Below are 114,677 nucleotides of genomic sequence, written 5' to 3' on the forward strand. Positions count from 1 at the left end.
AGAATATTCTCATCAAATCAGGTCTGTTTAATCTACCGGGAAAAAAAGCCCTCTTAGAAAGTAATAGTGAAATAGAAGTAATAGTGGTGGATGTGTCAGAAGAGGAGATAGAAAGACCCAAAAAAAAACAGAAATCATGCTATAGTGGCAAGCAGGGATACCACACATTAAAGTCGCAAGTCGTTGCCGATCTTGCGCAGCGAGCGCGTTGCGACCAAAAAAGCGAGCAGGTAATCTGTGTCCGTTGTGAGAAAGGAAGAGTCCATGATTTTCGACTGTGGAAAGAGAGTAAAATAGGGTTAAATAAGGAAATAGAAATATTAGGGGATAAAGGCTATCAAGGAATTCAGAAGCTCCATCAAAACAGTCAAATTCCTCATAAAAAAAAGAAAAAAGAAAAACTAAGTAAAGAGCAAAAAAAAAGCCAATCGTCAGTTATCACAACGGCGCATAGTTATAGAACATATTCATCGTCGTCTCAAAATATTTCGGATACTTTCATCAAGATACAGAAATCGCAGACGGCGATTTGGTCTGAGATTGAATTTGATTGCTGGTATCTACAATTACGAACTTCGTTACCGACAAGAGGATATATCTTGATTACTTTTGCAAGAGATCTATTTCATTAACGCACCCTACCAGATCGCACTGAAACAGTCCAGTAGGGTGTGTTAGCGTCAGCGTAACGCACGAATTTTGAACATTAGATAAGGTGCGTTACATTTCATTAACTGAAACAGTCCAGTAGGGTGTGTTAGCGTCAGCGTAACGCACGAATTTTGAACATTAGATAAGGTGCGTTACATTTCATTAACGCACCCTACAAGATCGCACTGAAACAGTCCAGTAGGGTGTGTTAGCGTTAGCGTAACGCACGAATTTTGAACATTAGATAAGGTGCGTTACATTTCATTAACGCACCCTACAAGATCGCACTGAAACAGTCCAGTAGGGTGTGTTAGCGTTAGCGTAACGCACGAATTTTGAACATTAGATAAGGTGCGTTACATTTCATTAACGCACCCTACAAGATCGGCGATCGCACTTAGACTCACAGCTTCAATCAATGTGCATGGTGCGTTCCCCAAAATCGATCGCTGGACCGGTAGGAATTGCATTAGGGAACGCACCCTACAAGATCGGCGATCGCACTGTCAGATAACCAATAACGCTGGTTTCAATATAGACGGTTTCCCTCACGGCAATCTAGAAAATCTATCCAACGTCTATCCTACTGCATTTAATCTTGGTTTTGAGGGAGTTGGGTTTCCTGCCGTCAACCCAACCTACAAGATCAGCGATCGCACTACAGACGCGACGTGGGGCGCTCTCCGGTGCAATAGATGTTAGGCCGGAATGGAAAAGAAAGAGCTTATCTAGACTCTTTTCGCTTCGACATAAAATCAATTAGCTCCTTGACAGCATTATCTGCCATTGCATCAGTTGCTACATCTGCCGCCCTGATCCTTCGTACCTCGACTCCTTCGTGTGTGAGAGGTACTAACCGTTTATCCGCTTCAGCAGGCGTTTCTTTATGGAAAGAATCACCATCAACCTCAACAACAAATGTTAACCCTTTGAAGATTACGACGAAATCAGGTTCTAGCCTCCTGTTATACCCGTTAACGATTCTCACAAAAACGGGAAGGGGAGCCACTGCAAGCTTGGCTCGTTTCATCGCCTCAAAAAGTACAATTTCTGCTTTTGATCGAAATAAAAGCCCGTGATGCTCTTTTGAGGCTATATTGTCGCTCCGCACTCTGCCCTGATTAGTCACGCCCTCGCCTTTGATAAATCGTAAAGCCTCCTCTCGCCAGCCCTCGTTGGCAAAACTGACTTTGGGGGAAATAATAACTTTTTTCAGATCATCTACAGATGTTGAGATGAAGAAGCTTTTTCCTACGTCGCAAATCGCTTCCTCTGTTTGCACTCTTTCATCGTCAGTAAGCGCCTGAAAAATATGAATAGGCACAGAGATGAACAGTAACCAGAAATCAATGCCCCAATCTGTCTCTGCTGGTTCAAATCTACTATCACCTTCTACGATCATCGTGAGAGCGCGGGCGTCACCGCGAATTTTTAGAGAAGTCGCCAATGATGCGAGAAAATCTTCAATTGGAAATGGGCGTTCAGGCATAACAGTAGAGGACATTTCGTTTGAAAATATTCATCTCACATTCAATGAGACGCTTTGAGAACTAATGAGGCCTAACTATATATTAGGCGGAAAGTTTCCGTATGTGACGCTAAATACGCATTTTTTTAAGAATCTTTCCGTATATTACGCTCAAATGGAGCGATCGCAAGAAGTTTTCCGTATAATATTACGATAAGCGTGTTATGCCGATTAGCGTACTCTGTGATGAACCCTCCCCCACTGATTTGTTCAAAGTTTTCTCGTTGTGCGACTGTCAGATAAACTTTATCTCGCCTACCTCTTCCCATGATTGATGTCCTCAGTTGAGCTTATCTATTGCCCTATTTTAGCTGTGTCAGTCCACTACCAGATCGGCTACCTGAAATTTCAGCTATCTGTAATGAAATTTCATCTATCTGTAACCCTACAGGCCAAAATAGTTTAAAAATCGGCCGAGAATTTCTAGGATAGAAGTAAAGACCATCCTTGCCTACTTTTTCTATGATCCTAGCCGCCGAAACTGGACTAAAAACCGCTACTCTAGACGTAAAAGGCATGAAATGCGCCGGCTGTGTGAGTGCCGTAGAAAGACAACTCAGCCAAAATCAAGGGGTAAAATCGGCCCAAGTTAACCTAATCACGGAAATTGCCGTGATTGAATACCAACCGGATGCGATCGCACCAGAGCAGTTAGCCGCAAAATTAACCGCGATTGGATTCCCCACCCAACCGCGCAGCTCATCGACTCCCCTTTCTCAACAAAATCAACGGCTGCAAAACCAACAAAAAGAACGGCAACAACAATTATACCGATTAGCGATCGCTTGTTGTTTACTGGTTTTTTCCCTGATTGGTCACTTACACCACATCGGGGGACCAGAAATCCCCATCCTTCAAAGTATTGCTTTTCACTGGACTTTAGCCACCCTAGCCATTTTATTCCCCGGCCGCGATATTTTCATCGATGGTTGGCGCGGATTACGGCACGGGATGCCAAATATGAACACTCTCGTTAGTTTAGGCACAGGTAGCGCCTATATAGCCAGTTGTTTGGCTCTTATCTTCCCTAATCTCGGTTTAGAGTGCTTTTTCGATGAACCGGTCATGCTGTTAGGGTTTATTCTCCTCGGACGGACTCTAGAAGCGCATTCCCGTCATCGTGCAGCCGCAGACTTAGAAGCGCTTACCTCCCTACAACCGGCAGTGGCTCACCTAATTGGTAGTACAGATGACCGTGTGGGCGTGGCCATTCCCGTGGAACAGCTGCGCGTCGGGGAATGGGTGCGCGTCTTACCCGGGGAAAAAATTCCCGTGGATGGGGAGATTATTCAGGGAAGAACCACGGTAGATGAAGCTTTATTAACGGGGGAATCGCTGCCGGTGGTTAAGGAAATGGGAGATCTAGTCATTGCTGGCAGTTTCAATCTCTCCGGTGCGATCGCCGTACAAACTCGTCAGGTGGGGACCGATACCACCCTAGCTAAGATTATCGCAGCCGTGGAATCAGCCCAAACTCGCAAGGCCCCGGTACAGAAGATAGCGGACCGGGTAGCGGGTTATTTTGCCTACGGAGTGATGATAATTGCCCTAATTGTGCTGCTCTTTTGGTATTTTTGGGGAACTAGGCTCTTTCCAGAGGTGTTAGGGTCAACCACGGGACACCACGAGATGATTCAATCCACTTCTCCCCTACTTTTGTCCCTAAAATTAGCGATTTCTGTGCTTGTGGTCGCTTGTCCCTGCGCTCTCGGTTTAGCCACACCGACGGCCCTACTGGTGGGAACCAGTTTAGCAGCCGAACGGGGTATTTTAATTAAAGGGGGCGATGTTTTGGAAACCGTCTCGCGACTGCAAACGGTGGTTTTTGACAAAACGGGAACCCTTAGCCAAGGTCATCCAGAAATTACCGATTGTTTGAGTTTTTCTGAGCTTAATTCCCTGGAAATTCAACAATTAGCGGCAGTAGTGGAGAGTGGTACTAATCATCCTCTTGCTCAGGCGATTTTAGACGCGGTTACTCCCCCTACTAACCTGACGGGGGAAGATTTTCAAACTGTAGCCGGATTGGGAGTTTCTGCAAGGGTGCAGGGGTCGAAAATTGTTCTAGGAAATCGGCAATGGTTGGCACAGAACGGCATTAAAATCGATGAAACCATCCCCAGTATTCAAGAGCTTTTACAAGCGGGTAAAACGGTGATTTATCTGGGGATGGAAGAACAATTACTCGGCGCGATCGCTTTTCAGGATCGATTGCGTCCCGATGCTCAAACAACCGTTAATCAGTTGCAAAAACTCGGTTTAGAGGTGATTTTACTCAGTGGCGATCGCCAAGAAGTGGTGACAGCGATCGCTAATAGTTTGGGTATTAGCCAATTTTATGCCGAAGTTGCCCCCACCGAAAAATCGGCCTTAATTGCCGACCTACAGACAAAAGAGGGCAAAATCGTGGCTATGGTCGGGGATGGTATCAATGATGCTCCCGCACTAGGACAGGCTAACATCGGGATTGCTCTGGCCGGTGGCACGGAAGTGGCCATGGAAACGGCTGGGATCGTTTTAATTAGCGATCGCCTAGAGGATGTGGTGCAATCTCTGCATTTAAGTCTGGCCACATGGCAAAAAATCCGACAAAATCTTTTTTGGGCTTTGGGTTATAATACCTTTGCTATTCCCATTGCTGGTGGTTTATTACTACCCCGTTGGGGTCTAGCTTTCAGTCCGGCCCTAGCAGCAGCTTTGATGGCTTTTAGTTCGGTTATGGTAGTGAGTAATTCCTTGCTTTTACGTCGTCAATTTCCTCCGCTCTCATCGACGAAGGAAAGCGAAAATTAAAGCAATTACCGATTTTTTCTCGATAAATCCATCAAGCACCAAAAAGAGCGACTCTCTTATTCTTTGTGTGATAAGTTTCACTGATACAGGAGCGATCAATCTCTGTGTATTCTGTGTCTTTGTGGTTCGTTACCCAAGAGAGCCAAGATGGTATTTTGTCCCTGTCTTTGTCAGTTGACGGAGACAGGAACAAATCGGGTTAAGCGGTAATTCTGGTCAGGGATTGGCCTTGATAATTGTTGGTAATAATCTGGTGAATAGATTCAAAAAATCGCCGACAACGATTATTAGTTCTCAGGGGCAATTCATGATTTTTTACCAATAAATCGATCTGAAGTTCCGAGCTAGTGGGAGGATGAATAAACAATTCCACTTTCACTAACTGGGGAAAGAAAGCATCGTTAGGAACTTCCGATAAAAGCAAGACATCGGTCCGGCGCTTGATGATTTCAAATTCACCCAAACTTAATATATCATCGTATAAAAACCCGGTCTGATGAGGAGAAATCCCGACAAAATAGGAACAGCAATAGCGAGCCATGGCAGGGAAAAGATGATAAATTGGTCAAGGTTAATCGGTCAAAATCAGGCCATTGAACTACTACAAAGAGCGCTTGAAGTCAATTCGATCGCTCCCGCTTACTTATTCGCCGGCGCTAAGGGGATTGGACGCAATCTGGCCGCAAAATGTTTCTGTCAAGACTTGTTAACTAGAGATCGATCTCCGGAAACAAGGGAATTAATCCTGAAACGCTTTTTAGGGGGCAATCATCCCGATTTACTCTGGATTGAACCCACTTATCAACACCAAGGCAAACTGCTCACCGCAAAAGAAGCACAGGAAAGCAATCTCAAGCGTAAAGCTCCCCCGCAAATCCGCATCGAACAAATTCGCGAGATTACTAACTTTTTAAGTCGTCCTCCCCTGGAATCGGCCCGCTCTGTGGTGGTGATCGAGGAAGCAGACACCATGACGGAATCGGCGGCAAATGCGCTCTTAAAAACGCTTGAGGAACCGGGAAAAGCGACTTTAATCCTGATTGCTCCCAGTACCTCCTCTTTACTACCGACTCTCGTTTCTCGCTGTCAACATATCCCTTTTCAGCGTCTTTCGGAAGAAAATCTCGCTCAAGTCCTCCGCTCTAACGGACAAGCTCGCGTTCTCAATTATCCGGCAATTCTCGGTTTAGCCCAAGGTAGCCCCGGAGAAGCGATCGCAGCTTTAGAGTTTCTCGACAGTCTCCCCCAAGATTTACCGCGATCTTTGAGCAAATTTCCCCTAAAACTCTCCCAAGCACTGGAATTAGCCAAAATTATTGCTCAAACTCTTGACACGGAAACCCAATTATGGTATGTGAGTTATCTTCAGTATGAGGATTGGCAACGACGACGAGAGCGATCGATTTTAGAAATCTTGGAAAAAACCCGCCGGCAGCTGTTAGCCTACGTTCAACCCCGTTTAGTCTGGGAATGCACTTTCTTGGCATTGGCCAAACTATCCACCGCCCAAAAGTCTTAAGATTGTTATATTTATCGATCGAGTGGGGAGAAAGACCATGAACATCAAATCCTTAGTTTTGCTGATTCTGTTAACCTTGACTACGGTTTTAGGTGCTTGTCAGGGAGGAAAAGAAGCCGAAGAACCGAAAAACGTCCCCACCACGGTGGAATCGCCGCAAAAAGACGATGATAGCGATAAAGACGGGGAAAATCGGCAAAAAGACGATGATAATGACCAGAATAAAGACGATGACGATGATGATGACGATGATGACTAAATCCCTAGCATAAAAAAATCGGGTGAGCTTTAACCCACCCGATCGCCTATGGATTGAAATCAACCTATAACTGTGGTACAAACTGTTCTTTTTCGGGAACGTAGGCGTATTCAGCCACAATTTGCCGGAATTCTTCCCCATTGATCGTTTCTTTTTCGATCAGCAGATCCACCACTCGATCGATCACTTCGCGATGATCGCGGACAATTTGTCGAGAAATTTCATGGCAGTGTTCCACGATCGATCGCACCTGATCATCGATGCGAGTAGCGACCTTCTCAGAATACTCGGAACGAGTCATCAAACCGCCACCGAGGAACACTTCACCCCCTTGACTTTCTAGGGACAAAGGACCCAAATCGCTCATCCCGAAACGAGTCACCATCTGGCGGGCCATATCAGAAACTTGCTGTAAATCGCCACCGGCACCGGTAGTCACCTCATCATAGCCGAAGATTTCTTCCTCAGCCGCCCGACCACCTAAAGCACCGGAAATCCGGGCCATTAACTGCGCTTTCGTGGTTAAACCCTGTTCTTCGTTGGGAGTGAACCAAGTTAAACCCTGGGCCTGTCCCCGGGGAATCAGAGTCACTTTCTGGACGGGATCGTGATCTTTTAAGAGCGTACCCACGATCGCATGGCCCACTTCATGGTAAGCGATTAGGCGCTTGCTCTTGCTATCGACTAAAGGAGTGCCTTCCATACCGGCGATAACGCGATCCACTGCGTCATCTATCTCTAGGAGGGTAATGGCATCTTTGCGACGACGAGCGGTTAAAATTGCCGCTTCGTTGAGTAAATTGGCTAAATCTGCTCCACTGAACCCCGGAGTGCGACGGGCGATCGCTTCGATGGAAACGTCGTTGGCCAGCTTTTTATTGCGGGCGTGAACGTCTAAAATCTCTAAACGACCTTTAAAATCGGGCGCATCGACGGTTACTTGCCGATCAAAACGGCCCGGACGCATGAGAGCGGAATCGAGAACATCGGGGCGGTTAGTGGCGGCAATGATAATAATTCCCGTATTCCCCTCGAAACCGTCCATTTCTGTCAATAATTGGTTTAGGGTTTGTTCACGTTCGTCGTTACCACCACCGATACCGGCACCCCGTTGACGACCTACCGCGTCAATTTCATCGATAAATATTAAACAGGGAGCATTTTCCTTGGCTTTTTTGAACAAGTCGCGCACGCGAGAAGCACCGACACCGACAAACATTTCCACAAATTCCGAACCGGAAATGCTGAAGAAAGGTACACCCGCTTCACCGGCGATCGCTTTGGCTAACAGGGTTTTACCCGTACCAGGAGGACCAACTAACAGGACTCCTTTGGGGATTTTGGCACCGACGGCGGTAAATTTCTCCGGTTGTTTGAGGAAAGTGACGACTTCCTGTAATTCTTCCTTCGCTTCATCAATTCCTGCCACATCATCAAAGGTGATGCCGGTTTTTGCTTCCATCTGGAAACGAGCTTTTGATTTGCCAAAACTCATCGCTTGACCGGGGCCGCCTGGCATATTATTAGAACGGCGGAACAGGAAAAAGAGAGCGGCAATCAGCAAAAAGGGGAAAAGTAGATTACCGAGGAATCCCCACCAAGCGCCGTCATTCCGCATCGGGTGAGCATCGAAACTAATTTTAGAATCGCGTAAACGGGCGATTAAATCGGGGGAATTGGCAGGTAAATCGACCCGCAGGCGTTGTACTCGGTTTTCTAGTTCTGGATCTAGGGCCTGTACGATCGCGGTTCTGCCACCTTCGTAGAGATCGACGCTGACAACCCTACCACTGTCTAGGTATTCTAGAAAGCGTCCGTAGGTCATGCGAGTACTGGCGGTGTTATTGCCGATATTACTGGTGGCGGTGGCAAAAGTGCCTTGCCAGAGGAAAAAACCGACCACAAGGGCGGGCAATGTCCACAGTAAAATCGTTTTCCAGGATAGTTTCATGTTTGTTTAGTGGTTCTAGGATAAAGATTTTTGCTTAACTCATTTAGCTGTTTTTGTCAAGGATTTTACGTTATTTTTTCGAGATTAATCCCCGCAGCCAATTAAATCTTAACTAAATGTAACGTAATTCTCATAATTCTGACAAGAATGGTGACGAGAGATTTTGGCTCTCTTGGGTTTGGTGGGTAAAATGTATTCTAAGATACATTCTTCCTAGCGGGGGGGTGGAACGAACCACAAAGACACAAAGGACACCAAGATTGATCGATCCTATATATATAAGTTAAACTTATCACACAGAACCGAGAAGAGCCAGATTTTTGAGTTCATTTGTTCTAACAAGAGTCTCATGGTTTCTGGGATAAGCTGTACTGAATTTAAACTGCCTAGAAGTATATACTATATCTATTGATACGAAAATCATCTCTAAAATCCTAAAATTGCTTCTTTTTCCCATATTTGATAATTTTGCTAGATGTAACCAATTAAAGATAGAGTTAGTATCTCAACAAAATTTTTACCCTGATTTGACCTTTATTCACGAGCCAACAGGAGCTAAGTTGGCTGTGGATAGAGATTACTATTGATGAGGAGAGTGTTTAGTGAAGTTAACGCCACTTGTGCCACCGATTAAGTGTCAAGGAATTAAAACTAAATTGGTGAAAGATATTAAAAATATTGTGTCTGATCTGAGCTTTGGGCGTTGGATAGAACCCTTTTCTGGATCGGGAGTGGTGGCTTTTAATATTAATCCGAAAAAGGCTTTACTTGCGGACACAAATACCCATATTATCCAGTTTTATAATAATCTCAAAAATCAAGTTATTACCAGTAAAACTGTTAAGCTTTTTTTGCAAGAAAATGGTAAAGTTCTTAAGGAGCAGGGAGAAAGTTATTATTATCAAGTACGAGAAAGATTTAATCAATCTCCTAATTCTCTAGATTTTTTATTTCTCAATCGCTCCTGTTTTAATGGCGTGATGAGATTCAATCGTAAGGGGCAGTTTAACGTACCCTACTGTCATAAATCAGAACGATTTTCTCAAGCATATATTACCAAAATAGTCAATCAAGTTATTGCCCTAGAAAATATTCTTATTAAAACTGATTATAATTTTCAAGTTGCTGACTTTCGAGAGACTTTATCTGATTGGCAAAAAACAGACTTGATCTATCTCGATCCTCCTTATTTAGGGAGACACACCGATTATTTTAACTCTTGGTCTGAAGAGGATGAAGATTGTTTGGTGACTATTTTAAAGGATATTTCTTGTCGGTTTATTTTGTCCACTTGGCACAGTAATCAGTTTAGAAGCAATCCTTTAATTAAAAAAAATTGGAGTGCTGATAAGTTTTATATCTATACTAAACAGCATTTTTATCATGTGGGTTCCACAGAAAAATTACGTCATCCGATCACCGAAGCGATCATTACTAACTTTAACATTCCCTTGTTGCCAGAGCGAGGAACTGATTTGCAATAACTGTCATTATTGCCATCGACAGCAGAAAATGAGGGAGCGAGAACAGTCTAGAAGATGCCTCGTTGCTAATTCTCACTCCTTACTATTTAGGGTTTGCTGAATAAATCTAAAAACCTTGTTGGATAATATCTTTAGGCTTTTTTGAAATCAAAAAGTACCGGATATGGGAGTGATTGGGGGGGGAATTTTAGGGACTTTTTCCCTGAAAATTAGGTAATTGACTCCCTGAAAATGGGTAAAACCCCACACCCCACACCCCGCACCCCACACCCTACCACCACCGAAAAACTTTTTGCCGCAAACCCTATTTATCCTTGGCTTTGGCGCAGATGGTCGTTAATTTGGCGTTTACGCTTTTCTTCGGGGGCAGTGCTAGTAATTTCGCCAAAATCTTGACTACTCATGGAAAGATGGGACATTATCTTTCTTTTGCGCTCTTTAGCGGTTAATTCCGGTGAAGGAGTTACTGGAGGCGGCGCTGCCACGGGTTCCGCTACCACCGGAGGAGTTTCCACAATTGGCAGCGGTTTTTTGGGAATATAGTCAGCACCAGTGGTACTTTTGGAGAGATGATCGAGAATGCGCCGTTTGCGATCGTCAGTAGCCATAAAAATCTTTGCCAATCTAGTTTAAAGTTTTGTAACTATCACCTATTGTCAAACATCCCTATCCCCTTGAGAAGTCAAGGGAGACTTTATCTTGAGGGATTGAAGACATATAAAATCTGCGATCGCATTTATCTGGCCGTGGAACTGGGGGTCTTCTCGCCCAAGGTGATAAGATAAAAAACTAAGTCTTTGAAAATATGACAAAGGATTTATCTATCATGACACCCTCTTTAGCTAACTTTCTCTGGAGCCTTGTTTTAGGTGCGGTTATCGTTCTGATCCCTGCCACTATCGGTTTGATTTTCATCAGTCAATACGACAAGATCAAACGCACTTAATTTAATCTAACTCTAAAATGCCTAGACCGATTCCGTCTGGGCATTTTAGCTAATTTTGGAACTGGCAAGAGCGATCGCACCGACTACCCGATATCCCTCTGTGCGTAAAACCTGCACAGCTTCCTCGATCGTGGTTCCTGTGGTATAAATATCGTCAATTAAGAGAATCGGCACGGATTTCGGTAAATTTTTCCCCAGTTGAAAAGCCGCTTGCATCGTCCTTTTTCTTTCCTCGGCTGCCATACTAAACAAGGCTGCCGTGTTCTTAATCCGAATTAATCCGCGACTAGCCAGATGATAACCGGTTAAACGACAAAAACCTTCGCCAATGACTTCTGCTTGATTAAAACCCCTTTCCTTTAACCTTTCTGGGTGGAGAGGGATAGGAATCACCGTCAAACGTTTATCGGTGAGGGGAGGACGCAGCAGCCAAGTTTCCCCCATGCAACTGCCTAGCAAAGAGCCGAGAGCGGGATGGCGATCATATTTCATTTTAGCGATCGCCTGTTTTAATTTACCTTCATAGCGTCCCCAGATAAACAGGGGAATAGAACCACGCCAGAGAAAAAGCGGGTTATTCTGACGATAGGCCTGTAATTGTCGCCCGCAATCACGGCAAAGCTCTCGATCGCTCTGCCGTTGACAAAGAGGACAGGGAGACTTAAGAAATAAAGCGAGAAAAGGTTCGAGCATGGGAAGCAAAAGTTTTAGCTAGATCCTGACTTCCATCGTCAAAAACGGTCAAATAATGGGGATTACTCCGCTCGATCGAAAGACTGATTCCTTGCGCTCCTTCGGACTCTAGATCTTGGAGATAACCCCCCTGATGCTGTTGTGCTTCCTCAAAGGAGGCAAAGGGACCAAAATAGTAGATACAGTGGGGATAAAGGGAGGTAATTTTCAGCCACCAAGGCGTGTTATCGTCAGAAATTTTATTTGTCTGCAAGAAAGATAAAATCATGTTCTGGTATTGATAGGGTACAGGGATTGCAGGAATCAAGGACAGGTTTTGAGGAACTTTGCCCCCATAATTCCCGTTTGCTGGCCAAAAAATCGAGCTTTTGGCCAAAGAGAGTCTTTTTATCGTATTAGAATAACAAGGGGATCGGTCGCAAAATCAAAAGAGATTCTAAAAATTCCCCTCAGCCAAGGGGAAGCGGATCGAGATAGGATAGTAAAAAGTTTTTTTGTAGAAAGCTAGGGAGATAAGATAACTATGAGCCAGATCACAGACACAGATAAGAGTCTTGAGGCGATGAAGAAGTTTGCCGAACAGTACGCTAGAGGTACAAATACCTATTTCTGTAGCGATCTCTCGGTGACAGCCGTAGTAATTGAGGGATTAGCGCGTCATAAGGACGAATTAGGCGCTCCTTTATGTCCCTGTCGTCACTACGAAGACAAAGAAGCGGAGGTAAAAAATACTTTCTGGAATTGTCCCTGTGTACCGATGCGGGAACGGAAAGAATGTCACTGTATGCTGTTTATTACCCCCGATAACGAGTTTGCTGGGGAAGAACAGGTAATTTCCCTCGACTATATCCAAGAAGTCCGCGAATCGATGAAGGGGCATTAGTATAGGGTAATGACAGCCAGCGCTTTTGGGCAAGGAATCGACGAATTTAATCGCCAGCAATTCTATGCTTGTCATGATACCCTAGAGGCTTTGTGGATGGAGTCCGCAGAGCCTGAAAAAACCTTTTATCAAGGCATTTTGCAGATTGCTGTCGCTTGTTACCATCTAGAAAATAATAACTGGCGCGGGGCGGTAATTCTTTTGGGGGAAGGGGTGAGACGTTTACAACACTATCAACCCGATTACGAGGGGATCAACGTGACGCACTTGGTGGGGGAGAGTTTGGATCTATTAAACTTTTTACAGAATCTCGATCCCCAAGCTTTACCGGCAGTGTTAGAAGCGATGAAAAGCAATCAGGAACATCCTCATCCCCACCTCGATCGATCTATCTGTTCCCTGCCGAAAATCCTCAAAATTCATCCCGTTCTCTAAACAGCTAGATTAGTTAGTCAATACAATTACCTCTAAGTAGGTGGGTGTTAAAATTGTCAGCACCCCCCTTATCAAGGGGGGATTAAGGGGGGATCAGCACCCCCCTTATCAAGGGGGGATTAAGGGGGGATCAGCACCCCCCTTATCAAGGGGGGATTAAGGGGGGATCAAGGGGCGATTTATCTTCAATTTAATTGAAACCATTTACTTATAGGTGACATTTTTATGAGAGCAAGATCCGCAAAAATCAGGGGATGGCTAGTTGCCCTCGTTTCTACCAGCTTAATGGTGGGATTGGGCAATTCTCCCCTAGTCAAGGCACAGCAGAATATTGTACCCGGTAATGCCATGACAGTGCGATCGGATATTCAAGAGGCAAACTCAAAAACGGGCGTAATTACTGCGAGAGGTAACGTACAAGTGTTCTATCCTGCCCGTAAAATGCAGGCCACTTCTGCCCAAGCTCAGTATTTTAGCCGCGAACGTCGTTTAGTGATGACGGGTAATGTTTATGTTTTGCAAGAAGGCAACAGTATCCGCGCTGAAACGATGACTTATCTAGTCGATGAGGGTAGATTTATCGCTACTCCCCAAACCAGTCAGCAGGTGGAGTCAATTTATTTAGTCAAAGATAACGAAACTTCCCCCCAACCAGCTGCTTCCCCGACACCCGCACCCATACCTTCCCCTTCCCTCCCCGCTGCCCCAATTATTAACCCGCAGTGATAGTCAGGAGACAGGAATCAGGAGACAAAAGGCAAAAGGCAAAAGGCAAAAGGCAGTATTCTCCCCACACCCCACACCCCACACCCCAACACCGGATAAAGATGACTTTAGTATTAGAAAATATCCATAAATCCTACGGTAAAAGACTCGTGGTTAACCGAGTGAGTATTACCGTTGCCCCGGGGGAAATTGTCGGGTTATTAGGACCAAATGGCGCGGGGAAAACCACAACTTTTTATATCGCCACGGGATTAATTAAACCGAATCAAGGGCGCGTTTGGCTCGATCAAAAAGAAATTACCAAATTACCCCTTAATCAAAGGGCGCGTCTGGGTATTGGCTATCTGACGCAGCAGGCCAGTATTTTTCGTTATTTAACTGTATCAGAAAATATTCAGTTAGCCCTAGAACAGTCGGGAGTTCCCTTTTCCCAACGGGCAAATCGTCTCTATAATTTATTAAAAGAATTTCGCCTCGATAAGATTGTTGGCACTAAAGGAGCTTACGTTTCTGGAGGAGAAAGAAGAAGGACGGAATTAGCTCGCGCTTTAGCGGTGGGAGTCAACGGACCAAGATTTTTGTTATTAGATGAACCTTTCGCTGGGGTGGATCCAATCGCTGTATCTGAGATTCAAGCGATGATTGCTGGTTTAAGGGATCGTCAGATGGGAATTTTAATTACTGATCACAATGTGCGAGAAACTTTGGCTATTACTAATCGGGCTTATATTATGCGCGAAGGGCAGATTTTAGCGGCGGGAAGTGGTGAAGAACTGTATAATAATCCTCTGGTGCGTCAGTATTATTTGGGTGATAATTTCTTAAGATAATTGTTATTAATAAAAAATCGCTGCATTATATCATGAAAGTTAGCAATTGGCAAGGAAATTTAAGTAGAATACCCGGATTTACCATCTTAGACCGCTATATTTTTGTCGAGTTATTATTACCCTTTCTATTTGGTATGGGTTTATTCACTTCTTTGGGAGTGGCGATCGGGACTTTATTTGATTTAGTGAGACGGATTACTGAGTCGGGTTTACCTTTTACTTTGGCCCTAAAAATTCTCTTATTAAAAATGCCAGAGTTTATTGTTTTAGCCTTTCCCATGTCGATACTTTTAGCAGCTTTAATGGCCTACAGTCGTTTAGCCAGTGATAGCGAATTGATTGCTTTTAAAAGTATTGGAATTAGTGTTTATCGCCTAATAATTCCCGCCATTGTGCTAAGTTTAATAGTGACGGGATTAACCTACATTTTTAATGATTATGTGGCTCCAGCTGCTAGTTATGAAGCTAATGCTACCATGACGAAAGCTCTGCGACCAAATCGCAAATCTTTTATTGAAGATAATATTATTTATCCTGAATACGGCAAAGTGCGGCCACCGGATGGAGGGGAATCGCAAACAGTATTAAGAAGGTTATTTTATGCTGAAAGATTTAACGGTCAAGAAATGTTAGGTTTAACCATTCTCGATCGCACCCAACCGGAAGTTAATCAAATTATTACCTCAGAATCAGCTTCTTGGAATATTGAAAAGAATATCTGGGATTTTTATAACGGCACAATTTATCTAATTGATCCTAATGGTTCCTATCGTAATATTGTCCGCTTTCAACATCAACAATTAGCCCTACCGCGTACCCCTTTAGATTTAGCTTTTAGAGGTCGAGATGGTTCAGAAATGACCCTCAGACAAGCGCGGGAATACTTAGAAATACTGCAATTAAGCGGCAATCCCACCAAAACTAGAAAACTACAGGTTCAAATCGAGCAGAAAATATCTTTACCCTTTGTTTGTTTAGTTTTTGGCATGATTGGGGCAGCCTTGGGATTGCGTCCCCAAAATTCTAATAAAGCTACCAGTTTTGGTATTTGTATTGTCCTAATTTTCTCCTATTATCTCCTATCTTTTGTCACCAGTTCCTTAGGCATTGGCGGAGTTTTAACCCCCTTGATGGCCGCTTGGTTGCCCAATATTTTAGGATTAACTGCCGGGGGGATTTTGTTACTTCAATCGGCTAAATAATCGAGGGTTAGCGGTAGGAATAAAAATTGATAATCATCAAATTTCTAGGGCTAATTTGTATAAACGACTGCGGGATAAATTAGTAACCTGTGCTAATTGTCTGCTGGCTTGTGATCGACTAACTCCTCGTTCTATAATTTGTTGTAATTCCCGTTTTAATTCCTCCTCGGATAATTGGATATTATCGGCCTGATCGTTGCCCATAACTACGATTGTAAATTCCCCTTTAGGAGTTTTATTTTCCCGATATAAATTAATCGCCTCGGCGATAGTTCCTCGCCAAATTTCTTCGTAAAGCTTGGTTAATTCCCGACCTAAAACTATCTTTCTCGTTGGGCCGAAAGTTTCGCGTAAATCCTCCAAAGTCTTAATAAGTTTGTGAGGTGCTTCATAAAAAACCATCGTTCTCGTCTCGGTTTTTAAACCCTCTAAGCGCTCTTGTTTCAGCTTTGCCTTACCCGGAAGAAATCCTTCAAAACAGAATCTTTCCGTGGGTAATCCCGACACCGCTAAAGCAGTAATTACCGCCGTTACTCCGGGGATGGGAACCACTTCGATCTGAGCTTCTATACAAGCTTTAATTAACTCATAACCCGGGTCAGAAATCCCCGGCATTCCCGCATCAGTAACCAAAGCGATATCCTGACCTTGGCTGAGAATATTTAATAACTCATCGAGACGGGAAAGGCGATTATGTTCATGGTAACTAATTTGAGGGGTTGAAATATCAAAATGCTGTAATAATTTGCCGGTGTGTCTGGTATCTTCGGCGGCAATTAGAGCGACTTTTTTGAGAGTTGCCAGGGATCGGAAAGTCAGATCGTCTAAATTGCCGATCGGCGTTCCCACCACATATAATTTACCGAGATTATTCATAAATTGGCTAAAAATAGGCTATTTAGTTGTATTTTAAGTGATCAGTAAACAGTAAACAGTAGGCTGATAACTGAAGACTGATCACTTTTCTCTGTTCAGGGATCACTCAAATAGGGTAAAGTAGGTCAAGGTATGCCAACCCTGTTATTGCATTAATCTAGTCTAAGGAGAACGTCTTAGTAATGTTAACCCTAAAAATCGCCGTTTATATCGTTGTTTCCTTCTTTGTCTTACTTTTTATCTTTGGCTTCCTTTCTGGCGATCCTACCCGTAACCCCGGACGCAAAGACTTTGAGTAGAAGACAATTATCAAACTGGTTCTAGGGTAGAGACACAGGGAACAAGTTATCGGACTTTCCCTGTCTCCCTAGAAATAATGATCGTGGTAGTATCATTGAGGTTCGCTCGTCCTCTATTTCGATCGCCGACTCGTGCAGTCATGTCTTTTTTTTTCTTAGCTGTTGAACCACCTGCCCTGATTAATACTGTAGCCGAACCGGAAACGGAGGAGCGCCAAGTTGCTGAAAATATTCCCACGTCTGTAGTTCCCCTCCCTGTCACCCCAGCACCTCTAGAGGCAAAAAAGCCTTCAGAAGAGAGCGTTTCTATTCCCCTCACCGTCACTCCACCCCCGGAAACCGTCGAGGTAAAACCCTTGGTTCCCGATCAGGGTATTCCCTTAGAACCTTTACCTAGCAGTGGGGGTGATGCGGCAGCTTTAGGAAAACCCCTTTCTGTCCAGAATTCTCCACCCCCCGCAGCCGTTGGTGTCACCATTCATCCCGAAACCGAGATAGTTTCAGGATTAAATCAAAAAGCTCTTAACCAGAAAAATGGCTCGACTCGGCTATTAGTGCGGAAAAAAGGCGAAAAAACCAGCCAAGAATACTGGATTTCCCTCAATAACAGCCTAGCTCAGACCGCTGCAGTTAATCCAGAAGGGGAAAAGCCCCTAGAATTGGTGGCCGATGAGCAGGAATTTGACCAAAATCGGCAGATTATCACCGCTAGAGGTAATGTTACCCTGCGTTTTGCCCAAAGTGTACTAACAGCTGATCGCTTACAGATTAATCTTCCCGAAAAGTTAGCGGTAGCGGAGGGCCAGGTGATCCTAACCCGGGGAGATCAAATCCTGCGCGGCGATCGCTTTGAGTATTATTTCGTCCAGGATAGCGGTGTGGTATTTAATGCTAATGGGGAGATTTTTCAACCCAGCACCGCTAGGGATTTAGGACAAACGCTGCCCACGGATGTGGGGGCCGGTGGTTCTTTTGGAACCCTAACCGATCGTTTGGCATTAAATCAACCCTTGCAGAGAATCACCACGGGAGAGGGTTTTCAATTTGTCGTCGGGGGACAGGATCCCAGTCGACGCGATCGACAGAATATTAGTAGTCCATCGGGGGGAACGATTAATCGTGTCCGTTTTCAGGCCGAACGCTTGAATTTTGATGGTAAGGTGTGGAATGCCACTAATGTGCGTCTGACGAATGACCCTTTTTCCCCCCCTGAATTGGAAGTTCGAGCTAATTCCGCCACTTTTCGCAGTACCGGCCCCTTTACCGATGAGTTACGGATGAGTAATTCCCAGTTGGTTTTCGATCAACGGGTAGTGGCACCCACTTTTATTAATAGTCTTACGTTCGATCGCCGTCGTCGTCGTCCTTTTTTAATTGCCCCAGGCTATGATGGGGAGGATCGGGGCGGATTTTTCGTAGAAAGTCCCCTAACTTTAGTGGAGACACCGAAGACTCTTTTTGAGTTGACACCGCAATATTTAATTCAAAAAGTCCTTAATCCCGATGCTTTTCCCTCAGCTAACCCCGGAGGTGGCGAAGTTTCGGCCCTTAGTCCGAAAGCTTTCGGTTTGTTGGGCAATTTTGCCACTAATTTTGGTGAGCGCTCGTTTTTGCAAGCGACAGCTTCTTTTTCTAATTTAGATTTGGAACAGATCGAAAATATTGTTCGTTCTAAAATTCGCTTTCAACAGACGATCGGACAGTTGCAGGATCCCTATCTGCTCAATGTGGAGTACAATTATCGCGAGCGTCTCTTTAACGGTTCTTTGGGTTTTCAGACGGTTAATAGCAGTTTTGGGGCAATTTTGACCTCACCGGTGATTGTCGTCCCGAATACGGATATTAGACTCAGTTATCAAGCTTCTGTTCAGAATGTTAACGCACCCACCGATCGCAGTGATCTCCTAGCGGCCAATGCAACGGATAATGTTACTAATTTAAGCCGTTTTCAGGGTGCTGTCTCCCTCAATCGCAGTTTTTTACTCTGGTCTGCCCTTACTTTACCACCGACTCCCGACCAAGGTTTAAGATTTTCTCCTCTTCCCGTTCAACCCTATATTGCTATTGTCACTGGTGTCACCGGTGTCAGCAGTTATTACACTAATGGAGAGACGCAAAATTCCGTCACGGGAACTGTGGGATTATTAGGACAGTTTGGGCGTTTTTCCCGCAATTTTTTCGACTATACTGGGTTTAATCTCAGTTTTAGTCAGGGTTTAGTTAACGGACAATCACCCTTTTTCTTTGATCGCTTTGTTGATCAACAAACCATGTCCTATGGTATAACTCAACAGGTATATGGTCCGATTCGCGTGGGTTTCCAGAGTATTTATAGTATCGATCAAGCGAAGGAAATCAGTACAGAATATTTTCTCGAATGGAGTCGTCGCACCTATAGTTTAATTTTGCGCTATAACCCAGTGCTGCAGTTGGGAATACTCAACATCCGCGTTTCGGATTTCAACTGGACAGGTAACCCCGGCTATTTTGAGGGCAGCGATGTCCGTCCGGTGGTGGATGGAGTAACCCGTTAAGACTACATGGGAATTATGAATGATGAATTATGAATGATGAATTATGAAGTGGGGTGTGGGGTTTTAGGGATTTTCAGATCGGGATTACCTCTCAATGAGACTCCCTTGACTAACTTCTATCCTCTCTTCAACGTGACAGAAAAGCTCCTAAAATTTTCATGGTGTTGCTCGTTTCATAATTCAACCCTTCTACTCCCTTAATATTTGTTTGTTCATAAAGTCTAGGAGAGCGTAAAGTGTTCTGACACTCTCCTGTTTTTAGGTTCCAAAGTTTAATCGTCTCGTCTTCACCTGCGCTGGCCAATGTGTTACCGTTGGGACTAAAACACACTGACCTGACACTTTTAGTATGTTCACACAGGAGTTGATGAAGTTGGCCTGTTTCAACATCCCAAATTCGGATTGTTGCGTCATCCCCCCCACTTGCTAGTAACTTCCCATCGGGACTAAAAGCTACTGACCATACCCAAGACTTATGACCTTCAAAACTATTAATTAATCTACCATCTTTGACTTGCCAAACTTTGACCGTTTGATCATCACTTGAACTGGCTAATCGCTGACCGTCAGAGCTAAAGACAACAGACCAAATTCTTCCTTGATGACCTTTAAAAGTCCGCAAAGATTGAGTCATATTATCTTCAATAGACCAGAGTTTAATAGTTCGATCTTCACTACCAGTTGCTATTAATTTTCCATCAAGACTAAAATTTACTGATAATACCCAGGCCTGATGTTCCTCAAAAGTTTTAAGACAAAATCCTCTCGGAACTGACCAAAGCTTAACAGAATTATCTCCACTACCACTTACCAGCATTTGACTATTAGGACTAAAAGCGATCGACCATACGCGCTTTTGATGTTCTGGGGAAAAAGTGTACTTTTCATCTGTCCTAATATCCCAAAGTTTGATGGTGTTATCGTGACTGGTACTAGCAATCAGTTGACCATTCGCACTAACCGCGACTTGATACAATAAAACCCAATAATCTTTTTCTTGTAAAATTTTAATTACTTTGCCACTTTCCCCTGACCATAATCTAATCGTTTGATCTCCACTTCCACTTATCAATGTTTTTCCATCGGGACTAAAAGCTACTGAACAGATCCAGTCAGTATGACCATTAATCTGTTGAAGACATTTATGGTTTTTGATAGACCATAATCGGATCGATCGATCTATAGACCCACTCAAAATATATTGACTATCGGGACTGAAAGTAATCGATGATAATCGATTGCCATATCCCCTAAAACATTGAAGACATTCTCTGGTTTTTACTGACCATAATCGCAGTGTAAAATCTTCACTTCCACTGGCTATATATTGACCGTCCGGACTAAAAGCAATTGACCAAATCCAGCTTTCGTGTCCTGTTAAAGTATCAATATTTTGATATTCTCCTTCTATAATAGACCATATTTTAATGGTTTTATCCCCACTTCCACTGGCTAGAAGTTGACCATCAGAACTAAAGGCAACTTGCCAAACCCAATCTTGGTGTCCTGTAAGAGTATGGAGACATTTTCCTGTGTCAACTGACCATATTTTGATGGTTTTATCAGCGCTGCCACTGGCTAAAAGTTGACCATTTGGACTAAAAGTAACACCACCTACTCGTTCTTGATGTCCTTCAAGGGTGTGGAGACATTCTCCTGTTTCAACTGACCATATTTTAATAGTTTTGTCCTCACTTCCTGTGGCTAAAAACTTACTATCAGCACTAAAAGTAACTGCTCTAATAGGAGCATAATGTTTTTGAGAAGGGTGGGGCAAAGAATGACAATTTATAGATAGATCTGTTGTAATAGACCAAATTTTAACAATTCCATCTTGTCCCCCACTTGCTAGTAACTGTCCCTCGGAATTTAAGGCTACTGACCACACCCAGCTTCCGTGAGCAGGAAAACTTTTGCTTAATTCTAATTTTCCGTCTTGTTTGACTTTCCAGAGGTAAATCATCCCATGACTGTCACCAGTTGCTAAAAGCTCTTCTCTTGGAAAAGAGCGATTAAACTGACTGCAAGAAATTGATAAAATACTGCCACAAGTTTGAGGAAAAATACAGTCAAAAAACTGTGAGTATGAAAAATCTACTTGATTGAGTCTAATGTTTGAAAAATCGACTTGTCGAATAGGGATATGGGAAAAATCGTAGCCGATTAAGTGACCATTTTTCAGTATATTAAGTAAGTTAATAATATTGCCAGCAATGCCCCCAATTTGTCCAGAAGGTTCATTTTTTAATGTCTTTAAACAATCGATTAGTTTTCTTTCTAGATTATTTTCTTGAAAATTATGGATTAAGTTCTTAATTATTGGGTGTAAAATAACATTAATTTGAATCTTTCTTAGATAATCAGGAACAGTAGTTTTAGTCAAGGAGTTACTTCTTAATAATTGGAATTTTTGAGTTTTGATTTCTTCGGTTGCTATGGTAATAATTTTTTGAGTGAAATATTCAATCAGTAGAGGATGTATGGTAAAGTAGTCATCTTTTTTATCTAACAGAATTTTGCTAGATAATGATCTGATCCCTTCTTGGATACTTTTACCGTCAGGTTCAATGATAATATTATGTTCTAGTTCCGACAAAGAAACTGGATTTCGATTAATCGCTAACTCAAAAATAATCGCTTTTTCTAAATTAGATAGTTGCTGAAAGTAAGAATTTAAAATAGACTCGACTTTTTCTATCAGAAGATTCCCTTTTAAAAGAAAATCCGAGAGGTTATTATGATGAACTTCTTGAATATGATGAGCGATAGATTTGATGAATAAAGGATTGCCGTGACAGACTTGTTGAATTAAAAATTGCCATTCATCCTCTGTACCATGAAAGGTGTCAATATCTCTCAAAATTTGCCGTCCAGTTTGATAGTCAAGTCCTTGTAACTCTCGGAAATAAGTTGAAGTTTTATTTCCCACTAACGATTCAAGTTTTTGAGGAATTTTTCGACTGGTTATAATTAAACAGCTGTTGTGCTTTGACTGACCAATTGCTTGTAAAATTTCACTATATTCTCGATAGTTTTCATGCTCAATAATCGCATCAATATTATCTAAAAACAATAAACAACGATATTTGGCTAGTATCTTGATAAATTTTATCAGTTTTATTTTAAATTTATCTTCTGTCTTAAAACTAATATTCTGTGAAATAATATTACTTGTATTTTCCAGAAATTCTAGGGGTAAAGGGGGATTCAAAAAAGACCAATAGATAACACGATAAAATTCCTCTTGAATTTGCTCAATCAGTTTACAGACAAGAGATGTTTTTCCGATTCCTGCTATTCCGAAAATTCCGATAATTTTACACGGGGGACTATTTTGAAAAAACTTTTGTTTTAATAATTCTAGTTCTTTTTCTCTCCCATAAATCTGAGAAATATCAGGAATTAATCCGAAATTATCATAATTTATTTCTGTTTTAATTGATGAGTTTTCAAGACCGGGAGATTTACGCTTATCCCATTCTTCCTCAAATTTTTTCAAATTTTCTTCTGTTGATGAATGCCAAAGATTTAGGGTAAAGTGCAAATTTGCTACGCCTTTAGCTTGTTTGTATCTATTATCTGTTAGTATTTCCCATTCTTGTAAAACCTTAAGGTCATTTCTCATCTGTTCAACAGTAATGGCAGCCCCTAACTTTTGCTTAGTAATTCCATGACAAAAATCTGTTAATATTTTTAAAGTTGTATAGACAATTAGCTTAGGATGTGATGCACCTTCTGCAAGCCACCTGAAAGATAGGTGATTCGACCAATACTGATGATCTCGTGATTCCTTATTAACATGAGTTAATAGTCTTTCTAAGAAGATCAGAATTCTTTTTTTGACGTTAGCACTGGTATTGAGATTGGGCATAGTCTGAAATTTCACTTTTTAGGATTATAGCCTGATAATCTATTCACCGTCAATTAAGTTAAGTATGAAAAAAGTTAATACTTGTGTAACTAGATTGAATAAAATTAATCATTAACTATTGACAAATAATCAGATAAAGATTTAATAGTTAGCAAATTTTTGGGAATTAATTGATCTCCAATTTCTATAGAAAGCTTAGTATATTCGGGTCGTGAATCAGATTGAGAAGGGAGGGAAACGTGATACATAGTCAATCGAAAAAATGGGTCAAAATTAACTAAGGCTGAAATAGCTCCCTCAGAATGTTGAGAAGCATATTTTTTATTAATTGTATCATCAGTTAAGGAAAAGTAATCAAAACTGCCCGGATGTCTATGCCATAGTCCAAGAACTTCTATGGGTTCTCGATAAAATCTGGCAATTTTGTTAGACAGGTGGTTGATATAAGCATTATCATACTCAAAATAGCCGGGGCGAAAGATAGGATTTAGACCCGAATCTAAGGTTTCTAAAATATACCATTTATTAGGGTTTCTAATTCCTAAAAAAATGCCACCTGTTTCTGTTTTATAGCTTTCATAGGTTTCAGCTGCAATCGCTAAAAATGATTTCTGGGAAAAAATAGTTTTGATATTCTGGTAACTTAACATTGTTTTTATTCTCTTAGTTATTCATCTTTTTTTCTGTCTAAGATAGATATTTATCAAACATTTATTTTTAATAAAATTTCGTAATATAAATATCTTTTTTAGTTACAACTGCGATTAGCTTGTTGAATTAATCTGTGAATATTAGGTAATTCTGCTTGAGTTAAGCCGTAATATTCGATAGATCGATCATAAGAATAATAAGCTTGTTTAACTTCCTGTTTTTCTCGTTCTAAGAAATGTTCAACTTGTTGGGAATAGCGTTCAGCCTCTAAAGCATAATCTTTGGCTTTAACCAACTCCTCATTAGTTTTTTCTAAGCCTTGTACCTGTTTCTGCAAAAATTCTATCATTTTCTGATCGTCATCTTCATGGGGGTCAAGATAACGACGGTTAAGAGTTTTGGCAGCCTCATCTTGCCATAGGCCTCGAATATCTTTACGATAGTCTTGCAGAGTGCGAGATCGCTGCTGCATCTTCCAAACAATATCTTCCATCATTTTTTATCCTCCAAAAATCACTAAAATTGAAAAGGACGGTTGAATTCAATCAGACTTTCTACTCGATATTCTATTTCTCTTGTTACCCCAATTTCTAAACATTGAGCGGAGTTTCCTTGCTTTTCCGCTCCTTTGAAATCATTTCGGGCTTCTTCGGTGAAATTGCGGGCATTATTTACGGCTAAAGACATTAAATCTGCCATTTCCTGCTCATTGCTTGCCTCTAATTGCGCTCTATCAACTTCCCGTCTAGCTGCATCTGCGTTTTCTAAACTACGTTCGGCAAAACTCAGGGCATTATGGGCATAATTTAAAGTAATATTCGCCTGATAGACGGCTGTTTGAGCATATCCGATGGCATTTCGACAACAATTAACCCTAGCTTGCGCTCGTGCGACTTCTTCTCTTGCTGCTTTTTCTTCTTCAATGGCTTTATTTAAGCGTTGGATTGCAGCTTGAACCGCATTTTGGGCTTGACTAACCTTAGCTTGCTGACCAGAACAATTGGGCGCATGATATCGTCCATCCTTGTCAGTATAGCCTGAATTTTGGCAACTGGTGAGGGCGGATTGTGCGCTTTGTAATTCAGATTCTGCACTGCGTAAAGTAAATTCTGCTTGCTGTCTTTCGTTTATGGCACGTTGTAATCGGTCTTCTGCCCTTTCTAACCAAGCTAACGCAAGACTTAGCTGAGTTTGCCAATGATTTAAGGTTGATTGCGCCTGATTTTGGGTATTTTGAGCTGCTGCCAAATTTTGTTGAGCTTTTTCTAAGACTTGATGACAATTAGATAACAATTGAGCAACTTCATCATTAGCCTGATCAACTAATTTTTGATCATTTTTAGCCTGATCTTGAATAATTGAAGCATGATACAGAGCTTGACTGACTTTTTCTTCACTTTGCCTTTGATGCCATGACATTTGATCCAGGGTATCACGGGCGGTTATTTTCCAGTATCTAAGTTCTTCAATTAAGTCATTGAGAAGGTTAATGAGAATACGGGGATCTTGAATAGTCATAATGATTAAGATTTATCGGGGATTTCTTGGATAAAATTGAGGATTTTCTGAACTTCTAGCCTTGAATCTTCCATTTCTGCCAAGGTTCTTGTCCAAAAACCTGTAAATTCTTCGGCGGCTGATCCTTGAAAAACTTCATCAAGCGATCGCCATGCCGTATCGAGAAATTCCAATTCTTCGCTTAAAATCAAATAATATTGATTGAGTGCAGTTTGATAGGCTAAAAGGGCTGTTTTTCGGGAATTATCCACCGTTTAAATACCTCTCTAATACTTGTAACTTATGGTTTAAAAAATCATTATAGGTGGGAATTTGGCGACTATAATAATTATTAGTCTTTTCTTGCAAATCAAGCCACATTTCGTCATGTTTTTGTCGTTTTTGGTCTTGCCAATGGGGAGAAAGATCCTCATAGGTGGTTTCCACTTCTCGCCACGCCGATTGAACGCGATCATGGAATTGTTCGAGGGTCTGTTGAAAGTGTTTGAGTTGTAAAAATGAGTCATCCATGGTTAAATTAAGCTTTAAGCTCTTTTGATCAAACTATTAGCAATTTTCTCTATTTGTTGCTTAAATTCGGGGGTAGATTCCGTACTATAAGGTTTAAAAAGAGTAGTGCGATCGCTATCCGTATCCCGATAAAGGGCTTTAATTGGGACATCTCCATCTGCTTGTAAACGTGAGGCTTGGCGATCACTAACAAAGGTGAAAGAATCATCTTCTGACATCTGTAAAGCGACTCTATGGCGAAAATAAGCTAAATTTCGCCGAATATCAAGGACATTAGAGAAAGCCTTGATCCCTGAAAAACTGAGGATGAGATGAATACCTTTACTCGGTCCTTCCTTCAATAATCGCTTAATTTGAGTAGTTAAGTGACTTTCTGGGCTATAAGACTGCTCATTGCTCCGTCTTAAGTCATCTACTCTATCTAATTCCGTCATGATGACGAAAATAGAAGGTTGAGTCATCAAGTCTGCTTCACTGAGTTGGTTTCTTTCGTCAAGTTGAACAATTAAATTGTTCAAAATTGCCGTAATAATTCGATTTTCTCGGTTAAATGCCGTCGTAAAGCCCAAAGGTCTTAGAATAATCTGACATACTTCTTCCAATGCTAAATGCCATTGTGTACCGGATACACTGCGATCTACCACAACAAAACGAGATTGTTGAAGATTGCCATTAATAGCAAGACTGGTCAAAATAGCCGATAGAATTCCATAACGGGCTGTATTATAGTCTCCACCGATAACTAGAAGGTTTTCACTTGGACGACGGCGTAATATCAGCCTTGCCTGTTGCCTTACACTAAATTCTTGTCCTAGCCATGTTAAGACCGGGTATTCTGCACTAAACCAGTCAGAAATGCCTAATCCTCCTTTGTAGAAAGGTAAACGGGCGATTTTTTCCCAATCTTCTGAGGTTAACCATTTACCGTAATCTAAAATATGGCGTAATTGAGGATTATCTGCTAAATTAGGCTGAGAATCTCCATCAAAGACCACTGTTTCCGTGTAATCTTCTGGGGAGAGTTGATGAGCTTTTTGAGATAAAGCGTTAATGATCATATCTCGGCGAGATTTTTCGATAAATGCCACTTTCCCAAAATAATTAGAGTTATCATCGCCACTACGGTCATTAATAACAATTTTCCCCGGCAAATCACAGGTCATTAATAATTGTTTTCCTCGTTTTCCAAATTCTGTCAGGGCTTGAATTTCTGTTTTTGACATCTGCATTCCCATTCTCAGGTGAATATTACCCAAAATTCCCGTTTGATTCCGCATTCCTTCAGCCCCAAACCTTTGGGAAGCGAGTAACATATGAATACCCGCACTTCGCCCCTGTTGGGCTAAAATCAGTAGTTGACTGGAAGCAGTATCCTCTTTGTCGTTAAAAAATAACTCCTGATATTCATCAATAATTAGAAGAATACGGGGCATTTTGCCCTCTGGTTGTCCTAGGCGGCGATAACCTGCCAATTCTGACACCCCTAATCTTTTAAATAAGGCGTTACGTCGTTCTTTTTCGGCGATTAATTCAGTTAAAACACTACGCGATAATTCAGGGGAGGAATGTAAGGAAACTACTTCGGTATGGGGCAAATTGCGATAGGGGGCTAATTCTACGCCATATTTGCCATCAATGAGATAAAATCTTAATTCTGAGGGACTATAACGAGTTGCCAAGCCTAAAATAAGCCCATGATACAGGGTAGATTTTCCTGATCCAGTCATTGCTCCTAGCATACCATGAGCGCATTGATGACCTTCGCTATCTTTACCAAACCAAATATTTAATTGATCAGAACTTCCTCTTCCACCGATAGGTGTGGTTATCCATTCTTCACTACTATAATTCCACCAATTTTGCGGATCAATTCCTACTATATCATCCCAATCTAATTTTCGTTCGGGGGGTTTAGCTTGTTTAACTTTATCAAGTAATTGTTTTTGTAAATCCGCGTCGGGAATACTATCCGCTTTAAATTGAAGTTGACAAGATGTTGCTGTCTTTGACTGTTTACTGAGATCAATATAAAAGGCATTTTCAAACCCACTCATATTAATATCTCTAGGGAGATCAATATCTTGATTATAGTGAATAAACACATATCTTCCAGCTTCTGGTCCACTATTACCAATTTTTTGTAATTCTTCAATATCTCTACGGTCATATCTTTTAGGAAAATCTGCGACAAAAATCCCCTCAAATCTTTCATTGACTCGAATATCTGGGGGGAGTAAATGTAAGGCAGGAGACTGAGGATCTAAATAGGTTTCTTTGACGCGACGAATATCTTGAGTTACTTCTAATAAATCTCGATAAACTTCGCCACTATTTTCTCTAATCAAAGCCTCAGGAAGGGAACGACGCATTAAAAATGCACCCCCATTATTAACGGGATCGCAGAAGGTATAACGTATTTGATAAGGAAGTAAAATAGCGGTACGAATCACAAGAGATTGCAGTAATTCTAGTCCCGTATTACGGGTATTATTGCTACAGCGAATAATAATAGTTTTATTCCCACCAATAAAGGGAGCAAATTCGGGAACACAAAAAGTATTATTACTCGATCTTTGTTCAACTAATTGACCAATACGAATTAATTCTGTAGGCTCTAATGAGGATAATAAATTATCGTTAATGTTCCAATTTTCCCAACGATAATCTTGCCAACTTCCTATTATTTCTAATGGTTGCTGTTCTAAATAAGATTGAGTCGATAGATAGCTATCTTGGAGAAATTTTCCAAAATAATTAGGTAATTGTTCGCCGTTTAATTTACCATGATTGAACAAAGAAGCACAAAACCCTAAATAGTCGGTTATGCGTTGACTACTTTGTTCAATTTTTTGGTTTAACCCTTCAATTTGTTGTTGCCAAAACATAAGCATTATTCTCCTTGTTTAGATAATTTTAAAACATTTTTTTGAGTATTTAACTGATACAGTTGAGAAGAATTAGAGTCATCAGAGGAGTTACCTTTAATAAAAACAAATAAAGTAAACAACAGGAAAGCACCTCCTACACTTAGCCCAATGATTAGGTTACGAGCCTTAATTTTTAAAGACTTTATCTCATTTTTATGAGATTCTATGTTAGACTTTTCTTGGTTAATTTTACGGTCTGTTTCTTCTAATTTATCCAGACAAGCTTCAATTTCAGCAGGGGCTAATTGTTGAGAAGTTAAAGGGGAAATAGTCGTAACTTTACTTGTATTACTATAATATTTAGCAAAGCGTTTACTTAGGTCTTTTCGATTAGAATCAGCCCGATCATATTGTTGCCAAATTTGCTCTCTATTAGCAATCATACGAGCAATTGAATTTTGAATTGTTTTCATGTTTAAACCTCTGGGTTATTGTTAATTAATCAACGAGTTGAGGAATAGATAAATCACAGTCATGTAACCACATGGTTGTGCGTGAGGGTTGATAGAAAACTTGCCAAATTTTATCACCTCTATTATTGGTGTTAATAACACCTGTTAATGAGACGACTTGATCAACAATTAAATAACTTCCACGAGTCCCCTTTCTTGCGTCATAAACCCTGCCATCTTGTCGAATAAAATGATTGCTACAATATCCACTCCGATGAGGTTTAACAATAGCTACCACATTACGATAGTTATTTTCTTGATGACGACGCCATGTTTGAGCGTTTACTGGTAAGACTAAGCTGGTTAAACTGACAAGACAGGTGATAAAAAATAAATGAGTAATTTTCATATTTTTTGCTAAATTAATGAAAGAAATATTTGAGGTTAATTAAGACTTTTAGAAGCTTAATAACAATACATTTCATTCCAATTAGGAGTTAATCTAGTATCAGAATCAATGCAATCTCGTAGGCGAGGTTTTCCATCAGATTGAATAGCAAATTCTTGAATGTAATCTGAGCCATGGGCAATAAATTTTACAGCAGCAATATCTTGACAATTAGAAACTATTCTATCGGCATAACTTTTCATTAAAACAGGAGACCTCATGATGTTATCAACAATCCTATCACTTCTTGTATCAAGAGATGTATAGCTTTCATTATAAGGGCTTAATACGAAACTAATTTCATCTTTTCTATTAGTGGGATTTCTCCTATTAGTCACAGTCCTTTTTGTAAGTATCACCCTTCTAACTCCTTTAGATTCTATTTCATTGACAATAGAATTAATGGTTGCTTGACAGCGAGATTGAGCTTTAAGTGGTAAGCTAAACCCTAGCTGACTCAGGATAAAAATAGATAAGATGAAGTTAATTTTTTTCATGATTTTCAATTCGCAAGATGGTCAATTGCTGAAAACATTACTTACTGTTAAGCTTGACTAATTCTTGGTGAATACTAAAAACTAGAATCAATGATTCACAGAAAATTCGCCAGAATAAATTACCAATAATTAAAGTAGCGATTCCTGCTAAAGGTTCCACAAATAGTCCACTTAAACCTCCTAGGGTAATCATAAACAAGCCTAAGATATAGAGAAACTTGATAATGGTAATGCTAACCATTTTCCGAAAGGTAAAAAAGTCTTGCCAGAAACTGTTCATTAAACCCTCTTATTGGCTTAGAAAAAAGATAATTTTTGAGGTAGATTACGAATTATTTTCAGGTAATTGTAAGGAATCTTGAGTTCCTTTTAAAGATTTACGCGCCACCTCTCTTGCGTCTCTGCTTAATTGTTCTATGGCTTTTTTAGAAACTTGTTCTAACCACAGTCTAGTACCATAAGAAATTGCCATAAGAGGTAGAATTACCATTAAGGCATAAATCCATGCTATCGCCAACAAAGCAAGGATAATTAAGACAAACATAATGCCATAAATTCCAGCACCACCAACTCCTCCGAAGATAGAGGTAAAGATACTCATAACAGTGGTTAGTACCCAAATAACGCCATCGGATAGCGCAATCAAAACTTTAAAAGCAATATTTGTCTGTCTTTCATATTCCTTGATTAAGTCTTCAATATTGCGTTTATTAGATTCTAACGCATCCGCTACGACATTATAGACGTATAAAGATTTCCCTTCTCCATTGTTATCAATTCCAATAATATTACAGGACTGATTAACATCTGGATTGCTGACTTTAAGCGTTAAAGGATTTCCCAAAAGTTGAACTTGTTGTTGATACATAATACACCAAAACCATACAATTTATTCAGGTAAAGTGCGAATTCTAACCTATCGGTTATTCGACAAAAGCCAATCATCCACTTATTTCTAAGTTTCGGCTGAACAGGCCGCATCTGGTATGCCAGTATAGCTTGAGAATAATTTGGGAATCTACCCAAACTGGTATCAATTTTAAAATAGCCTCAAACCCTTATAGAGTAAGGAATATGACATCTAAAGCTGAGATTGACTTCGGGACACTTAAGGATATAGCCAATTTTCAGGATAATTTACCTTAAGTTCCCAAAATCTAGTATTTATCGGCAAACTATTGAGCTAGACTTCACACCGCAAACGCTTCCTTATGTTTATGAAAAATCTGGTCAGCGTTGTGGTACTGATGCTTAATCATCCACTGCTCCAGTTCAATGAGATACCATTGACCGGCAAATGTTCCATATTTTAAGCAAACTTTTTCATTATCGTGTAGAGTGTGCTTAAATCCAAAACGTTCTTTATAGAGTGCTTCAATGGTTTCGTCCCCTTTTGGATAAGTCGTGTAGGAAATTTCAGTGTGAGCAATATCATGTTTGTAAGTCAAGATAGCTCGAATCAATTGCTGATAAACAAGATAACTTGTTCCTTTTTTGCCAGTTCCCTTTTCATCATAGAGAGAGAGACTTTCTCCGATGCTTGTTACATTTTTGGGTAACATCAAATGCTTTCCTGTGTGGTTTCCTTCACAAAGTGTTGCCAGTTGACAAGGCAAATAGTAGCCATATTCAGGCAGAGAATAGGTATAGCGTGCAACACCGATTACCTGAGAGGGATTCTGTTCAGGATAGGCTAGAAAAATAACCGATTGGTGAGTAAATAAATCGTCGATTTCTTTGCAATAATTTTGTGACTCAGGATAGCGATTCTTGAGAAATAAGAAATAGGATTCAATTTCTGCTGGTGTTTCCGCTTCCTTGACCAGATAGCCTTTGACCTTTGGCACATCAAAAGAAAGTAAGGCTCTTTTGCAAAGAATCCAGCAGTTGCCAATGTTATTTAATACAATAAATCCAGCACAAGAAAACAGAATCTTCACATATTGCTCAATATCAGGGGTTTGGGATATATCATAGACAAAGAGAAGACCGTTATCCTGTAACATTCTTCGGACAGTCCTTAAAGTGAATAGGGGATCTTTTTGGGTGTAATTTGTGGTCTTTAGCGTTGCAAATGTTTGTGCCGTTAAGTCCTTTTCCTCGTTTGGTTTTAAATTAAGCCAACAAGAAAGTTGCTCATAGTGACGCTCTGGTATTTGACCGCTAAATAAGTGATTGACATCAACTCCATCCGACGACAGTAGCCGCACCGATGTAGATGATAATGATGTAAACTGTTTACCATTGTGGCGAGTGTTGCCCATGCTTGCGCTGGATTAGGAGAAATTTATAGTATCACTCGAAAGGATGATCTAGCCTATCAATATCTTAATCAAGCTTTAGATATTGCCCTCGATATTGGAGAAAGATATATAGAACTAGAGACTTTAATTATTTTGGCAGAATTTGAAGAAAAAAACCATGATCTTAAATCAGCTATTAATCACTGGCAACAAGCCTTACATCTTTCTGAAAAATTAAATATTCTCTCCCATAAAGAGAACTGTGAACAAAATCTAGAAAGGTTGTTAAACCCCAACTAAGTTGAGACTGAGTAACGCACAGAAAACAGCAATTCTCATTTTAAGGTTTCATGACATAAAAAGCCTTATAACAAGAGGGTTGTACAATTCTTAACAATTTTAGTGATCGCTGAAACGGCGCAAAATCGTTCTGAATTTATTTTTGCTGCTCATGCAAAAGGGGGAATACATAATCAGTTTTTAATAACTGGATTTAGTATGACAAGCAACTCGTTGTCACCCCTTCAGCGGTCACATTAGATTGAAACAATCTGAATTTCCCTGACTCGGTGCATTGGTTTGGTTTGGTTTGCTTTTCGGTGGTGATTAGTTCATCAGCTTGAATTTCCAGCGCAGCAGCAACATGAAGTGCATCCATCGCCGCTAAACCGTAAGTGCCAGCAATTTCATGACTCACTGCATCCTCCTCGACGTGCAGCAAGTTCTTGTTCTATTTCGTCTTCATTGAGCAGTTGCAATCCAGCCGAAATTGCCCTCTGTCGGATTTCCGATAACTTTTTGCTTAATGGTGTTTGGGGAATAAATTTTAATTATATCTATTACTTCGCTACCATTATTATTCAATTCTTTAATTAAGAAGTCTAAAGATGGCATAATTACTTATTCCGAATATTGGTATTTAGGCATTATTATAGCATTCCAATTTTCTAAAGTCAAACCCTCAACTCTAGCTAAATTAATACCATTAGTTTGTAGAATAGGAAATACTTTTTAATCTTTAATTCTTAGGATAAGGGGCTCTCCCAGCTTTGGTGGGTAAAATGTATTCTAAGATACATTTCTCAAGAGCGAGGGGGTGGAACGAACCACAAAGACACAAAGGACACAAAGATCGATCGATCCTATGTCAATTAAACTTGTCACACAGAACCTAGAAGAGCCGATAAGTTGAGGTATAGTTTCTCATCTTAACTTTAATTGGAGCGATCGCTGTTTTTTAAGTTTGAGAAGGGCGATCGCTGTTTTTCTGTAAAGGCGAGAGTGGCGATCGCTGTTGAGTTGAGGATGAAGGAGAAATTTGAGCTATAATAGGGGATAAAATTAACAAACAAGGTAATTATCAATGCCATTAAAGCAAAAGTATATTACTGATGAACAGGGTAATCAAATCGGTATTCTTTTAGATATAGAGGAATATCGAAAACTCCTAGAAGATTCTGAAGAATTGAATGCTATTAGAGCCTATGATTTAGCTATTTCGGAAGAGGAAGAAATTCCTTTTAAAGAGGCGATCGCCGAAATTGAAAATAGTCGTCAATGAATTACACTATTGCGATTAAAAAACAAGCTTCTAAGGCTCTAGCTAATCTTCCCCAAGATAGTTATCAGAAAGTTCGAGACGGGATTAGAGCATTAGCTGACAATCCAAGACCAGCAGGGTGTCTCAAACTGACAGGACGAGAAGGCTGGCGGATTCGGATTGGAGTTTATCGCGTTATTTACGCGATAGATGATTCCGCAAAAAAGGTGATTATTTTAGATATTGGACATCGAAAGGACATCTACCGATAGGCGATCGCGTTTTTAATGAAAATTTGGAAGAGGCGATCGCTATTTTACTGTGAGAAGAGGAGGGCGATCGCTTATAATAAATCCAGTGATCAAAATAGAAGGAGGCAAATGCCAGCAAAAGACCTCTATCACGAAGCCGTTAAAAATGCCTTAATTAAAGACGGCTGGACAATTACGGCTGATCCTTATCCTATTGAATTTGACATCCTCGCCGCCCTAAAAGTGCGGCGATTCCTAAACCTCACGATTTAAGTTTCTGCTTCCACCACCGTCGCATACCACAGTTAAAAAACCATGTACTGTCTTACACAGAGTCCACAGACTTTCGCCCCATTTCAGAAGCCCGATTCCGTGTGTCCCACGGTACGTTGACCGCCTATAGCTTCTTGTACTTGTTGCGCGCGACTTTTTACCCGGCCAAGCTTTTCTGGTCGGAACCCCCTAAGCCGAGTTTTCAAGGTGCTGCGCCGTCCACTTGGTTTTCGAGACTGGCCTTTTAATTCTAACGTAAAGCCAACCTAGAACGGCGGGGTTTCAGACCCAAAATTTCCGATGAAGACGCTGAATTGTATCCAGACCTGGCGATCGAGAAATATATTTCCGAAGAACAAAGACAACGTAAAATTATCATTGAAATTAAAAGCTTTCTTGGCCCTTCAATGATCAAAGACTTTGAAATGGCTTTGGGACAATATATTTTTTATCGTGATCTTATTCAATTAGGGCAAGATGAATACCAAGAAATCTATCTGGCTATCAAAGATGAAATTTATGAGACTTTTTTCCAACGAAAATCTATTCAAGCCGTTATTAAAAGACACCAATTAGATTTATTAGTTGTCAACATCGAAAAAGAGGAGATTGTCCAATGGATAAACTAACTAACTATCGCCAAATTATTCAAAATACCTTAACAAAGCTAGACACAATTGCGAATAGCTCATCCAAAAAAAAACTAGAAACCTGTTTAATTTTTGATGAAAATCATGATCATTATCTATGGATGTCTATTGGTTGGATAAACAAAAAGAAAATCAACAATATTCAGATTCATATTCGTATTAAAAATGAAAGAGTTTATATTGAACAGGATTGGACAGAAATAGGAATCACCTCTCAATTATTAGAAGCAGGGATTCCCAAAGAAGATATTGTTTTAGCATTTCATGATCCTGCAAGTCGTAAATTAACAGAATTTGCTATTGCTTAATCAGGGGCGATCGCTGTTTTACTGTGTAGATAGGAGAAGGCGATCGCGTTTTTAGCTGAGGTTAAGAAGGGCGATCGCTGTTTTTCCGAGAATGATTTTAAATCTCCTCAATTAAGAGTCAAAGAACGTCTCACAAGTATCGATTTTACTGTTTTTGGAGAACTAGCTCAAGTTAAACAAAAAGGGGAAATTTTAGGAGCGACAGGAAGTCATTTTGAAAAAGCACATTTTGGCGCATTTATCTGGCATTTAATTGGTTATGAACGCCATATTAAGGATAAAATGGGACAGCAGCTCTCTATTCAAGAACGGGCAAGTCGTTATGTGGAAGCATTTCTCTGTCTATGTCGATTAGGTTGGTATAAAGAAGCTAAATCTTTGTTTTCTTTACCCTTAGAAATTCATGATCCAACTTCTTTACCTTTGCACAAACAATTACTCATCTGGTGACAGTATGAAGAGGGCATAAAACTGTGTAAAGAATTATTAGGAAATCTTGACAATGAAACCGATTTTCTCTGTTTAAGTGAACTTGGTTATATGTATCGAGAATTAGGACAATTAGACCAAGCAAAAAATTATGCGGAGAAACTCTTATCCTTAGCCGAGCAATTAAATAATCCTCTTTGGAAAGCAAGAGGAAAAGGAAATATAGCAACAATTGATGGAATACAAGGTGAATATTTAAGCGCTGAAATAGGACTGAATGAAGTTTTAAATCTAGCCGAGATTATTCCCGATTGTGACGAAAAATTTGAGATTATTAATGTTGCTTATTTAAATCTGGGTAATTGTTATGGTTATCAGGGAAAAATTGACCAGACTATTGCTTGTTTAGCAAAATACTTAAAATGGGCAGAAAAAATTAAAAATCTTATTTATCAAGCAATGGCTTTACGAAATTTAGGAGAAGCATACCAGCGAATCAATGATTTGAATCAAGCTATGGATTACACTCAAAGAAGTCTTGATTTATCCGAGCAAATAACCGATGAAGCAGGAATTATTTTTTCTTTGGGAAATTTAGCCGCAATTTATTGGCAACAAGCAAATTTTGAGGAGTCTGAAAAATACTTTAAGCAACAAAAGAAAAAAGCTTTAGCTATTTCAGATGTGGCGAGTGTTGCCCATGCTTGTGCTGGATTAGGAGAAATTTATAGTATCACTCGAAAGGATGATCTAGCCTATCAATATCTTAATCAAGCTTTAGATATTGCCCTCGATATTGGAGAAAGATATATAGAACTAGAGACTTTAATTGTTTTGGCAGAATTTGAAGAAAAAACCCATGATCTTAAATCAGCTATTAATCACTGGCAACGCGCCTTACATCTTTCTGAAAAATTAAATATTCTCTCCCATAAAGAGAACTGTGAACAAAACCTAGAAAGGTTGTTAAACCCCAACTAAGTTGAGACTCGTATTATATACATGACTACCATTCCACGGGTACATTCAGAAAAGTTAATGGGTGTATCCATTAATGGATAAGGGGTTTCGGCTCTTGTAGTATATATATTTGATGGCAATTCGGACATTCAATTGTTTCATTTAAAAGAGCGAGCTTTAAGAAAATTGTCTGAGCAGTTTTTTGATAATTGACCCCTGTTACATTCGGTAAATCGAGGAGTTGATCAAAATTTATCCACATAACCCACCTCCTGTTCTGTGTCACCATTATACCATGCTCACACAGAACCTAGAAAAGCCCAATTTTAGGTAAAGTGTCATCAAATTCCTGCGAAGTCTCTTGCCTCATCTCAACAAGCAATTTAAATACGTGGGCAGCTTAAAAAAGTCTTAACTATGGCAGTTATCTTAATGGTGAGGTACGAAGTTGATGCCAGCAAGGGAATCTTTAAGAAATTAGCCAAAATGCCTGAGTATAGATATTGACGGCGCTAGACTGCCAACGTATAGATAAATACTGTTTCTGGAAGCCCATGACTGTCAGCTACGAAAAAATTACCCCACCGACAACAGGCTCGAAAATTACTTTTTCTGACGGAAAACCTCTAGTTCCCGACGATCCCATCATTCCCTTCATTCGCGGTGACGGTACGGGAGTCGATATCTGGCCCGCAACCGCAAAAGTTATCGATGCAGCGATCGCCACAGCCTACGGTGGTCAAAGGAAAATCCATTGGTTTAAAGTCTATGCTGGTGATGAAGCTTGCGAAATCTACGGGACTTATCAATATCTACCCCAAGATACATTGACAGCGATTAAAGAATATGGTATAGCCATCAAGGGTCCCTTGACCACTCCCATCGGTGGCGGCATTCGTTCCCTGAATGTGGCTCTGCGGCAAATTTTTGACCTTTATGCCTGTGTTCGTCCCTGTCGTTACTATGCGGGAACCCCTTCCCCCCATAAAACCCCGGAAAAACTCGATGTCATCGTCTATCGGGAAAATACCGAGGATATCTATCTCGGCATCGAATGGAAACAAGGCACGGAAATCGCCGATAAACTGATTAATTATCTCAATACAGAACTAATTCCCGCCACTCCCGAACACGGTAAAAAACAAATTCCCCTCGATGCGGGTATCGGGATCAAACCGATTAGTAAGACGGGTTCCCAAAGATTAGTCCGCCGGGCGATCGAACGAGCGCTGACTTTACCGAAACCGAAAAATCAAGTTACTCTCGTCCACAAGGGTAACATTATGAAATATACGGAAGGGGCGTTCCGGGATTGGGGTTATGAATTAGCTAAGAGTGAATTCCGGGATGTGTGCGTTACCGAGATGGAATCATGGATCCTGAGTAATAAGGAGAAAAACCATGATCTGAGCATCGAAGATAACGCCCGCATGGTAGAACCGGGTTATGATGCCCTCACCGACGAGAAAAAAGCCAAAATCTGCCAAGAAGTGACCAGTGTTCTCGATGCTATCTGGGAAACCCACGGCAATGGGCAATGGAAAGATAAAATTATGGTTAACGATCGCATTGCCGATAGTATCTTCCAACAGATCCAAACCCGTCCCGATGAATACTCGATCCTCGCTACTATGAACCTGAATGGCGATTATCTCTCCGACGCAGCAGCGGCGATCGTCGGTGGTTTAGGGATGGGACCCGGGGCGAATATTGGCGATACTTGCGCTATTTTTGAGGCAACCCACGGCACAGCCCCTAAACACGCCGGTTTAGACCGAATTAACCCCGGTTCGGTGATTCTTTCCGGGGTGATGATGTTGGAATACATCGGATGGCAAGAAGCGGCCGATTTGATTAAAAAAGGCATCGCAGCTGCGATCGCTAATCGACAAGTTACCTACGATTTAGCGCGTCTGATGGAACCCCCCGTTAATCCTCCCCTGAAATGTTCCGAATTTGCCGACGCGATTATCTCCCATTTTGGCGATTAATTTTCTGGTTAGGGTAGCCTGAAAACTGCCCTATTTTTCGGAAAATACCCTAACTACCGAGGTCTTGACAAAATAGGAAAAAACCAGAATTCCCCCCTTGATACCAAATTTCTAAATCCATGACAGACATCCAGGCTTGAATGCTTGCCAGGCGTTGTCAAGTTTGAAGATGATGGCGCATCAGAGCAGACTTGAAAACGCTTTAACAGTAAGGCTCTCGTTGTGTCGCAATTCATTCTTCATATTCTGATCTGACAACGCCGTAAGCAATGCCTGAAAGACATCCCCCACATATCCATTCTTTGTCATCAGATAAACCATCACCCATACTATCTTTATATCACGCCCAAAAGCGTGTTAGCCAGATTAGCCCACACCGCACTTAAACCCACAGCTTCAATCCATGGGCATGGTGCGTTCCCCAAAATCGATCGCTGGAGCAGTGGGAGTCACATTAGGGAACGCACCCTACAAGATTGGCGTACTGCTACGCAGTGCCTTCGGCATCGCACTGCTGCTTTTAGAATCGCAATACGTCATAGCGTTCCTCCCGAAAACAGCCAAAACAGCCATACAACATAATGAATGATCACGATCGCCCAAAAAGTGACTTGATAAGACTTTTTCTGACCTTTATGGCGCAATATTCGCTGGGCAATAAACCCGCCCAACCATCCACCTGCAAGTTCACACAGATGTAGCGTTTGTTCAGAAGTTCGCCAATCCTTTCGTTTAGCACGAGATTTATCATCTGCGTATAGAGCGTAAGTCACTAAGCTCATTACGGGATAAAGAATCAGTGGAATGGGATTGCGTGTCGTCCATGTAAAACGAATAGCTCCAAACAAAGGCAGAAGCGATAACAGAACTAACTCAACTATCGGAAAGCTTGAAATGATGGCATCAGAGGGTTTAGTTCGACTACTTGAAGGTTCTGACTTGTTTCTTGCTCCCAGAATAAATGCGTTGTAAGCTCGAACTTTGCCATCTGAGTCAACTATGCAGTGGTAATAAATCGTGTCGTTTTCTTGTGGACGACGGGTTGCATCTTTAATTTCAGAAATATGCAAAAAAACTTCCTGACTCCCATCAACGGGTTGAATAAAACCAAATCCACGCTCATCTTTCCATTTTGTAAGCTTTCCACTGCGGAGACCGGATTGCATAAAAAATCTCAATAACGAAAACTTTGTGATTCTAACAAATCACCTTCAAGGACAGCCACAACCAAAAAACGAAGCAGCCCAACTACATATTATAGGTCAACTTTCCGTATAACACTCTTGAAAGTAACAATATGTGGAAACTTTCCGTATATCACTCCATTTAGGCGCAATCGCCAGAAGTTTTCCCTATATAACGCCCAAAAGCCTGTTAGCCAGATTAGCATATTGCCAAAAATCTTGTTTAACTAAATTCCTGACAATTAGGCTCATTCTAGCGATGATTCTTCGATCTGACCGCACCCCTTGACAAAAATTTATAATTATTCGACTTTTAGCGATCGCTATCGGGAGATAGTTGTTTTTTGTCACAGCAGTGGGGAGAAGGGAGCGGGTTTTTCAAGTTGGATTGGCAGTTAATCATACTATTAAAAACCGATTCAGTATAAAGACCCCGTTATGCCGTGTCCCTACAGATAGACTTCAACGGCCCTAGCATTCGCCGCGTCACGGAATGAAAATGCGTCTTGCGCCTTGATAATCTTCAATATTAACTACAATATCAACCAAACGGTTAACGCAACGATCTCGATAATCTGGCTCGGCAAGTAGTCGCTCAATATTACCGATTGTCACGACGGGTAATGATGTGGGGGTATTTTCCTCCCGCATCACTTGCTCCAGGGAATCTTTGCCTTTCATACTTCGGTTAGCGGTGATCAGGATCATCTGATTGGCTTGGGCATACCGCCAAACAACACGATCATCGCTCGTGACAGCTAACCCAACTTCTTCAAACAGAATAAAACGAATCGAGATCAAGTCAAGCCAACCACTCGCAGCAAGGACTCCGGCGAGGACAAGAGAATGCCCTCGTAAGTTATGATCAACTAGAAAATTCCTGCCCGTGATGCCAACTTGGCTTTTTCCGCTTCAAGTTTTGCTCGAATGGCTTCTGTGCCAGGTTTTGGCGGCTTAGCAGCAATACGGGCAACTCGCTCACGATTTTGCTCTTCATAGTATAGTCGGAGTTCTTCAGCTTCTTTGAGAACTTGCTGGTACTCAGCCTCTACATCCGCACGATGAGCCTCAATATAAGCCAGGGCAGCGTTAATTTGCTCTTCCGTCAGATCAAATAATCCCTGAATGAACTTAGGTGGATATTGAGCAGTCACATAATCCATCACATCGTAGAGGGTGATGCGGGTTCCTGCGATTGTCAGTCCTCGCTCTGTACGAATGATAGCGGTTTGTTCATTTGATGCGAGCGTCATAGCTATAGTCTCAGTCTTTCACCATCTCATTCCATATTACCGCATGAAAAAGTAAGGTGAGCAAACGCCCACCCTGACTACTAATTCGCAAGCTCTTTAATCCTCAACCCAGACTTTCAAAATGTATTTCAGCCTCGTTCCTGCATCTAGCCAGTAGTGAACTCCAATATCTGGCAATTCAGTATCATTTGTGTGAGCATCACCAGGCCCCGTACTACACGATCGGCGATCAAATTTAGACCACAGCTTCAATCAATGGGCATGGTGCGTTCCCCAAAATTGATCGCTGGAGCAGTGGGAGCCATATTAGGGAACGCACCCTACAAGATCGGCGATCTGCTATGCAGTGCCTTCGGCATCGCACTGACAATTAGGCTCATTCTAGCGATGATTCTTCGATCTGACCGCACCCCTTGACAAAAACTTACAATTATTCGACCTTTAGCGATCGCTATCGGGGGATAGTTGTTTTTTGTTAGAGCAGTATGGAGCAGTCTAACTGATGGCTACATTTCCAGATTATCGCCCGCAGGAAACCAATCTTCATCGAGAATTTGTTCAAGGGAACCAATGGGAATAGCGGGGAAAGTATCGAGGGGTAATTGAGAGCGGTCACTGGCATTTTTTCGGGCTGAAAGATAACATTCATCGAAAATTTCTAAAAGATAGGGTTTCAGACTAGGACTATCTTTAAGTTCATCTAATATATCGAGACGAAAAGTTCTAATCTCTCCCTTCCAGTGACCTTCGTTTCTCTCTCTTTCTGCCGCCCAATATTTGAGCTTAAGTAAATGTTCTAATAATCGGGTTAACAGATTTTTAATTGTGCGCTTTTCACTCCTTCCCATACTTGCTAATTCCTCCAGTAAATTCTCTAAATCTACCCGCTCAAACTGTCTGGCTTGCAGTTGATTAATAGTAGTTCTAATCCAGAGATAAAAGTCTTCTTCGTACATGGTTTTATTATCCATAATTTACCTCTATATATTACTCGTGGTCATTAGTAGGAAACCAATCTTCATCGAGAATTTGTTCAAGGGAACCAATGGGAATAGGGGGGAAAGTATCAAGAGGTAATTGAGTTCTAACTTGAGCCTCTTTTCTAGCAAATTGATAGCATTCCTCAAAGATTTCCAGAATATAGGGTTTCAAACTAGGGCTATCTTTAATTTCTTCGATTATTTGTCGGCGAAAGTTGAGAATTTCTCCCTTCCAGTGACCCTCATTTCTAGATTTTTCTCCTGTCCAGTAGGTTAGTTTCAGCAAATGTACCAGCAATTGAATCAAAAGATTTTCAATTTTGCGTTTTTCACTCCTCCCCATACTTGCTAATTCCTCCAGTAAATTCTCTAAATCTACCCGCTCAAACTGCCTGGCTTGCAGTTGATTAATAGTAGTTCTAATCCAGAGATAAAAGTCTTCTTCGTACTGGGTTTTATTATCCATAATTTACCTCTATATATTACTCGTGGTTATTAGTGGGAAACCAATCTTCATCGAGAATTTGTTCAAGGGAACCAATGGGAATAGGGGGGAAAGTATCAAGAGGTAATTGAGTTCTAACTTGAGCCTCTTTTCTAGCAAATTGATAGCATTCCTCAAAGATTTCCAGAATATAGGGTTTCAAACTAGGGCTATCTTTAATTTCTTCGATTATTTGTCGGCGAAAGTTGAGAATTTCTCCCTTCCAGTGACCCTCATTTCTAGATTTTTCTCCTGTCCAGTAGGTTAGTTTCAGCAAATGTACCAGCAATTGAATCAAAGGATTTTCAATTTTGCGTTTTTCACTCCTCCCCATACTTGCTAATTCCTCCAGTAAATTCTCTAAATCTACCCGCTCAAACTGTCTCGCTTGCAGTTGATTAATAGTAGTTCTAATCCAGAGATAAAAGTCTTGTTCGTACAGAGTTTTATTGTCCATAGATACTTAGTTAAACTGAATAAAACGAGGGTAATCATCAAAATCAACTATACAAACTAGCCACATATTCACCGTAGCCATTATAGGGCAGAGTTTCGATAATTTCCCAAGATAAATCACTTCTACTGCCGATAAATTTCTCCGTTGCTTGCGACCAACGGGGATGGGGTTTACTGGGGTTGACATTAGCCTCAAAATCGTATTCGTGAGCGTCAATTGTGTTCCAGTAGGTGGCGGGTTGTTTGGCGGTAAATTCAATTTTTACTATCGATTTTGCCCCTTTAAAACCGTATTTCCAAGGAATAACCATTCGCAAGGGTGCGCCGTGTTGTTTTGGTAAATCATGTCCGAAAATTCCCACAGCAAAGAAAGCTAATTCGTTGGCCATTTCCTCAATTCTTAAACCTTCTGTATAGGGCCAGGGTAAGGCTCCTAAATGTAATCCTGGCCCCTGGGTAATTTCTGGATCATAAAAGGAGGTAAAACGGACGAATTTTGCTTCTGGTTTTGGTTCCACTGCCGCAATTAAAGCAGCCATGGGAAAACCAAGCCAAGGTAAGACCATTGACCAAGCTTCCACACAACGAAAACGATAGATTCTTTCTTCGAGAGGAAAGGTTTTTTTAATAGTATCTATATCGTAGGTCTGGGGATTTTTTACCAATCCTCCCACTTCTACCATCCAGGGATTCGTCGGTAGTTTCTGCGCTTTTAACCAGATATTTTTCCCCCCTCCGAACTCATAAAAATTGTTATATTTCCCCGCTACAGTTTCGGCAACTACGGGACGATTTACCGTTAAAAACTGCGGATTTTTGCTGAACCCTTCAATTTTAGGTAATTGCAAACTTTTTTCTAAAGCTTCCGAGGAGGAGGATTTACCACAAGAAGTTAATAATAGGGAACTTCCCGCAATTCCTGCCCCGATTAACCCCTGTAAAAAGCGACGACGGTTAAAATAAACACTTTCGGAAGTAACTTCATTTTCGGAAATTTGCCAGGATTTAGCTAAACGAATTAAGACCATAATTATCCCCAATTTTATTGACAAAAAAGCAGAGTTATGATATGGGATACCACAACTCTGATTGTACAATAGTTTGTCAGTTTTTTTAAGAAATTTCGGCGAGCATGGGGGCAGTCACCAGAGGTTCCCGTCGTCCTTTTAAGACCATGGGAACTCCTCGCGAGGGAGCAAGGGTGACACCGCGGCGACTGGGTTTTTCAGGGGTATTATTAACTAGAGTTAACTGATAATTGGCCAAAATTGTGGCGATAGCGATTTTCATCTCGTAGATAGCTAAAACTTCCCCAATACAACGACGCGCTCCACCACCAAAAGGCATATATTCGTAGGGGGTGAATTGTTTTTCTAAAAAGCGTTCTGGTTTAAAAGTATGGGAATCGGGGAAAGTTTGCTCACGGTGGTGAGCTAGATAAATACAACCCATAAGAATTGTCCCTTTTTCTAAAGGATAACCATCTAGTTCTACCGGTTCTTGCACTACTCGCGGAAAAGTTAACATTGCCACGGGATGAATGCGTAAAGTTTCCGAACAAACCGCCGAAAGATAGGGTAATCGAGTTATATCAATGGGGTTAGGATTATCTCCTAAAGTGGCTATTTCTTGGAGAATTTTTGCTTGAATTTCTGGATAGCGATGAGTCCAGTAGAGCACCCAAGATATAGCGGTGGCGGTGGTTTCATGACCTGCGAATAATAAGGTCATTAATTCATCGCGCAATTCCTTATCGCTCATCGGGTTGCCTTCTTCATCCCGGGCCGACATCAGTAGTGATAAAATATCGCTACGATTGGGGTTAGGATTAGCTTTTCTTTCGGCAATTTCTGTATAGATAATATCATCAATTTTTGCTTGGGAACGCTGGTATTTTCCCCAGGGACTCCAAGCACCCAAATCAGACTGCAAAATTGGGAAAAATAACAAAGAAACCATCACCGGAGAGTTAAAAATATCGAGCATTTCAGCCAGAATTTTTTTCAGGGTTTGATAACGTTCCCCTTGACTAATTCCAAAAACTGCCTCCATAATTACTTGTAAAGCAATCGCTGTGGTCGCTGAACGGGCCTTAAAAGGTTGATTTTCGGGCAATTCTGCCATTACTCTTAGGGTAATATCGCGGATTAAATCGCCGTAGAAACGCATTCTTTCCCCGTGAAAAGGTGGCAATAAAAGCTGACGGCGTTTTTTGTGGATGTCTCCGTCTAACATGATGACGGAATAATCACCAATAATCGGGGCAATAATCCGATTGGTTTCCCCCGGTGCCGAAAATTTTTTACGGTCATTAGTTAAAATTTGTTGTAGGGCTGAAGGACTACTGACAAAGATAAAATTATCTACAGTTAAACCCACTTTTGCGCTAAAAATATCGCCATGCTTGCGGGCGGCATTTTCCATAAAAGCTACGGGATTAATGATCCATTGTGCCATTTGCAGGAAGGTGGGGACTTTGACTTCGGGGAGGATTTTCATAGATTGATTGCTATATCCAATGCTAATTATTTCTAATTGTGACATTTTTTCCCCAGAGACGGCAAGGTGTAATATCAAGTAAACGGCAAAAATTACCCGGCTGTTGCTTGTCTTATCTTCTCAGAAAGACTGGGATTTTCTGGGAATTTTTAGGATTGGCTTTCTGGTCTAAACAATGATAATCGGGGTAGAATAGCCCCAGTTCTATTTAATTCGCTTCTGTAGTTCAATCTCTTTTTTTTCATTCCTTATAGGGACTTTTTATGATTATTTCCAAGTTTTTGCCCTCGGAAAAAACTGTGATTATCAGGCATTTGCTGTTATTAACTACATTTAGCCTTGTTTTTCTCCTGACTACTCCCCCCGCTTTTGCTGTTGAATCCAGTGCCTCCACTGGTTTTAATCCTCAAACTATTCTTTTCAATGCCTTGACTTGGGTGGATAGTTTGGGGGCTGTGGGAGCGATCGCGTTTATAATTATCTATATTCTAGCTACTGTGGCCTTTTTTCCCGGTTCAATCCTGACTTTAGGGGCTGGTGTAGTTTTTGGCGTGGTTTTAGGCTCTTTTTACGTCTTTATCGGGGCAACTATCGGCGCTACTGCCGCTTTTTTGGTGGGACGTTATCTGGCTAGGGGGTGGGTGGCGGAAAAAATTCAAGGTAATAATAAATTTCAAGCTATCGATGAAGCTGTGGGGAAAGAAGGTTTAAAAATAGTGCTTTTAACCCGTTTATCTCCCATATTTCCCTTTACTCTGCTCAATTATGCCTATGGTGTCACCGGGGTTTCTCTGAAAGATTATCTAATAGGTTGCGCGGGCATGATTCCGGGGACAATAATGTATGTCTATATTGGCTCTTTAGCGGGCAGTCTTGCCACTATCGGGACCTCGGCACCAGCCACTAACCCAGTTTTACTATGGACTATTCGCCTTATTGGTTTTATCGCTACCGTTGCCGTCACCCTCTACGTCACAAAAATTGCCCGTCAGGCCCTGGCATCAGTTCTCAGTGAGTAAACCCCTCAATCGCCATCCCCACCCCACTCCGTCCTTGGGTGGGGACTGACGCGGATTTGTTGACAGGGACTAAAAGAGAGCCGGTGCTGAGAAGTAAGTCCATGGTTGCCAATCGCTTCTAGGTGTTGAGCAGTGCCATAACCCTTGTGACGAGGGAGTCCATAATCGGGATAGCGTCCGTGCCAACGAGCAATTAAGTCATCGCGCCAGACTTTGGCCACGATACTAGCCGCCGCAATTACCGGCGATTGTTGGTCTCCCTGAATTACCGCCTTTTGGGGGATTGACAAATCTTTAATAATGTGCTTGCCATCGATCAAACAGAGACTGGGGGAAAGGGGTAATTTCCCGATAGCTCTGCTCATTGCCAGTAGAGAGGCATGAAGAATATTCAAGCGATCGATCTCTTTCACCGTAGCATAACCGATGCGACAAACAAAATCCCGTTGTATTTGCGGGCTCAATTTTTGCCGTTTTTGGGGGCTAAGTTGCTTACTATCCTTCACCCCCAACTCCCACAGCTGCGGAAAACCAGAGGGGACAGTGACCACTACCGCCGCCACCACGGGGCCAAATAAAGCCCCGCGCCCCACTTCATCGACACCAGCAATTAAGGGTTCTGCGCTCATGACTCATCGACAGTGGCGGAGGAACGACGACGACGACGACGCAGCACCGCAGTTTCAGCCTCTACTTGTGGCTCCTCCGTCACCTCGGCGCTCACCGGGGTTTCTAAAGGAATGACTTCGCCGAGAAAAACTGGAGTTTCGGGCGCAATCGGTTCGGGCGTAAAACTCGCTGGCGCACTAGCTTCTTGGTTGATTTCCTGACTAACTTCGCTAGTGGTGGGACGACGACGACGGCGCACCAAGGAACGATTTTCGGCTTCCTCGCCAGTTTCCGTCGCCTCTATGGGGGCGGTGGCGGCTGTGTCCTCGGCCTCTAGGGTAGGAGTCAAGGATATTTCAGGAGTGGCAGCCGTTTCTGGGTTTTCCGCTTCCCTTTCCCCTGGCAGTTTCACGGAAACAATCACCGATTTCGGGTCTTTAAACTCCTTATCCACGAGAATCAGGGGAGAAATGCCCATTAAAGAATAAACTTCCTGTTCTACGGGGGTCATTTCCACGGAAACCCGCTCCCGTTCGGTGACGGGGATATTTTTGCCAGCACTGGCATCTTCTCCTCGTTTCGAGAGACGGGCGGGGCGTTCTCGTTTTTCCTCAAGGCGTTGGGGTTCTGATTCCGGCTCGATTTCGTTGTTAACACCGTTAGTAGAGGCTTTTTCGCCCCGTTCCTCTTTGAGTAACAGTTCCGAGGGACGACGACGACGGCGACGGCGAGAATTATTAACCTGTTCTTGGTAGTTGGGATGGAAGGAAAGATCTATATCTTGGGCGTTTTCTTCGGCCTCAAATTCGGAGAAAACTTCTAGATAGGGTTCGGCCGCCGCAACGCTAGGAGCGCTCTTATCGGGTAGAACTTTTGTATTAGTCGTAGCGATGACAAGGGTTTCTTTTTCCGCGCGGCTAAGGGTGGGGGTTTCCAGGGCGATGGCGTTGCCTTCTCCGGGTAGATGGGCTAAATGGCCCAGTCCGCCGCAATGGTCACAGGTTTTGCCGAATAATTCATAAATGTTTTTCCCCTGACGCTTACGAGTTAATTCCACTAACCCCAATTCCGATAATTGGGCAATCTGGGGCCGGGCTTTATCGCTTTTCAGGGCTTTATTAAACAATTCCAGCAGTTTCAACTGGTCGCGACGGGAATCCATATCGATGAAGTCCACCACCACCACACCGCCGATATTTCTCAAGCGCAGTTGTCGAGCGATTTCTGTGGCAGCCTCGCTATTAGTCCAGAGTACGGTTTCCCGGGCCGTGGCCGAACGGGTAAAGGAACCGGAGTTAACATCAATTACCGTTAAAGCTTCCGTCGGTTCGATGATAATGTAGCCGCCGGAGGGTAAATCAACCCGGGGTTTCAGGGCCTCGCGAATGGCGGCGTTAACCCGGAAATAGTCGAGAATTGGCTGGGTTTCCCGATGGGAGTCGATATAAACCCCTTCGAGAGCTTTGCCGCCGCCCCAGTTCGTCAATTGCTGTTTAACTCGTTTTACCGCCATCGGGTTATCCACAACAATGCGATTGACATCGGCACTGTACATATCCCGCAAAACCCTTTGAATAAAGTCATCATCGCGGTTCAGCAGGGCCGGGGCGCGGCTGCTGACGGCCATCTGTTGGATGCTCTCCCACTGTTTTTGCAGAAATTCCAAATCCTCGATAATCGCCTCTTCCGCTTTACCTTCGGCCTCGGTGCGTACCAGCAACCCCATCCCCGCCGGTTTGACCAAAATCCCTAAAGCTCGTAAACGGGAGCGCTCGTCTTCACTGCGGATGCGACGGGAAAGATTCACCCCGCGACCATTGGGCATCAATACCAGATAACGACCGGGGAGAGTGACATTTCCCGTTAGTCGCGGTCCTTTATTGCCAGTGGGTTCTTTCATTACCTGTACCAGCACTTTTTGCTGGGGGGCCAGTAATTCCGTGATAGCACCGGCGGTTTTTTTCAGTCTTAGGGGACCCAGGTCGGTGACATGGATAAAGCCATTGCGTTCCGCATCGCCAATATTGACGAAGGCTGCATCTATCCCGGGGATGACGTTTTCTACTAATCCTAGATAGATGTCGGCCACCTGTTGATTACCTGTGGCTACAACTAATTCCTGAATTTGATCTTCCCAAAAAACAGCCGCTATATGGTGTTGTTCGGCTATGATTATTTGTTTTGGCATTCAATTTCCTCAATCTTTCGGTTTCAAAAGCGACGGACCATGGGCTATTTGTCTATGCTTTGAGGCTACTTCCGGAAATCTGGTCTTGTTAAGAAAGTTCTAAGAAGATGAGTCCGCATCGTTAAAGCCTCATCTTGATATTCATCTGCCCCCCAGACGTGGGAACTGAGTCTTGGTTTCAGTTGTTAAGTCTGTTTGGCAAGTGCCGGCTTGACCCACAATTGGACAAGCACAGCTAGGAGACGAGATTTTCAATTAATCCCTGAGTCTTGCTCGATAACAGCATTTTTTATCCGTTTCCGCCGGTTCTGTCTATCAGAATCTAGGAAAAAAGGAGTTTTTGAGTTACTCCCCTCGGCAACAGGTTTCTGTGGAAGGGAAAATAGCGCACTTTTCGATTTTCCAAAAACCACGATTCTTTTAAGAAATGCTTTAATCGAGTCTTATAGACGACTATAACTCACTCGGTCACTCTCTGACAAGACGATAATCGGGGAAAAATGATCGATTAACAGTTGACTGGAGATACTGACCATAAAGCACTAAGGGACTTGCGTGGGAATAATATCCCAGCCAGAAAATCGCTCTGTAGAAGAATCAGACCGGCCAGATGGCATATTATCAAAGCGCAAGTCCCTTAGCTGCGGAGGCGCTCGAAGGCTCTCCCCCTACTTAGAGTGATCAGCAAACCTGAACGCTCGGAGGGCGCAAGCATTGCGCCCCTACAGTAACGGATTTTGTCCACAATGTAGGGGCGAACTGCGTTCGCCCAAAAGGTAGATTATCAAAGCGCAAGTCCCTAAATAATTACTCATAATCTAGTATGACCTGCACCCATTTGGGCGGACGAGGAATCGGATTACCGAGGCGATCAAGAACTAATAACGCCACTAAATGCACGGCAAATAAGTATAATAAACTATTGACAAATATGCCCACAACTGCTATCGATTGCACTTGCAGCAGCGTCGGTTTAGCGAGAATCCCTAACTGGGTGAAAATCCAATCAATAAAATTAGTCGCTTGGGTAATCACATATAACCAGAGATTTTCGCCTAAAAGAATTGAAAACAGCCAAAAACGAAAGAATAAACCAAAAGCCCCCAACAGTCCCCCAGTCAAGATAGAAAATTCCCAGCGCGCACCCCGGCGCCAGCATAGCCCCAATTGTACCCCCATCAAGCCGTGGGGAATCAAAAAGACAATACTGCGAGTCGGTCCCATCAACACCGACAAAAGTAAACTAGAAACTAATGCTGTCATCCAAGCACAGCGAGCGCCCCAACGTAAATAGGCTAAAGCGATAGGAATCGGGAAGAAAACCCTTAATAACGGTCCGAGGGGAAAATAATAATCAATTAACCAGATTAAACTGGTAGCACTGGCCAAAAAAGCCGTCTCCACCGTGATCAGGGTAGAGATAGACTTGAGGGGAGATGGTTGGATAGGTTTAGCAGTGGGTTTATCTAGGGGTTTCCCTTCTTCCCCGAGATCTACCCAATTGGTTTCATCTATTGTCTCTTCTGAGGATTGAGCGGGAGCATTAGCGTTAGAATCGTTCATTCTATCAGTTATCCGGTGGTCGGTACGGGTTGGCCGGCTATCCTTAGCTTAGACTTGCGACTCCCAGTCAGGCAAGAGGCAAAAAATAAGTAGGTAGGTGTTAACAATTGTCAACCCCCCTGATTAAGGGGATCGAACCTAAAATCTATCTTTAATTTAATTAGGGCTTGCTGAATAAATGTGAAATTTAGGCAAGGTAAGGGTTTTGTGGTTTTTCTCGCGAAACAGCTGCAAGATTTTGAGAGAATCGTGCTTCCAAACCTTGCGTCTTCATCAGATTTTCTATCCGAATGCTTCGCCCGTACTTTTTGCCGCAAACCCTAATTATAACCAGCTACTTAGTTCCGCCATAGAACTCCCTTGAGCCATCTTGCACACTTTTCTCTTTTTGTCAAATTTTATGTTAAGAAAGATGTAACGAATGAATAGCTTAATAAGGAGGAATCTGATAATTTTTAACACCTACCCACTTAGCTATCTAGGGACTATTCCTGATAAGATCTAATTTTATACTCCCATCTCCCATGTCGTTAATTCAATGGTATCCCGGTCATATTGCCAAAGCGGAAAGAAAACTAAAGGAACATCTTAAACTCGTGGATGTGGTCCTAGAAGTGCGCGATGCTCGCATTCCCTTAGCTTCTCATCATCCCCAGGTGGACGATTGGATTGGCAATAAACCGCGCTTATTAATCTTAAATCGTCTCGATATGATTCCCGAATCTGCCCAGCAACAATGGGTAACATGGTTTAAAAGTCAAGGAGAAACCGTCTATTTTACTAACGCTAAACAGGGAGAAAGAGTTAAAGCAATTATCAAAGCGGCGGAAAAAATTGGCGATGAAATTAACCAAAAACGTCAACTAAGAGGAATGTTACCGCGTCCAGTGCGGGCCGTGGTGATTGGGTTTCCCAATGTGGGTAAATCTGCCCTGATTAACCGTTTATTGGGGCGAAAAGTCGTTGCCAGCGCCCGCAGGGCCGGAGTAACGCGACAATTACAATGGGTACGAATTTCCGACACCTTAGAATTATTAGACGCGCCGGGGGTGATTCCTTCCCGTTTAGAAAATCAAAAGGATGCGGTGAAATTAGCTATCTGTGAGGATATTGGGGATGCTGGTTATGATAACCAAAGGATAGCGGCGGCTTTTGTCGATTTATTAATAGAATTACAGTATGAAGGACTTTTACAATCTCGTTATGGGTTGAATACTCTAGACATAACCGGGGAGGATTTTATCGAAAAATTGGCCAATCTCAAATATCAAGAAGATAAAGAAAGGGCAGCCATGCAGTTACTCAATGATTTTCGTAAGGGAATAATCGGGGCTATCCCCTTAGAATTGCCCCCTTCCTCTTGAAATCGCCTATTTTTAACTCAATAGTTAATTAACCAATTTGTCAAAATTACCGCCTGTTAGTCCACTGAGCTGCCGATAAGATTAAAGAAATCGGTAAAGTTGCGGGGATCGATCGAACTGTGAAGGAAGATAGGGAATAAACGACAGAGATAACAAAGACTATGGGCAAACCGACTGGCTTTATCGAATTCCTGCGTGAACTTCCTTCCGAACTTACCCCCCTCGATCGCCTTCATAATTGGGATGAGTTTCATCTTCCCATGCCAGAAGATAAACTCCGCAATCAGGCCGCCCGTTGTATGGATTGTGGTACACCATTTTGTCACACGGGAACCCTAATTAGTGGCATGGCCAGTGGTTGCCCGATTAATAACCTGATTCCCGAATGGAATGATTTAATCTATCGAGGATTGTGGCGAGAAGCCCTTGATCGCCTCCATAAAACCAATAATTTCCCCGAATTTACCGGTAGAGTCTGCCCCGCTCCCTGTGAGGGTTCCTGTGTTCTCGGTATTCATAATCCCCCCGTTACGATCAAAAATATTGAATGTTCGATTATCGACAAAGGTTGGGAATCCGGTTGGATTACTGCCAATCCCCCCGCAATCCGTACCGGCAAAAAAGTGGCTGTGATTGGTTCCGGACCTGCGGGATTAGCGGCTGCCGACCAGTTAAATAAAGCTGGTCACTGGGTGACGGTTTACGAACGGGCCGACCGACCCGGAGGCCTGTTGATGTACGGTATCCCTAACATGAAGTTAGATAAGGAAGAAGTGGTTCTGCGTCGTCTCCAGATGCTGGAACAGGAAGGGGTAAAAATGGTCTGTAACACGGAAGTGGGCAAGGATATCAGCAGCCAAGACCTATTAAACGAATATGATGCCGTGGTTATCTGTACCGGAGCCACCAAACCCCGGGATTTAAACATCGAAGGTCGCCAATTAAAGGGCATTCACTTCGCCATGGAGTTTCTCACTGCTAATACAAAAGCACTACTAGACGGACAGCCGGGGGAGGATTTTATCTCGGCTGCGGGTAAAGACGTAGTAATTATCGGCGGTGGTGACACGGGAACCGACTGTGTGGGGACTTCCCTGCGTCATAACTGCCGTAGCGTCACCCAATTAGAGATTATGCCGCAACCGCCCCGAGAACGGGCCGCCGATAATCCCTGGCCCGAATGGCCAAAAATCTACCGTCTGGACTATGGACAAGAGGAAGCAGCCGCACGTTTTGGCGATGACCCCCGGGTTTATACCACCACAGCGACTAAATTCGAGGGGGATAGCGAGGGTAACGTCACAGGGATTCACACGGTACAGGTGGAATGGCAACGCAACGAAAAAGGGCAGTTTATCCCCCAACCGGTGGCAGGAACAGAAAAAGTCATCCCGACGCAATTGGTTCTATTGGCCATGGGATTTTTGGGACCAGAACAGCCTTTACTCGATGATTTAGGCTTAGAAAAGGATGCCCGCAGCAATATCAAGGCCGAACATGGTCAATTTGCCACTAGCTTACCGAAAGTCTTTGCAGCGGGAGATTGTCGTCGTGGTCAAAGTTTGGTGGTTTGGGCGATTAATGAAGGTCGCGGGGCCGCCAGGGAATGCGATCGCTTTTTGATGGGGGCGACGGATTTACCTTAAACCAGTAGTTAGGGACTTGCGTGGGAATAATATCCCAGCCAGAAAATCGCTCTCTAGAAGAATAAGACCAGCCCTAAATGGTACATTATCAAAGCGCAAGTCCCTTACTCCCGCTAAAGGTTAAAGTGATCATGAAGCAATAGAATTACTCTAATGAAACTAGATCGTATTACGAGCAATCCAAACCGTATGAATGGGCAACCCTGCATCCGTAATCTTCGCCTTACGGTTCGTCGAGTGATTGAGCTACTGGCAACTTATCCCGATCGAGCAGAATTACATCAAGAGTTTCCGGAACTGGAGGATGAAGATATTCGACAAGCCCTAATTTTTGCCTCTTCTTACTTGGATGATCGCATCATTGAACTTCCTAATCGCTATGAAGCTGTTGCTTGATCAGGGACTACCGCTTTCTGCGGCAACTTTATTATGTGATGCTGGGATCGACACTATTCATGTTGGCCAAATAGGGATGTCTGAAGCTGAAGACTCAGACATTATCCAAAGGGCTAGAGACGAGGGACGGGTTGTTGCTACTCTCGATGCAGATTTCCATACATTGCTGGCACTTGACGTGGCGAATACTCCTTCAGTCATTCGCATTCGGGTTGAAAGATTACGCGCCCAAGCACTTACGAATCTTTTGTTGACAGTAATCGCTGAGTGCGAGGAGGATTTAGAACAAGGATCAGCCATTACGGTTGAGCCAAGCCGTATTCGTATTCGTCGTTTACCATTAGTGTCTGATGTCTAACGGAAACGTTATACTGAATCGGTTTTTAATAGTATGATTAACCCCCAATCCAACTTGAAAAACCCGCTCCCTTCTCCCCACTGCTCTAACAAAAAACAACTATCTGCCGATAGCGATCGCTAAAGGTCTAATAATTGTAAGTTTTTGTCAAGGGGTGCGGTCAGACATAGGAATCATCGCTAGAATGAGCCTAATTGTCAGGAATTTAGTTAAACAAGGTTTTTGGCAATATGCTAATCTGGCTAACACGCTTTTGGTCGTGATATGGGGAATGAAATGCTTAAAATTCTAATTGAAAACTTATCCAAGTTATCTGAAGTCAGTGAAAGCCTTCAGAAAATCATTAATTTAAAACTACCACTGTGGATGATTATTCCACTGCTCTTCTTATCTAGTTTCCCTTCAATTCAAAGTTATTTGTCCAGTAGAAAAGAGACTGTGCTTTTACCGGCAAATAAACTGTGGCTAAATACTGGTTTAGAAATTAAGCCTGGTCAAGAAGTAAAAATTACAGCAACTGGTTCAATTAATCTTGCTATTCATCGACTGGTTGAGGCTGCCTATACCCATAAATACCCAAGATTGGGATGGATGGAACCTGAAGGCGGGCAGCCTTTAGGTTATAAAGATTTACGAATAAAGCAGTACCTAATTTCACCAGATAACAACTATGGTGTTTTACTTGCCTGTATCACTACAGAGGACCTGAGCAAGACTAACCCTAAACCTAAAAATATTAGCGTAATAGGAAGAAATGCTTCAATCAAGAGCGAAAAAGGAGGAAAACTCTGGCTAGTTGTCAACGATGCTGTGCTTAACAAGGATGCGGAAAGTGCTTACATACTCTCTCAAAAAGAACTTGATGAAACTTATGGTTCAGGCAAGGTTACAGTAAAACAGAGGGAAGATGAGTGGAAACGAATTGTAGATGATAGCTATTTTGAAGCATATTTTGATGATAACTCTGGAGCATTTTTGGTTCAGATTCAGTTTGCTCAGTGAGTAGTGCAAATCGCTGTATCACAATCCGCTTGCACAAGGAACTGAGGTATCCACTATCGGTTATGATGGATGCAAAGCGCGATCGCCGATCTGGTAGGGTGCGTTCCCTAATGCAAGTGCTACTGCTCCAGCGATCGATTTTGGGGAACGCACCATGCCCATTGATTGAAGCTGTGGGTTAAAGTGCGATGCCGCTCTTGTGGGCTCAGTTGGGGAATGTTAGCGAAAATTCCCAATGTTTGGGTTAAAATAGAGGGCAAAAGTTGCCACAGGGTCAAGCCAATGACAGTTCGTCAACCCCGCTACAGCAAAGAAGAATTCGCTCGACGTGGTAATGAGATTTATGAATCTCAGGTACGTTCTCAAGTGGAGGAGGGAAATCAGGGGAGAATTGTGGCGATCGACATCGAAACTGGAGCGTTTGAGCTTGCCGACGATACGATTACTGCTACCGATCATCTCTATGAGCGTGTCCCTGATGCTCAACCTTGGGTGATTCGGATTGGACATAGAGCCGTCTTCCGTTTTGGCAGTCGCAGCCAGAGAAAGCCCGTATGATGTGTGGGGATGGGTCTTTTGTATGGCTTTAAACTTCAGATTGAGGCAGTGGAAGGTGGGCGCGTTACAATTGAGGCGCTATGACTCAGCCAAAGTTATCGGTGAAGACGGTCTAACTTTACCGTTATACTGAATCGGTTTTTAATAGCATGATTAACCCCCAATCCAACTTGAAAAACCCGCTCCCTTCTCCCCACTCTCCTATAACTTTTAAACAGGATTTAGTATGACTATCTAGGGTTTGCTGAATAAGTACGGGCGAAGCATTCGGATAGAAAATCTACGTTTTCACCGATAGGTTATTGCCCGAATGCTTCGCCCCTACAGGACGCGGGCCGATGAAGACGCAAGGTTTTGAACGACGATTCTCTCAAAATCTTGCACCTGTTTCGCGAGAAAAGCCCCAAAACCCTTACTTTGCCTACATTTCAAATTTATTCAGCAAACCCTATCTAAATTACTCGTTAAGACTATGAGCAGGGAGCAGGGAGAAAAAACCTGACTCCCGATGACTGAAAGCTGATCACTGACAAAACCTATCCCAAAACGATCGAATCGCGCAGGGATTGAATTTCCTCGGTTTGTAAACGCGCTCCAAAAGTAGAAACCACCCGGGCAGCCGCTAGAGAAGCGAGATTTCCTGCTCCTTTGTAACCCATACCGTGGGTAATACCGTAGAGAAACGCACCTGCATACATATCCCCTGCACCGACGGTATCGATCGCCTGTACGGGATGGGAGTCAATTTCCAGGAGATTTTCGCCATCATAGATCAAAGAACCACTAGCACCCCGGGTGATAGCGAATCCTTTGGCAATGGTTTTAAAATAGGCGATCGCTGACTCGATTTCCTCGCTGCCGGAAATAGTCAAAGCTTCCGACTCATTAGCGAAAACGAAATCTAACCCCGTTCCGATCATTTCCAGTAATCCCTCCCGGAAGAAAATCGCCATATTGGGATCCGACAGGGATAAAGCGGTTTTGACTCCAGCCGCCTGAGCAATTTCTCGCCCTTTAATAGCGGCAGCTTTGGCAGTGGGAGAGGTGACGAGATAACCTTCGAGATAGAGATAATCGGCATTAGCGATCGCTGAGGGGACTAATTCTCGTTCGGAAATTTCCCCAGTGATGCCGAGAAAAGTATTCATGGTGCGATCGGCATCGGGAGTGACGAAAACTAGACATTTTCCCGTGATTCCCACCTCTTTTTCGCCGCCGTGTTCATTGGTATGCAAACCACAGGCCCGCAGATCTTGCAGATAAAACTTACCTAATTCGTCATTACCCACTTTACAGGAATAGAAACCTCTACCCCCCAACTGAGCGATCGCTACTAGGGTATTCGCCGCCGATCCGCCACCGCTGCGTTTACAATCAAGAGCCAATTTTTCCATCAACTGGGTTTGACGATTTTCGTCCACCAGCGTCATCACTCCTTTATCGATGCCTAATTCTTGCAGTAATTCAGGAGAGACTTGAAATTCCATATCAACGAGCGCGTTACCGATCCCATAAACGTTGTATTGTTTGCCCATAATTTAGTCGATCGCCTAAAAATACTTTGTTATTGATAGTAGGGAAAGAAGGGGCAAAAAGCTAGGGGCTTTTTTCAGCCAGAGAATACCATAATCAAAAATAATGGGTGTGCTAGTCTCACACCCCCAGTAATTTGTGTTAAGTTTTGTTTAACGAAGCCACTTTAAGCCTCATCGTAGGCTTCTAGATCCAACAGATAAAGATAAGGTTCGGCTAATTCCTGCCTTTGAAAAGCGATCGCTCGCAACAGGTGCCAATCCCGCAAAGCCTCGAAGGGGTTACTATACTCATCTTTTTCTAGTCGTTCGGCTAAAGAAGCAATATCAGCGGCGTTATACTTGGCAATATCTTGATCAGTGAAGCTTATAACTGTCATTTCTGCACCTCCCTCGACCTTTGTTCTTTTTCTAGCCTAACATATATTCTGAGTTGAAAAAATGCCTTCCCCGCCAAGTTAAGAACTGTAAATGGATGGGTAATTGTGGTAAGATTCCAGCAAAAGAGCTATTTTTAGTTGATCTTCTATGAAAACAGCCCTCATTACTGGCGCTTCCACCGGTATCGGTGTCGTCTTTGCTCGTCAACTTGCCCAACGGCAAATGGAGCTAATTTTAGTCGCTAGATCCAGAGATAAACTAGAACAATTAGCGGCGGAATTGGGGGAACAATACGGGGTAAAAGTGACAGTTATCGTTCAAGATCTGACCGTTGCCGGGGCGGGAAAGCTAGTATATGATACGGTGAACCAAAAAGGAATCAACGTCGATTTACTGGTAAATAATGCTGGTTTTGGTGATTATGGCGCTTTTAGCGAGCGGGATTTAGCCCGACAGTTAGAAATGATCCAGTTAAATAATCTGGTATTGGTGGAATTAAGCCACTATTTTCTCCGTCCCATGCTTGCCGGCACTGGGGGGGCAATTATCAATGTTGCTTCCATTGCCGGGTTTCAACCGCTGCCCTATCTTTCCGTCTATGCGGCGACAAAAGCCTTTGTCCTCAGCTTTAGCGAGTCTCTCTGGGCAGAAAATAAAGACAAAGGCGTTGAAATCCTCGCTCTTTGCCCCGGTCCGACGGAATCTAATTTTTTTGAGGTAGCCCGATTTCCCAGGGCTTTTATGGGCAAAAACGGCCGGTTAGATTCGGCGGAAGTGGTGGTACAAGAGGCTTTAACTGCCTTGGCAAACAAACGCCCCAACGTGGTAGCAGGTAAATTTGCTAATAAAATTATCGTCAATCTGCCCCGTTTTTTACCCAGAAGTTGGATCGTGTCTTTGATAGAAAAGCAATTCAAGCTATAACTAGGGTCTGCTGAAAAAGTTTTTCCGGGGGGTAGGGTGTGGGGTTTTACATATTTTCAGGGAAAAAGTAGCTCAATTTCCCCCGGATTACCCCCATGGCTGACACTTTTTAATGGCGAAAAAGTCTAAAAGTTTTATCCAACAGGGTTGTTAGATTTATGGCGCAAAATCGAGCTTTGTCAAGGGGTGGTTTGATTAACTTTTAGCATCTCAACGAGGATATTATGGGCATCCTTGGCTGATTCTAGGGTGCGCTCAAACGGTATTCTAATTGTTTGACTCTCCCCTAATTTTTCTATGGCTAAATCCATACCTTCGGGATCGATGGATAGCATTTGAGCGGTTTCTGCATCGGTAATATTGCCGTAAACTTGAGCGTAGAAAAGCACGGCATCACCGTGATCTTTATTCATGTGTTTACAGATGCGATCGCTAATGGCGGGAGTGATAGTTTCAGACATAAGATTCTGGAAAAAAATCGATGATTGAGGTGGGGACAGATAAAAGCCAGTTCTAAATCGAGGCAAATGGGGGGATATTAGTTAGGGTAGCGCAATTAATCGCTAATTGCCAGATAATTTGGGCGTGAGGATGGCAGACATCAATAATAAGTTTAATATTATTTTCTTGACAAAAATCCTTAATTGTGCATTGCTCTAATTGTCCCACTGAAGGTCAATCGGGGTAGAGAGTAAAGTCCGGGGCTGCCCGCGCATTTAATACTAAATCCGTTGAGTATAGGCTACTTAGGAGGATAGGCAAGAGGCAAGAGGCAAAAGGAGGAATAGATAATCAGTCTTTAATAACTGGATTTAGTATAAATTGCCTGTTGAGATGAAACAAGAGGCAACAGTAAAGGGATTGGGAGAGATTCAGCTAATCGGATAGGCGATTAAAATGCCTCTTAGCTTAAAACCCCACACCCTGCCCCCACCAAAAAACTTTTTCAGCACACCCTATATATTTTATCGTTCACAACCGACAACAGAAGCGGTGTAGGTATTACCGATGTGCTGAATACCATTGACAAAAAGATTGACTAGAAAAGGTTGATCATTTGCCCGGACTGTGGCAGTAATTGTTAAGGGTTTATCGGGTTCGATTCGTACTCCATTAGTATTAAAAAATTCCTCGTTAGTTTGATCGCTATACTTGAGAAACAGCCGGATATCGAAGGAGGCAGCCCGGGGGACAGAAACCGTAACGATAAACCTCTGAAAACGTCTCCCCCCCGGAACTGCCCAATCGGTATTCCAATTATTACGAGTTATCGTGACACCGAAAGGCCCTGGAACAGTGGGTTGTGAGACGCTTTTGGTAACTTCACTACCTTCACCCCCTAATAAAGAAAGTGGCCGACAATTTTGCGCCGCTGCCGGTAGATGTAAGCTTAATAATACCGCCGATAGACCCAATAACCCAGTGATAGAGGTTAATTTCATCATTGATTTTGTCTCCAATTAATAGAACCTATCCAAAAATTATAGATGATCATGACGGTAAAAAAACGGTGATTTAGCTTAATTGAGCTAAATTCCGAAAAAATGCTGATCATCAACCTGAATTCTCAAAAACGGTGTTAAAATTGATTCATAATTTCCATATAAATATGTTCTAACTGTACCGTCTGACGGGCGAGAGAATCAATATTAATGCCATCGAATGCCTGAATAATCTCGCTTAATTCTAGATGTTCATCTAACCAAAAAGCTAAATCTTTACCGTAAAATTTGGGAGTAAATCCTAATTGTTTCCCTCGATTAATTGCCGCTTCTTGATCCTGGGTATCCATGATAATAATTTCCTTAGCAGGAATATGCTGACGCAGCTGATTTAAATTACCTTCGGCAATAATACGACCTTGTTTTAAAATGCCGATACGTTGACAGAGACGCTGTGCTTCATCGAGGAGATGGGTAGTTAATAAAATTGTCATTCCCTGTCGCCGTAATTCTCCGATTAAATCCCAAATTTCATAGCGAGATTCGATGTCTAAACCAGTAGTTGGTTCATCGAGAATTAATAATTTTGGCTGATGAACAATAGCCACGGCAATATTCATCCGGCGCTGCATTCCACCGCTTAAAGTTTCCACCGGACTACGGGCGCGATCGAGCAAATTTACTGCGGATAAACTGCTTTTAATCCGATGACGACGCTGGGGGCGATCGAGTCCATAAATCTGAGCAAAAAAGTTGAGATTTTCCTCACAAGTAAGGGATTTGTACAATAAATTTTCTTGTGGGGCAACCCCAATTAATTCTTTAGTAACTCTCGAAATTGGCAAATAATTAAAGGTAATTTCTCCCGATGAGGGTTTTAATAAATTACAAATTAAGTTAATAGTGGTGGTTTTTCCCGCACCATTTGGACCAAGTAAACCGTAAATTTCCCCCGCTTCAATATGAAAGTTTAATTGATCTAATACTAAGCGTCTTCCGTAATTTTTTTTGACATTACTAATAGTCAGCATTTTTAATAAAGTAATAAGGATAGTCAGAAGTCAGGAAGCAGGATTAGGGAGTGTAAGATATGGGAAGACAAATCAATAAATACTCTTGCCTTTTCTAACTGATAACTGATAACTGATAACTGATCACTGATCACTGATTTACAATCGGCGTTCAAGGTTTAACATTTGTCGATAGGTAAGCCAACCACCTGCTACCATAGCTAGAGCAAAAAGACAGAGAAAGCGAAAATGAGAGCTAATATCTTCTAGATTTTCGCCCTTTGCCCAAACAGCAATTAAAGCTTCATTCATGTGGTAGATCGGGTTATATTTAGCCAGAGATAGAATATTGTCGGGGAATAAAGCAGTCGGAAGAAAAACGCCGCCTAAAATTAATAAAGGAACCCCAAAAGTTCCCACCAAAGCATTAACATCTTCTGTTCTTTTCGCCAGTTGAGTACCGAGGATAAATCCTAAACCCACATAGGCGGTGATACTAAGGAAAATAATTAATAATTCTAGAGGAATTGAGCCTTTAAAAGTGGCTCCATACTGTTTAGCAATAGAATAAACTAAAACTGTCTGACAGGCAGCAATCACACAATGGGCGAGAAAAATGCCGATAAAATAGGAAACACCGCTTAAAGGCGATAAAAATAACCGTTTAATCGTTTGTTGTTCCCTTTCTGCTACTACCGTCGCCACGGTTCCCCCCAAACAACTAAAGAAAAGTGCCGCCCCGACGAGGGTGGGAGGAGTAGCCAGAGCCATTGCCTCAGCAAGCTCAATTTTGCCTTTTTCTGCCATAATATAGCCATTTAAGAGCAGGACAAGGATCGGGAAAATGCCCCAGAGGATTAAGCTACGCCCGCGCCGGATTAATTCTACTAAAATTCGTTGAGCGATCGCTAAAATTTCCTGCCAATATTTCATAGAATGTTAGTGTAATTGTTTCTCCCTGTAGAGAAATGAGTTTTTCTACTTTGTGACTTAGGCTTATTGTAAGTGTTCCAGAGCTTGATCGGCACGCAATCTTACCACTATTTCCGCTTCTGTCTCCCCAATCTGTACTAAAAGTTCCCGAATCGCCCTGCGAAATGCCGCCGCCGCAGTTCCTAATCCCTCCAATCCGACGATCGCCGCATATCTAACCACCCACTCTGGATCCCCTTGCAAAAGTTTCTCCAGTGCCGCAAAAACAGCCTTCTGAGCCTCAGAAACCCGACTTTTCTCCAAATCAGACCAAATTATATTTCCTAAGCCCCTAGCCGCCCCTCGCCGCACACTAAAGGAAAAATCACTCACCGCCGCCTCAAGTAATAAGTCCAATCCTCGCACATCGCCAATTCCTGCTAGGGCGCGGGTTGCCCAAGCTCTCGCCCCATAATTATAACCGTCTAGGTTGGCCAGTAAATAGGGAACCGCCGCTTTGCCGATGGCGATTAAACCATCCACGGCTGCGACGGAGGCACCGGGGTTATTATATCTCAGGACATCGGTGAGGGTAGGTATTGCCGCCTCACTTTTGGCGGCAGCTAGGTTTTCCACGGCGGTTAGTAACTGATTAGCTGAGTCTGCTTTTTCGACGGCAATAATTAAAGTCTCAACGGTAGGAAGCATTGGTTATCAGTGGAGGGGATGAGGAGTTGGGGGTTGGGGTGTGGGGGTGTGGGGAAGTGGGGAAGTGGGGAAGTGGGGAAGTGGGGAGAACAAATAAAATAATCTCCTGTCTCCTGACGACCGGCTACTGACCCCTAACTCCCATCTCCTAACCCCACCAAGAAACTTTTAAAGATAATTTTATCGCCAAACTTTTTTCTGTAAAATCTGACTAATTTCTTGGGAAAAAGGACAATCATCGGGAAAGTTAAAAGATTGATAATCGTGGTTATCTCGCAAGCTTTTTAAAGCCGTGGCATAGCAATCTAAAAATACTTGATCCCAGTAGGGTTTTAAACTAGGAGAATCTCTCAAAAGTTCCCCTAGTTCCCGTTGACTGCGCCTAATAGTTTCTTGCCAACCTCGATAATCCTCAACGTAATCAGTATAGCAAAGTTTGAGGCATTGTTCTAAGATGGTGGTTAACCGGTTGCGGAGTTCACGTTTTTGACTTCTGCCCAAACTTTCTATCTCCTCGATCAAGTTTTCCCAGTCAACTTGATCAAAGTTTTTTTGTCTTAACAGAGTGATTGTCTCGTTCAGCCAGCCGACATAATCAGTTTGAATTAGCATAAAAACCTCTGGATTGCATCGGTTTTAATTTAGATACAAAATAACCAATGATTAATTACAATAAACTATCCATTAAAGTGAGAATTTCCGAGATATTTTCGCCCCTAGAATTAGTTTTTAGATGGTTTTCTAAAAGTTCCTTGAGAGCAACCAGTTTCAGACTATTTTCCGCCAAAGTATTAGCGATCGCAGGGGCAGCTGGCAGATAACCCGTAGCACCTAAATCCATTAAAGCAGAACGACGCAGTTGTAATTCTTCCCCTTGCAAGGCATTAATCAGAATATCGCCATAGTGGGAGTTAGCTGTGAGTTGATAGAGGGCGCGGGCAGCCGCATAACGGACTTTTTCGACGAAATGCTTTAAAAACGGTTCAATGAGGGGAATCGCTGCCGTCGCTTGCAGGGTTCCCAATGCCTCGATAATCGCCTCGTAGGGTTGGACTAAATGGGGTTTTCCCGCCACTAAAACAGCCACTTCGATGCCACCCTCTAATAGTTTCTTTAAAGGTGCGATCGCGCTTCGATCCTGAAGCATTTCCAATGCCTGGGCAGCCGATTCGCGCACATAATAATCTTCACAGTCGAGACAGGCAATCAAAGCGGGAACACAACTGAGATCATCTAATTTCCCTAAAGCGCTGGCAGCATTGCGTCGCAGGGGATAACCGCCATCGGGAGTGCGATCGCTTTCGTCCTCTAAAGCGGCAATTAAGGCCGAAATCGCCTCCGGTTGACGAACACGAAATCTACCCAACCACCAAGCAGCATAATAACGCGCGCCTAGGTCTTCTCTTTGCTGGATATTAGCGATCGCTTGTTCAACGGTATAGGCCGGATTATCGACGGCAGCAGAGTAAGAATCGCTCATAGACAAGTGAAAATGGGTGTGGGGTGTAGGGTGTGGGGTGTGGGGTGTGGGGTGTGGGGGGATGGGGAGAATAAATAAAACCTGTCTCCTGTCTCGCGTCTCCTGACTCCTGACTCCTGACTCGGAGAATACTGATGACTGACTCAGTTTTTCATAGTTGCCGCACCCTTGCCAATACCAGAATAAATTAAACCCCGTTGAGCATCGAGACTAATGATCACCCCTTCGCGGATAATTTTCGTGGCATCTTTAACCCCGACAATCACAGGAATACCCAATTTTAAACCGATAGTAGCGGCGTGATTATTCATCGCGGTATCTTCGGTGATAATTCCGCCAGCTTTCCGCATCATATCCACATATTCGGCGCTGGTGGTGGGAACGACTAAAATCTCCCCACTACTAAAACTACCCACTTCTCGGGCATTATGGGCTACTCGCGCCCGGCCACTGGCCACACCCTGGCCGATACCCGTACCCTTGCCCAAAAGGGATTTTACCACTTCCACCTTAATTAAATCCGTGGAACCGGCCACCCCTTGCAGAGTTCCCGCCGTCATCACCACTAAATCACCATCCGCGAGGAGGTTATTTTCCTGGGCAAGATTCATCGCCACTTGAAAAGTTTGGCTAGTGGAGGGTAAATCGAGCAATAACATCGGTTTTACCCCCCAAACTAGCTGTAACTGCTGTGCCACTTCCCGATGGGGAGTAACGGCTAAAATCGGGGTTTTGGGGCGAAATCGGGAGACATTACGGGCAGTAGAGCCGGTTTTTGTCAGGGTAATAATTGCCGCTGCCCCCAATTGTTCGGCAATTTGACTAACTGCCGAGGAAATAGCGTTAGGAATCGATTGTTTATTGTTAGAGCGAGCGGTACTGTTGATCTGTTCCCGTTCGATCCTTTCGGCAATGCGGGCCATGGTTGCCACCGCTTCGATGGGATAATGACCCACAGCCGTTTCATTGGAAAGCATGACCGCATCAGTGCCATCTAAAATCGCATTGGCCACGTCCGAAACCTCGGCACGGGTGGGACGAGGATTACTGGCCATACTGTCAAGCATTTGAGTGGCGGTGATAATCGGGATGCCTAGCTGATTAGCGGTGTTAATCAGGCGTTTTTGCAGGATTGGCACGTCTTCGGCTGGTAATTCTACTCCTAAATCCCCCCTAGCCACCATAACACCATCACAGAGGGATAAAATTGCCTCCATTTCCTCGATCGCTTCGTGTTTTTCAATTTTAGCGATCACGGGGATAGATTTCCCCGCACTGGCGATTAATTCTTTAATTTCGAGGATATCTTGGGGATTACGCACAAAACTAAGGGCGATCCAATCCACATCCCACAGCAGTCCGAACATTAAATCCTTTTTGTCCTTATCGGTTAAAGCTTTCACCGACAGATAGACGTTGGGAAAATTTACCCCTTTATTACTGGATAAGACACCCCCAACCACCACGCGACAGGACAGGTCGCCTTTCAAACGATCCACTGATTCCACCCGCATTTCGACTTTACCATCATCGAGCAGAATTCTCGAACCTTCTGGGACTTCTTGGGCCAGAGAGGGATAGCTAATGGAACTGATTTCCTGATTACATTCCACATCCCTAGAAGTAAGGATAAAGGGTTCCCCCGGTTTCAGGGTAATCGACCCACAGGCAAATTTACCTAAACGAATTTTTGGTCCCTGTAGATCCTGAAGGATGCCAATCGGTTGATTGAGTTCAAAGGCTAACTGACGGATCAGGTTAATGCTGTGACGATGGTAATCGTGATCGCCATGGGAAAAGTTTAATCTAAATGTCGTCGCCCCCGCCTTGATCATCTGACGTAATGTTTCCTTATTTTGCGAGGCCGGGCCAATCGTGGCCACAATTTTAGTGCGACGGGGGAAAGACAGAGAGTGCATAGATAAGCAACTAAATAGGCGAAGTAAATATAGCAGCGTTTGGGACGCTCCGATCATCTTCTCATAAATGGCTATATCCAGTGAAAAGTTAAAAGTAAAAAAACGGTGAGATCTACAAATCCCACCGTTTTAGATTGTTTAATCAATCAACTTAGCTTAGAAGCGGAAAGTTGTCCGGATGACACCGACCAAAATGGAGTTACCTTCGTTGTTAGCGTTGAAGACCGCATAGGCACCGGGGGTAATCAGGATGTTTTTGGTGACTGGGAACTTATACTGGGCTTCTACCATGTAAGCGGTGCTGCTTTCTTTATCGGAACGGGGTACTTGACCACCACCTAAAGAGAAGGCCGCACCTTCGGCAAAGAGGTCGAGGACGGAAAGATTCAGGTTCCAAGACCAGATACCAGTGTTATCGTCTCCGATCGCATCATTAACTCCCGTGGCCGAGGCATTAGCATAACCCCCCCATGCCCCTAGATTTAAGACTCCAGGGATAACCTGGGCGCTCGCTTGAAGACCGAAACGGTCGGCTACTGTAGCAACGTTACCGAAGGGACGCTCAGTCAGAGGGCTGCTGACGTTACCGAATAAACCAGAACTCATACTAGCCGCAGTTTGATAACTGCGAACATAGACAAAGTTAATATCGGCAAATTTGATGAAGGAGAAACCAACCTGAGCGCCAGCACTGTAGGAACCGTTAAATAAACCGCTACCAGGGTTAGGATTGCTGGCTCCATTAGTGCCACCACTAGCTAGGTAGGTTCCTGTGACTTGGAAAACATCCCCGACATTAAATCTGACCGCCGCACCAACACCATCGGGACCGCGGAAGACGATGTTATTGTAGCGTTGACCGCGAGATAAAGCACCCGTGCCGCTATCGGCGAGGAAGGGGTTAGCAGTGATGAAAACGTCATCAAGGCTTAACTGGTTAGCACCAACCCAAACGGTGATTTTACCGAAGGGAGTATCGATGGGAGTGCGGTAGAACAAGTCATCGATGGTTACATCGTTGTCACGACCGTCATCGTATGCCAGACGGGTCATGTTGGTTCTCGTCGGACCACTTTGGTTAAAAGTGTTGTTAAAGTTACCCGCTTGTAAACGGGTTCTTAACAAATCTTTACCGGTGAAGCTGGTTTCAAAGTTGAGACGAACCCGGTTATTAAATACTGTTTGGGTCTGATCTTGATTGGTACCTCTAGTCACCGTACCGTCGGTATTTCTAAGGAGAGCCTGACCACCGAAGCTATCGGCGACACTGAAGATTACCTCACCTCTGAGTTTGGTGGTGGTAGAAAATTGATTATTTTCCAAGAAAGAAACGCGCTGTTCGAGGTTATCTACTCTCGCCCCTAAAGCCGCTAGTTCGCTTTCAAATTCTTGAACAAGACGTTTTAATTTATCGATGTCTTCTCTGAGTACACCCACACCATCTTGAATTAAACGTTCCATGACGTTTAAACAAGCGTTTAAACCGGCGGCAAATTCCCAACGAGTGGTAGCGCGATCACCACGGAAGGTACGGTCAGGATAACCAACGATACAACCGTAACGTTCCACAAGGCTTCTTAATGCCTCGTAGGCCCAAGCGGTGGGAGATACGTCCCGCAGTTGGTTAACGCTAGTCACCTGGGACATGGAACCTTGATAGACACTCGTATTAATCTGCTGACTATTTTGGGCACTCTGAATACGATCGAGTTGCTGCTGCGCAGCCGGATCAATTTTCAGTTGAGGTGTCCCCGACATAGTTTGAGCCACTGCGCTGCCAGCAGCTGCCACGGAAGCACCTAATACTAAAGGAGTTACCTTTGCTATATTCTTGAATAGTTTTGACATGGGTCAATCCTCACACCTTATTCTATGGATTGAATGGACTATGAATACAAACAGACTATATGTTCAGCCTGAATTATGATCATATTCTATGCTAATTCCCCCTTGGCTGGGTTAAGTTAATTTTATGATATGACAGAAAAATTTCTGTCTGAATCTTATTAAGATTAGGACTTAGGTACTTGACAAATTAACCATGATGTGCATCAAGGAAAATCCCTCCTTTCAGACTTGCGGCGATTAACTTCCCAAAGATAGCGATCGCTGAAAAGTGATCAAGAAATCACGTTAAAATGCCCGAAACCCATCTATCACATTTAGTCAATCCTGTCAATGGGTAACTTCTAAAGATTTTGTTAAAATCTCAGCCTTTTCAGTTATCAGTGATCAGTTATCAGATGTGAGTTTTCAGTTCACTGATTACTGTTTACTGTTTACTGATCACTGATAAAATCTCCGCACTCCCCTAACAATAGTTGTGTGAACGAGGGTGGTTAATATATTGCTGGACTTTGGGGTTAGAATATAGCTCGATGCCTAGAGTTAAAAACAGCAGGATTGCTTCTGAAAGCTGAGGGCTAGAGATAAAGACTCGATTCTTAAATTTAAGCACCGAGAAGGGAGATAAAGATGGTCAATTTTGGGCTGAATTCGGCCAGTATCTTAGGAATTTTTCTGGCAGTGGCCGGAGCCGGGTTATACTTCCTGCGCTCGGTGCGGCCGGAACTTTCCCGCGATCATGATATATTTTTTGCCGCCGTTGGGTTATTGTGCGGTTTAATTCTACTTTTTCAAGGGTGGCGACTGGATCCAATTTTGCAATTCGGACAATTTCTGCTGACTGGGGCAGCGGTGTTTTTTGCCTTCGAGACGGTAAAATTAAGGGGTTTAACCACGGAACAGGCCCGCCGCGGCACGTCTTTTGTGGATGAACGTCCTGTGAGTCGGGAATATCGGGCCGAATTGGAACCCCTCGACACCTACGAACCGGAGGAACGTTACGAAGATAATCCCCGTTTACGCGGTTACGATGATCCCCGCTCTTCCCGCACTTCTAGTTATCAGGACGAGGAACCCCGCAGCACCCGCACCCGTCGGCCGGCCGATACCGGCAGTCGCAAAACCGCTAATCGTCGTCCCCGCAATAGTTCCCCCACTAGCGATCGAGATGTTTATGATCAGCGCCGTAGCGGTGATGATTGGGAAGAAACCAGTTCCCGTCCCCGTCGTCGTCCCGCTAGTGAAGAGACGAGCAGTAAACCGCCCCGCACTAGCCAAAAACGTCGTCCTCGCCCAATAATTGAGGATGATCCGCCATTTAAAGGGGAATACGTCGATTATCAACCGATCGATTCTAGCGATACCGGCGATCGAGAAGATTGGCAGAGACCGGATAATAGTGAACGGGAGTCGAGTAATGATCATCCGACTAGGTTTGATTATTAAGGAGTAGGTCCGATGACCAAAGCTCCCTTTTTCCTGTTTATCTGCTTGTTTTTAGGGGTTATAGGCGGTTGTAATCTCAATAACCCCGGTTTATCTACAGGAACCCTCAATAGTCGCTATAATGACGAAAAACCTGCCCTGAGTGGTGATGGTCGTTGGCTGGCTTTGCTGTCTAATCGTCGCGGTAGTAATCAGATACTGCTGTATGACTTGCAGACAAAACAATACCAGACCCTAGGGGGATTATATACGGGTCAAGAAATTACCGATAGCCCTAGTTTAAGCCAAACGGGGCGTTATCTGGCTTATGTGGTGATTATTGAGGGTCGTCCCGTCATCGCTTTATATGATCGCATTACCGATCGTTCTGAGTTATTGAGTCAAAATTATCGCGGTTGGTTGCGAAATCCCCGTCTTAGTCCCGATGGTCGTTATCTTGTCTTTGAGTCCGCTCGTCGGGGACAATGGGATGTGGAGGTTCTCGATCGCGGTCCGAATATCGAGTTAGATATTGCCGATGGCAGTCCCGTTGAAAGTCCCAAACCGTGAAACGTCATTTTTTTATTAGTCTTGTTGCTGTAATTAGTTTGTTAACTGGATGTGCGGGTTATCCCAGTTTATTGTCTTTTCCTTTCGATCGAGGGGGGAGAAGTTTAAATAGTGCTGCTAGTGAATTAACTCCCTATCTTGCCTCTCGCTATCTCATTTTTGCTTCCGATCGCAATGGTTCCCAAGCTATCTATCTTTTTGATGCTATTGATCGCCGTTTATTGTCTTTACCCGGACTAAATTCTCTCGATCAGATCGCTTCTAGTCCTTCCATTAGTGAAGATGGTCGTTATATCGTTTTTACTGCTAGTCGTCAGGGAAAAACGGCTATTTATCTGTATGATCGACAAACTCAACAGAGAAGGGAAATTGCTCCCGATCTGCTCGCGGAAGTACGCAATCCGATCATCAGTGCCGATGGTTCTAAAGTGGCTTTTGAAGCGGCAAAAAATGGGCAATGGGATGTTATGATTTACGATCTATCTGGACGGGTATTAGTCAATGAAAATCAGTGATCATTAGACCTCTTGTAAAAATCAAAAATTGTTGTTAGGGTTAGGAGTCAGTAGCCAGTATTCAGTAGTCAGGAGAATTAAGAATGAATAATAATCAATTAAATAGTCTATTGACAGATTTCATGCTATTTAATCCTTATTTTTGCCGTTTTTGAAACCTCAAAAATTATCCTAAACCCATAGCTTTTAGTCGATGTTCTAGAAATTGTTTTCCCTGTTTTTCGCCGTCAGCGATCAGACGCTGGATATTGGCAGGAGAGCGATCAAGTTTACTTTCATAGTTGAGACTATTGGCTAATTCCGCAGACATTTCGATCATCGGGATATGGTAATCTTGATCGGGATCTTCTGGGAAAGATTTAGGAATTTTTAATGGTTCTGTTAATCCGATCTCGCTCAAAAATTCCTCTTTAAAGGCTCCTTTGAGAAATAATTGATTGAGAAAGTCAATCTGATCGAGACCTTGAAATAGGGAAACATTGCCTTCTAATTCATTACGGCGATCAGCAATATCATCGGATTGCACGGGGATCTTATCTCTAGAGGTGGGATTAATTTTAATTACCCAAATTTCATCGGGAATATTTTCGATTCCAACAAATTCACGGCGAATTAAAGAACGGATGGGGGGATTATCGGAAAATAGTCCATCCCAGTAGGCCATAGTTTCAATGGTGACAGCAGGAAAAATGTTAGGAACACAAGCAGAAGCTAGGATATGTTCAATTTTAACTGCTTCCTGGCGCGAGTTAAATTTACTTAACTTTCCTGTCAGGATATTACAGGCCCCAATTAATAAAACTGGGGGTTCTGGTTTAGCTCCCCAAGTGGCTAATTCCGAAAAGTCAATATGCGCTCTTAGTAACTGATCAAAGTTGGTAAAGCGACTGCGTAAACCGTAGGTAGCTATAGAAAATAAGGTTTTAGTAATCGGAGAGGAAGGACTGAGATTATACTGGGGAATTAATCCTTTGCTGGCCAATTCTAGAGCTTTAATAGCTGAGTCATTAAATAGTTGTTCTTGGGGAGTTCGAGCGCTATTATCTTCCCAAAAATCAATCATTCTTTTCCAAACGACGCTATCACCTTTTTTGAGAGCATACCAGGTGAAAAAGGCACAGATAGCACCGCCAGAAGTACCACTGAGACTGACAATATTAAAGTAATCTTGCACTTTATTGTCAAATAATGCTTTTAATGCACCGGCAGTAAAAGCAGTTTGACTGCCGCCTCCCTGACAAGCGATCGCGATTTTGGCTTTCATAAATATCCTTTGAATGGCTTCTATCTAAGCCCTAGGGCTTTAATTTAAGGTTAATTGATAAACTTAAAATCGGATGCAAAAATATAGAAATTTTTCTGATTTTCAGAAGAGCTGCTCGGGAGATTTTGCTATCACTTCTAGGAAAGGATAAGTAGGTAGGTATTAAAAACTTTCAGATGCCCCCCTTATTAAGGGGGGATTAAAGGGGGGACTAAGGGGGGATCGGCACCCCCCTTATCAAGGGGGCAGGGGGGATCGAACCTAAAATCCATTGTTAATTTAATTATAACCAGCTACTTAGGATTTCAAGAGAATTGTCTAGGTAATTAGCTGAAGCCATCAGCCTGCGGCTATATCCAAGCGATAATAACTAGAAAAATGGAAAAACTGATAACTGATAACTGATAACTGATAACTGATAGATTAAATCACCGTGCCGTCGGGAATAGTGGCATTTTTGAAAATAACCACGATGCCGCTGCGAACATAGAAACCTAAATCTTCGCGATTAGCTTCTTCCACACGATCCTTGTTAACAATTAAAACATTGGAACCAATGCGAGCATTTTTGTCCACAATTGCCCGACGAATAGTGGAACCAGGGCCAATACCCACGGGAATTTTGGCATTTCCGATCAGACTTTCCCGTTCGGGGAAAGACTCATAAAAGTCGGCTCCCATCAGCATTGTATCCTCGATCGTGCAGTCTTTGCCGACTCGACTACGAATACCTAAAATCGAGTGATGGATGCGACATTCTTTGAGAATACAACCTTCAGAAATCATCGATTCTGTCACCGTACAATTGAGCATTTTTGTGGGTGGCAGATAGCGAGAACGGGTATAGATGGGGGCTTTTTCGTCGTAGAAACTAAAGGCGGGATTTGGTTGTTGGGTCAAGGCGAGATTAGACTCATAAAAGGCCTCAATCGTCCCGATATCTTCCCAGTAACCCTTAAATAAATAAGCCTGAAGATTGTAGTCTTTAGCCGCCGAGGGAATAATTTCCTTGCCGAAATCGGTCTGTTCTTTATTGGCATCGAGCAGATCGATTAAAACATTCTTTTTAAAGACATAAATTCCCATGGAAGCGATGTAGGGACTTTGACGAGCTTGGTCGGGACTTAAGCCTAAAATCGTCGTATCTACCCGCATTCTTTCCAATTCTGGCCCTTTGGGTTTCTCATAAAAATCGACAATTCGCCCCGAATCATTAATTTTCATCACCCCAAAAGCGGAGGCCCGACGTTCATCGATGGGAACCACCGATAAAGTGATATCGGCGTTGGTTTCCCGATGGCGTTCGATGAACTTACCGTAGTCCATGCGATAGAGATGATCTCCGGAGAGAATTAGATATTCATCGATATCCCAATCCTTCATCGTCCAGATATATTGTCGTACTGCGTCGGCCGTGCCTTGGAACCATTGAGGATTCTCCATGGTTTGTTGAGCCGCCAAAACTTCCACGAAACCATCGCTAAAACCCGTAAAATTATAGGTACGATTGAGGTGACGATTGAGGGAAGCGGAATTAAATTGCGTCAACACATAGATTTTGTCAATCTGGGAGTTAATACAATTGCTGACGGGAATATCGATTAAGCGATATTTTCCCGCTAGGGGGACGGCAGGTTTTGCCCGCAGTTTCGTTAACGGATAAAGGCGAGTTCCGGCCCCGCCACCCAAAATAATAGCTAATACTTTTTTCACGCGCGTAACCCTCGCGATTGGCTGTTTCCTTCTCAAAGTAAGTGTAGGATGATAGCGCACCTTATTGATAGAGGGGAAACAAAAATCTAGATCCAAAAGTCATCAAGAGGGAATTGATCGGAGTCTTTGCGGATAAATTCGCTAAAATCATGAATTTTTGGGCTAAATCATTAATATTCACCTTTTTTCTTCCTTTACCTTACCTAATGCCCACCACGGTGACTGGCGATCGCTGTTCTTGGTTAGCCCAAGGTTCCGATGTACAGACTTTCGGTAAACAGGGCCAAAGCGGAAAAGCTGGCAAGATCGGCAGCCAAGGCAAAAATAGTGACAGTTTAACCCTTTTTCTCGATGGTTCTCCCCTAAAACTCGATATTTCAGGACAAAAAGGAATCGATGGTGAAAATGGCGGCAACGGCAGCGATGGCAACTGTAGCGGTCAACCTAGCAACGTCACACGAAATCTCCAGGCGGCCGGTGGTGGCAACGGTGGCAATGGGGGTAATGGTGGTGATGGGGGCAATGGCGGCGCTTTAACCCTCTATGCCACTAATTTAGATTTTTTAAGACAAGTAACGGTCAATGCGGCCGGAGGTGCCGGGGGTTTTGGGGGTCAGGGAGGCCAAGGAGGCAAGGGTTGTCGCTGTTCCCAACCTTTCTGGACAATTCAAACCTGCAGCGGTAGGCCGGGTGATGCCAATTATAGCTGTACCACCAGAGAATTTAGCTGTCAGGATGGTCTGGATGGGGCGACGGGTAATAGTGGTCGTAACGGTCGCGAGGGACGTTTAGGACAGTTAACTTTAATTCAAATTGATCGCCCTTTAACTGCCGATCAACCGAGCGCAACTGTTCCCCTTTCGGAGTTAAAAGAACGGGGTTATATTCTATCTAAAAATAGTTGGGAAACTCGTACTGGGGCAATGTCTTTATTTTCTCCCGGTTCCCTGATCGATGATCAATATCGGATTTTATTAGATCGATCGGAACGTTCTTTTATTTTAATTTGGAATGCCCCCCAAGAGTTTAACCGGTTTGCTAATCAGCGTTTTACTTTAACCCTTGATGCTCAAAAGGAAATGAAGGTAACTGTCCCCAGTGAATTGTGGATCGAGGGAACCACTCAAAAACGCAATAATGTTACGGAATTTGTCGTTTATAATGCTGTTTTTGAACGAGATGTCACCCAATTAGAAGCAAAAGGTATTACAGGAAATGGTACTGATTTAAGGCTTTTTCTCGAAGATAAAGCTTCCCAATCGAATTTAATTGGCACTAAATTTAAACTGCGTTATCGCGTCACTCGTTGGCAAGCAGACGACCTGCAAACCAGTCCCAGAACTGATTTTGTCACTCGCTATGAAGGAGATATGCCTGCTAATTTAATCCGACAGGAGGGCAATCAATTTATTCTGGATATCGGTCAATTACCCTTACCTGTGGAATCCTTGCGATCGGGTACGGGGGTAGAAATCGAGTTACTTGCTACTCGTTCTTTTGCCGGTTATTCCAAAGAACAAAAAATCGTCATCCGCGACACGATTAAAGGGGCAAATATGCCACGGAGATAAGTCAAAAAAGTTCCCTTCTCCTTTCTCCAGTGCAATGTTAAGTAGGTAGGCGTTAAAAATTATCAACTTACCTCGTCTATATTTCACATTTATTCAGCAAACCCTATCTAACTACCTCTTGCCTCTTGCCTATCCTAACCAAGAAATTAATTTTGCCCTATTACTTATCAGTTCCCATCTGTTGCGTCTAAGCTTTCTGTTCCTGTTTAGATTTATGTAGGGGATCCATATAAATCTCTAAGCGCTTAAATACCACAGAGGAAAGGGTAGTTAAAACCAAATAAACTACAGCAACAGCGATATAAATCTCGAAAGCTTTATAGGTAGTGGCCACCATTAATTGACCTTGCCGGAATAATTCTTCAAAACCGATTACTGCCGCTAAACTGGTATCTTTAATTAGGGTGATAAATTCATTCCCCAAGGGCGGCAACATCCGGCGAAAAGCTTGGGGAAAAATCACCTCGTGCATGGTTTGCACTGGGGACATCCCTAAACTAGAACAAGCTTCCCATTGACCATTATCGATCGATTGAATACCGCCGCGCATAATTTCAGCTAAATAGGCCGCTACATTTAAACTTAGGGCAAATAGGGCCGCCGGTAAACGATCTAAGTCGATATTTAAGCCAATTTCTCGGAACAACCCAGGCAAACCAAAATAGATCAAGAATAATTGCACCAGCATCGGTGTTCCCCGAAAGAAATCCACATAGATGCGGCAAATTATTTTTAACCATTTGTAGGGAGAAATCAGGGCAATAGCCACTAAAGTTCCGCCGATTAACCCGAACAGAAAAGACAGAACTGTTAACAGAATTGTCCAGGGAACCCCTTTCACAATCAGGTTATAGAATAATTCTCCCCAGTTAAACCTCGATTCCTGTAAATTCTTTAAAGCTGGGGCAACTAAGGGTAATTCTGGCGGTTTTTCTCCAAACCATTGCCTAAAAATAACATCGTACTGACCACTTTCTATAACTCGACCGAGAGCATCATTAATTAACTGGAGATAGGGGGAATTTTTGGGTAAAGCAATGCCGTAGAATTCCTCCGTTAATAATTCTCCGACCACCTTTACTCCCCTTAAACCCGCTTGTTTAATTGCATACAAAGTCACGGGTTTATCGTTAACTACCGCCTCAACTCGACCATTAATTAATTCCTGCAAAGCTAAAGCCGCCGAGTCAAATTGACTAACTGTTGCCCCCGGTATTTTCGCCGCTTCTAAGGCTCCTGTTGTGCCAATTTGGACGGCAATTCTTTTGCCTTTTAAGTCTTCAAAATTTTTAATCGTCTTATTATCTTCCCGAACAGCGATCGCTAAACCAGCCCTAAAATAAGGTCGAGAAAAAGAAATCGCTTGAGCGCGTTCGGCGGTGATGGTCATGCCACTAATAGCGGCTTCCACTGTTCTCGCTTGTAGAGCCGGAATAATGCCATCAAAGGGTAAATTTCTAAAGTCAATGTTGAGATCGGCTTCCTTGCCAATTGCCCGCATTAAATCGATATCAAACCCGGTTAATTGTCCCCCTTGTTGAAATTCAAAGGGTGGAAAAGTCGCTTCTGTGGCGACTCGAAAAGGATTAGGAGGAGTCTGAGAAAAAGCGGGAATAACAGTTAATCCGATCGCCAAAACTAATCCTAACAAGGCAAAGATGACTCTCTGCACCGCCCGCCCTCGCCAAAATTTAATCATTTTTTAATTGTTTCTCCTTGATTTTTTTACTCAATTAAGTTAAGGATTTTGTCCTACTCCTCACCTAAGACAGATGTAGAGAGACTATTTGAGTATTATGATTATTCCTCTTGATAAAATGTCGTCAAGGATACAATTTAGCAGAAACTAATCTGGATACTTTTATACAGAATCTAAAATTTTTTACGAGAGGACATCATGACCACTACCACCCCTGTGATTGTTAGTGAAGGTTTACGCAAAAGTTACGGCTCTTTAGAGGTACTTAAAGGAGTTACAGGCACTCTTTATCAAGGGGATGTGGTATCGGTAATCGGTCCCTCTGGCTGCGGCAAAAGTACCTTTTTACGCTGTCTCAATCGTTTGGAAACAATTAACGGCGGCCGCTTGGAGGTGATGGGGATTGACATCTCTTCCCCGAAGTTAAATCAATCGGTCCTCCGCAACTTACGCAGCCGGGTAAGTATGGTGTTTCAACACTTTAATCTTTTTCCCCATCTCACCGTTTTACAAAACTTGATGTTGGCCCCCAAGCAAGTGTTACACCACTCGGAAAATGAGGCTAAGGATACGGCAATTCATTATCTGGAAAAGGTGGGATTAGCACCAAAAGCCGATGTTTATCCCGACCAATTATCGGGAGGCCAAAAACAACGGGTGGCGATCGCTCGCAGTCTCTGCATGAAACCAGAGGTGATTTTATTTGATGAACCCACTTCGGCCCTAGATCCGGAATTAGTCGGGGAAGTGTTAAACGTCATGCGTCAATTGGCCGATGACGGTATGACTATGGTAGTCGTCACCCACGAAATGCAGTTCGCTAAGGAAGTCTCTAACAAGGTTTTGTTCTTTAATCAAGGTGTCATCGAAGAAGCAGGCGATCCCGACACCTTTTTTAATAATCCCCACAGCGAGCGCTTACAAGCCTTTTTAAGTCGCATCAATAGTAATTAGGGTTGGCTGAATTCAGGAGGCAAAAGACAGGAGACAGGAGACAGGAGGCAAAAGGCAAAAGGCAAAAGGCAAAAGGCAAAAGGCAAAAGGCAAAAGGCAAAAGGCAAAAGGCAAAAGGCAGCTTTATTCTCCCCACACCCTACACCCCACACCCTACACCCCACACCCTACACCCCACACCCTACACCCCACACCCCACACCCCACTTCCCCAACAATTGTAAAGAAATGTTACAATTATGCCGTTATAACAGCTTACCATCTTGACAGGAGAGAAAGACAGTGGTTATAGTAGAGACACATACCCGGGTAAACCAATTTAGTGATATGCAAGACAAGCAAAAAGTCACACTGTACCTTCCCCCTGGAGTCCATCGTCAACTGAAAATCAAAGCCGCGATCGATGAAGAATCGATGTCAGGGCTGGTGGAAAAAGCGATCGCTTTCTACCTAAAATACCCCGAAAAGGTAGAAGAAATCGAAGCCGCCGCCTACGGCAAAACCTATCAGGTTCATGTCTGTCCCGAGTGTGATGCCGCGTTAGTGATGAAAGAAGATCGGCTAAGGTCGATCAAACGCCAGCCCGCAATAGTGGGCGACGAGTTCCCGCTCGAAGTTCCCGAACCCGTTGGCGTTCAAGGAACCACAGAAGGAGAAGCAGCCTTAGTTCCCTGCTAAACTCTCAGTAGCCGAACAAGGCATCTACAGCCATCAGCCGCCCAAGGTCAAAACCGTTACCACAAATAGGGTCGATGTTATGAAAGAAGAGCTAGGAATTCTCGTCAAGGCTCAGTATCCCCTGATTTACCTCGTCACCTCCGAGGAGGAAAGGGCGGAAGAAGCCATCAGCAAAATAGCCCAACTAAATACACAACATCGACGGGTGTTTGTCTGGACTGTCACCCACGGCATGATCGAACTGGGTCAACCGCGCCAAACCAGTCAACATAATACCGTGTCGCCAGAAGCGGCGATCGAATGGGTAGTGCGTCAACGGGAAGGGGGTATCTACATCTTTAAAGACCTGCATCCGTTCATCACTTCTGCTCCGGTGACTCGCTGGTTAAGAGATGCGATCGCCAGCTTTAAAGGAACCGAAAAAATCATTATTTTAATGTCTCCCCTGCAAGAAGTCCCTATAGAACTAGAGAAAGACGTGGTAGTTCTAGATTTTCCTCTGCCGGACATGGGAGAGTTGGATACGGTTCTCTCTCAACATCTAGGCAAAAATCAAAATCGTCGTACCACCACAGAGGTGCGGGAAAAACTGCTGAAAGCGGCCTTGGGTTTAACCAAAGATGAAGCCGAAAAAGTTTACCGCAAGGCCTATGTAAAAGCCAACAAATTAACGGAAGACGAGGTAGAAATCGTCCTTTCCGAGAAAAAACAACTGATTCGCCGCAACGGAATTTTAGAATACATTGAAGAGGACGAGACCATCAATGCCGTCGGCGGTCTGGAAGAATTAAAAAGATGGTTAAAACAGCGCTCGAACGCCTTTACAGAAAGAGCCAGAGGTTACGGACTCCCCCAACCGAAAGGAATGCTAATTTTAGGAGTACCGGGCTGTGGTAAGTCCTTAATTGCCAAGACCACCTCGCGCCTCTGGAGTTTACCGCTCCTGCGCTTAGATATGGGACGGGTTTACGATGGTTCCATGGTGGGACGGTCCGAGGCCAACCTGCGTAATGCCTTAAAAACTGCCGAATCCATCTCTCCGGCCATTCTTTTCATCGATGAATTAGATAAAGCTTTTGCCGGTGGTACAGGATCCGCCGATTCCGATGGGGGAACCTCTAGCCGCATCTTCGGCTCCTTCCTGACTTGGATGCAGGAAAAAACCTCGCCCGTCTTCGTTATGGCCACAGCTAACCGGATTGAACGGCTACCCGGGGAATTTCTCCGCAAGGGGCGCTTCGATGAAATCTTCTTTGTCGATTTGCCCAATTCCGAAGAAAGACAAGATATCTTTAATATTCACCTGACTAAACGACGCTCCGACATTTCTCGCTTCGATTTGGAGCAGTTAGCCAAGGTATCCGATGGGTTTTCCGGTGCGGAAATAGAACAGGCGCTCATTGCCGCCATGTATGAGGCCTTCGCCCAAGATCGCGAATTCACGCAATTAGACATTATTGCGGCGATTAAGGCGACTCTGCCCCTATCTCGCACCATGACCGAACAGGTAACTGCCCTGCGTGATTGGGCCAGACAACGCGCCCGACCTGCTTCGGCCTCCGTCGCTGAGTACCAGCGATTGGAGTTCTAACAGACTTTCGCCCGCTCCCAACGGGATGAAAGGCTAGTTCTCAGGGACTAGCAATGCCTCGAAAAGCCGCTTGGCGGCACTCTTTAACTCTCAATCTGTTGTTGTTAATTCTTAATCTACAAAGAGGAAATTCCAATGTCTCATTTCAGCACTCTCCGGACCAAAATCACCGATGCCGAAATCCTCAAAGCTTCTCTCCGCGACCTCGGCATTAGCGTGAAAACCGAAGCCGATGTTCGTGGTTACAACGGTCAACGGGTTCGCTCTGACATCGTTGCTGTTCTCGATGGCGAATATGATCTCGGTTGGTCCCGCAATACCGACGGCAGTTTTGATTTAATCGCTGACCTCTGGGGTGTGGCCAAAAAACACAATCAAACCGAATTGATCAACTCGATCAACCAAAAATACGCTGTGAACAAAACCCTATCCGAAGTGAAACAGCGCGGTCTGCAAAACGCTAACGTTAAGCTAGTCGTTCAAAGCTAAGATTTACAGCGCGTTCCCAAGCCTAGGGGTTGACCAGTTCGGTTAACCCTTTTTTCTGTCTGTGGGGTATGTTAAGAATAGTAAAATTAACTTGACAAAAATGCTCCGACCCGAAGAAAGAACTAAACTCGATCCGACCAAAGACAGCGATTTTTATGCTTTTCCCCGCTTTGTCACCCACGTGGATGAGGGTTTTATCGATCGATTAACCGCTCTCTATCGAGAGATATTATCGCCGAATACGCGCATTTTAGACCTGATGAGCAGCTGGGTGTCCCATTTACCGGAGGAGATGGAATTTGAGCATATCGAAGGTCACGGGATGAATGGGGAGGAGTTAGCCAAAAATCCCCGCTTGCATAGTTATTTTGTCCAAGACCTCAATGCACAGCCAAAATTGCCCCTAGGGGATAGTTCTTTTGATGCGGTGTTAATCACGGTGTCGGTGCAGTATTTGCAGTATCCAGAGGCGATTTTTGCGGAACTGTATCGCATTTTAAAGCCTAATGGTCTGGTGGTGGTCAGTTTTTCCAATCGAATGTTTTATCAAAAAGCGATCGCTGCTTGGCGCGATAATAGCGATTTAGGCCGGGTAGCGTTAGTGAAATCCTATTTTAAATCGGTGGCGGGATTTAGGGAAGTACAGGCGATCGTTCGTCCTGCTACTACCCCCAGTTTCCTGCAAATGTTAGGAATTATGGTTGCTGATCCCTTCTATGCAGTGATAGGAAAAAAAGAATCTTCTCTAGGATTATAATCACCGTTAACAATCAGATGGCTATTCCGATAATATCTGTAATTCGTTGGAATAGCCTATTTGATCTCTCCTGGTTTGTTGTTCACTTGTGTTGGATGTAATTCCTCCGCAAACTGTAAACTAAGAGATTTGTGTAAGTATTGCCAGAGGATTTAACGAATACTTACAAGAATATCTCGATCTACAATATCAACTGATAATGCAAACTGGTGTAAGTACTCTCTAAAGTTGTTGAACATCAATAATTACCTCGAAATCGTTGGCATTTTTTCAAGAAAACCTACTACATTTTTTATTCTATCAATCACAAAATCACGCTCTAAATATGACAGCAAAGCTCCAGCTTTTGGCCCACGCTCTTTACCTAAGAACGATAAATAAACAGCTTTAAATGCAAGGGGTTGCTGCATTTCTAACTCTTTTGCTGTTGCAAATAAAGTTGTTTGCAATTCGTCAGCTTCCCAAACCTTAACATCTGTCAAGCTATGAGTTAGCTGTCTGAGATAAGCAACCTGCTCCTGAGTCAAGTCCCTAACTTTCTCAGGAACCCTGTCAAGATAAAGAACCAATTTCTCTTCTTCGTCAGCATAGTCCGCCAACCATTTTTGGGCAACTGAAATCCTTTGATTGGCAATTTGCCAATCATATTCGCTTAAAGGCTGAGTACTACGTTTTTCAATCTCTTGACGAATATCGAGGTGAGGCACTTGCAGTAAAGAAATCAGCGTGCTGAGATCAACAGGATGGTAAGGCTTAATTGCTCCATCAAGTTGAGAGTAAAACAATGGCATTAACTCTTCAGGCAAAGCAGATTCTTGCTGGGCATCTGCTGATAAAGCTTGATACTTATCAGCTAGAGAATCGTAGTCTCTAAATAGCCTGGTTGTCGTTTCATAATTGGGCGCAAAGTTAATAACCGTCTTAGGCTGAGTTCGTAGCATTAAAAATCGAAGTAGCTCAGGAGGAAGTAACTCAGCGATTTCTTTGGCGCTTGAACCAACCCCCTTTGATGAACTCATCTTCGTGCCATTGACCAAAATGAATTCGTAGGGTGAATGGAAAGGTGGCTGTTTTCGTAGCACTTTTCGACAAATTGCATTCGCAACATCTCTAGATCCTCCTTTCTGGGAGTGATCTTTACCCGCAAGCTCAATGGTGATTCCCAATAAATCCCACTTTGCCACCCACTCAACTTTCCAAGGTAATTTACCATTGCCATCAAAAGGAGAAACCCAGCCTGAATGACCACAACCTTGAACCCAATCCGTTGCATCAGGTTTGCAAGTGTAGAAAACTTCTGACCCGTTGTAATCTGACACCACCGTTGTTGCAATCTTGCCGCAATTTTCACAAGCGATCTGAAAGGGATACCAGTTATCTGGCCGACGCGCTTTGCTCACCTCTAGATAGGCTTCTCTGACCAAATGAGCGTTTTTGAGGAAGGTATCAATGTAGGAATTTAATCGACCTGAGCGGTATAGATCACGCAAATAGTAAACCTCTGGTCTAACCCCCAAATGCTCGAAAACCTCTAGAAACTCCCCCATGAAGTACTTTGCATAATCGCTGGCACTATTGTCCGGTGAAGGGACATTGCAAAGGGGAAACCCTAAGTAAGGTGCAAACTTCTCTCGATCGAGATAATGGGGAACAGTATCAAGTGCATCATAATCATCAACACCATAGAGGAATTTCGATGATTTACCAGAATGTTTCAAGGCTCGATAAATCACATCATGGATCACAACCCCTCTCAACGATCCAACATGAACTCTTCCAGATGGGGTTTTTGAATCGTTGACAACTTGGTTTCCTTGTGCATCCGCAGCAATTTTGTCGGCCCAAAACATGAATTAACCTTATCTATCTACAGTCTTTACATTTTACATTCTAAAGGAATATCTAACACTTGACATAGTGAGTTATCTGGAGTAGGTCGAGATGAGGTGTAAATCTTTAGCGTGGGTTCAGGGGATCGTCTTCTTTGTGCCATTTAACCTCAAGACAAGATATCTTTAATATTCCTCGACTTCCCCCGTATAAACATACTAACTATGGCTAAAAGTCTTACAGAGCCTGAGTTAAATCAACACAATACTAATGGACTACTGGACACAAAATCCTGAAGTCTTTACGCGGATAGGGTTTGAGGCAAAAACTTTCAAATTTGACCTTTGGACCGTTATACCTTGTTTCAGGGCAGAAAACCAGCAAAAACATGGCTACAGAGGGAATCGCTTACTCTAGAGATTAATGACACTATCTGTTACCATCAGGTTAGCGATCACTATACAGCCAACTCTACGGAATCGCTCTACTCCAGATATAGTCAACGGTACAGCCATTTTTAAGCGAACAATGTACTCAGTAGCCTCTTTTCAATTTTTTCTGAGAAGCGACCTGCAGTAAGGGTTTTGTTGATTTTTTAGTATTTATGTATGGGGGAAGTCCAGATATATTTTCAAATCCTCGAATAGCAGATTTTTTATTAGTTATATAAATATGTTGATCAATATTCTTGATCTCCTTATTTTTGAGAAAAATATAGATAACCGCATAGGTCAGAAATGTTGAATCCTTAGATAAAACTTTATACACAAGCTGAAATTGCAAAAGTGTTTTAGACAAACTCAATTATAAACAAAGTAGTGCAATTGAGAATTTAACTTATCTTATCCTATTTTTAGCCCTGAAATATATGATAGCGATGATAGTTTAAAAAATCCAAATCCGGTGAGAAGCGATCGGGAACATTTAAAGTTTTACCGCGATAGTTGATAAAATTTAGTTCTAACGTCTCGCTACCTTGATCCCGAGCCTTTTTTTCGATCTCATGGCCAATAATTAATCTTAAATCCTCATCGAAACTAATTAAACCTCGATCGAAAGCAGTATCATGAGTACGAGCTAGGCACAGGCCATTATGAGGGTTTAAACGCTGTTCGGGAAATTGACTCCAGGGTAATATATGACTAGCTGTTAGTAACAGAGGAATGGGATTTCCTGTAATACAGCAACGATAGTTATATAGGGCTAAAATTGTCTTTCTAAAAAAGTTTTGTCCGATTCTAACTTTTCTGATTGCCTCGGTTTCTGTTTTGATATTTTCCGAAAAATCAAGTCTAGTAAAATCCTCTTGCTGCTCGTTTATAACTCCTAAAATAACGTGTAATTTTTCCTGACTTTACAGTTTAAAAAAGTCTCTAACAAAATCTACTAATTCTGATAAGGGACTAATAAAATCTTGGGATTTTTGTCTATTTAAATCTGTCTCTTTTTCATTATCTAATTTTTTGGCCAAAAATGCTTTATCAAAAAATTTTAACATTCCTCGTTGTTGAGGATTGTTAATTTCGTTGTAAAAATTAACTGTAACAAAACAGATAAGAGGAATTTCTGGAACATTATAGTTAATGCCGTATTTTTCCTTAATTTTAGAACCATGCTCATTAGCTATTTCTAACAAAAGTTTCCATTTATAGGTTTGCGATGCTCTTTCTCGCAAAGAAGTTTTTAACGATAAAATTATACATTTAGGATAGGGTATTTCTTGATTATTACCATCACTTATATTTGCAGAAGTATGGTAAGAATAAATGATCAAATCACAATCTGGTTTTTGTTGTTCTCCATCACCCAATTTAATAGTGGATATATTTTCAAATCCTCGAACAGCAGATTTTTTATTAGTTATATAAATATGTTGATCAATATTCTTGATCTCCTTATTTTTGAGAAAAATATAGATAACCGCATAGGGAAATATGTTTCCTACCACAGCTTTGGCAGTTTGTTTTTCATCTTTAATCAATCCCCGAAGCTTTCTTTGTTTAATAATTTTTTCTACTTCATCTTTTGAGCCTTGAATAACTTCATAGAGATAATTGAAAGCATTTTGATATATCTCTACATCTTGAATTGCTAAAATAGCGTCTATTTTCGAGATCACCGGTTGCATATAATAAGCATTCTTAATTGTCTCGATTAATTCATTTTCCTGAACATTAAAGCTATAGATATCACTCATAAATCTTTAGGACTAAAAAACTAGGGCAAGTTCTAATTGTTTGATAATTGCATTTTTGCGAGATGAATCAAGCAAATTTTTCTGATCTAAAATAGGATTATTCAGACTTAGCAATATCTCCCTTCCTATTGCCTCTACTACAGGAGGTACAACCGCATTACCAAACTGTTTATAAGCTTGATTATCAGATACAGGAATAATAAATTTTTCAGGAAATCCCATCAATCTTGCACATTCTCTTGGTGTTAGACGACGGGGATTTTTTCCCTGTTGAGGGATCAAAATTTCGGAACCATCTTTATAATATCTAGCACTCAAAGTTCTGGCAATTCCCTCTAAATTAACCAATCCATAACCGAAACCATTCCCTTTTTCTTTATGTTTATCAGCATACTTCTGTAAGTAATCCCAGAGATGATCTGTTAAAGTATATTTACTATCAACTTCCCCTTCAAGAATATCTTTAATTTTAGGATGAATATCTGGTATTTCTGGAAACATAAATCGGCTAGGTTTCTCAAACCCCACTATAAAAATTCTTTTTCTGTTCTGGGGAACAAGAGAACGAGCATCTATGACCTGATAATAAATATGATAATTTAAATCATCTGATAGGGCATTTCTAATCACTTCAAATGTTTTACCCTTGTCATGACTCTGTAAATTTTTGACATTTTCCAAAATAAATGCTTTCGGTCTTTTTTCTCGAATAATTCTGACAACCTCGAAAAAAAGTGTTCCTTGAGTGGGATGATCAAATCCATGGCGAGTACCTAACGCATTGTGTTTAGTTACTCCAGCTATGCTAAAAGGCTGACAGGGAAACCCAGCCGTCAATATATCATGATCTGGTATTGTTAAAGCGGGAATTAAAGTAATATCTCCTTCGGGACTATCGTTAAAATTGGCTTCGTAGGTTTTTCGAGAAAATTTATTCCACTCCGATGAAAAAACACACTGACAACCCAGATTTTCAAAAGCTATTCTAAAGCCTCCAATGCCGGCAAATAAATCGATAAATTTGACCATTTTACCTTAATATTTTCCTAGGGATGATATTCCCTGATTATAACCAACAAGATAGCTAAAGTACAAGTGAATTAACCATCTTAATCCTGTTTTAATTGTTAAGATAGATACGACTGATTTTCCTAGCAGCCCAAAATAATTCAGTCGCACCTTTTTGACATTCAAATCAAATCGGGAAAAACTTCGCGCACTGCTGGATGAATTAACCGATGATTGGCGACATTTAACCCCTTAGCGAGGGAAACATCTTGATCCAAGGCTTTTACTCCATGGTCGGCTAATTTAATAACGTAGGGTAGGGTACTATTATTTAAAGCTTGAGTTGCCGTCCAGGGTACTGCTCCTGGCATATTAGGGACACCATAATGTACTACTCCCGACTCCAAGTAAGTCGGTTGACTGTGGGAAGTGGCCCGCAGAGTTTCCACGCAGCCCCCTTGGTCTACTGCCACATCGACAATTACAGAACCAGGGTTCATTTTGGCGACTAAAGAGCGAGAAACCAGCGTCGGCGCTCGTTTTCCTAAGACTAGCACTGCCCCAATCAATAAATCAGCCCTAGGAACCACATTTTCTAATTGTGCCGGGCTACTATAAAGCAATTCTACCCTGGAACCGAATAAAGTCTCTAAATAGGCCAAGCGATCGACGTTAATATCTAAAATAGTTACTTTTGCCCCCATACCGATGGCAATTCTGGCCGCTTCCGTACCCACCACACCCCCGCCAAGGATAACCACTTGTCCAGGACTCACCCCGGGGAAACCCCCCAGTAAAACTCCCCTACCTCCCTGTTGTTTTTCCAGATAGCGGGCCCCAAATTGTACCGAAAGACGACCGGCAATAACACTCATGGGAGTCAAGAGAGGCAAGCGACCATCAGCAAGCTCGACCGTTTCATAAGCGATCGCAGTTGTTCCCGACTCGATTAATGCTTCCGTTAAATAGCGCTCGGCCGCTAGGTGTAAATAGGTGAATAGGAGAGCTTCCTTGTTTAAAAAGCCGTATTCTGCCTTAAGCGGCTCTTTTACCTTGATAATTAGCGGTTTATCCCAAACTTGTGCCGCTTTTTCCACAATTTTGGCCCCGGCTTTTTGGTAATCCTCATCGCTGAATCCAGCACCCAATCCGGCGGCCGTTTCCACGAATACCCTATGACCGCGATCATTGAGTACACGCACACTACTGGGACTTAAACCGACGCGAAACTCTTGATCTTTAATCTCTTTGGGAACACCTATTTCCATGGTTTGCTTCTGGGGGACTATTTCTAACTAGGGTATGCTGAAAAAGTTTTTCGGTGGGGGTAGGGTGTGGGGTGTAGGGTGTAGGGTTTTAGCCATTTTCAGGGGAAAAGTCCCGGAATTTCCCCCCGGATCACTCCAAAGGCCAGTACTTATCGAACAATGTTTTTAGATTTATTCAGCCAACCCTATAGTTGCGAGTAATCAGGCATACTATTTGGGAATTTTAGCGACTTTTTTGGTATTCTTCCAGCAAATCGATTAAATCCACCTGACATTTGGTGGGTAACAAATCCGCTAGAGAAACTTGCAGATGACCACCTCCGAGGGTGACTTTTATCTCCCGCAGGAGAGACATGACTGCATTCTCACTTAAACTGTCGTTTTCGAGCAAAGGGAAGACTTTTTCGGCAACGACGCTGTGTAAATGGGCCTCCCGGAGATAGAGATGCCATTTAGCCACGTCAATGTAGATATTGTCGCCGATTTGGGCGGCCAGATTTTCGATGTCCTGAGTTGTGTTAGCCATGGGGTGTTACCGAGTAGTTAGCGATCGCCGCTATATAAATCAAATGTCCCACCAATAGAATAGCCCAAATTCCCGTGAACAGATTCAACCAAGTCCAATCGGAAAATTTAATGATATGAAAAAACCACAACCCTGAATTAATCGCTAAAAAAGCCGCCACATGAACGGCGAAATTCATGCGATCATCTAAACGTCGGAAAGCGGGATCGTTTTTGCGATCGGGTTGACGGGGCCAACGAGGAGGCATAAGCAGTGACCAGTTGTCAATTATCAGTTATCAGTGTACCGGTTTTTTAGCCAATAGATAACGTCATCGACTGGTCGGGAAAGAAACTGGTCAAACTAATCCTATTGAAAGATTAAATAATACCTTTCGACAAAGGATTTCTCGGCTGGTGAGAGAGAGTCTATCTTTCTCTAAAAAAATGGAGAATCACCTTGAGGAACCCTTTGGTATTTTATCCATGACTACAATGCACAGCAAAGCAAAGGATTAAACCGCCATCACTACTACCGAATCACCAGCCACTAGGAAATTTATTTTGCACTACTACTTAACCAGTAATATTAGATAGTCAACTTACCAAAAAGCTTTAAAATATCTTGGCAGGAAGACTGGTTATTCTCTGGGGAAACCCAGAGAATGTCCCGATCAGCGAAAAAATCAAGGGAAAGATGGGCAGTATTTTAAGTGTGGCGCCGATGATGGATTATACCGATCGCCATTTTCGCTATTTTTTGCGACAAATTAGCCGTCGTCCCCTTCTCTACACGGAAATGATCACGACGATGGCGATTAAACACGGCGATCGCTATAAGTTGCTGGGGTTCTCCCTAGCAGAAAAACCTCTAGCTTTGCAGTTAGGGGGTGATAATCCCTATCTTTTGGCAGAATGTGCCAAAATAGCCGAAGATATGGGTTATGACGAGGTAAATCTCAATGTGGGTTGTCCTAGTTCTAGGGTAAAAGAGGGCAATTTCGGCGCTTGTTTGATGGCTAACCCGGAATTAGTTGCGAGGGGAATATCGGCAATGAATCAAGCTGTATCGATTCCCGTGACTGTAAAACAGAGAATTGGTATTGATGATCAGGATAGTTACGAAAATATGGCGAATTTTGTCCGTATTGTCGCGGATGCGGGTTGTCAACGTTTTACCATCCATGCGCGGAAAGCTTGGTTACAGGGATTAAGTCCCAAGGAAAATCGCACCGTCCCCCCCTTACGTTACGATGATGTTTATCGCCTAAAAAATCAGTTTCCCCATTTGTTTATTGAAATTAATGGCGGTATCATTAATTTAGAACAGGCTAGACAACATTTACAATTAGTAGATGCAGTTATGATCGGTCGGGCAGCCTACGATAATCCCTATTTATTTGCCACAGTCGATCGAGATTTTTATGGGGAATCGGTTACTCCTCCTACCCGGGAAGAAGTAATCAAAAAAATGCTTCCCTACATCGATGAATGGGTGAGTAAAGGTTATAAATTACACCAGATCAGCAAACATCTTTTACAGCTTTTTGCCGGTCAGCCCGGAACTAAGGCCTGGAAGCGTTATATTAGTGAAAATAGCCATTTTCCTGGGGCCGATTCTGGGCTAATCTGGCAAGCTTTACAGCAGGTAAACTCCCTAAATGATCTGGCCAATTCCCATTAATTTATTTTCTTTTCTATGATTACCCAATCCTCAATTACTGCTGGGGTAAAAAATTCAGCTATGGCGGATTTTGTTTATCAACCTCCCCCGGCAGCTATCACAGCTAAACGTATTTTAATTAAACCTAATTTAGGTTATCCTGTGCCACCACCAGTAACGGTTAGTCTGCCGGTATTAAGTCAAGTTTTGCGAGGATTGAGGGGGGTAAATCCCGGGGCAGAAATTATCTTATTAGAGGGAGTTTGTTCGGCTACTTCTTTAAGAGAAATTATCGATATTTTGGGTGTAAAATCTATTCTCGATCCTGGAATAACTATTCTTGATGCTGATAGTTTACCCCAGCAAGAATATCCGAATCTTTACCCTTTTCCTGTCCGGTTTCCCTCGATGTTTGCCCCTAAAATTATCGAAGAAGTGGATTGTCGGATCACGATTGGAACCCTAAAACGCACCCATTTAAAGGATAAACCCTTGATTTCTGCTTCTTTAAAAAATCTCTATGGACTCTTTCCCCGTAGTCATTATAAAGCGCGTAGTCCTAACTCCCGGGGGCAATTACATCGCCCTTCCGTACCGCTAATTTTACAGGATGTTTATTTTTGTATTGGTCATCTTTTTGATGGGGCAGTGGTGGACGCTAATCTCAAATATTTTAGTAGCAATTGGCGCCCAGATCGAGGAAAATCTATTCCTCTCGGTCAAGTGTTTTGGGGTGATGATATGATTAGCGTGGATCGCAGTGCTTGCCTGTTAGGTAATGAACCAATGCCAAGTTATTTAGATGCGATCGATTTGCTTCGTTCTCAACTTTTAAACGAAACCAATTAAAGTTAATAATTTTTGGCTAAAATAGGCAAACACTTGTAAGTACCTAAGCAAAATTAATTACACATTTCGATAAAGCTTTTGCCTCTTGCCTATTGCCTCTTGCCTGTCTTCACTAGGAAATTTATTTTGCATGACTACTTATTAAATAAGCTCTGGCTTATTATTTCTACTGCAAAGCCTTCCGCTCCTAGGCTGACATGACGGTATTTTATACTAAATCCTGTTTAAAAAATATACAGGAGAGTGGGGATCACCGGAGCGGGGGGAACAATCCATAACTGGGTTTTTACGGAAGCGAGCGAGGTAGGGTTTGGCATTCTCCAAGATTACCCCATTGTCGAGTGAACTGCTCTTTAGGTTGCCCAAAACCCCCCCTCGGTGAGCGGTTATGCGTCTATCCAGATGCTGCCGTCTTCGATGCGAAGGGGATAAACGGGTAAAGCTTGGGGTTGAGAAACTGCCGCCATCGCTTTGTTAACCACAGGGGGCCAGGTAATCCAGTCTTTGACAGCACCACTACAGAGATCAAAAGAACTACGATGCCAGGGACAAACGATCGCGCCGTCTTCGGTAATTTTGCCCTTCGTCATCGATAATTTTAAATGAGGACAACGATTACCGACGGCGTGGAATTGACCGTTATTGTTAATCAACAGAATGGAATTTTCCCCCACTTTTACCACTTGACGGGCGCCGGGGGCAAGGGAATCTACAGATAATACTTTTGTCCAACTCATATTTTTATTTAACTAAGGGAGAGATCGAGAATGGTTTCGGGGTAATTTTGGGCAATAATATCCTGTTTAGCCCATTGTTGGTAATCTTGCAACAATTGACTCATTAAACGCTGTTTAATCCGCAATAAAACCCCTTTTAAGAGACTATTACCGGCGATTTCTAACAGCGGACGCGGGGTTAACCATAATGGTGGTGGTAAGGTGACTTTCACCTCAAGATTGGCTTTCCCCGCTAGATAGGTTTGATTATTTTTTTCCACAGGAGCGAGTTTGCCTTGAACATTGAGGCTAAAGCGATCGTTGATATAATCAATACCTTTGATCTGACAGTCTTCTGATTGCAAAAATATCGTCCCCTCAGAGGTAGCCCAGACATTAAGAATAACCGTGGGCTGAAAATAGTACATATTCAAGAAGTTTAGGGGACGCATTTTTAGGCGAAACCGATTCTCAGATAGGTGTTCTGTTAGGCTAGTCTCAACGATAGCCTGTACTAATCTTTGCGGTTGGCGCAGATAATGCTGAATCGGGATGGTTTGTTCAGCAACAACAATTTCTAGGGATTCGGCAGCGGTAAAAGTTACTTCCATACGTTGGTTATCTTAAATTTGTCTCCCTTCTTAATTTTACTTTACAAAACTTATACTTTTCGACAGTCCAGATGTAGAAATTTTATCGCTAAGAGGGGACACAAACCAGATTTTTGCCCAAAGTTAGGCCTTTTTCAGTGATCAGTGATCAGTGGGGGTTTTAAGTCAACAGTGGGGGGGAGCGGGTTTTTCAAGTTGGATTGGGAGTTAATCATGCTATTAAAAACCGATTCAGTATAACGGTTAAGATCAGAAGCGTGCAGGGATCCCTGCGATGCTGGAACCATCTGCTCCCGTCTTCTGCATCTTGATGTCAGACAGCATTGATCAGGCAAACTTTACGGGTTCAGTCTTCAACACATAGTCCAGTCTGTCAACATCAAAATAATCAGCACGAACCACTATTCCGTTGGCAATTCCTTCAATGGCATGGTAAAGGTCGGCTTTAATCTGTGGACTTGACTCATTGTGAATCATTTTATACAACTTACGAATTCGATCGTCACAAGCCGAGAATATCTCCTCTCTTGCTTCGGAATGCAAGGGATGAGAGTAATAGTACTCAAGGTCTTCAATGCTATCCAAGGCCATTGACAAACAGTAAGGAAAAGTCTCCAGATGATGATTGCCGATGATAATTTGCCCCTTAAATCTGCCGTCTAGTACCTTAAGGTTGTTGATTGATTCAGATGGGATCATCTGGCCAAATGTAATATTTTTAATAAGCATTTCAGAGTCATCTCTTCGCTTTGGTATTTGACGCAGGACTGATATGGCCTTTACTATTGCCGATTCAAGAGCTTTTGCATTGTTTCCCGTAACTACTCTACTATGGAAAAAGATATGATGAAAAACTTGTCGGCGGCTTAGACTTCTCGCTTCAGGACTGAAAAGTGCTTCAAGTGCCAGCTTCCAATCAGGGTCATGATTTGCGAATGAAGGAACCCATTTTAAGACTTTATACTGATCGTCTCGCTCAAGCTTCTGAAGGCAGGCAAAATTATCAAAAGCATCTTTTAGAGATGAGTAAACGCTAGCGCTGTCCAGCTGCTTACAATGTAGTGTATCACTAGATAGTGTTGCAAGATAAGGTTTTGCTTGATCTCCAAACTCCAGAAAGGCAAAGTCTTTGCCAGCAAGCCGGCGTCTCAGATTTGCATTAAGCAGGGACCCAACTAGAAGATTATAACTATCTATCGAGCACATGAATACTGCACCATCACTCCCGTATTGTTTGTGCTGCTCGGTAAGGACATATCGGTACTGGTGCATACTTAATGCCGATGAAAAAACAAATAGTCTCATGGTATTGGATGGCTGGATACGAGTATATCCAATTGCATTCTCAGGATTATTGGCTATCCAGAAACTCGACAGTGAGTCAATGCTTGTTGCATATATTCTAGTTGCATTAGCAAATAAGCCACTAGCTCTTAGTAAGAAGTTCTGGTCAAGTGATAAATCAACTGTGTAGTCGCTTCGGCTTAGATTCTCAAGCTCTTGATTTAGTGCCCGAACGACATTCTGCGCTATGCTTAGGCGAAAATGTTCTTGATCGTTTATATCCATTAATCGTTCATTGCTTGCTCTTATGATGCGATGGATTTCAAGCTTGGAAAAGGTGTTATTTGAGTCAGGCTTTGTTTTTTCGGTAAGTTTGCGATTAATTACTCCATTAAGTTGCTCCAATATCTCGTCGGTTGACGATTTGCTTTGCGAATTGTATCGGCATTCGAGTTTGTCACGCAGAAACCATGGTATCTTATCTCGATCATTCGAGTCTAGATTCTTGTCTACAAAACAAATCACAGGTATTCCCCAGGTATGAGCCAAAGTTAGCTCTTCTCTTACTTCCACAGACTTGAGAGTCTCTTGCGCGAAAACAACAACTACTAGGTCACTCTCTAGTAAGTGTTTCCGAATATTTTCGTGGATGCTACGATTCTCATGGCTAACTATCTCCCTATCAACAACTGGAATCACATCTAAAAGCCTTAGCCTCTCTTGAATCGCGGCTCTCACATTCAGCAAATCCCAACTATAAGATACAAAAACTTTTAATGTCATAATTATGAGCGGAGGAAATACGAGTGACAGAAATTATAGCTATTAAAGGTTAAGGCCATTGGTGTACCTGAACGCAATGTCTCCAAGATTAGCTGGAACATATCTTAATAGACTTGCTCCTCTAGGTTGTCGTTTCTACGAATCTTAGTGCGGACATTTTCATGGGCCAGCCTGATCCTCTATCTGATTCAGAACTATGCCTGTCTAACTACACATTGTGGGTCAACTTTCGGTATATCACCCCATTTAGGTGCGATTGCCAGAACTTTTCCCCATATCACCCCCAAAAGCGTGTTAGCCAGATTAGCATATTGCCAAAAACCTTGTTTAACTAAATTCCTGACAATTAGGCTCATTCTAGCGATAATTCCTCTGTCTGACCACACCCCTTGACAAAAATTTATAATTATTCGACCTTTAGCGATCGCTATCGGGAGATAGTTGTTTTTTAGGCGATCGACTTGGCGAAAAGTTGTCAACCAGATGTAATTATTTTAGATATACAGATGCCTGTCTTAGATGGACACAGCGCCGCTATTCAAATCAAACAATTCGACCCTTATATTCGCATTATCGCCTATAGTTCCTTGCCAAAGCTTCCAATGGAAAAAAATAATCAAAGTATAGCTTTTGACCTATACTACCCTAAAGATATATCTTCCCAAGCTCTGATCAAAGCGATCGATGACTTGGGAAAATTAGCACAATCGGACAAACATCAATCCCGTCGAGTCGGATAGTTAACTAAGTTTTTCTTCAGGAAAAGTTGCTTGAAACTCATCGAGCAATTCATCTAACTCCTCAAGAGCTTGATTAACATCCAATCTCAGGCCGCCAATGTCGGGTTTATCGCGCAATTGCAGTAAATAATCGCGTTTATTAGCCATTTGTTTCACTTTATCGATCAAGCTGGTTTTATCCATAATTCACCCTCTGGTACTGACTGCGATTATATCTCAGTCAGCCCCTATCAGTGGCTCTCCTGCAAAAATCAAAAATCTTCTCTTGGGTGAGGAGACAGGAGGTTCCCAGGCTCTCTTGGGTTTGGTGGGTAAAATGTGTTCTAAGATATAGTCTGGCGAGCAAGTGGAATGAACCACAGAGACACAAAGGACACAAAGATCGCTCCTATGCAAGTTAAACTGATCACACAAAGAATAAGAGAGCCACTCCGACAGAGGAGGATAAAAAAGACAAGAGACAGCTAACTGATAACTGATAACTGATAACTGATAACTGATTTTCCTATGTTCCCTGTAGATTTTCACCGCACAGAAATAACTACCGTTGCCGATCCTATTTATCTAGAAATCTTTAAAAATCTCTATCAATTTATTGCCGAAGAAATGGGGATTACTCTGCAAAATACGGCAGCAAGTGTCAATATTAAAGAGCGCCTAGACTTCTCCTGTGCTATTTTTGATGAGGTGGGAAATTTAATCGCTAATGCTCCTCATATTCCCGTCCATTTAGGCTCTATGTCCGATAGCGTTAAAAGCTTAATTCAGGATAAAGGTGAGACGATTCGTCCGGGGAATGTTTATCTGGCTAATAATCCTTATAATGGCGGTACTCACCTGCCAGATGTCACAGTAATTAGTCCTATTTTTGACCGCCAAAATCAGGAAATATTATTTTATCTTGCCTCCCGGGGACATCAAGCTGATATCGGTGGCATTACCCCCGGTTCTATGCCTCCCCATTCTGTCCATATTAGCGAAGAAGGAATTTTATTCGATAATTTTTTGCTGGTAGCAGCGGGACAGTTTCGGGAACAAGAATTAATTAATCACTTAACTAATAGTCCTTTTCCTGCACGCAATATCGCCCAAAATATTGCCGATTTTCAGGCACAAATAGCCGCTAATGCCAAGGGGGAAAGAGAATTACATAATATGGTTGAGCGCTACGGATTAGCTATGGTTAAAGCCTATCAACAGTTCGTTCAAGATAATGCGGAATTAGCGGTGAGAAAAGCTATATCTGTCTTAAAAGATGGTGAATTTACTTATTATCTGGATAACGGTGCTGTCATCAAGGTCAAGATCACCATAGATATTGATAATTGTCAAGCAACCATCGATTTTACTGGCACATCTGACCAGTTAAATAATAATTTTAATGCACCCCTAGCAGTGACAAGAGCGGCGGTTTTATACGTTTTTCGTACCCTTGTGGAGGAGGCAATTCCTTTAAATGCTGGCTGTTTCAAACCCCTCCATTTAATTATCCCATCTGGCTGTTTTCTTAATCCCGTTTATCCAGCGGCCGTAGTAGCTGGAAATGTGGAAACTTCCCAGGCCATAGTTAATGCTTTATACGGTGCTTTAGGCATTCAGGCAGCCAGTCAAGGAACGATGAATAATTTCACTTTTGGCAATCAAAAGTACCAATATTATGAGACTATTTGTGGCGGTTCTGGTGCGGGGGCAAATTTTGCGGGAACTGCTGCCGTACAAACCCAGATGACTAATTCCCGTCTCACCGATCCAGAAGTATTAGAAATGCGTTATCCTGTATTAGTGGAAAGTTTTAGCATTCGCCCCGATAGTGGCGGTAAGGGACAATATTCTGGAGGTGATGGTGTCATTAGAAGAATTAAATTTCAAGAGTCCATGACTGCTAATATTTTATCGGGTAATCGCCAGATTCCCCCCTTTGGACTGGCGGGAGGAAAAGCTGGTAAAATAGGACGTAATGCCGTGGAAAGAAACGATGGAACTATCGAAGAATTGCCCGGTACTGCGACTGTAGAAATGAACCCCGGTGATATTTTTATTATTGAAACCCCCGGCGGTGGTGGCTATGGAAATTGCTGAACGATAACTTTAATTTTAATTAAGTACCTAAGCAAAATTAAGTAAGTGGTTATAATTAAATTAAAGATGGATACCCCCTTAATCCCCCCTTAATAAGGGGGGTGTCTGACGATTTACTGATTAAATCATGACAATTATCTTAGCGATCGAAACCAGTTGCGATGAAACGGCTGTGGCTATTGTTAACAATAACCAGGTGTTGAGTAGTGTGGTTTCTTCTCAAATTGATCTCCATCGTCCCTATGGCGGTGTTGTGCCAGAAATGGCCTCCCGACAACACCTAGAAACCATTAATTTTTGTCTAGAAAAAGCTTGGCAAGAAACGGGGTTAACTTGGTCAGAAATTGATGGGATAGCCGCCACAGTTGCTCCCGGTTTAGTAGGTGCTTTAATGGTGGGAATGACGGCAGCCAAAACCCTGGCTATTATCCACGATAAACCCTTTATCGGCATTCATCATCTCGAAGGTCATATCTATGCTTCCTATCTCGCTGAATCTGATCTTAAACCTCCTTTTTTATCTCTTTTAGTCTCCGGGGGTCATACCAGTTTAATCCATGTGCAGGCCTGCGGTAAATATCAACAATTAGGAACTACTAGAGATGATGCAGCTGGAGAAGCTTTTGATAAAGTGGCACGATTATTAAACTTAAGTTATCCCGGAGGTCCGATCATTGATCGCATTGCTAAAGATGGTAATCCCCAAGCTTTTCCCTTACCCGAAGGTAAAATATCTTTACCAACCGGCGGTTTTCATGCCTATGATTCCAGTTTTAGCGGTTTAAAAACTGCTGTTTTGCGCTTAGTAGAGAAATTCGAGCCAGATAATTTACCTGTAGCTGATATAGCCGCTAGTTTTCAAGATACGGTGGCCAGAAGTTTAACCCGTCGGACCATCAATTGTGCCTTAGATTATGGCTTAAAAACTATTGCGATCGGGGGAGGAGTAGCTGCTAATAGTGCCTTAAGAAATCATCTGGAAACTGCCGCCAAAAATCATGATTTAACCGTCTATTTTCCGCCACTTAAACTCTGTACAGATAACGCCGCTATGATTGCTCGCGCTGCTGTTGATCATTATGATCTTGGTCATTTTTCTGACCTTTCTATCGGTGTTCGTTCCCGTTTACCTTTAAGCGAAGTTATGCAATTATATAAGTAGGGTTTGCGGCAAAAAGGTTTTCGGTGGGGGCAGGGTGTAGGGTGTAGGGTGTAGGGTGTAGGGTGTAGGGTGTAGGGTTTTAACTATTTTCAGCATGAAGCCCAACGCCCGATCATGTTACGCTACCGCTAACCCATCCTATAAATAATTGCGCCTCCCTACTTAATACGTCAGATTTTTAGATATCAGCCGTCAGTATTCAGTATTCAGTATTCAGAATTGAGGAGATTGCTTTTATCTATTCTCCCTGTCTCCCCACCCCACTTCATAATTCATAATTGATAATTTATAATGTTTGGCTTTTTAAATCTCAATAAACCCCCCGATTGGACTTCTCACGATTGTGTGGCCAAAGTCCGAAAAATTCTTAAGACAAAACGAGTCGGCCATGGCGGAACTTTAGATCCTATGGCCACGGGAGTTTTACCGATCGCCGTCGGGGCTGCCACCCGATTACTGCCCTATTTACCCGAAAATAAGGCTTATCGGGCAAAAATCCAGTTAGGACTCAGCACCGATACCGATGATATTACCGGAAAAGCGATCGCTACTTGTCCCTGGCCCGATTTAACTTTAGAGGCAGTTAAGCCGCATTTAGCGGAATTTATTGGCAATATTGCCCAGATTCCACCGATGTATAGTGCTATTCACCAGGATGGTCGCCGTCTTTACGAATTGGCACGCAAAGGGGAAATAATCGCAGTGGAGCCTCGTCATGTCAAAATTGACCAAATTACAGTTTTAGACTGGTTAGAGGGCGAATTTCCACAAATAGAGCTAGATATTCACTGTGGATCGGGGACTTATATCCGTTCCCTGGCCAGAGATTTGGGCAAGGTGTTAGCTGTGGGTGGCACTTTAGCCAGTTTAACTCGCACGGAAAGCTGTGGTTTTCAATTAGCCGATAGTATTAATCTGGAAGCTTTAATGGCTAATTCCGAGGCTTTAATTTCGCCTCGCATTGCCTTGGCACATCTAGACTGGATTTCTTTGACATCAGAAAGAGTTATCGATTGGTTTCACGGCAGAAAAATTAATCTCACCGATGCAAATGTTATAATCAGTTCTCTGGTTGCTGTGGAGTCTTTAGAGGCTCAATTTCTCGGCATTGGTGAGATAGTTGTCGCAGAAGATGAATACTATCTACAGCCTAAAATAGTTATTCAGCAATAGGGGTAATATATGGGTATATCTCAGTTTTGTAGAAATGTCTATATTACATTTTGAGCGCAGGCCATTGGCGTAATAATATTATTGTAGGGGCGAATTGCATTCACCCTATTGTAGGGGCGAATTGCATTCGCCCTCCGGAAAGAGGCAACAGGAAAGGGAAAAATATGTATAATTGATTCTCTCTGGGTACTTAATAAATACTTTTTCTACATCTTAAGTATTCTTATCTGGACAAACTAAGCTTTTTTATCAACAGTATAAACCCACTGATTATCATTTTTTCTGGCCACGATTTTTTTAGAAGCAACCAAAGATTTTAGACAAAGATTGAGCATAGAAACGGGACGATTTAAGCGCTCACTCAATTCTTGAACTGTGATTCCTTGGGGATAAAATTGCATAAGTTCAAAAATTTGTGCGCTAGTATTTAATCCTTTTGTCGGACTAATAATCTTGATAGCCAAGGCTAGTAATCGGGAGAAACGACAGGCCATTAGACCCTTGTTTGTCGCTGCTTTGTTCCGATCAATCTAGCCTTTTTTTCGAGAAGTTATTAGGGTTTAAAATGCTAATAAAACTCTGACGAAAATAGAGATTAATTTGTTCCCATAATCTCTTGAATAGCAGATAAAAGGCGATCAATCTCCTCATCAGTGCCGATAGAAATCCGCACATAATTCTGAATGCGAGGATGTTTAAAATATCGCACTAATATCTGACGGTCTTTGAGTTGATTATATAACTCACTGGCACTAATCTGGGGGGGAGAAGCGAGGATAAAATTAGCTTCCGAGTCAAAAACAATAAATCCCAACTCCCGCAAAGAAGTAATTAAACGGCTGCGGGTTTGACGGACTTTTTGCCAAACTTGCTCAAAATAATTATGGTGTTTTAAAGCTGCTGTGGCTAAAGTTTGAGCGATGCGATCTAAATTATAGGAATCACGCACCTTATCCATCTGTTCGATAATGGCCCCGGAAGCAAAACCGAAACCGACTCTTAACCCCGCTAAACTATAACTTTTCGACATGGTACGACTAATGATGACATTATCGTAACGGGAGAGAAAATCGAGATGATTGTCATCACTAAAATCCACATAAGCTTCATCAATTAATACCAATCCCGATGCATTAGCACAGGTTGCCTCTAAATAGTCGCGCTCAAGATGTTTCCCGACGGGAGGATTAGGAGAAGCTAGAAAAATTAATTTCGCTTCCGGACAAATAATCGGTCCGGCTAATTCAAATTTATCATTAGTGGGAAATTCGATAATATTTGCCCCGTGTACCCGGGCAATTGTCTCGTAAAGGGAATAGGTTAAATCCAAAAAAGCGACACTTTCGCAAGGGTTAACAAAAGTTCGCAGGGCGATATTAAGTATATCATCGGAGCCATTACCCGCGATTATCTGATCGGCTGCTATGCCGTATAATTCCGCCGCCGTTTGCCGTAACTCTTTGGAGATAGGATCGGGATAGAGTCGGACTTTCTCTAATTGCTCTGGCAGGTGGGCAAAAATTTCCGCCGGTGGGGGATAGGGATTCTCATTGGTGTTAAGTTTGGTAAATCCCGCGCTTTGGGGCTGTTCTCCCGGAGTGTAAGCGGGGGTTTGACGAACACAATCGCGTGTAGGTAGCATGGACTCTCTGGGGCGGCAATTTCTAGCAAGCTTTCCATTGTAACAAATTCTCGCCGATGATCGGGGGTTGAATCGATGTCAACCCCTACTGGTAAAACTAATTAAGGTTCTACCCAACGGCCATCGGCTTTAATTAAATTAATCAACTCGGTTACACCTTCACTTTCGGGGACGCGTTTAATTTCCTCGCGACCGCGATAAAGGGAGATATAACCGGCCTGTTTCCCCACATAACCATAGTCTGCGTCGGCCATTTCTCCCGGTCCATTGACAATACAACCCATAACGGCGATATCGAGTCCGGTGAGGTGTTTAGTCGCTGCGCGCACTTGCTGCAGGACATCTTCTAAATTAAAAAGAGTGCGACCACAGGAAGGACAGGCAACGTATTCGACCATGGTTTTCCGCAGTCCCAGGGCCTGGAGAATGCTGTAACAGACGGGAATTTCCTTTTCGGGAGCTTCCGTCAGAGAAACGCGAATCGTATCACCAATACCGTCCGCTAAGAGAGTGGCAATCCCGGCAGTGGATTTAATTCGTCCGTATTCCCCATCTCCTGCCTCAGTAACCCCCAAATGTAGGGGATAATCCATACCTAACTCGTCCATGCGCTTAACCATGAGACGATAGGCGGCCACCATCACCGGCACGCGGGAAGCTTTCAGGGAAACCACTAGATTGCGAAAATCGAGGGATTCGCAGATGCGGATGAATTCTAAAGCCGACTGTACCATTCCTTCGGGGGTGTCGCCGTAGGTAAAGAGCATTCTTTCGGCCAGAGAACCGTGGTTAACGCCGATTCGCATCGCTTTATCTTGATCTCGCAGGGAAACTACTAAAGGTTTCAGAGTTTCGGCTATTTTTTCGCCAATTTCATCAAATTCTGCTTGACTGTACTCGCTGCGGTCGGCTTTCGGTTTCTCGAAAACGTACAAACCGGGGTTAATCCGCACTTTATCGACGTGCTTGGCCACTTCTAGGGCGATTTTCATGCCGTTGTGATGTACATCGGCTACTAACGGCACAGGTTGATAGGTGGCGAGCAGTTTTTCCCTAATTTTAGCTAAAGCGGTGGCGTGGGACAGACTCGGCACGGTGACGCGGACAATTTCACAGCCGATTTCATGGAGGCGACGGATACCGGCCACGGAACCGTCTATATCAAGGGTATCCTCGTTAATCATCGACTGCACGACCACGGGATGACCACCACCGATGGTAACGCTACCTACCCGGACGGGACGGGTTTTGCGTCGGTGAATCGTGGTGTCGAATTCGGAGGCAGTTGCGGGGGGGTTGAGCGTCGATTCCAAGGTTTGCATAGGACTATCACCAACAATCACTCTCCCTATTCTCTCAAAGAACAGCAACAGATTCTAGCCACTCTAATAAAATTGGGTTAAAACGGTCAGGACATTCATCCTGCAAACAATGACCAGCCTGTTCAAATTCTACATATTTAATCCTAGGATTAAGGGAGACAAAACCCGGAGCTAACTGGACGGGAACCATGCGATCTTGTTTGCCCCAACACAATAAAATCGGGATTTGTAAACGTGGTAAAATTAGCTTTGCTGGTGGACAATATTCGGGATGATTGACAGCTTGTGCTAGGGAAATAAAGGACTCCGCTGCCCCCTCATCTAGGGTTGGGGCGGCGATAATTTGTACTAATTCGTCGCTGACTGCTTTCTTGTCTTCGTAGGCGATTCCTGTCCATTTTTTCAAGACTTGCGGACGACGCAGATAGTAAAATATCGGTTTTAATAGCCAAGGAGAAGTGAAAAAGTTTTCGATGGGAGTGACGATATTTAATAACCAATCGGCGATCATTTCCCGCCGACGGCTGACATCGGGTAAACTGAGCATAACTAATCTGGCTACCATTTCCGGGTATTTACCCGCTAGGGCCATACTAACTAAAGAACCGATCGAATTTCCCACTAATACCACCGGTCTATTGATAAAAGTTTGCCAGAAATCGTGTATCTGTTCCACCCAGAGATTAACGGTATAGGGAACCTGCACTTTACGCGAACCACCGAAACCTAATAAATCTACTGCGTAAACTCGATGATTTTGGCTGAGAATAGGAATATTATGGCGCCAATGTTCGATCGCCGCTCCAAATCCGTGCAGTAAAATTAAAGGGGGTTTATCGGCATCTTGGCGGTTTTTTGCCGGCATAAAACTATAACGAATTTGCCAACCGCGCCACACCCAATCCCGTTGATAACCGATGCGTTCTGTCCAAGCTGGTGAAATTGTCACTTAAGTCAAACAATTAAGAGGTTTTCAGGAAATATTACTCTAAGTAGGTAGGCGTTAAAAATTATCAGATGCCCCCCTTATTAAGGGGGGACTAAGGGGGGATCGGCACCCCCCTTATCAAGGGGGATCCCCCCGCCTTCGGCTTCCCCCCTTATCAAGGGGGGCTAGGGGGGATCGAACCTAAAATCCATTTTTAATTTAATTATAACCAGCTACTTAGTTTTATTATACTGGTTTCCCCGTCCCTAACCGGCAGCCGAATAACATTTTTGTACTACTTTTCCCAAATATATTTAAACCTAGGGTTGATCTAGCCTATGCTAAAAAGAGGGGGATTAAAATCGCTCCTAGACTTTAATTGCAAATTTAGGATACTGCACAGATGGGCAATCTATTTGATGATGTTAGTCGCTTTCTTGAAACCCAACTGGAAGAATTTCTCAAAAGTCATCCCCAATTAGAATTACAGGCGCTGGTGGAACAACTGCGCGAACAGGAGCGCGATACGGCTAAACTGATTAGCGCTCTAGAAAATGAGCGTCAACGTCTCGAACAGCAAATTTTGGCCACTGCCCAAGATATCCAAACTTGGCACGCTAGAATTGATAAGGCTAAGGCCGCTGGACGGCAGGACTTGGTTAAGGCTGCCAGTGAACGCGAGGCGGCTCTATTTCGTCAGGGTAATCAACTTTGGGGACGGATGGAAGGGGTGAAAAAACGTCTGACTCAATCTCAAGAGTTACTGCAACAGATCCAACAACGTCGTCAAGAAGTGCAAATTAAAGCCGAAAAAGCCCCTAAAAATCAGTCGCGTGACTGGGAAACCACTTTTTGGGATCAACCCCAAGAATCCGACTATCAGCGCTCGAACTACGATAATCTCGATCTAAAATTTAAAGAATGGGAAATGGAAGAAGAATTGAAAAAATTAAAGCGAGAAATGGGACGATAATTACTGTTAAGTATCTAAGCACAATTAATTACACATCTAAGCCACTACTCCGTCAGACTTCTGCTGTGAGTAAACAGTGAACTGAAAACTCAAATCCGATCCCTAATAGCTGTATCCCGTCTCCTGTCTCGACTAGGAAATTAATTTTGCACGACTACTTAATTCATGATCCCTTTTTACCTTTGACTTCCTGCCAAGTGTTACCGACTCCCTGTAAAACCCCACGAATTACTAAACCAATACCCCTACCGATAACTTGGATAAGGATATAGACTACTCCATTACCCACCACCCGAAAAAAAGCGCGTAAACGAGGGGATAAAGAGTCTCTTAATTCTAAGGCGATCGAAACTAACCAGGGTATGCCTGTTAAACTGTTTAATTCTTCCTGTCGGGGGGAATAAATGGCTAGAGATTGAATTTCTCCATCGCTATAGTGAAATAATTGATATTGACTTTCAAAGATATCTTTAGGTTCTTGCCAATATTGTTGCCGTCGGTATTTCCAAGATAATTCATTGCGGATTTTAGCTAATTTTCTGGCGATGAGAAATTCTGACCGGTAAAGTTTTTGTTTGATTCTTTCCGATTCCGAGAAGTTATTGAGAATAATTACCGTCACCGCATTGGCAATATTATGAATGAGATTTTGCAGGATAATTTCGGCTCTGGCGATAGTTTCAGGAGCATTAGCTCGGTATTCTACTCCGTCAATAGTTAAACTATTTTCGTACACTAAATAGGAAAATAAGTCAAGAGTAAAAGGAATTTTATTGAGGATTTCTATTTGAATTGCCTCTCTTTCTTCCAGAATAATTTCATTAAGTTTGCCTTTACTAATTTCGTCATAAACCGAGGCATTAATTTCTAAAAATTTACGCGTAACTTTCTCCCAGATATCGTAAATAATCAGATTTAAGCGACTGGTTAATTCCCCGCTGCTAACCTGTAAATATCTCATTTCATCGACATTTTTACGAATTTCATCGAGAACTAAATATAATAATTCCCGTTGCCGATTATCCTGTAAAACATCAATTTCAAAACTAATCTTTGTTCTATTAATTAAAGGCGATCGAATAACTGCTAAAGTGGACTCAAAAACTGCCGAAACACAGAGGGGACGCTCGCGGCTTAAAATTGGTAATTCCCGATCGATATTGTTAATTATTATCGGAGGTGTCGCTGAAGCTGAATTGTAATAGCTCCCTTCCAGGGGAATTAGTTTTCTCACTAGCCATAGGGCTGCTAAAAGTTCTCGTTTTCTTCCCTGCCAATAAAAGCGATCAAAGCCGGATAAAGACTGTTGATTGAGGTGGAGATCAATTAAATGTAATTCACTTTCGATGCGATTTAATCCCGTTCTTCCGGCAGTGATTAACCAATGGCTAGGGGCTAAACTTGGACGGTTAGCAATGGTGAGAGGGGAAGGGACAACATCGTGGGATTCATCCCGGGAAATTTGCCCTAAAATAGTGATAAATTGCTCTAGGTTTGTGCCTTTGGGAATATAACCGGCGATGCCTAATTCTCTGGCGATTAGTTGCTGTCGGGAGTCGAGAGGAAAGGTTAATAGAACAATTTTACTTTCGGGATAGCGAGAGTGGAGAATTTCACAGTAAGACCAATCAAAGAGAGGATCAATAATAATAATTTCGGGGGCCGGATTAAGAGTCAAGGCGAAAATTGTTTCTAAATCCCCTTCGGTGACGATACTAATATTTTCTATCTGCGACAAGGCCTGCACCAGACCCAAGCGGAAAATCGGGTCATTATCGATGATAATTAGGGTGAGAGGGCGATCAATCACAAGAGTTGCAGCCTGTCAACGGATACTATTCACAGGGTCAATTATACAGTGATCTGGCTCATTTGTTTTGTTTATAGCCATAGAAATCGATGCGATAATCGGTAATTTTTACCCCCGTCGATGCCTCGATCTGTTTAATTAATTCCGGGGGAAGTTGGATATGCACATCGATGATTTCTTGACTGTCCAGACAATTGATGTGACTGTGGGAATCGCTGATGTTGCCGTAGAGTCTGCCGTCCCAGCGTTCCACAGATTCGATAATGCCTTGACCCGATAGAGCCTCTAGGTTTTGGTACACTGAGGTATGACCGATGTTTTTTCCTTGCAGATTGAGACGATCATAAATTTCTCGCGCTGATAGGTGTTCCTGCGCTTGCCACAGCAATTCTAAAATATAGCGACGCTGACGACTAACCCGCATTCCTAAAGTTTGACACCTTTCGATCGCATCTTCTAAACACCGGATCGGTTTTTGTTTTACCTCCAAATTGTCCATAGTTGTATCCGTTGACCTCCGCCCTAATACATAGTCATTACCAGTTTAGCTTAGTCTTTCGATCGATGTCCACATTGCCCCAGTTTTTAGCCCATCTCAGAGCAGTTATCTCAATGGTGAGATAAAAAATTTTCGTTGTAGGGAGACAAGAGCGCCAGAGTAGGAAGGAAAAGTCTGAGCATTTGTACTAAAAATCTCAACTTACACAATTCTGGCTTTAAGTCAATAGCCTTTACAAAACTTCAAAAATTGCAGCATAAAAAAATTTCATCACTGGCGGCTTTTTTTGGGCAAGAGAATCAACACAGTCCCCTGATTGCCTTGGTTTTGCCTTGATTTAAAGTTTAATGCTTAAACTAAGCCCACAGCATACCACGATCATACCATATTATTAAATCTAGGCAACCCCGATTTACAGCTAAATTTTGGCAAATTCTGGGAAAATCAAAATCTTGTAACTTACTTGTTACATTGAACTAATCGCCCCAAATATTTAAATATTTTAATTATTTACCTTAAATTTATAATTTTTACTTATTCTTGAAGGCTGATTAACTAGGGTTGGGCAAAAAAGCTTGTAAGCTCTATTTAAAGTCAGTCGAGTCGCTTAGTATCGGGAGACAGATGTGACTTGTATAGCTTCCCAGTTTTTGAGATTTGAAGACTTTTTAGAAGCATTTTGAAAGTGTCTTAGCTGATGGATTAAATATGAATTATCAGCCATAAAAATCTTCATCAAGAATCTGTTCTAAAGAAAAAGGGCAGTCTAAGGGATATGCTTCCTCTGGAGGAATCGCAATTCCAAAGTCAGCCAATTTACTTTCCTTGATGGCAATTTTGCGACCTTTAGGATAGGTTTTATCGATGGCGATTGCTAGATGAGATTTCAAAGAAGGGGTGTTTTCTAGTAAGGCGACAACTCGTTCCCTGTGTTCGACAATGGAGCTATACCAGCTAGATTTCATGCTTTCAGGGGCGGAGGATTGTACTTTTAATTTCAGTAAATGAGCCAGCAAAATCATTAAATTTCCTTCCAAGGCATTTTTATCTGATTTACCCAATTCTTTCAACTCCTCAACCAAATGAGATACATCTAATGCCTGAAAATCTCCTTGTTCTAACTGACCTATTGTTGTTATCAGCCATAATTGAAAATCTTGTTCATAGAGTTCTGATTTAGTTATCATAATTGCTTCGATAATAGTTAATATAGATTGAATTGTACTCTATTTTGCAGATTTCGGATGTTGCAATCGGTAAATGTTAAGTTTTACTACAGGATTTAACATCTGCGCCTATGCCCTATTCCCTTATCCTTAGGATAAGCGGTTAAAATACATCTTAGCTTAAGGACTAGAGAATATTATGAGACTAGAAAGAGAAGATTTTGATTGGGCGGTACAACAAAACCTAATTACTGCCAGCCAAGCTGAAAATTTATGGACGGCTTTTATATCCCGTTATCCCCAAGAAGATGAAGTTAATCGCCCTCGCTTTAATTTTGCTAATGTAGCCTATTATTTTGGGGCATTAATTGTTATCTCTGCCCTGGGGTGGTTGATGAACGAAGCTTGGGAGAGTTTCGGTGGTGCAGGACTATTTTTTATCGCCCTGTTTTATGCAATTTGTTTTATTTTTGCGGGGAAAAATCTCTATTTTCAGCAAAATCTCAAAATCCCCGGCGGCCTTTTATTTACCATGGCAGTGGCAATGACTCCCTTAGCAATCTATGGTTTACAACGCTGGACAGGATACTGGCAAGCCGGATATCCAGCTATCTATCGAGATTTCCATACCTGGACTAAAGGCAGTTGGTTTTTAATGGAATTAGGCACGATTATCGCAGGATTAATAACTTTGCGATTTGTTAAATTTCCTTTTTTAACTGCACCGATCGCCTTTAGTCTGTGGTATATGTCAATGGACTTAACCTCTTTACTATTTGGAGAGAACGAATATACATGGAGACTGCGACTGTGGGTATCCTTTTGGTTTGGAATTGCCTGTTTAATAACTGCCTATTTAATTGATGTACGTCAGCGCCGTAGTCGGGGTGATTTTGCTTTTTGGCTGTACTTATTCGGATTAATTATGTTTTGGTTTAGTTTATCTCTCCTCATCGATGATAATGAAGCGCAACGATTTTTGTACTGTCTAATTAACTTGGGATTGATGTTATTATCCGTCCTGCTAAAAAGAAGATTATTTGTGGTTTTTGGAGGTATCGGAGTATTTGCCTATCTTTCCTATCTCTCCTATCGTCTCTTTGCCGATTCAATTTTCTTTCCCTTTGCCCTAACCGCCCTGGGACTTGGTATTATCTATATGGGAGTTTTGTATCAGCGTCATTACCCCACCCTAGCTAGATTTATTGAAAGTTATATCCCTCTCGAATGGCGCAATTTATTACCCAAAGATAGATAATTAGGAGAAATGGTTTTTCAGTGATCAGTAAACAGTAATCAGTAAACAGTGAACTGATAACTCACATCTGATAACTGATCACTGATAACTGATCACTGATAACTGATAACTGATAATCTTCCTTCTATGCGAATACTTATCGTTGACGATGAAAAAGAATTAACCGAACCCTTAGAACAAATTCTTGCTCAAGAAGGCTATGAAGTTGATATTGCTGATAATGGTCGGACGGGGTTAGAATTGGCACAAGAGAATAATTATGACCTCTTAATTCTCGATTGGATGTTACCCCAGCAATCCGGATTACAAATCTGTCAATATTTACGGGATCAGGGGGACACCACTCCCGTTTTATTTCTAACCGCTAAGGATACCATAGACGATCGAGTGGCGGGATTAGATGCCGGTGCCGATGATTATTTAGTCAAACCCTTTCAACTGCGAGAATTATTAGCGAGAGTCCGTGCTTTATTGCGTCGTTCTCCCAATTTTGAAGCTAGTAATAGCAGTAAACTAAAATGTGCTGATTTAGAACTCGATAGCGAAAATCAAGTGGCCTATCGTCACGGTCGCACGATCAGTTTATCAGCAAAAGAAATACAATTGTTAACTTTATTTATGACCCATCCGGGGCAACTTCTCACCCATGAACAAATTTATCAGCATCTCTGGTCAGAAGGGGAGCAACCTAATAGTAATGTGGTTCCTGCCCTGATGCGCTTACTGCGTCGTAAAATCGAAGCGCCTGGAGAAACACCTCTAATTAATACTGTCTATGGGAAGGGCTACCGTTTCGGGGAAAATTAGGGAATGCTGAAGGATAATGAGAATAAGTAGCTGGTTATAATTAAATTAAAAATGGATTTTAGGTTCGATCCCCCCTGCCCCCCTTGATAAGGGGGGATTAAGGGGGTATCCCCCCTTAATAAGGGGGCATCTGATAATTTTTAACGCCTACCTACTTAGCAACTGATTACTGATTACTGATATATGTTATCCTGCCTACAAATTGAAAATTTTACCCTCATCGATCGCTTAGAATTAACTTTCGGCAGCGGATTAAATGTACTGACCGGTGAGACGGGGGCAGGAAAATCGATTATATTAGATGCGATCGATATTGTTCTCGGTGGTAAAGTCAATCATCGCGTCATCCGTCAGGGAAGCCAACAATCAACCCTAGAAGCGACTTTTTCTCTGACTCCAGAATTAATTGCTTGGCTAGAAAGTCAGGAAATTGACCTATTAGAGGATAATAGTCTGACCATCAGCCGGGAATTAGTGATTACTAATAATTCCTTGCGTTCTCGTTCTCGGATTAACGGAGTCGTCGCTAATCGCCAACAAATGGCGCAAATAAGAGATTTTTTGGTAGAAATCACCGCTCAAGGTCAAACAGTTCAGTTAATGGACGCTAATCGACAGAGGGAATTATTAGATCTCTACGGGGGTGAATCCCTGCTGCTGCAGCGGGAAAAAGTAGCCACAGCCTACGCTAACTGGCAAGAAAGCAAGAATATTTTCAATAATAGATTGCAATCGGAACAAAATCGCCTACAGAGATTAGATTTATTAGAATATCAACTAAAAGAACTAGAATCAGCTAATTTAACTGACGCTAACGAGTTGGAACAGTTAGAACAGGAAAGAAACCGACTCTCCCACGGTGTCGATTTACAAAATTCCAGCTATCAAGTCTATCAACTACTCTACCAAAATGATCGCGATCAACCCGCCGTCGCTGATTTGTTAGGAAAAGCTGAAAATATCTTGACAAATATGATGGTTTATGATAGCAGTTTAGAGCCAATTTTAGAGATGGTGCGATCGGCATTAAATCAGGTGGTGGAAGCGGGACAGGAAATCAACGTTTATGGGGATAGTCTAGAGGCAGATCCGGAGAGATTGAACGAGATAGAAGAGAGAATTGTCCAACTTAAGCGCATTTGTCGCAAATATGGCCCAAGTTTAGCCGAAGCGATCGATTATTATCAGAAATTACAGCAGGAATTAGCGGAGTTGACGGGAGAAGGACAATCGATTGAGGAATTAGAAAAAATTTGTCAGCAACAGGAAAAAATCTATCGAGAAACTAGCACTCAGTTGACCTTTTTGCGACAAGAAACCGCTAGTCAACTAGAAAAACAATTGGTACAGGAATTAAAACCTTTAGCCATGGAAAAGGTGATTTTTGTCTGTCGGATTAACCCGGGTAATCCTAGCAGTCTGGGAGTCGATCAAGTGGGATTTTATTTTAGTCCCAATCCAGGGGAAAAAATCCAACCTTTATCCAGTACCGCTTCCGGAGGAGAAATGAGTCGTTTTCTCCTAGCGTTAAAGTCCTGTTTTTCCCAATCCCAATCGGCAGCGACAACCCTAATTTTTGACGAAATTGATGCGGGAGTATCGGGAAAAGTTGCCCAGGCAATTGCCGATAAATTAGATCAATTAGGTCAACAATATCAAGTTTTGTGCGTTACTCATCAACCCTTAGTGGCTGCTTTAGCTGATCACCATTTTCGCGTTTATAAACAAATGATTGCCGAAGATGATTCCACTAATCTCTCGGAAATTCGCACGGTTGTCCGGGTTACTTCTCTCGATAATCGTCAGACGAGAAGGGAAGAATTGGCACAATTAACGGGAGGAAATTCGGCAGCGGCTGCCATCGCTTTTGCCGAGTCTTTATTGGAGAAAGCGGCTGCCAAAAAACAGCAGGATTTAACCTTGAAATTGACTGATTAACCAACGTCCTACCTGACTTTGATCTCTGGTGCGTGCCTGTTGTAAAGCTGACTCTAAAACCGCAAGTCTTAAATTAGGTAAAACCTTTGATATATCAATTCTTTTACTACCTCGATCGATTATTTTAAAAGCGAATATTTGGGGATAATCGACGTTAACACTCCAGTATTCACTAACTCCTAATTCTTCATAGAGTAAGCGTTTATTACCTAAGTCATCATTAAGGGTAGATTTTGAGATTTCAATGACTAAATCTGGTGGGGGATACTGATTCAAATCAATAATCAAAGTACCGTAGGGAATCAGATTAGCTTTCTCGGCAAAATAATAAGATATATCCGGTTGAACTTCTCGATAACCAGACCTGCGAAAACTGCAATTATCTTTGGCATTAAAGGTCAGATTTTTTAGGGTGGCATAGAGACTAACAGCGAAGATCAAAATAGCATGATCGCTGGCATGATCGTTACCAATAGGAGTCATTTCTAATCGATAATAGCCATTGTGATAATAACTTTTTCCTTGATTTTCTGGGAAGTTTTTAATTGCTTCTAAGTATTCTTCCCAACTAGCTTTCATCCATAAATCTGTCGAGATAGTAGTTTCTAGCTGTTGCATAATATTAGCCTCGATTTTATGGGGTTAACCTTGAAATTGAGTGATTAACCAACGTCCCACCTGACTTTGATCTCTGGTGCGTGCCTGTTGTAAAGCTGACTCTAAAACCGCAAGTTTTAAATTAGGTAAAACCTTTGATATATCAATTCTTTTACTACCTCGATCGATTATTTCAAAAGCAAATATTTGAGGGTCATCTACCTTAACACTCCAGTATTCACTAACCCCTAATTCTTCGTAGAGTAAGCGTTTATTACCTAAGTCATCATTGAGGGTAGATTTTGAGATTTCAATGACTAAATCTGGTGGAGGATACTGATTTAAATCAATAATCGAAGTCCCATTTGGTATCAGATTCGCTTTCTCTCCTAGATAGTAAGATATATCTGGCTGCACTTCTCTAATTCCTCTTTTGCGATAGGAACAAGTAGGGAGTCCTTGAAAAGGAATTTCTTTGAGGATAGCGTAGAGACTCACCCCCAAAAAGACAACATGATGATCTCTAGCGTGTTCAAATCCAATAGGAGTCATTTCTAATCGATAATAGCCATTGTAATAATAACTTTTTCCTTGATTCTCTGGGAAGTTTTTAATTGCTTCTAAGTATTCTTCCCAACTACCTTTAATCCATGAGTCAGTTATCCCCCTAGTTTCTAGCTGTTGCATAGTTATCCTGTCTCGCTTTGAACTTTTTCTCTAATTATAGCAATTATTGATCAAATCAGAACTAGGGAACTGAGCAAGTATAATGATAGAATAGATTAATTGAGAAAAAATTAGCCCAATTATGACCACAACTTATGATTACATAATTATCGGTGGTGGTATCACCGGTTCCGTTTTAAGCTACGAACTAGCTAACCTAGGCAGTCGAGTCCTTTTATTAGAAAAAGAAACCCATCCCCTCAATGCCACTTTCTACAGTTACGGGGGTTTAGCCTATTGGTCGGCCACCACAGAAATCCAGAGAAAATTATATCAAGAAGGTCGAGAAATTCAGCGCAATTTATCCCAGGAACTGGGCATAGATAACGAATACCGGGACATAGAGTTAATTCTCACCGTTAACCCCGAAGATGATCCGGTCACTGTGGCCGAAAAATTTGCTATCTTTGCTATTACTCCCGAAATTCTCGATCCGCAAGCAGCGATCGCTTTAGAACCCCTATTAAATCCCGCTGCTATCTCCGGAGCTTTACGACTGCCCCACGGTCACATCAACGCCGAAAAAACTAATCTTGCCTATCAACAAGCTTTTCTGCGTCTGGGAGGCACGATTATTCGGGAAGCTGTCATCGAATTAATTGAAACTGCATCGAGAATTACCGGCGTAAAAACTCCTAAAAATAATTATTCTGCTGGGGAAACTATCGTCTGTGCGGGGGGATTAACCCGGTCTTTACTGCAAAAATCTGGTATTACTGCTCCCGTCTATTTTACCCATGCCCAGGTGATCAAAATTCCCCCCACTGAGATCAAATTAAACACCCTAGTTATGCCCGCAATTCCTGCTAGATTGCTATTAGAGCAAAAAATCACCCAACTAGAAAAGCAGGGCATTTGGCAGAGAGAAACCCCAGAAATAATTGCCAGTGTTTTAGAAACGGGGGCGGTACAATTCCGGGATCAAAGTCTTTATCTAGGGCAAATTAGCGCCATTATCACCGATCCAGGCGCGATTTTAAACCCTCTGGCTGGAGAAAAAGCAATCCGCACCGCCGTGGGGACATTGCTGCCCTCTTTAGCCTCTCTCCCCGGCAGCTGTCATCATTGCCTAGTGGCCTTTGCCCCCTCGGGACGGCCTCTAGTGGGAGCGATCGCCGATAAAGTGGGATTGCAGGTAT

The 114,677-nt window shown here is 42.5% G+C and carries 115 protein-coding genes and 7 pseudogenes (1 of these 122 running past the window's edge); 52 read left to right on the forward strand and 70 right to left on the reverse strand.

Going from position 1 to position 114,677, the window contains the following annotated elements; all coding sequences use genetic code 11:
- A pseudogene (locus H6G40_RS24080) lies at positions 1-603 on the forward strand (transposase family protein); the annotation flags it as partial.
- 772 nt (positions 604-1,375) lie between these two features.
- Here the strand turns inward: H6G40_RS24080 and H6G40_RS00945 are convergent.
- Positions 1,376-2,140, reverse strand: a complete 765-nt coding sequence (locus tag H6G40_RS00945) for a hypothetical protein (RefSeq protein ID WP_104397830.1) — start codon at positions 2,138-2,140, stop codon at positions 1,376-1,378.
- Between the two features lie 501 nt (positions 2,141-2,641).
- Between H6G40_RS00945 and H6G40_RS00950 the strand changes: the two genes are divergently transcribed.
- Positions 2,642-4,972: a heavy metal translocating P-type ATPase gene (locus H6G40_RS00950; RefSeq protein WP_190537173.1), complete on the forward strand. Its 2,331-nt coding sequence runs from the start codon at positions 2,642-2,644 to the stop codon at positions 4,970-4,972.
- Between the two features lie 199 nt (positions 4,973-5,171).
- Here H6G40_RS00950 and H6G40_RS00955 read toward each other — a convergent pair whose 3' ends face one another.
- A complete protein-coding gene (locus tag H6G40_RS00955; protein WP_002734498.1) occupies positions 5,172-5,513 on the reverse strand; it encodes a hypothetical protein in 342 nt (113 codons plus the stop codon).
- Positions 5,514-5,525: 12 nt separating this feature from the next.
- Between H6G40_RS00955 and holB the strand changes: the two genes are divergently transcribed.
- Positions 5,526-6,491 carry a DNA polymerase III subunit delta' gene (gene holB / locus H6G40_RS00960; protein ID WP_002731627.1) on the forward strand — a complete coding sequence of 322 codons (966 nt, stop codon included), beginning with the start codon at positions 5,526-5,528 and terminating at the stop codon, positions 6,489-6,491.
- A 37-nt stretch (positions 6,492-6,528) separates the two neighbouring features.
- Positions 6,529-6,750 carry a hypothetical protein gene (locus H6G40_RS00965; RefSeq protein ID WP_002733713.1) on the forward strand — a complete coding sequence of 74 codons (222 nt, stop codon included), beginning with the start codon at positions 6,529-6,531 and terminating at the stop codon, positions 6,748-6,750.
- 64 nt (positions 6,751-6,814) lie between these two features.
- Here the strand turns inward: H6G40_RS00965 and ftsH2 are convergent, their stop codons facing one another.
- The gene (gene ftsH2 / locus H6G40_RS00970; RefSeq protein WP_024970580.1) at positions 6,815-8,701 is read right to left on the reverse strand and encodes an ATP-dependent zinc metalloprotease FtsH2; all 1,887 of its coding nucleotides are present in this window, start codon (positions 8,699-8,701) and stop codon (positions 6,815-6,817) included.
- Between the two features lie 401 nt (positions 8,702-9,102).
- Between ftsH2 and H6G40_RS00975 the strand changes: the two genes are divergently transcribed.
- Both H6G40_RS00975 and H6G40_RS00980 read left to right on the forward strand, forming a co-directional pair.
- Complete coding sequence (locus H6G40_RS00975; RefSeq protein ID WP_256094098.1) at positions 9,103-9,288, forward strand: type II restriction endonuclease; 186 nt, start codon at positions 9,103-9,105, stop codon at positions 9,286-9,288.
- A gap of 15 nt (positions 9,289-9,303) precedes the next feature.
- Positions 9,304-10,185 carry a DNA adenine methylase gene (locus H6G40_RS00980; protein ID WP_069475662.1) on the forward strand — a complete coding sequence of 294 codons (882 nt, stop codon included), beginning with the start codon at positions 9,304-9,306 and terminating at the stop codon, positions 10,183-10,185.
- Between the two features lie 308 nt (positions 10,186-10,493).
- On the opposite strand, the gene H6G40_RS00985 is transcribed toward H6G40_RS00980, so the two are convergent.
- On the reverse strand, positions 10,494-10,793 hold the full coding sequence (locus H6G40_RS00985) for a hypothetical protein (protein ID WP_002779129.1): 300 nt from the start codon (positions 10,791-10,793) through the stop codon (positions 10,494-10,496).
- Between the two features lie 218 nt (positions 10,794-11,011).
- Between H6G40_RS00985 and psbX the strand changes: the two genes are divergently transcribed.
- Positions 11,012-11,131, forward strand: a complete 120-nt coding sequence (gene psbX, locus H6G40_RS00990) for a photosystem II reaction center X protein (protein WP_002733679.1) — start codon at positions 11,012-11,014, stop codon at positions 11,129-11,131.
- Between the two features lie 45 nt (positions 11,132-11,176).
- Here the strand turns inward: psbX and H6G40_RS00995 are convergent, their stop codons facing one another.
- Both H6G40_RS00995 and H6G40_RS01000 read right to left on the reverse strand, forming a co-directional pair.
- Positions 11,177-11,824, reverse strand: coding sequence for a ComF family protein (locus tag H6G40_RS00995; RefSeq protein WP_016515058.1), 648 nt, complete (start codon positions 11,822-11,824; stop codon positions 11,177-11,179).
- The gene (locus tag H6G40_RS01000; protein ID WP_002733535.1) at positions 11,793-12,092 is read right to left on the reverse strand and encodes a DUF1816 domain-containing protein; all 300 of its coding nucleotides are present in this window, start codon (positions 12,090-12,092) and stop codon (positions 11,793-11,795) included. The genes H6G40_RS00995 and H6G40_RS01000 overlap by 32 nt, the downstream gene beginning before the upstream one ends.
- 255 nt (positions 12,093-12,347) lie before the next feature.
- On the opposite strand from H6G40_RS01000, the gene H6G40_RS01005 reads away from it, so the two are divergent.
- From H6G40_RS01005 to H6G40_RS01025, 5 genes are all read left to right on the forward strand, one after another.
- On the forward strand, positions 12,348-12,707 hold the full coding sequence (locus H6G40_RS01005; RefSeq protein ID WP_002793837.1) for a ferredoxin thioredoxin reductase catalytic beta subunit: 360 nt from the start codon (positions 12,348-12,350) through the stop codon (positions 12,705-12,707).
- Between the two features lie 9 nt (positions 12,708-12,716).
- The gene (locus tag H6G40_RS01010) at positions 12,717-13,142 is read left to right on the forward strand and encodes a DUF309 domain-containing protein (protein ID WP_002732694.1); all 426 of its coding nucleotides are present in this window, start codon (positions 12,717-12,719) and stop codon (positions 13,140-13,142) included.
- Between the two features lie 225 nt (positions 13,143-13,367).
- Entirely contained in the window at positions 13,368-13,868 is a 501-nt protein-coding gene (locus tag H6G40_RS01015; protein ID WP_002732682.1) for an LptA/OstA family protein, read from the forward strand.
- Between the two features lie 101 nt (positions 13,869-13,969).
- Positions 13,970-14,698: an LPS export ABC transporter ATP-binding protein gene (gene lptB, locus H6G40_RS01020; RefSeq protein WP_002734513.1), complete on the forward strand. Its 729-nt coding sequence runs from the start codon at positions 13,970-13,972 to the stop codon at positions 14,696-14,698.
- A 32-nt stretch (positions 14,699-14,730) separates the two neighbouring features.
- A complete protein-coding gene (locus H6G40_RS01025) occupies positions 14,731-15,900 on the forward strand; it encodes an LptF/LptG family permease (protein ID WP_069475661.1) in 1,170 nt (389 codons plus the stop codon).
- Positions 15,901-15,936: 36 nt separating this feature from the next.
- Here the strand turns inward: H6G40_RS01025 and rsmI are convergent, their stop codons facing one another.
- Positions 15,937-16,776, reverse strand: coding sequence for a 16S rRNA (cytidine(1402)-2'-O)-methyltransferase (gene rsmI, locus H6G40_RS01030; RefSeq protein WP_190537139.1), 840 nt, complete (start codon positions 16,774-16,776; stop codon positions 15,937-15,939).
- A gap of 182 nt (positions 16,777-16,958) precedes the next feature.
- Between rsmI and H6G40_RS01035 the strand changes: the two genes are divergently transcribed.
- Positions 16,959-17,075 (forward strand): photosystem II reaction center protein I, encoded by a 117-nt coding sequence (locus H6G40_RS01035; protein WP_002732356.1) that lies wholly within the window; start codon positions 16,959-16,961, stop codon positions 17,073-17,075.
- 140 nt (positions 17,076-17,215) lie between these two features.
- Positions 17,216-19,609 (forward strand): DUF3769 domain-containing protein, encoded by a 2,394-nt coding sequence (locus tag H6G40_RS01040; RefSeq protein ID WP_190537141.1) that lies wholly within the window; start codon positions 17,216-17,218, stop codon positions 19,607-19,609.
- 127 nt (positions 19,610-19,736) lie between these two features.
- On the opposite strand, the gene H6G40_RS01045 is transcribed toward H6G40_RS01040, so the two are convergent.
- The 13 genes from H6G40_RS01045 to H6G40_RS01105 all read right to left on the reverse strand — a co-directional run bounded on the left by H6G40_RS01045 (position 19,737) and on the right by H6G40_RS01105 (position 32,687).
- On the reverse strand, positions 19,737-23,480 hold the full coding sequence (locus tag H6G40_RS01045; protein ID WP_190537143.1) for a WD40 repeat domain-containing protein: 3,744 nt from the start codon (positions 23,478-23,480) through the stop codon (positions 19,737-19,739).
- Positions 23,481-23,584: 104 nt separating this feature from the next.
- Positions 23,585-24,130: a Mov34/MPN/PAD-1 family protein gene (locus H6G40_RS01050; protein ID WP_002734089.1), complete on the reverse strand. Its 546-nt coding sequence runs from the start codon at positions 24,128-24,130 to the stop codon at positions 23,585-23,587.
- Between the two features lie 98 nt (positions 24,131-24,228).
- Complete coding sequence (locus H6G40_RS01055) at positions 24,229-24,624, reverse strand: hypothetical protein (protein ID WP_016516321.1); 396 nt, start codon at positions 24,622-24,624, stop codon at positions 24,229-24,231.
- 23 nt (positions 24,625-24,647) lie between these two features.
- Positions 24,648-25,649 (reverse strand): coiled-coil domain-containing protein, encoded by a 1,002-nt coding sequence (locus H6G40_RS01060; RefSeq protein ID WP_069475658.1) that lies wholly within the window; start codon positions 25,647-25,649, stop codon positions 24,648-24,650.
- A 5-nt stretch (positions 25,650-25,654) separates the two neighbouring features.
- The gene (locus H6G40_RS01065; protein ID WP_002741506.1) at positions 25,655-25,900 is read right to left on the reverse strand and encodes a hypothetical protein; all 246 of its coding nucleotides are present in this window, start codon (positions 25,898-25,900) and stop codon (positions 25,655-25,657) included.
- Positions 25,893-26,159: a hypothetical protein gene (locus tag H6G40_RS01070; RefSeq protein WP_002741504.1), complete on the reverse strand. Its 267-nt coding sequence runs from the start codon at positions 26,157-26,159 to the stop codon at positions 25,893-25,895. Before H6G40_RS01070 ends, H6G40_RS01065 begins: the two co-directional genes overlap by 8 nt.
- A 14-nt stretch (positions 26,160-26,173) precedes the next feature.
- Positions 26,174-29,044: an FtsK/SpoIIIE domain-containing protein gene (locus H6G40_RS01075; protein WP_190537145.1), complete on the reverse strand. Its 2,871-nt coding sequence runs from the start codon at positions 29,042-29,044 to the stop codon at positions 26,174-26,176.
- 5 nt (positions 29,045-29,049) lie between these two features.
- Positions 29,050-29,499 carry a hypothetical protein gene (locus H6G40_RS01080; protein WP_052276207.1) on the reverse strand — a complete coding sequence of 150 codons (450 nt, stop codon included), beginning with the start codon at positions 29,497-29,499 and terminating at the stop codon, positions 29,050-29,052.
- 25 nt (positions 29,500-29,524) lie between these two features.
- Positions 29,525-29,887, reverse strand: a complete 363-nt coding sequence (locus tag H6G40_RS01085) for a hypothetical protein (RefSeq protein ID WP_002779156.1) — start codon at positions 29,885-29,887, stop codon at positions 29,525-29,527.
- A gap of 56 nt (positions 29,888-29,943) precedes the next feature.
- A complete protein-coding gene (locus tag H6G40_RS01090; RefSeq protein WP_069475657.1) occupies positions 29,944-30,423 on the reverse strand; it encodes a hypothetical protein in 480 nt (159 codons plus the stop codon).
- A 37-nt stretch (positions 30,424-30,460) separates the two neighbouring features.
- A complete protein-coding gene (locus H6G40_RS01095) occupies positions 30,461-30,703 on the reverse strand; it encodes a DUF4282 domain-containing protein (RefSeq protein ID WP_069475656.1) in 243 nt (80 codons plus the stop codon).
- Between the two features lie 45 nt (positions 30,704-30,748).
- On the reverse strand, positions 30,749-31,291 hold the full coding sequence (locus H6G40_RS01100) for a hypothetical protein (RefSeq protein WP_069475655.1): 543 nt from the start codon (positions 31,289-31,291) through the stop codon (positions 30,749-30,751).
- Positions 31,292-31,613: 322 nt separating this feature from the next.
- Entirely contained in the window at positions 31,614-32,687 is a 1,074-nt protein-coding gene (locus tag H6G40_RS01105; protein ID WP_069475654.1) for a hypothetical protein, read from the reverse strand.
- On the opposite strand from H6G40_RS01105, the pseudogene H6G40_RS01110 reads away from it, so the two are divergent.
- Positions 32,670-32,966 (forward strand): annotated as a pseudogene (locus H6G40_RS01110) (tetratricopeptide repeat protein); the annotation flags it as partial. The gene H6G40_RS01105 and the pseudogene H6G40_RS01110 overlap by 18 nt on opposite strands.
- 236 nt (positions 32,967-33,202) lie before the next feature.
- Here H6G40_RS01110 and H6G40_RS01115 read toward each other — a convergent pair.
- Together H6G40_RS01115 and H6G40_RS01120 are read right to left on the reverse strand one after the other, a co-directional pair.
- Positions 33,203-33,387, reverse strand: a pseudogene (locus H6G40_RS01115) (hypothetical protein).
- Between the two features lie 20 nt (positions 33,388-33,407).
- Positions 33,408-33,560 (reverse strand): hypothetical protein, encoded by a 153-nt coding sequence (locus tag H6G40_RS01120; protein WP_176721700.1) that lies wholly within the window; start codon positions 33,558-33,560, stop codon positions 33,408-33,410.
- A gap of 469 nt (positions 33,561-34,029) precedes the next feature.
- Between H6G40_RS01120 and H6G40_RS01125 the strand changes: the two genes are divergently transcribed.
- The 6 genes and pseudogenes from H6G40_RS01125 (at position 34,030) to H6G40_RS01150 (ending at position 37,098) form a co-directional block, all read left to right on the forward strand.
- Complete coding sequence (locus tag H6G40_RS01125; RefSeq protein ID WP_069475652.1) at positions 34,030-34,227, forward strand: hypothetical protein; 198 nt, start codon at positions 34,030-34,032, stop codon at positions 34,225-34,227.
- Positions 34,224-34,478 carry a type II toxin-antitoxin system RelE family toxin gene (locus H6G40_RS01130; RefSeq protein ID WP_002760111.1) on the forward strand — a complete coding sequence of 85 codons (255 nt, stop codon included), beginning with the start codon at positions 34,224-34,226 and terminating at the stop codon, positions 34,476-34,478. Before H6G40_RS01125 ends, H6G40_RS01130 begins: the two co-directional genes overlap by 4 nt.
- Positions 34,479-34,586: 108 nt before the next feature.
- Positions 34,587-34,730 carry an element excision factor XisH family protein gene (locus H6G40_RS01135; RefSeq protein WP_081330935.1) on the forward strand — a complete coding sequence of 48 codons (144 nt, stop codon included), beginning with the start codon at positions 34,587-34,589 and terminating at the stop codon, positions 34,728-34,730.
- A 293-nt stretch (positions 34,731-35,023) separates the two neighbouring features.
- Complete coding sequence (locus tag H6G40_RS01140) at positions 35,024-35,359, forward strand: element excision factor XisH family protein (protein WP_069475651.1); 336 nt, start codon at positions 35,024-35,026, stop codon at positions 35,357-35,359.
- The gene (locus tag H6G40_RS01145) at positions 35,347-35,688 is read left to right on the forward strand and encodes a XisI protein (RefSeq protein WP_002803043.1); all 342 of its coding nucleotides are present in this window, start codon (positions 35,347-35,349) and stop codon (positions 35,686-35,688) included. Before H6G40_RS01140 ends, H6G40_RS01145 begins: the two co-directional genes overlap by 13 nt.
- 42 nt (positions 35,689-35,730) lie before the next feature.
- Positions 35,731-37,098 (forward strand): annotated as a pseudogene (locus H6G40_RS01150) (tetratricopeptide repeat protein).
- 109 nt (positions 37,099-37,207) lie between these two features.
- On the opposite strand, the pseudogene H6G40_RS01155 reads toward H6G40_RS01150, so the two are convergent.
- Positions 37,208-37,339 (reverse strand): annotated as a pseudogene (locus tag H6G40_RS01155) (ISL3 family transposase); the annotation flags it as partial.
- Positions 37,340-37,631: 292 nt separating this feature from the next.
- On the opposite strand from H6G40_RS01155, the gene H6G40_RS01160 reads away from it, so the two are divergent.
- The gene (locus H6G40_RS01160; RefSeq protein WP_190537147.1) at positions 37,632-39,068 is read left to right on the forward strand and encodes an NADP-dependent isocitrate dehydrogenase; all 1,437 of its coding nucleotides are present in this window, start codon (positions 37,632-37,634) and stop codon (positions 39,066-39,068) included.
- 536 nt (positions 39,069-39,604) lie between these two features.
- Here H6G40_RS01160 and H6G40_RS01165 read toward each other — a convergent pair.
- The 8 genes from H6G40_RS01165 to H6G40_RS01200 form a co-directional block, all read right to left on the reverse strand.
- Complete coding sequence (locus tag H6G40_RS01165) at positions 39,605-40,234, reverse strand: DUF1294 domain-containing protein (RefSeq protein ID WP_002731896.1); 630 nt, start codon at positions 40,232-40,234, stop codon at positions 39,605-39,607.
- 504 nt (positions 40,235-40,738) lie between these two features.
- The gene (locus H6G40_RS22970) at positions 40,739-41,143 is read right to left on the reverse strand and encodes a DUF5615 family PIN-like protein (protein ID WP_069475649.1); all 405 of its coding nucleotides are present in this window, start codon (positions 41,141-41,143) and stop codon (positions 40,739-40,741) included.
- On the reverse strand, positions 41,122-41,505 hold the full coding sequence (locus tag H6G40_RS01175) for a DUF433 domain-containing protein (protein ID WP_069475648.1): 384 nt from the start codon (positions 41,503-41,505) through the stop codon (positions 41,122-41,124). Before H6G40_RS01175 ends, H6G40_RS22970 begins: the two co-directional genes overlap by 22 nt.
- 506 nt (positions 41,506-42,011) lie before the next feature.
- On the reverse strand, positions 42,012-42,476 hold the full coding sequence (locus H6G40_RS01180) for a DUF29 domain-containing protein (protein WP_069475647.1): 465 nt from the start codon (positions 42,474-42,476) through the stop codon (positions 42,012-42,014).
- A gap of 16 nt (positions 42,477-42,492) precedes the next feature.
- Positions 42,493-42,951 (reverse strand): DUF29 domain-containing protein, encoded by a 459-nt coding sequence (locus H6G40_RS01185; RefSeq protein WP_190537149.1) that lies wholly within the window; start codon positions 42,949-42,951, stop codon positions 42,493-42,495.
- Positions 42,952-42,967: 16 nt separating this feature from the next.
- Entirely contained in the window at positions 42,968-43,426 is a 459-nt protein-coding gene (locus tag H6G40_RS01190; RefSeq protein ID WP_069475645.1) for a DUF29 domain-containing protein, read from the reverse strand.
- 43 nt (positions 43,427-43,469) lie between these two features.
- A complete protein-coding gene (gene msrP, locus H6G40_RS01195; RefSeq protein WP_002734357.1) occupies positions 43,470-44,453 on the reverse strand; it encodes a protein-methionine-sulfoxide reductase catalytic subunit MsrP in 984 nt (327 codons plus the stop codon).
- A gap of 85 nt (positions 44,454-44,538) precedes the next feature.
- Positions 44,539-45,924 (reverse strand): cytochrome P450, encoded by a 1,386-nt coding sequence (locus H6G40_RS01200; RefSeq protein ID WP_190537175.1) that lies wholly within the window; start codon positions 45,922-45,924, stop codon positions 44,539-44,541.
- Between the two features lie 263 nt (positions 45,925-46,187).
- Between H6G40_RS01200 and H6G40_RS01205 the strand changes: the two genes are divergently transcribed.
- Positions 46,188-46,943, forward strand: a complete 756-nt coding sequence (locus tag H6G40_RS01205) for a TVP38/TMEM64 family protein (protein WP_016516175.1) — start codon at positions 46,188-46,190, stop codon at positions 46,941-46,943.
- 5 nt (positions 46,944-46,948) lie between these two features.
- On the opposite strand, the gene H6G40_RS01210 is transcribed toward H6G40_RS01205, so the two are convergent.
- The 3 genes from H6G40_RS01210 to H6G40_RS01220 all read right to left on the reverse strand — a co-directional run bounded on the left by H6G40_RS01210 (position 46,949) and on the right by H6G40_RS01220 (position 51,303).
- The gene (locus H6G40_RS01210; protein WP_002733771.1) at positions 46,949-47,572 is read right to left on the reverse strand and encodes a ribonuclease HII; all 624 of its coding nucleotides are present in this window, start codon (positions 47,570-47,572) and stop codon (positions 46,949-46,951) included.
- Positions 47,569-49,740: a ribonuclease E gene (rne, locus tag H6G40_RS01215; protein WP_002731589.1), complete on the reverse strand. Its 2,172-nt coding sequence runs from the start codon at positions 49,738-49,740 to the stop codon at positions 47,569-47,571. The genes H6G40_RS01210 and rne overlap by 4 nt, the downstream gene beginning before the upstream one ends.
- Positions 49,741-50,547: 807 nt before the next feature.
- Positions 50,548-51,303 (reverse strand): DUF2232 domain-containing protein, encoded by a 756-nt coding sequence (locus tag H6G40_RS01220; protein WP_002732287.1) that lies wholly within the window; start codon positions 51,301-51,303, stop codon positions 50,548-50,550.
- A 524-nt stretch (positions 51,304-51,827) separates the two neighbouring features.
- Between H6G40_RS01220 and ylqF the strand changes: the two genes are divergently transcribed.
- From ylqF to H6G40_RS01250, 6 genes are all read left to right on the forward strand, one after another.
- Positions 51,828-52,667, forward strand: coding sequence for a ribosome biogenesis GTPase YlqF (gene ylqF, locus H6G40_RS01225; protein WP_002732450.1), 840 nt, complete (start codon positions 51,828-51,830; stop codon positions 52,665-52,667).
- Positions 52,668-52,828: 161 nt separating this feature from the next.
- Entirely contained in the window at positions 52,829-54,313 is a 1,485-nt protein-coding gene (locus H6G40_RS01230) for a glutamate synthase subunit beta (RefSeq protein ID WP_002731974.1), read from the forward strand.
- Between the two features lie 153 nt (positions 54,314-54,466).
- Positions 54,467-54,709: a DUF433 domain-containing protein gene (locus H6G40_RS01235; protein ID WP_002761871.1), complete on the forward strand. Its 243-nt coding sequence runs from the start codon at positions 54,467-54,469 to the stop codon at positions 54,707-54,709.
- The gene (locus H6G40_RS01240; RefSeq protein WP_042790260.1) at positions 54,693-55,067 is read left to right on the forward strand and encodes a DUF5615 family PIN-like protein; all 375 of its coding nucleotides are present in this window, start codon (positions 54,693-54,695) and stop codon (positions 55,065-55,067) included. The genes H6G40_RS01235 and H6G40_RS01240 overlap by 17 nt, the downstream gene beginning before the upstream one ends.
- 276 nt (positions 55,068-55,343) lie before the next feature.
- Positions 55,344-56,069: a hypothetical protein gene (locus H6G40_RS01245; protein WP_002733009.1), complete on the forward strand. Its 726-nt coding sequence runs from the start codon at positions 55,344-55,346 to the stop codon at positions 56,067-56,069.
- A 282-nt stretch (positions 56,070-56,351) separates the two neighbouring features.
- Positions 56,352-56,627, forward strand: coding sequence for a hypothetical protein (locus tag H6G40_RS01250; RefSeq protein WP_002734346.1), 276 nt, complete (start codon positions 56,352-56,354; stop codon positions 56,625-56,627).
- Positions 56,628-57,163: 536 nt separating this feature from the next.
- On the opposite strand, the gene H6G40_RS01255 is transcribed toward H6G40_RS01250, so the two are convergent.
- Together H6G40_RS01255 and isiD are read right to left on the reverse strand one after the other, a co-directional pair.
- Positions 57,164-58,162 carry an adenosine kinase gene (locus H6G40_RS01255; RefSeq protein WP_002734298.1) on the reverse strand — a complete coding sequence of 333 codons (999 nt, stop codon included), beginning with the start codon at positions 58,160-58,162 and terminating at the stop codon, positions 57,164-57,166.
- Positions 58,163-58,326: 164 nt separating this feature from the next.
- Positions 58,327-58,539, reverse strand: coding sequence for a protein IsiD (gene isiD / locus H6G40_RS01260; RefSeq protein ID WP_069473990.1), 213 nt, complete (start codon positions 58,537-58,539; stop codon positions 58,327-58,329).
- A 148-nt stretch (positions 58,540-58,687) separates the two neighbouring features.
- Between isiD and H6G40_RS01265 the strand changes: the two genes are divergently transcribed.
- A complete protein-coding gene (locus tag H6G40_RS01265; RefSeq protein WP_069473991.1) occupies positions 58,688-59,464 on the forward strand; it encodes an SDR family NAD(P)-dependent oxidoreductase in 777 nt (258 codons plus the stop codon).
- A 179-nt stretch (positions 59,465-59,643) separates the two neighbouring features.
- On the opposite strand, the gene H6G40_RS01270 is transcribed toward H6G40_RS01265, so the two are convergent.
- The 10 genes from H6G40_RS01270 to H6G40_RS01315 all read right to left on the reverse strand — a co-directional run bounded on the left by H6G40_RS01270 (position 59,644) and on the right by H6G40_RS01315 (position 68,783).
- Entirely contained in the window at positions 59,644-59,925 is a 282-nt protein-coding gene (locus tag H6G40_RS01270) for a DUF2470 domain-containing protein (RefSeq protein WP_002732965.1), read from the reverse strand.
- A 52-nt stretch (positions 59,926-59,977) separates the two neighbouring features.
- Positions 59,978-60,133, reverse strand: a complete 156-nt coding sequence (locus H6G40_RS22975) for a precorrin-6A/cobalt-precorrin-6A reductase (RefSeq protein ID WP_002734855.1) — start codon at positions 60,131-60,133, stop codon at positions 59,978-59,980.
- A 296-nt stretch (positions 60,134-60,429) separates the two neighbouring features.
- Entirely contained in the window at positions 60,430-60,909 is a 480-nt protein-coding gene (locus H6G40_RS01280; protein WP_002774825.1) for a hypothetical protein, read from the reverse strand.
- A gap of 134 nt (positions 60,910-61,043) precedes the next feature.
- Entirely contained in the window at positions 61,044-61,937 is an 894-nt protein-coding gene (locus tag H6G40_RS01285; protein WP_002732759.1) for an ABC transporter ATP-binding protein, read from the reverse strand.
- Between the two features lie 138 nt (positions 61,938-62,075).
- Complete coding sequence (locus H6G40_RS01290; RefSeq protein ID WP_002734025.1) at positions 62,076-62,849, reverse strand: ABC transporter permease; 774 nt, start codon at positions 62,847-62,849, stop codon at positions 62,076-62,078.
- Positions 62,850-62,912: 63 nt separating this feature from the next.
- Positions 62,913-63,536: a HEAT repeat domain-containing protein gene (locus H6G40_RS01295; RefSeq protein WP_069473992.1), complete on the reverse strand. Its 624-nt coding sequence runs from the start codon at positions 63,534-63,536 to the stop codon at positions 62,913-62,915.
- Positions 63,537-63,716: 180 nt separating this feature from the next.
- Positions 63,717-64,148 carry a DUF29 domain-containing protein gene (locus H6G40_RS01300; protein ID WP_069473993.1) on the reverse strand — a complete coding sequence of 144 codons (432 nt, stop codon included), beginning with the start codon at positions 64,146-64,148 and terminating at the stop codon, positions 63,717-63,719.
- Between the two features lie 55 nt (positions 64,149-64,203).
- On the reverse strand, positions 64,204-65,016 hold the full coding sequence (locus H6G40_RS01305; RefSeq protein ID WP_002733894.1) for a HEAT repeat domain-containing protein: 813 nt from the start codon (positions 65,014-65,016) through the stop codon (positions 64,204-64,206).
- A gap of 143 nt (positions 65,017-65,159) precedes the next feature.
- Complete coding sequence (gene pyk, locus H6G40_RS01310) at positions 65,160-66,935, reverse strand: pyruvate kinase (RefSeq protein ID WP_002733833.1); 1,776 nt, start codon at positions 66,933-66,935, stop codon at positions 65,160-65,162.
- Between the two features lie 156 nt (positions 66,936-67,091).
- Complete coding sequence (locus H6G40_RS01315) at positions 67,092-68,783, reverse strand: iron uptake porin (protein WP_069473995.1); 1,692 nt, start codon at positions 68,781-68,783, stop codon at positions 67,092-67,094.
- Positions 68,784-69,410: 627 nt separating this feature from the next.
- Between H6G40_RS01315 and H6G40_RS01320 the strand changes: the two genes are divergently transcribed.
- Genes H6G40_RS01320 through H6G40_RS01330 form a run of 3 tightly spaced genes read left to right on the forward strand, consistent with a single transcriptional unit; the run spans position 69,411 to position 71,290 of the window.
- On the forward strand, positions 69,411-70,226 hold the full coding sequence (locus H6G40_RS01320; protein WP_069473996.1) for a Ycf66 family protein: 816 nt from the start codon (positions 69,411-69,413) through the stop codon (positions 70,224-70,226).
- A 12-nt stretch (positions 70,227-70,238) separates the two neighbouring features.
- The gene (locus tag H6G40_RS01325; RefSeq protein WP_002732502.1) at positions 70,239-70,775 is read left to right on the forward strand and encodes a TolB family protein; all 537 of its coding nucleotides are present in this window, start codon (positions 70,239-70,241) and stop codon (positions 70,773-70,775) included.
- On the forward strand, positions 70,772-71,290 hold the full coding sequence (locus tag H6G40_RS01330) for a TolB family protein (RefSeq protein ID WP_069473997.1): 519 nt from the start codon (positions 70,772-70,774) through the stop codon (positions 71,288-71,290). Before H6G40_RS01325 ends, H6G40_RS01330 begins: the two co-directional genes overlap by 4 nt.
- 166 nt (positions 71,291-71,456) lie before the next feature.
- On the opposite strand, the gene H6G40_RS01335 is transcribed toward H6G40_RS01330, so the two are convergent.
- Both H6G40_RS01335 and H6G40_RS01340 read right to left on the reverse strand, forming a co-directional pair.
- Positions 71,457-72,554, reverse strand: coding sequence for a patatin-like phospholipase family protein (locus tag H6G40_RS01335; protein WP_002733778.1), 1,098 nt, complete (start codon positions 72,552-72,554; stop codon positions 71,457-71,459).
- 423 nt (positions 72,555-72,977) lie between these two features.
- Positions 72,978-74,267 carry a glucose-1-phosphate adenylyltransferase gene (locus tag H6G40_RS01340; protein WP_069473998.1) on the reverse strand — a complete coding sequence of 430 codons (1,290 nt, stop codon included), beginning with the start codon at positions 74,265-74,267 and terminating at the stop codon, positions 72,978-72,980.
- Between the two features lie 206 nt (positions 74,268-74,473).
- Between H6G40_RS01340 and H6G40_RS01345 the strand changes: the two genes are divergently transcribed.
- Entirely contained in the window at positions 74,474-75,838 is a 1,365-nt protein-coding gene (locus H6G40_RS01345; protein WP_002733235.1) for a hypothetical protein, read from the forward strand.
- Positions 75,839-76,025: 187 nt separating this feature from the next.
- On the opposite strand, the gene H6G40_RS01350 is transcribed toward H6G40_RS01345, so the two are convergent.
- Positions 76,026-77,537 carry an ABC transporter permease subunit gene (locus tag H6G40_RS01350; protein ID WP_069473999.1) on the reverse strand — a complete coding sequence of 504 codons (1,512 nt, stop codon included), beginning with the start codon at positions 77,535-77,537 and terminating at the stop codon, positions 76,026-76,028.
- Positions 77,538-77,735: 198 nt separating this feature from the next.
- On the opposite strand from H6G40_RS01350, the gene H6G40_RS01355 reads away from it, so the two are divergent.
- The 6 genes from H6G40_RS01355 (at position 77,736) to H6G40_RS01380 (ending at position 82,005) form a co-directional block, all read left to right on the forward strand.
- Complete coding sequence (locus H6G40_RS01355; protein ID WP_002741419.1) at positions 77,736-78,491, forward strand: amino acid ABC transporter ATP-binding protein; 756 nt, start codon at positions 77,736-77,738, stop codon at positions 78,489-78,491.
- A gap of 2 nt (positions 78,492-78,493) precedes the next feature.
- Positions 78,494-78,757, forward strand: a complete 264-nt coding sequence (locus tag H6G40_RS01360; protein ID WP_190537151.1) for a hypothetical protein — start codon at positions 78,494-78,496, stop codon at positions 78,755-78,757.
- A gap of 60 nt (positions 78,758-78,817) precedes the next feature.
- A complete protein-coding gene (locus H6G40_RS01365; protein ID WP_036395550.1) occupies positions 78,818-79,168 on the forward strand; it encodes a slr0373 family blue light stress response protein in 351 nt (116 codons plus the stop codon).
- 79 nt (positions 79,169-79,247) lie between these two features.
- Positions 79,248-80,759, forward strand: a complete 1,512-nt coding sequence (gene ycf46 / locus H6G40_RS01370; protein WP_002731604.1) for a stress-responsive protein Ycf46 — start codon at positions 79,248-79,250, stop codon at positions 80,757-80,759.
- Positions 80,760-80,894: 135 nt separating this feature from the next.
- Entirely contained in the window at positions 80,895-81,248 is a 354-nt protein-coding gene (locus H6G40_RS01375; protein ID WP_002731874.1) for a DUF1257 domain-containing protein, read from the forward strand.
- A gap of 100 nt (positions 81,249-81,348) precedes the next feature.
- The gene (locus tag H6G40_RS01380) at positions 81,349-82,005 is read left to right on the forward strand and encodes a class I SAM-dependent methyltransferase (RefSeq protein WP_002756909.1); all 657 of its coding nucleotides are present in this window, start codon (positions 81,349-81,351) and stop codon (positions 82,003-82,005) included.
- Positions 82,006-82,250: 245 nt separating this feature from the next.
- Here the strand turns inward: H6G40_RS01380 and lysS are convergent, their stop codons facing one another.
- The 7 genes from lysS to H6G40_RS01415 form a co-directional block, all read right to left on the reverse strand.
- Positions 82,251-83,855 (reverse strand): lysine--tRNA ligase, encoded by a 1,605-nt coding sequence (lysS, locus tag H6G40_RS01385; protein ID WP_069474000.1) that lies wholly within the window; start codon positions 83,853-83,855, stop codon positions 82,251-82,253.
- An 833-nt stretch (positions 83,856-84,688) separates the two neighbouring features.
- On the reverse strand, positions 84,689-85,168 hold the full coding sequence (locus H6G40_RS22980; protein ID WP_306766073.1) for an HNH endonuclease: 480 nt from the start codon (positions 85,166-85,168) through the stop codon (positions 84,689-84,691).
- Positions 85,169-85,189: 21 nt separating this feature from the next.
- On the reverse strand, positions 85,190-86,032 hold the full coding sequence (locus tag H6G40_RS01395) for a BsaWI family type II restriction enzyme (RefSeq protein WP_069474001.1): 843 nt from the start codon (positions 86,030-86,032) through the stop codon (positions 85,190-85,192).
- A 12-nt stretch (positions 86,033-86,044) separates the two neighbouring features.
- Positions 86,045-87,061, reverse strand: coding sequence for a DNA (cytosine-5-)-methyltransferase (dcm, locus tag H6G40_RS01400; protein WP_069474002.1), 1,017 nt, complete (start codon positions 87,059-87,061; stop codon positions 86,045-86,047).
- A 161-nt stretch (positions 87,062-87,222) separates the two neighbouring features.
- Positions 87,223-88,308, reverse strand: a complete 1,086-nt coding sequence (ald, locus tag H6G40_RS01405; RefSeq protein WP_002732444.1) for an alanine dehydrogenase — start codon at positions 88,306-88,308, stop codon at positions 87,223-87,225.
- A 223-nt stretch (positions 88,309-88,531) separates the two neighbouring features.
- Positions 88,532-88,834, reverse strand: a complete 303-nt coding sequence (locus H6G40_RS01410; protein WP_002734773.1) for a DUF3181 family protein — start codon at positions 88,832-88,834, stop codon at positions 88,532-88,534.
- On the reverse strand, positions 88,827-89,081 hold the full coding sequence (locus H6G40_RS01415; protein ID WP_002732278.1) for a hypothetical protein: 255 nt from the start codon (positions 89,079-89,081) through the stop codon (positions 88,827-88,829). Before H6G40_RS01415 ends, H6G40_RS01410 begins: the two co-directional genes overlap by 8 nt.
- Before the next feature lie 61 nt (positions 89,082-89,142).
- On the opposite strand from H6G40_RS01415, the pseudogene H6G40_RS01420 reads away from it, so the two are divergent.
- The 3 genes and pseudogenes from H6G40_RS01420 to H6G40_RS01430 form a co-directional block, all read left to right on the forward strand.
- Positions 89,143-89,366, forward strand: a pseudogene (locus H6G40_RS01420) (IS1 family transposase); the annotation flags it as partial.
- Between the two features lie 143 nt (positions 89,367-89,509).
- Positions 89,510-90,496, forward strand: coding sequence for a tRNA dihydrouridine(20/20a) synthase DusA (dusA, locus tag H6G40_RS01425; protein WP_069474003.1), 987 nt, complete (start codon positions 89,510-89,512; stop codon positions 90,494-90,496).
- Positions 90,497-90,511: 15 nt separating this feature from the next.
- Positions 90,512-91,324 (forward strand): DUF362 domain-containing protein, encoded by an 813-nt coding sequence (locus tag H6G40_RS01430; RefSeq protein WP_002732702.1) that lies wholly within the window; start codon positions 90,512-90,514, stop codon positions 91,322-91,324.
- Positions 91,325-91,710: 386 nt separating this feature from the next.
- On the opposite strand, the gene H6G40_RS01435 is transcribed toward H6G40_RS01430, so the two are convergent.
- The 4 genes from H6G40_RS01435 to H6G40_RS01450 form a co-directional block, all read right to left on the reverse strand.
- Positions 91,711-92,061, reverse strand: coding sequence for a Rieske (2Fe-2S) protein (locus tag H6G40_RS01435; protein ID WP_002731942.1), 351 nt, complete (start codon positions 92,059-92,061; stop codon positions 91,711-91,713).
- Between the two features lie 8 nt (positions 92,062-92,069).
- Complete coding sequence (locus H6G40_RS01440; protein WP_002733111.1) at positions 92,070-92,651, reverse strand: DUF1997 domain-containing protein; 582 nt, start codon at positions 92,649-92,651, stop codon at positions 92,070-92,072.
- 327 nt (positions 92,652-92,978) lie between these two features.
- Positions 92,979-94,718, reverse strand: coding sequence for a TIR domain-containing protein (locus H6G40_RS01445; RefSeq protein WP_002732839.1), 1,740 nt, complete (start codon positions 94,716-94,718; stop codon positions 92,979-92,981).
- 194 nt (positions 94,719-94,912) lie between these two features.
- Complete coding sequence (locus tag H6G40_RS01450; RefSeq protein WP_002734242.1) at positions 94,913-95,197, reverse strand: hypothetical protein; 285 nt, start codon at positions 95,195-95,197, stop codon at positions 94,913-94,915.
- Here H6G40_RS01450 and H6G40_RS01455 point away from each other — a divergent pair.
- Positions 95,171-95,458: pseudogene (locus H6G40_RS01455) on the forward strand (response regulator); the annotation flags it as partial. The gene H6G40_RS01450 and the pseudogene H6G40_RS01455 sit on opposite strands and share 27 nt — an antisense overlap.
- Here H6G40_RS01455 and H6G40_RS01460 read toward each other — a convergent pair.
- Complete coding sequence (locus tag H6G40_RS01460; protein ID WP_002734024.1) at positions 95,459-95,641, reverse strand: hypothetical protein; 183 nt, start codon at positions 95,639-95,641, stop codon at positions 95,459-95,461.
- 324 nt (positions 95,642-95,965) lie between these two features.
- Here H6G40_RS01460 and H6G40_RS01465 point away from each other — a divergent pair, with 324 nt between their 5' ends.
- From H6G40_RS01465 to truB, 3 genes are all read left to right on the forward strand, one after another.
- A complete protein-coding gene (locus H6G40_RS01465; RefSeq protein WP_190537153.1) occupies positions 95,966-97,537 on the forward strand; it encodes a hydantoinase B/oxoprolinase family protein in 1,572 nt (523 codons plus the stop codon).
- 127 nt (positions 97,538-97,664) lie between these two features.
- Positions 97,665-98,699, forward strand: a complete 1,035-nt coding sequence (tsaD, locus tag H6G40_RS01470; RefSeq protein WP_190537155.1) for a tRNA (adenosine(37)-N6)-threonylcarbamoyltransferase complex transferase subunit TsaD — start codon at positions 97,665-97,667, stop codon at positions 98,697-98,699.
- Between the two features lie 291 nt (positions 98,700-98,990).
- Complete coding sequence (gene truB / locus H6G40_RS01475; protein WP_190537157.1) at positions 98,991-99,872, forward strand: tRNA pseudouridine(55) synthase TruB; 882 nt, start codon at positions 98,991-98,993, stop codon at positions 99,870-99,872.
- Between the two features lie 236 nt (positions 99,873-100,108).
- Here the strand turns inward: truB and H6G40_RS01480 are convergent, their stop codons facing one another.
- From H6G40_RS01480 to H6G40_RS01495, 4 genes are all read right to left on the reverse strand, one after another.
- Positions 100,109-100,366, reverse strand: a complete 258-nt coding sequence (locus tag H6G40_RS01480) for a winged helix-turn-helix domain-containing protein (protein WP_190537159.1) — start codon at positions 100,364-100,366, stop codon at positions 100,109-100,111.
- Between the two features lie 101 nt (positions 100,367-100,467).
- Positions 100,468-101,514: a histidinol-phosphate transaminase gene (hisC, locus tag H6G40_RS01485; protein ID WP_123230838.1), complete on the reverse strand. Its 1,047-nt coding sequence runs from the start codon at positions 101,512-101,514 to the stop codon at positions 100,468-100,470.
- A 101-nt stretch (positions 101,515-101,615) separates the two neighbouring features.
- Positions 101,616-102,836, reverse strand: a complete 1,221-nt coding sequence (gene ispG, locus H6G40_RS01490; RefSeq protein ID WP_123230839.1) for a (E)-4-hydroxy-3-methylbut-2-enyl-diphosphate synthase — start codon at positions 102,834-102,836, stop codon at positions 101,616-101,618.
- Between the two features lie 34 nt (positions 102,837-102,870).
- Positions 102,871-103,785: an alpha/beta fold hydrolase gene (locus tag H6G40_RS01495; RefSeq protein ID WP_190537161.1), complete on the reverse strand. Its 915-nt coding sequence runs from the start codon at positions 103,783-103,785 to the stop codon at positions 102,871-102,873.
- 382 nt (positions 103,786-104,167) lie between these two features.
- Between H6G40_RS01495 and H6G40_RS01500 the strand changes: the two genes are divergently transcribed.
- On the forward strand, positions 104,168-104,737 hold the full coding sequence (locus H6G40_RS01500) for a TIGR04376 family protein (RefSeq protein ID WP_123230840.1): 570 nt from the start codon (positions 104,168-104,170) through the stop codon (positions 104,735-104,737).
- A gap of 163 nt (positions 104,738-104,900) precedes the next feature.
- Here the strand turns inward: H6G40_RS01500 and H6G40_RS01505 are convergent, their stop codons facing one another.
- The 3 genes from H6G40_RS01505 to H6G40_RS01515 form a co-directional block, all read right to left on the reverse strand.
- Positions 104,901-106,547, reverse strand: a complete 1,647-nt coding sequence (locus H6G40_RS01505; protein WP_002733029.1) for a DUF3685 domain-containing protein — start codon at positions 106,545-106,547, stop codon at positions 104,901-104,903.
- A 58-nt stretch (positions 106,548-106,605) separates the two neighbouring features.
- The gene (locus tag H6G40_RS01510) at positions 106,606-107,046 is read right to left on the reverse strand and encodes a Fur family transcriptional regulator (RefSeq protein WP_002731825.1); all 441 of its coding nucleotides are present in this window, start codon (positions 107,044-107,046) and stop codon (positions 106,606-106,608) included.
- Between the two features lie 716 nt (positions 107,047-107,762).
- Positions 107,763-108,233: a DUF29 domain-containing protein gene (locus H6G40_RS01515; RefSeq protein WP_002733042.1), complete on the reverse strand. Its 471-nt coding sequence runs from the start codon at positions 108,231-108,233 to the stop codon at positions 107,763-107,765.
- Positions 108,234-108,411: 178 nt separating this feature from the next.
- On the opposite strand from H6G40_RS01515, the gene H6G40_RS01520 reads away from it, so the two are divergent.
- The 3 genes from H6G40_RS01520 (at position 108,412) to recN (ending at position 112,215) form a co-directional block, all read left to right on the forward strand.
- Positions 108,412-109,470, forward strand: coding sequence for a DUF2157 domain-containing protein (locus tag H6G40_RS01520; RefSeq protein WP_002734966.1), 1,059 nt, complete (start codon positions 108,412-108,414; stop codon positions 109,468-109,470).
- Positions 109,471-109,596: 126 nt separating this feature from the next.
- Complete coding sequence (gene rppA / locus H6G40_RS01525; RefSeq protein WP_002793954.1) at positions 109,597-110,277, forward strand: two-component system response regulator RppA; 681 nt, start codon at positions 109,597-109,599, stop codon at positions 110,275-110,277.
- 183 nt (positions 110,278-110,460) lie between these two features.
- The gene (gene recN, locus H6G40_RS01530) at positions 110,461-112,215 is read left to right on the forward strand and encodes a DNA repair protein RecN (RefSeq protein ID WP_069475133.1); all 1,755 of its coding nucleotides are present in this window, start codon (positions 110,461-110,463) and stop codon (positions 112,213-112,215) included.
- Here recN and H6G40_RS01535 read toward each other — a convergent pair.
- The gene (locus H6G40_RS01535) at positions 112,192-112,833 is read right to left on the reverse strand and encodes a Uma2 family endonuclease (RefSeq protein WP_069475132.1); all 642 of its coding nucleotides are present in this window, start codon (positions 112,831-112,833) and stop codon (positions 112,192-112,194) included. The two genes, recN and H6G40_RS01535, sit on opposite strands and share 24 nt — an antisense overlap.
- A gap of 24 nt (positions 112,834-112,857) precedes the next feature.
- Positions 112,858-113,499: a Uma2 family endonuclease gene (locus tag H6G40_RS01540; RefSeq protein WP_002733608.1), complete on the reverse strand. Its 642-nt coding sequence runs from the start codon at positions 113,497-113,499 to the stop codon at positions 112,858-112,860.
- A gap of 121 nt (positions 113,500-113,620) precedes the next feature.
- On the opposite strand from H6G40_RS01540, the gene H6G40_RS01545 reads away from it, so the two are divergent.
- Positions 113,621-114,677 carry the 5' portion of an NAD(P)/FAD-dependent oxidoreductase gene (locus H6G40_RS01545; RefSeq protein WP_002733421.1) on the forward strand. The gene runs 101 nt beyond the window's last position, so the window shows 1,057 of its 1,158 coding nt (coding positions 1-1,057); it begins with the start codon at positions 113,621-113,623; its stop codon lies off the right edge, out of view.

Origin of the sequence: Microcystis viridis FACHB-1342 (genome assembly GCF_014698335.1) — a bacterium.
Lineage (GTDB): Bacteria > Cyanobacteriota > Cyanobacteriia > Cyanobacteriales > Microcystaceae > Microcystis > Microcystis ichthyoblabe_A.

What these genes read in the sequence shown, in the direction of transcription:
- H6G40_RS01025 (WP_069475661.1), top strand. Translation starts at nt 14,731, where the DNA reads ATGAAAGTTAGCAATTGGCAAGGAAATTTAAGTAGAATACCCGGATTT.
- H6G40_RS01270 (WP_002732965.1), bottom strand. Translation starts at nt 59,925, where the DNA reads ATGTCTGAAACTATCACTCCCGCCATTAGCGATCGCATCTGTAAACAC.
- H6G40_RS00995 (WP_016515058.1), bottom strand. Translation starts at nt 11,824, where the DNA reads ATGCTCGAACCTTTTCTCGCTTTATTTCTTAAGTCTCCCTGTCCTCTT.
- H6G40_RS01460 (WP_002734024.1), bottom strand. Translation starts at nt 95,641, where the DNA reads ATGGATAAAACCAGCTTGATCGATAAAGTGAAACAAATGGCTAATAAA.
- H6G40_RS01245 (WP_002733009.1), top strand. Translation starts at nt 55,344, where the DNA reads ATGCTTAAAATTCTAATTGAAAACTTATCCAAGTTATCTGAAGTCAGT.
- H6G40_RS01100 (WP_069475655.1), bottom strand. Translation starts at nt 31,291, where the DNA reads ATGTATCAACAACAAGTTCAACTTTTGGGAAATCCTTTAACGCTTAAA.
- H6G40_RS01250 (WP_002734346.1), top strand. Translation starts at nt 56,352, where the DNA reads ATGACAGTTCGTCAACCCCGCTACAGCAAAGAAGAATTCGCTCGACGT.
- H6G40_RS01445 (WP_002732839.1), bottom strand. Translation starts at nt 94,718, where the DNA reads ATGACATTAAAAGTTTTTGTATCTTATAGTTGGGATTTGCTGAATGTG.
- H6G40_RS01190 (WP_069475645.1), bottom strand. Translation starts at nt 43,426, where the DNA reads ATGGACAATAAAACTCTGTACGAACAAGACTTTTATCTCTGGATTAGA.
- H6G40_RS01355 (WP_002741419.1), top strand. Translation starts at nt 77,736, where the DNA reads ATGACCACTACCACCCCTGTGATTGTTAGTGAAGGTTTACGCAAAAGT.
- holB (WP_002731627.1), top strand. Translation starts at nt 5,526, where the DNA reads ATGATAAATTGGTCAAGGTTAATCGGTCAAAATCAGGCCATTGAACTA.
- ispG (WP_123230839.1), bottom strand. Translation starts at nt 102,836, where the DNA reads ATGCAAACCTTGGAATCGACGCTCAACCCCCCCGCAACTGCCTCCGAA.
- H6G40_RS01045 (WP_190537143.1), bottom strand. Translation starts at nt 23,480, where the DNA reads ATGCCCAATCTCAATACCAGTGCTAACGTCAAAAAAAGAATTCTGATC.
- H6G40_RS01010 (WP_002732694.1), top strand. Translation starts at nt 12,717, where the DNA reads ATGACAGCCAGCGCTTTTGGGCAAGGAATCGACGAATTTAATCGCCAG.
- truB (WP_190537157.1), top strand. Translation starts at nt 98,991, where the DNA reads ATGTTTGGCTTTTTAAATCTCAATAAACCCCCCGATTGGACTTCTCAC.
- H6G40_RS01325 (WP_002732502.1), top strand. Translation starts at nt 70,239, where the DNA reads ATGACCAAAGCTCCCTTTTTCCTGTTTATCTGCTTGTTTTTAGGGGTT.
- H6G40_RS01430 (WP_002732702.1), top strand. Translation starts at nt 90,512, where the DNA reads ATGATTACCCAATCCTCAATTACTGCTGGGGTAAAAAATTCAGCTATG.
- H6G40_RS01145 (WP_002803043.1), top strand. Translation starts at nt 35,347, where the DNA reads ATGGATAAACTAACTAACTATCGCCAAATTATTCAAAATACCTTAACA.
- H6G40_RS01300 (WP_069473993.1), bottom strand. Translation starts at nt 64,148, where the DNA reads ATGCTAATTCAAACTGATTATGTCGGCTGGCTGAACGAGACAATCACT.
- rsmI (WP_190537139.1), bottom strand. Translation starts at nt 16,776, where the DNA reads ATGAATAATCTCGGTAAATTATATGTGGTGGGAACGCCGATCGGCAAT.
- H6G40_RS01000 (WP_002733535.1), bottom strand. Translation starts at nt 12,092, where the DNA reads ATGATTTTATCTTTCTTGCAGACAAATAAAATTTCTGACGATAACACG.
- H6G40_RS01005 (WP_002793837.1), top strand. Translation starts at nt 12,348, where the DNA reads ATGAGCCAGATCACAGACACAGATAAGAGTCTTGAGGCGATGAAGAAG.
- H6G40_RS01090 (WP_069475657.1), bottom strand. Translation starts at nt 30,423, where the DNA reads ATGAAAAAAATTAACTTCATCTTATCTATTTTTATCCTGAGTCAGCTA.
- H6G40_RS01520 (WP_002734966.1), top strand. Translation starts at nt 108,412, where the DNA reads ATGAGACTAGAAAGAGAAGATTTTGATTGGGCGGTACAACAAAACCTA.
- H6G40_RS01210 (WP_002733771.1), bottom strand. Translation starts at nt 47,572, where the DNA reads ATGAGCGCAGAACCCTTAATTGCTGGTGTCGATGAAGTGGGGCGCGGG.
- H6G40_RS01235 (WP_002761871.1), top strand. Translation starts at nt 54,467, where the DNA reads ATGAAACTAGATCGTATTACGAGCAATCCAAACCGTATGAATGGGCAA.
- H6G40_RS01165 (WP_002731896.1), bottom strand. Translation starts at nt 40,234, where the DNA reads ATGCAATCCGGTCTCCGCAGTGGAAAGCTTACAAAATGGAAAGATGAG.
- H6G40_RS01095 (WP_069475656.1), bottom strand. Translation starts at nt 30,703, where the DNA reads ATGAACAGTTTCTGGCAAGACTTTTTTACCTTTCGGAAAATGGTTAGC.
- lysS (WP_069474000.1), bottom strand. Translation starts at nt 83,855, where the DNA reads ATGTTTTGGGCCGACAAAATTGCTGCGGATGCACAAGGAAACCAAGTT.
- H6G40_RS01465 (WP_190537153.1), top strand. Translation starts at nt 95,966, where the DNA reads ATGTTCCCTGTAGATTTTCACCGCACAGAAATAACTACCGTTGCCGAT.
- dcm (WP_069474002.1), bottom strand. Translation starts at nt 87,061, where the DNA reads ATGGTCAAATTTATCGATTTATTTGCCGGCATTGGAGGCTTTAGAATA.
- H6G40_RS01515 (WP_002733042.1), bottom strand. Translation starts at nt 108,233, where the DNA reads ATGATAACTAAATCAGAACTCTATGAACAAGATTTTCAATTATGGCTG.
- H6G40_RS01105 (WP_069475654.1), bottom strand. Translation starts at nt 32,687, where the DNA reads ATGGGCAACACTCGCCACAATGGTAAACAGTTTACATCATTATCATCT.
- H6G40_RS01480 (WP_190537159.1), bottom strand. Translation starts at nt 100,366, where the DNA reads ATGGCCTGTCGTTTCTCCCGATTACTAGCCTTGGCTATCAAGATTATT.
- H6G40_RS01255 (WP_002734298.1), bottom strand. Translation starts at nt 58,162, where the DNA reads ATGGGCAAACAATACAACGTTTATGGGATCGGTAACGCGCTCGTTGAT.
- H6G40_RS01175 (WP_069475648.1), bottom strand. Translation starts at nt 41,505, where the DNA reads ATGACGCTCGCATCAAATGAACAAACCGCTATCATTCGTACAGAGCGA.
- H6G40_RS01200 (WP_190537175.1), bottom strand. Translation starts at nt 45,924, where the DNA reads ATGAAAATCCTCCCCGAAGTCAAAGTCCCCACCTTCCTGCAAATGGCA.
- tsaD (WP_190537155.1), top strand. Translation starts at nt 97,665, where the DNA reads ATGACAATTATCTTAGCGATCGAAACCAGTTGCGATGAAACGGCTGTG.
- H6G40_RS01535 (WP_069475132.1), bottom strand. Translation starts at nt 112,833, where the DNA reads ATGCAACAGCTAGAAACTACTATCTCGACAGATTTATGGATGAAAGCT.
- H6G40_RS01375 (WP_002731874.1), top strand. Translation starts at nt 80,895, where the DNA reads ATGTCTCATTTCAGCACTCTCCGGACCAAAATCACCGATGCCGAAATC.
- ycf46 (WP_002731604.1), top strand. Translation starts at nt 79,248, where the DNA reads ATGAAAGAAGAGCTAGGAATTCTCGTCAAGGCTCAGTATCCCCTGATT.
- H6G40_RS01055 (WP_016516321.1), bottom strand. Translation starts at nt 24,624, where the DNA reads ATGGAAGATATTGTTTGGAAGATGCAGCAGCGATCTCGCACTCTGCAA.
- H6G40_RS00945 (WP_104397830.1), bottom strand. Translation starts at nt 2,140, where the DNA reads ATGCCTGAACGCCCATTTCCAATTGAAGATTTTCTCGCATCATTGGCG.
- ftsH2 (WP_024970580.1), bottom strand. Translation starts at nt 8,701, where the DNA reads ATGAAACTATCCTGGAAAACGATTTTACTGTGGACATTGCCCGCCCTT.
- msrP (WP_002734357.1), bottom strand. Translation starts at nt 44,453, where the DNA reads ATGGTCTTAATTCGTTTAGCTAAATCCTGGCAAATTTCCGAAAATGAA.
- H6G40_RS01130 (WP_002760111.1), top strand. Translation starts at nt 34,224, where the DNA reads ATGAATTACACTATTGCGATTAAAAAACAAGCTTCTAAGGCTCTAGCT.
- H6G40_RS01230 (WP_002731974.1), top strand. Translation starts at nt 52,829, where the DNA reads ATGGGCAAACCGACTGGCTTTATCGAATTCCTGCGTGAACTTCCTTCC.
- H6G40_RS01120 (WP_176721700.1), bottom strand. Translation starts at nt 33,560, where the DNA reads ATGCCATCTTTAGACTTCTTAATTAAAGAATTGAATAATAATGGTAGC.
- H6G40_RS01280 (WP_002774825.1), bottom strand. Translation starts at nt 60,909, where the DNA reads ATGATGAAATTAACCTCTATCACTGGGTTATTGGGTCTATCGGCGGTA.
- H6G40_RS01365 (WP_036395550.1), top strand. Translation starts at nt 78,818, where the DNA reads ATGCAAGACAAGCAAAAAGTCACACTGTACCTTCCCCCTGGAGTCCAT.
- H6G40_RS01075 (WP_190537145.1), bottom strand. Translation starts at nt 29,044, where the DNA reads ATGTTTTGGCAACAACAAATTGAAGGGTTAAACCAAAAAATTGAACAA.
- H6G40_RS01085 (WP_002779156.1), bottom strand. Translation starts at nt 29,887, where the DNA reads ATGAAAATTACTCATTTATTTTTTATCACCTGTCTTGTCAGTTTAACC.
- H6G40_RS01410 (WP_002734773.1), bottom strand. Translation starts at nt 88,834, where the DNA reads ATGGCTAACACAACTCAGGACATCGAAAATCTGGCCGCCCAAATCGGC.
- H6G40_RS01320 (WP_069473996.1), top strand. Translation starts at nt 69,411, where the DNA reads ATGGTCAATTTTGGGCTGAATTCGGCCAGTATCTTAGGAATTTTTCTG.
- H6G40_RS01185 (WP_190537149.1), bottom strand. Translation starts at nt 42,951, where the DNA reads ATGGATAATAAAACCCAGTACGAAGAAGACTTTTATCTCTGGATTAGA.
- H6G40_RS01060 (WP_069475658.1), bottom strand. Translation starts at nt 25,649, where the DNA reads ATGACTATTCAAGATCCCCGTATTCTCATTAACCTTCTCAATGACTTA.
- H6G40_RS01350 (WP_069473999.1), bottom strand. Translation starts at nt 77,537, where the DNA reads ATGATTAAATTTTGGCGAGGGCGGGCGGTGCAGAGAGTCATCTTTGCC.
- H6G40_RS01345 (WP_002733235.1), top strand. Translation starts at nt 74,474, where the DNA reads ATGCCCACCACGGTGACTGGCGATCGCTGTTCTTGGTTAGCCCAAGGT.
- lptB (WP_002734513.1), top strand. Translation starts at nt 13,970, where the DNA reads ATGACTTTAGTATTAGAAAATATCCATAAATCCTACGGTAAAAGACTC.
- H6G40_RS00965 (WP_002733713.1), top strand. Translation starts at nt 6,529, where the DNA reads ATGAACATCAAATCCTTAGTTTTGCTGATTCTGTTAACCTTGACTACG.
- H6G40_RS01540 (WP_002733608.1), bottom strand. Translation starts at nt 113,499, where the DNA reads ATGCAACAGCTAGAAACTAGGGGGATAACTGACTCATGGATTAAAGGT.
- recN (WP_069475133.1), top strand. Translation starts at nt 110,461, where the DNA reads ATGTTATCCTGCCTACAAATTGAAAATTTTACCCTCATCGATCGCTTA.
- H6G40_RS01295 (WP_069473992.1), bottom strand. Translation starts at nt 63,536, where the DNA reads ATGCTTCCTACCGTTGAGACTTTAATTATTGCCGTCGAAAAAGCAGAC.
- isiD (WP_069473990.1), bottom strand. Translation starts at nt 58,539, where the DNA reads ATGACAGTTATAAGCTTCACTGATCAAGATATTGCCAAGTATAACGCC.
- dusA (WP_069474003.1), top strand. Translation starts at nt 89,510, where the DNA reads ATGGGCAGTATTTTAAGTGTGGCGCCGATGATGGATTATACCGATCGC.
- H6G40_RS01440 (WP_002733111.1), bottom strand. Translation starts at nt 92,651, where the DNA reads ATGGAAGTAACTTTTACCGCTGCCGAATCCCTAGAAATTGTTGTTGCT.
- H6G40_RS01380 (WP_002756909.1), top strand. Translation starts at nt 81,349, where the DNA reads ATGCTCCGACCCGAAGAAAGAACTAAACTCGATCCGACCAAAGACAGC.
- H6G40_RS01135 (WP_081330935.1), top strand. Translation starts at nt 34,587, where the DNA reads ATGCCAGCAAAAGACCTCTATCACGAAGCCGTTAAAAATGCCTTAATT.
- ald (WP_002732444.1), bottom strand. Translation starts at nt 88,308, where the DNA reads ATGGAAATAGGTGTTCCCAAAGAGATTAAAGATCAAGAGTTTCGCGTC.
- H6G40_RS01510 (WP_002731825.1), bottom strand. Translation starts at nt 107,046, where the DNA reads ATGGACAATTTGGAGGTAAAACAAAAACCGATCCGGTGTTTAGAAGAT.
- psbX (WP_002733679.1), top strand. Translation starts at nt 11,012, where the DNA reads ATGACACCCTCTTTAGCTAACTTTCTCTGGAGCCTTGTTTTAGGTGCG.
- H6G40_RS01265 (WP_069473991.1), top strand. Translation starts at nt 58,688, where the DNA reads ATGAAAACAGCCCTCATTACTGGCGCTTCCACCGGTATCGGTGTCGTC.
- H6G40_RS01315 (WP_069473995.1), bottom strand. Translation starts at nt 68,783, where the DNA reads ATGTCAAAACTATTCAAGAATATAGCAAAGGTAACTCCTTTAGTATTA.
- H6G40_RS01290 (WP_002734025.1), bottom strand. Translation starts at nt 62,849, where the DNA reads ATGAAATATTGGCAGGAAATTTTAGCGATCGCTCAACGAATTTTAGTA.
- H6G40_RS01435 (WP_002731942.1), bottom strand. Translation starts at nt 92,061, where the DNA reads ATGAGTTGGACAAAAGTATTATCTGTAGATTCCCTTGCCCCCGGCGCC.
- H6G40_RS00955 (WP_002734498.1), bottom strand. Translation starts at nt 5,513, where the DNA reads ATGGCTCGCTATTGCTGTTCCTATTTTGTCGGGATTTCTCCTCATCAG.
- H6G40_RS01180 (WP_069475647.1), bottom strand. Translation starts at nt 42,476, where the DNA reads ATGGATAATAAAACCATGTACGAAGAAGACTTTTATCTCTGGATTAGA.
- H6G40_RS01305 (WP_002733894.1), bottom strand. Translation starts at nt 65,016, where the DNA reads ATGAGCGATTCTTACTCTGCTGCCGTCGATAATCCGGCCTATACCGTT.
- H6G40_RS01395 (WP_069474001.1), bottom strand. Translation starts at nt 86,032, where the DNA reads ATGAGTGATATCTATAGCTTTAATGTTCAGGAAAATGAATTAATCGAG.
- H6G40_RS01125 (WP_069475652.1), top strand. Translation starts at nt 34,030, where the DNA reads ATGCCATTAAAGCAAAAGTATATTACTGATGAACAGGGTAATCAAATC.
- H6G40_RS01335 (WP_002733778.1), bottom strand. Translation starts at nt 72,554, where the DNA reads ATGAAAGCCAAAATCGCGATCGCTTGTCAGGGAGGCGGCAGTCAAACT.
- H6G40_RS01035 (WP_002732356.1), top strand. Translation starts at nt 16,959, where the DNA reads ATGTTAACCCTAAAAATCGCCGTTTATATCGTTGTTTCCTTCTTTGTC.
- H6G40_RS00985 (WP_002779129.1), bottom strand. Translation starts at nt 10,793, where the DNA reads ATGGCTACTGACGATCGCAAACGGCGCATTCTCGATCATCTCTCCAAA.
- H6G40_RS01240 (WP_042790260.1), top strand. Translation starts at nt 54,693, where the DNA reads ATGAAGCTGTTGCTTGATCAGGGACTACCGCTTTCTGCGGCAACTTTA.
- H6G40_RS00950 (WP_190537173.1), top strand. Translation starts at nt 2,642, where the DNA reads ATGATCCTAGCCGCCGAAACTGGACTAAAAACCGCTACTCTAGACGTA.
- hisC (WP_123230838.1), bottom strand. Translation starts at nt 101,514, where the DNA reads ATGCTACCTACACGCGATTGTGTTCGTCAAACCCCCGCTTACACTCCG.
- pyk (WP_002733833.1), bottom strand. Translation starts at nt 66,935, where the DNA reads ATGCACTCTCTGTCTTTCCCCCGTCGCACTAAAATTGTGGCCACGATT.
- H6G40_RS01285 (WP_002732759.1), bottom strand. Translation starts at nt 61,937, where the DNA reads ATGCTGACTATTAGTAATGTCAAAAAAAATTACGGAAGACGCTTAGTA.
- ylqF (WP_002732450.1), top strand. Translation starts at nt 51,828, where the DNA reads ATGTCGTTAATTCAATGGTATCCCGGTCATATTGCCAAAGCGGAAAGA.
- H6G40_RS01015 (WP_002732682.1), top strand. Translation starts at nt 13,368, where the DNA reads ATGAGAGCAAGATCCGCAAAAATCAGGGGATGGCTAGTTGCCCTCGTT.
- H6G40_RS01070 (WP_002741504.1), bottom strand. Translation starts at nt 26,159, where the DNA reads ATGGATGACTCATTTTTACAACTCAAACACTTTCAACAGACCCTCGAA.
- H6G40_RS01205 (WP_016516175.1), top strand. Translation starts at nt 46,188, where the DNA reads ATGATTATTTCCAAGTTTTTGCCCTCGGAAAAAACTGTGATTATCAGG.
- H6G40_RS01040 (WP_190537141.1), top strand. Translation starts at nt 17,216, where the DNA reads ATGTCTTTTTTTTTCTTAGCTGTTGAACCACCTGCCCTGATTAATACT.
- H6G40_RS01500 (WP_123230840.1), top strand. Translation starts at nt 104,168, where the DNA reads ATGGGCAATCTATTTGATGATGTTAGTCGCTTTCTTGAAACCCAACTG.
- H6G40_RS01220 (WP_002732287.1), bottom strand. Translation starts at nt 51,303, where the DNA reads ATGAACGATTCTAACGCTAATGCTCCCGCTCAATCCTCAGAAGAGACA.
- H6G40_RS01080 (WP_052276207.1), bottom strand. Translation starts at nt 29,499, where the DNA reads ATGAAAACAATTCAAAATTCAATTGCTCGTATGATTGCTAATAGAGAG.
- H6G40_RS01415 (WP_002732278.1), bottom strand. Translation starts at nt 89,081, where the DNA reads ATGCCTCCTCGTTGGCCCCGTCAACCCGATCGCAAAAACGATCCCGCT.
- rppA (WP_002793954.1), top strand. Translation starts at nt 109,597, where the DNA reads ATGCGAATACTTATCGTTGACGATGAAAAAGAATTAACCGAACCCTTA.
- H6G40_RS01160 (WP_190537147.1), top strand. Translation starts at nt 37,632, where the DNA reads ATGACTGTCAGCTACGAAAAAATTACCCCACCGACAACAGGCTCGAAA.
- rne (WP_002731589.1), bottom strand. Translation starts at nt 49,740, where the DNA reads ATGCCAAAACAAATAATCATAGCCGAACAACACCATATAGCGGCTGTT.
- H6G40_RS01050 (WP_002734089.1), bottom strand. Translation starts at nt 24,130, where the DNA reads ATGTTAAGTTACCAGAATATCAAAACTATTTTTTCCCAGAAATCATTT.